Below are 115,343 nucleotides of genomic sequence, written 5' to 3' on the forward strand. Positions count from 1 at the left end.
AAAGCAGGAATTGTTAAAGTTTGATCTCCTGTAATTCTAACAGAATCAGCTTTAGCAGTAATTTCAACAATTCCTTCTTTACCATAATAAGCATCAGTTTTACTAAAGTCAAAATCATCAAGTGTTAAATCACTAATACCAGTAGCTTTTTTTAAAGCTTCTAATACTTGTTCAGCAGTTAAATCATTTGATAAATTTAAGTCAAGAACAAGATGAGTAATATCTTTTTTAGCAAAAGCAGAAATAGTTAAAGTTTGATCTCCTGTAATTCTAACAGAATCAGTTTTAGCAGTAATTTCAACAATTCCTTGTTGACCATAATAAGCATCAGTTTTATTAAAATTAAAATCACCAAGAGTTAAATCATTAATACCAGTGACTTTTTTTAAAGCTTCTAATACTTGTTCAGCAGTTAAGTCATTTGATAAATTTAAGTCAAGAACAAGTTGAGTAATGTCTTTTTTAGAAAAAGCAGAAATAGTTAAAGTTTTATTTCCTGTAATTCTAACTGATTCAGTTTTAGCACTAATTTCAACACTTCCTTGTTGACCATAATAAGCATCAGTTTTATTAAATTCAAAATCACCAAGAGTTAAATCAGTAATCCCTGTAGCTTTTTTTAAAGCTTCTAATACTTGTTCAGCAGTTAAGTCATTTGATAAATTTAAGTCAAGAGCAATTTGAGTAATATCTTTTTTAGCAAAAGCAGAAATAGTTAAAGTTTGATTTCCTGTAATTCGCATTGAATCAGTTTTAGCACTAATTTCAACAATTCCTTGTTGACCATAATAAGCATCAGTTTTACTAAAGTCAAAATCACCAAGAGTTAAATCATTAATACCAGTAGCTTTTTTTAACGCTTCTAATACTTGTTCAGCAGTTAAATCATTTGATAAATTCAAACTAAGATTAATATTATTAATATCAACTGCAGACAATTTTGGGATTGTTAAAGTTTTCTGACTTTTTAAATAAATAGAGTTTTCAGTGGCATTTATAATCACCATACCATTAGAACCAAAATTTGGTTTAGATAAGGTTAATTCAAAATCAGAGATGGATAAATTTTTGTTATTTGTTTTAGTCTTTAAATCATTAAGAATTAACATCTTGATATCATCTTCTTGATTTTTAATTCACTGAACATGATTTCAGTTATCAAAAATATTTGGATCATAATTTTCTAGATCCATTTTTTCTAACTTTTTCAATTCTTGATATAAAACGATTTCACCACTATATTTGAAATCATTGTTTTTACTAGAATTACCAACAAAAACAAAACCTTTTTTCAAAAGTGAATCACCAGAAGATTGATCTGTTTTAAAATGTACAGTTATGCCTTTAAGTTTATCAATTCCTTTATTATATATTTCTATTTCTAACTCACTTATAGTTCAAAATTCATTAGTCTTTGAATCTAAAAGTGATTGAAGCTGTTCTTTAATAATTGAAATATCTTTTCTTGGAGTATTATTAGAAGCTACAAAAGTTATAATCGGCAACGATGCCAAATTCAAAGCTGATAATATTAATAATAATTTTTTCATATTTATCCTTTCAAAAGAAACTTTTTAAATGAAATTTCAAAATTAATTCCAATTTAGCTATGAATTCGTGAAACTACATAATCTTATATAAAATTTACAAAGAATAAAAAAACTAATTACTTACTTAAAAGTAAATATTAGTAAACTTAAATTATTTTTTCTATAACTAATATATTTTGATTTTAAGATTTTTTTGTTTTCAATAGCCTTTAACTATAGACTCTATTAAGAGTGATCATTTTTTCTTGCTTTAATATGTATGATGTTCTAAAAAATCTATTTTATTCATGATAGCTCCTTTATTAAAAGTAAATAAGCAATAAAATGACTTTACATCATTGTTGTTGGTTTTAAATTTTATATTTTTTTGCATATCCATAAAAATAAACTTAGATCTATTAAGTGAAAAAAATAACTTTATATTCTTTTTATTTTTATTCAAATTAAAGTTTATCAAAAAAAAAAAAAAAACAAGTCAAACCCAAATAAAGGGTGATGAATTGTAAATGATAATTCTCAATTAATTAGAAAGTAGAAAAGTCCAAGCCTTAAAATTATATTTGAGATGAAGAAATTAGAACAGAAGTTGACTATATCAAAAGAAATACATTCGCAGTTATTCAACAATTACTTAAAAGACTTACTTAAGCAAAAAACTCAATAGTTTTAAATTACTCTATAAGAACTATAGACATAAAAAAATAAAAGAATAATTATATTTATACAAGCTAGCTGCAATGCAAAACCAAATAAAATTGTTTCAAAAATTAAAAAGTTTTTAATGAATTGTTGGTTTGTGATTTTTTGATAGTTATTTAAATTAGTTATTTCATAATCAATTATCTCCAAGTTTTGATAAGTGGTTAAATGATATATTTATTTTAGTGATCTTCTTTTTTAAAAATTTTAGTTTAATTAACAAAGATATAAATAATTTTAAATATATAAGATCTAGAGTATATAAAAGCCTGCTCAATATTAAATATTAAATGCATACAAAATTGAAGAACTATATATGTAAATTAGTAAATAAAAAAGTGGGAGTTACCCACTTTTTCTTGACACTCAAACTTTGATTTAATTCAAAGAATAAAGAACAGAGCAATTTATCTCTTTTAAAATTAAATATATTATAATAAAAAATACAAATAATATTAAGTAACAATTTTAAAATAATTCTATTTAAATTTAGGTTGATTTACTCATTTTTCTGATGTTTTATAATTTCAAAAATCATTATGGTTCAAAACTTTAGAAGTAATTCAAGATGTTAAATTTTGATTAAATACCATTTTTTTTGTATCATTGTTTTCATCTTTTCAAAACATTTTTTCCATAGTTATAACTTTTGATGTATCTCATTTAGATATATCTTGATTAAAAGAACATGCATTATTAAACATATAACTCATGACAACTACATTGCTTGTATCTCAATTTGAAATATCTCCATTAAAAGACATTAACTCTGAAGCTGAAGTTGCTCCAAACATTCATGACATATCTATTACTTTTGATGTATCTCAATTATTTAAATTTTGATTAAAATTAATAGCGTTTCTAAACATTCATGACATATTAGTGACACTACTTGTTTTTCAATTTGAAATATTTTGATTAAAATTTGATGCATTATTAAACATAGCACCCATATTAGTGACACTACTTGTATCTCAATTTGAAATATTTCCATTAAAAAACAAAGCATTTTGAAACATTCTGTACATATTAGTCACTTTTGATGTATCTCAATTATTTAAATCTTGGTTAAAAGAAGAAGCACCATTAAACGTTTCTTCCATACTAATAATATTTGATGTATCTCAATTTGAAATATCTCCATTAAAAGATGAAGCAGTGTTAAACATTTTTGAAATATTAGTAACATTACTTGTATCTCAATTATTTAAATCTTGGTTAAAAGAAGAAGCACCTTCAAACATTCTAAACATATTTTTTAATGACGAAGTATTTCAATTTGAAATATCTTGATTAAAGTTTTTAGCATTTAAAAACATTTGAGTTGCATTATTTACTTGTGAAATATCTCAATTTGAAATATCACCATTGAAATTAGTTGCATTATTAAAAATATTAAGCATATTTTCTACTTTTGAAGTATCTCAATTATTTAAATTTTGATTAAAAGTAAAAGCACCTGCAAACATTCCACTCATATCAGTTACTTTTGAAGTATCTCAATTTGAAATATCTCCATTAAAAGATGAAGCATTGTTAAAAATTCTTGACATATTATTAACATTACTTGTATCTCAATTATTTAAATTTTGGTTAAAAGAAGAAGCACCTTCAAACATTCTAAACATATTTTTTAATGATGAAGTATTCCAATTTGAAATATCTTGATTAAAGTTTTTAGCGTTTAAAAACATTTGAGTTGCATTATTTACTTGTGAAATATCTCAATTTGAAATATCACCATTGAAATTAGTTGCATTATTAAAAATATTAAGCATATTTTCTACTTTTGAAGTATCTCAATTATTTAAATTTTGATTAAAAGTAAGAGCACCTGCAAACATTCCACTCATATTAGTTACTTTTGAAGTATCTCAATTTTCAATTCCTTCAATTATTGAAAAAGAATTATTGTTGAAAAAGTTTGCTAAGTTTTTAATACCTTCTGGTAAAACACTTGTAATATATTTTACATTAACATAATTTAATGTATTTCCGCTACTGTTATAACCAATTTTATAAATGTTTTTTGCATTTTTTTGACTAAAATCAAAATCTGTTGTTACTAAAAGTTCATCATCATTTGTTAAATAAAGTGAGGATGATGTGTTTTGAGCTGTTTCTTCTGATAATGTAATAACATCTTGCTTGAAAATATCAGAACCACCTTCTTGAGTTGATATTACATATTCATATCTATCAACAGAATCATTTGAATTAGAACTTTTTTTCGAATCAGTAATTTTTATACTATCTATAGATAATTTCATATCCACATCTTTATATAAATTTTCAATAGCTACAATTAAATCCTCTTTATTTCATTGTTCATATTGCTTTGAATTTATAATATTTTGTATTTCTTTGCTAATAATTTTAATTGAAAACTTATTAATTACAATTTCATTTTGACCAATTAAATAATAAGAATTATCTTTTGCTGTAATTTTTAATGAACCATCATTAATACCATAATCTGGTTTGATTATATCTATAATTAAATCTTCTCGACTTATATCTTCAATTCCAGTAATTAATTTAATTTGTTCGATTATATCATCTTCATTAATTGATGAATAATCATCAATGTGAATGCTTATAGTATCTAAATTTATTTTAGGAATTTTTGGTATTACAAAATTTGTATCTCCTTTTAAATAAATTGATCCATCAATTGCTTTAATTATTATTCCACCAATATTTTTGTATGTAGATGGTGAGAGAACAATTGTAAAATCATCAAGAGATAAATCACTAATACCAGTTGCTATTTGCAGTTCATTTAAAATTTCTTGATCTGTTGTATCATTATTAAATTCTTCTTTAATGATGATTTCATCAAGACTAACAGGGGGTACTTTTGGAATTGTTAAAGTTCTATTTCCTATAATTCGCACTGAATCAGTTTTAGCACTAATTTCAATACTTCCTTGTTGACCATAATAAGCATCAGTTTTACTAAAGTCAAAATCATCAAGTGCTAAATCACTAATACCAGTAGCTTTCTTTAAAGCTTCTAATACTTGTTCAGCAGTTAAGTCATTTGATAAATTTAAGTCAAGAACAAGTTGAGTAATGTCTTTTTTATCCAAAACAGGAATTGTCAAAGTTTTATTTCCTGTAATTCTAACAGATTCAGTTTTAGCACTAATTTCAAGACTTCCTTGTTGACCATAATAAGCATCAGTTTTATTAAAGTCAAAATCATCAAAAGTTAAATCACTAATACCAGTAGCTTTCTTTAAAGCTTCTAATACTTGCTGATCAGTTAAATCATTTGATAAATTTAAGTCAAGAACAAGTTGAGTAATATCTTTTTTAGCCAAAGCTGGAATGGTTAAATTTTGATTTCCTGTAATTCTAACTGATTCAGCTTTAGCACTAATTTTAACACTTCCTTCTTTACCATAATAAGCATCAGTTTTACTAAATTTAAAATCATCAAAAGTTAAATCACTAATACCAGTAGCTTTTTTTAAAGCTTCTAATACTTGTTCAGCAGTCAAGTCATTTGATAAATTTAAGTCAAGAACAAGTTGAGTAATATCTTTTTTAGCAAAAGCAGGAATGGTTAAATTTTGATTTCCTGTAATTCTAACTGAATCAGTTTTAGCACTTATTTCAACAATTCCTTGTTGATCATAATAAGCATCAGTTTTATTAAAATCAAAATCCCCAAGAGTTAAATCATTAATACCAGTAGCTTTTTTTAAAGCTTCTAATACTTGTTCAGCAGTTAAATCATTTGATAAATTTAAGTCAAGAACAAGTTGAGTAATATCTTTTTTAGCAAAAGCTGGAATGGTTAAAGTTTGATTTCCTGTAATTCGCACTGATTCAGCTTTAGCACTAATTTCAACAATTCCTTCTTTACCATAATAAGCATCAGTTTTATTAAAATTAAAATCATCAAGTGTTAAATCACTAATACCAGTAGCTTTTTTTAAAGCTTCTAATATTTGTTCTTTCGTTAAATCATTTGATAAATTTAAGTCAAGAGCAATTTGAGTAATATCTTTTTTAGCAAAAACTGGAATGGTTAAATTTTGATTTCCTGTAATTCTAACAGAATCAGCTTTAGCACTAATTTCAACAATTCCTTGTTTACCATAATAAGCATCAGTTTTATTAAATTCAAAATCACCAAGAGATAAATCAGTAATACCAGTAGCTTTCTTTAACGCTTCTAATACATCTTCTTTTGTTAAATCATTTGACAGATTTAAACCAAGAGCAATTTGAGTAATGTCTTTTTTAGCCAAAGCTGGAATGATTAAATTTTGATTTCCTGTAATTCGCACTGAATCAGTTTTAGCACTAATTTCAACACTTCCTTCTTGACCATAATAAGCATTAGTTTTGACCAAGTCAAAATCATCAAAAGTTAAATCAGTAATCCCTGTGGCTTTTTTTAAAGCTTCTAATACTTGTTCAGCAGTTAAGTCATTTGATAAATTTAAGTCAAGAGCTATTTGAGTAATGTCGTTTTTAGCAAGAGCAGAAATAGTTAAAGTTTTATTTCCTGTAATTCTAACAGATTCAGCTTTAGCACTAATTTTAACACTTCCTTGTTGACCATAATAAGCATCAGTTTTACTAAAGTCAAAATCATCAAGAGTTAAATCATTAATACCAGTAGCTTTCTTTAACGCTTCTAATACATCTTCTTTTGTTAAGTCATTTGATAAATTTAAGTCAAGAACAAGTTGAGTAATATCTTTTTTATCCAAAACAGGAATTGTTAAAGTTTTATTTCCTGTAATTCTAACAGATTCAGTTTTAGCACTAATTTCAACAATTCCTTGTTGACCATAATAAGCATCAGTTTTATTAAATTCAAAATCACCAAGAGTTAAATCATTAATACCAGTAGCTTTCTTTAACGCTTCTAATACTTGTTCAGCAGTTAAATCATTTGATAAATTTAAGTCAAGAGCAATTTGAGTAATATCTTTTTTAGCAAAAGCAGAAATAGTTAAAGTTTGATTTCCTGTAATTCTAACAGAATCAGCTTTAGCACTAATTTCAACAATTCCTTCTTTACCATAATAAGCATCAGTTTTATTAAAATCAAAATCACCAAGAGATAAATCAGTAATACCAGTAGCTTTCTTTAACGCTTCTAATACATCTTCTTTTGTTAAATCATTTGACAGATTTAAACCAAGAGCAATTTGAGTAATGTCCTTTTTAGCAAAAGCTGGAATGGTTAAATTTTGATTTCCTGTAATTCTAACTGATTCAGCTTTAGCACTAATTTTAACACTTCCTTCTTTACCATAATAAGCGTCAGTTTTATTAAATTCAAAATCATCAAAAGTTAAATCACTAATACCAGTAGCTTTTTTTAAAGCTTCTAAAACTTGTTCAGCAGTTAAGTCATTTGATAAATTTAAGTCAAGAGCAATTTGAGTAATGTCCTTTTTAGCAAAAGCAGAAATAGTTAAAGTTTTATTCCCTGTAATTCTAACTGATTCAGTTTTAGCACTAATTTCAACAATTCCTTGTTTACCATAATAAGCATCAGTTTTACTAAAGTCAAAATCACCAAGAGTTAAATCACTAATACCAGTGACTTTTTTTAAAGCTTCTAATACTTGTTCAGCAGTTAAATCATTTGATAAATTTAAGTCAAGAACAAGTTGAGTAATATCTTTTTTAGCAAAAGCTGGAATGGTTAAATTTTGATTTCCTGTAATTCTAACAGAATCAGCTTTGGCATTAATTTCAACACTTCCTTGTTTACCATAGTAAGCATCAGTTTTATTAAATTCAAAATCACCAAGAGTTAAATCATTAATACCAGTAGCTTTCTTTAAAGCTTCTAATACTTGTTCAGCAGTTAAGTCATTTGATAAATTTAAGTCAAGAACAAGTTGAGTAATATCTTTTTTAGCAAAAGCAGAAATAGTTAAAGTTTGATTTCCTGTAATTCGCACTGAATCAGCTTTAGCACTAATTTCAACAATTCCTTGTTGACCATAATAAGCATCAGTTTTATTAAATTCAAAATCATCAAGAGTTAAATCATTAATACCAGTAGCTTTCTTTAAAGCTTCTAATACTTGTTCTTTTGTTAAATCATTTGATAAATTTAAGTCAAGAACAAGTTGAGTAATAACTTTTTTAGCCAAAGCAGAAATTGTCAAAGTTTTATCTCCTGTAATTCTAACTGATTCAGTTTTAGCAGTAATTTCAACACTTCCTTGTTTACCATAACCAGCATTAGTTTTGACCAAGTCAAAATCATCAAAAGTTAAATCACTAATACCAGTGACTTTTTTTAAAGCTTCTAATACTTGTTCAGCAGTTAAGTCATTTGATAAATTTAAGTCAAGAACAAGTTGAGTAATGTCTTTTTTAGCAAAAGCTGAAATAGTTAAGGTTTGATCTCCTGTAATTCGCATTGAATCAGTTTTAGCACTAATTTCAACACTTCCTTCTTTACCATAATAAGCATCAGTTTTATTAAATTCAAAATCATCAAGAGTTAAATCATTAATACCAGTAGCTTTCTTTAAAGCTTCTAATACTTGTTCAGCAGTTAAGTCATTTGATAAATTTAAGCCAAGATCAAGTTGAGTAATGTCTTTTTTAGCCAAAGCTGGAATGGTTAAATTTTGATTTCCTGTAATTCTAACAGAATCAGCTTTGGCAGTAATTTCAACAATTCCTTGTTTGCCATAATAAGCATCAGTTTTACTAAAGTCAAAATCATCAAGTGTTAAATCACTAATACCAGTAGCTTTTTTTAAAACTTCTAATACTTGTTCAGCAGTTAAGTCATTTGATAAATTTAAGTCAAGAGCAATTTGAGTAATATCTTTTTTAGCAAAAGCAGAAATAGTTAAAGTTTGATCTCCTGAAATTCGCACTGAATCAGTTTTAGCACTAATTTTAACACTTCCTTCTTTACCATAATAAGCATCAGTTTTATTAAATTCAAAATCATCAAAAGTTAAATCACTAATACCAGTAGCTTTTTTTAAAGCTTCTAATACATCTTGTTTTGCTAAATCATTTGACAGATTTAAGTCAAGAACAAGTTGAGTAATATCTTTTTTAGCCAAAGCTGGAATGGTTAAATTTTGATCTCCTGTAATTCTAACTGATTCAGTTTTAGCAGTAATTTCAACACTTCCTTGTTTACCATAACCAGCATTAGTTTTATTAAATTCAAAATCCCCAAGAGTTAAATCATTAATACCAGTAGCTTTTTTTAAAGCTTCTAATACTTGTTCAGCAGTTAAGTCATTTGATAAATTTAAGTCAAGAACAAGTTGAGTAATATCTTTTTTATCCAAAACAGGAATTGTTAAAGTTTTATTTCCTGTAATTCTAACAGATTCAGTTTTAGCACTTATTTCAACACTTCCTTCTTGACCATAATAAGCATCAGTTTTATTAAATTCAAAATCCCCAAGAGTTAAATCATTAATACCAGTAGCTTTTTTTAAAGCTTCTAATACTTGTTGATCAGTTAAGTCATTTGATAAATTTAAGTCAAGAACAAGTTGAGTAATATCTTTTTTAGCAAAAGCAGAAATAGTTAAAGTTTTATTTCCTGTAATTCTAACTGATTCAGTTTTAGCACTAATTTCAACAATTCCTTGTTTACCATAATAAGCATCAGTTTTACTAAAGTCAAAATCATCAAGAGTTAAATCAGTAATCCCTGTGGCTTTTTTTAAAGCTTCTAATACTTGTTCAGCAGTTAAGTCATTTGATAAATTTAAGTCAAGAACAAGTTGAGTAATGTCTTTTTTAGCAAAAGCAGAAATAGTTAAAGTTTGATCTCCTGTAATTCGCATTGAAACAGTTTTAGCACTAATTTCAACGCTTCCTGCTTTTCCATAATCAGCATCAGTTTTACTAAAGTCAAAATCACCAAGAGTTAAATCAGTAATCCCTGTGACTTTTTTTAAAGCTTCTAATACTTGTTCAGCAGTTAAATCATTTGATAAATTCAAACTAAGATTAATATTATTAATATCAACTGCAGACAATTTTGGAATTGTTAAAGTTTTCTGACTTTTTAAATAAATAGAGTTTTCAGTGGCATTTATAATCACCATACCATTAGAACCAAAATTTGGTTTAGATAAGGTTAATTCAAAATCAGAGATGGATAAATTTTTGTTATTTGTTTTAGTCTTTAAATCATTAAGAATTAACATCTTGATATCATCTTCTTGATTTTTAATTCACTGAACATGATTTCAGTTATCAAAAATATTTGGATCATAATTTTCTAGATCCATTTTTTCTAACTTTTTCAATTCTTGATATAAAACGATTTCACCACTATATTTGAAATCATTGTTTTTACTAGAATTACCAACAAAAACAAAACCTTTTTTCAAAAGTGAATCACCAGAAGATTGATCTGTTTTAAAATGTACAGTTATGCCTTTAAATTTATCTTTAGCTATTGCTTTTTCTAACTCACTTATAGTTCAAAATTCATTAGTCTTTGAATCTAAAATTGATTGAAGCTGTTCTTTAATAATTGAAATATCTTTTCTTGGATTATTATTAGAAGCTACAAAAGTTATAATCGGCAACGATGCCAAATTCAAAGCTGATAATATTAATAATAATTTTTTCATATTTATCCTTTCAAAAGAAACTTTTTAAATGAAATTTCAAAATTAATTCCAATTTAGCTATGAATTCGTGAAACTACATAATCTTATATAAAATTTACAAAGAATAAAAAAACTAATTACTTACTTAAAAGTAAATATTAGTAAACTTAAATTATTTTTTTTATAACTAATATATTTTGATTTTAAGATTTTTTTGTTTTCAATAGCCTTTAAAATTTTAATGGCCTTTTGCCTTCTACCCAAAAGTTATAACCCAAGATTTTTAACTTGAATTCATTATAATATTTTTTTGATTGTCAGTATCCTTTGTTTACCATCAATCACTTCATTATTTGCAACAAGAATTGGTGAGCATTATACAACCATTAACTATAGAGTCTATTAAGAGTGACGATTTTTTTTACTTTAATATGTGTGATGTTCTAAAAAATTTATTTTATTCATGATAACTCCTTTATTAAAAAGTAAATAACAATTAAATGACTTTGCTTCATTGTTATTGGTTTTAAATTTTGAATTTTTTGCATATGCATAAAAATAAACTTACATCTATTAAGTGTAGTCACATTAAGTGTAAAAATAACTTTATATCTTTCTATTTTTATTCACTATTATATGTTATCAAAAAAAAAAAAAAAACAAGTCAATTTTAAATAAAGTGTGTTGAATTGTAAGTGATAATGCCTCAATTAATTAGAAGCAGAAAAGTCCAAAGCCTTAAAATTATATTTGAGGTGATGAAATGAGAACAGAGGTAAACTATATGTAAAGAAATGCATTCGAAGTTATTGAACAAGTAATGAAGGGCAAGGTTACAAAACAAAAAGCAGCAGTCATACTTAATTGCACAATAAGAACGATCAATAGAAAAATAATAAGATATAAACAAAATGATATAAAAGGTTTTATTCATAATAACTGTAATAAAAAATCTAATCAAGCAACACCTAAAGTTGTAGATAACAAAATTTTAAAACTAAGATATTAAATTTACTATGATTTTAGTTATATACATTTTGAGATAAATTAATTTAAGATCAAGATATTAAGATTTCTTATAGAACATTAATTTTTATTCTTGAAAAAACTATATTATTTCACCTTTTTCACACCGTTCAACTAGAAAGAAAATTGCCAATAAAATTATGAAAGATAAAAGCGTTGACCAACAGGATTTTAAACAATTTTTAAATGAGAGCATTTTAGACTCCAAATCTGCTCATCCTTTACAACCAAGAAAAAATTTTTTTGGTGAATGTGTACAAACAGATGCTTCTATTCATAATTGAATTGAAAAGGAAAAGTGAGCACTACATGCTTTTATTGACGATTTAACTGGAATAGTACTTTCTGCTTATTTTGATAAACAAGAAACTTTAAAATGCTATTATAGGGCTACAAAACAAATGTTTGAGAACTATGGAACATGAAAAGAAGTGCTTACAGACAAAAGAACAGTTTTTTATTCAACTAAGAAAAACACAGATCAAAATGATGCGACACACAATATGGATTTATGTGTAATCAATTATAAATAATTTTAACTTGTAACATCAGTGACTCAAACAAAAGGTAAGATTGAAAGACTATGAGGAAGCTTTCAAAAGCGCATTCCTCAAGAGCTAAGATTAGCTTGTATAAACGTATTAATTCAGCTACCGAATGAATCAAAGAATTCATTCAAAATTATAATGAAAAGTATGCCTTTAAAATAGACGAAACAAAAAATTTATTTGTGCCTTGAGAACCCCATGAAGTTGATATGGATTTTGCTCTTTCGACTCTCTATAGCAGAAAAGTTTTAAATGGTTCAACCATTAAGTTTGAAAATAAAAATTATGCAACTTTTAATAAAAATGGCACAAGAGTTAATTTAACTAAAAAGCAAGAAGTAATGATTGTTAAAACTTTCACTGGTGAAATATTTGCAAACTATTACACAAACTTTTATTCATTAATAGAAATTGACAAAGAAAAATTTGTGTTAGAAAATATAAATATTGAAGTTCAAAAATTAATAAAACTAAAACAACTAGCAATAAATGAAAAAATTCAAACTGAATTTATTATCAAAAAAAGTGGAAAGAACAATCTTCCACTCTTAAATATTAGTATTTAATTTAACTTTTTTTGGGACATTTCTATTTACCTATTGATACATTTCTATTTACCTATTGACAAGATTTCAACAATGCATAGAGCAACTTTTTATATTAACAAAAAGGAAAGAAATTATAGATTTGACTTTTTAAAAAATAAAGTGATCGAAATTTTTAATAAAATCAAAGGAATTTATGGCAGCAGAAAAATAGCAATTGTTTTATCCTAAAATGGTTGCTTATAAGCGATAGAACTCTCAGAAATTACATGATTAGATGAGGTTTAGTAACACTTACAAGTAAAAAGAGACGCAAAGCCGAAATTAAAAATACAAAAGTTAAATATAATGATTTAGTTACAAGAAATTATAATTCTAAAATAGATAATATAATATCTACAGATGTTTCTTACATACCTGCTACAGCAATACACAACCATATTTATTTATCCGTTGCTATTAGTCACAAGACTAAAAAAATAGAATTATGAAAAATTTCAGAAAATGATGACATTAAATTAATCTTTGTCACTTTAGATGAACTAGATAGAAAAGGGTTTATTTTACATTCTGATCATGGTTTTCAATATTCTTCGTATGAAGTTACTAAAAAAGTGGAAGAAATGAACTCACAAATATCTATGATTAGAATTGGAAACTAATTAGATAACAGAGAAGCTGAATATTTCTTTAGTTGTTTAAAAGGCGAGTATTTAAATAGAATAAATACTCAAAAAATTAAGCTAAAGGAAATTTATAAACATATACAATGATATATAAGTTGATACAATAATTATAGAATACAGAAGGTTTTAAATTGAAAAACACCAGCTTTCGCTAGCGTTAATTAATTATTAAACTGTAGATTTAATTTTTCCGTGTTTACTACTACAGATTTAATTTTAATTTAAAAATATCTTTTGCTAAAACAACATTTTAATTTATATTCTTGTTATAGTAATAATATCTAATATAAGGGGGTAATAGTGGAATCTAAAGAATTTTTATCAAAACAAATAATTACTTATTTAGGTAACAAGAGATCACTTTTATCATCAATAAATGCAGGTATTACATATGTTAAAAATGAATTGGAAAAAGATAAATTAATTTCGCTTGATCTTTTTTCAGGATCAGGAATAGTTTCTAGAAATTTAAAAGAGCATTCTGCAAAAATAATAGCAAATGATCTTGAAGGGTATTCAGCAGTAATAAATAAATGCTATTTAACTAATAAAGATGAATTTGATGTATTAAAGTGAAAAGAATACAAAGAAGTTATCGAGAGAGAAATGAGCAAAACTAAAGGTGGTATAATTCAAGAACTTTATGCTCCAAAAAAGGACACTAACATAAAAGAGGGTGAAAGGGTTTTTTATACAACAAGAAACGCAAAATTTATTGATTCATTAAGACAATCAATTAATAAAATTCCTGAAGAATATAGAAAATTTTTTATAGCACCGCTTTTAGTTGAAAGTTCAATAAAAAACAACACTTCAGGAGTATTTAAAGGTTTTTACAAAAATTCTAAAACAGGAATAGGGCAATTTGGGGGGAATGGAAAAAATTCTTTATCAAGAATAATGGCTAATATTGAAATAAAAGAGCCAATTTTTTCTAATTTTAATTGTGAATTTGAAGTATATCAAGAAGATGCTAAGGATTTAATTTTAAAATTAAAGGAATTAGATTTAGTTTATATAGACCCACCATACAATCAGCATCCTTATTCTTCTAATTATTTTATGTTAAATATAATAAATGATTATATAAGGCCTAAAAATATAAGCAAGGTTTCAGGGATACCAGTTTCTTGGAATAAATCAACTTTTAATAAAGCTGATGAAGCAAAAGAGTCATTAAATTTTATTTGTAAGAATGTTGATTCTAAATTCATTATAATATCATACAACAATGAAGGTTTTATTAGTCCAGAAGAAATGAAAGAAATGTTATCAGAAATAGGATTAGTAACAATAATAGAAGAAAAATATAATGCCTTTAGAGGGTCGAGAAATTTAAATCAACGTGCAAAATACGTTAAGGAATTTGTATTTATTGTAGATAAAAGAGCGAGGTAAATATGTACAAAATGATTTTTAGTAAAAAATATTTGTTAAATAATTATAAAATTATTGAAAATTTAAATGACGATAAAAACGAAATTTATATTTTTATCAGAGAACTTATTATAATGGATATTATAAATCATAAAACTGATCAATGAATCGAAAGTAATGATATTCTAAAAGTTTGAACTGATTTTTTTTTAGAAAATCAAAGTATTTTCCCCGAATATTTTTATCAACAAGAAAGTATCAAAAATAAAAAAATAAAAATAAAAACTAAATTAACAAATATAACAACTTCAAATTCTGAAAGAAAAGATGGTTTAAGGAAAAGAGCAGAATTAAAAAATAAAAAAGTTGGTAGGGTTACACTATACTGTAAAAACGAAGTTTTTATTAAAGACATTAGTAATTCAAATATATTGGAAAAAATTTTGTTTGTAAAGAAAGTTAAAGTTTTTAATATTTTTACTAATTTAACAAGAAGAAAATTAAAAAGTTATTGTCATAAATGTTTGATTAATAAATCAAAAATATTTTATTATATAGATAATGAATATTTAACACCTAATAAACAAAAATTTATTTGTGGGATTTGTTTAGAAAAAGAAATAGAGGTAATATAAAAATGGCACAATTAAGAAAAGATAGTAGCAATACAAATTTTGTAAGTATTAAAAATTTACTTGATAATAAACAATTAACTATTCCTTATTATCAAAGAAATTATAGCTGAAATAAAGATAATATAAATAGTATATTAGATTCATTAGAATTTCTTTACAATGAACCAGATTTGAATGATTCAGATTATATGAATTACCTTGGACCTATTGTTCTATTAACAGAAAATAACAAAACAAAACAAATAATTGATGGTCAGCAAAGGTTGACAACAATTTTTTTAATTTTAGCTTATATAAAAAATCAATTATTATCATTCAGATCAATTCTTAGCAGCGATGCTTGAGTTCAAATTCAAGACGATGTAAATGACTATATAAGAGAATATGAAAATATTTTATTTTTAGACAAAAAGAAAACAAATTTATTTTCACATGTTAAAAGTGAAAATAAAATACACTTAAAACATCATAATAAAAATGACAAAAATGATTTCAGCAAAATATTGGAAGGCAAACCTGATGAAATTAATAAAATTAGAAAAAATTCTATAATTAAAAGAAATTACAACAATATCGATAATTATTTTAATGTTAAAAAAAGTGAATTACATATAAAAGAAGATGACATTGGAGCTCTTTGCAGCATGTTGATAAAATATGCTGATGCATTAATTTTATCAACATATGTTTTAAATATAGAAATAACAGATATGTCAAATGCCTTCAGTATTTTTGAAACTATGAATAATACGGGTATGTCACTTAAACCTTTTGATTTAATAAATGGTTACATTCAAAATGAGTTTGAAAAATTAAAAAGTGACTATGATCAAGAAGTAAAATCTAAATACAATGAAATTATAAATAAAATTCATGAAGAAAATAATGGACTTTCTAATAAATATGCGTTCCATTGAATGAACTCTATAAATAATAATGATACTTCTAATTCAGAATTATTTTCAGAGGTTAAAAAATATATAGGAAATGGGAACGACGGAAATTTTTCAAAAAAAGTTTTAGAAATGGTAAATTCTTTTAATGAATTAAATCAATATTTAAAATTAAATACAAATTCAACAGCTAAATTAATAAATTGATTAAAAAGAGTTAAAATTTTACCTTTATTTCTTTTATTAAAAAGGAGCAATTACAATGAAGAAGAGATAGATGATATAATTTTGGGTATGATTAAATATTCTATAGTCGAATTAAATCTTTTAGGTAAATCTCCTGGTAATTTTCAATATAGAATAAAAGAAGTTATGAAATTTGTTTCAGATAGTGAAAAAAAAGAAACCTTTAAATCTATTTCAGAAAACAACATAAATGTAAAAAGAGATTTAACAAATCATAAAGACTTAGATATATTTGAAAGAATTTTAAATTTTGAAATTTTAGATCATAATTTAAATAAATCTTTACTTTTATTACTTCTTATAACAAAAATAGAAAACCATACAACTTTCAATTGAGATAAGATAGATGGTGAGCACGCCTTTGCTCAAAACCCAAAAAGCGGTGAATTATCAACACCTAATTGAGTTGCTATCAAAGATGATAAGGAAACTATTGCAAAGTATAGAGATTGTCTAGGTAATGCTAGATTAATGAATAAACAAACCAATATTTTAGCATCAAATAACAGCGGTGAGATTAAAGCTACAATTATTGTAGATAAATCAAAAAATACAGATCCTTTAACTTCTAACTCATTTAATGTTATAGACTATAATGTTTTATCTCCAGAATATATAGAAAAAAGACATAAAGAAATTATAGATAAAATGAAGGAAGAAAAAATCTTTGAATTAATATAAAATATTTTGAAAAACCGTCAATACAAGTTGCTTATACAATTTTCTGTTATATGATACAAATTTTGTATACATTAAATAAAATTGTCTCTCATTCAAGTGTTTAAGTTCAATTGCTTATAAAAATAGTTTTTCAAATTTAATTATTTTTTAATTTCTTCTTCAATATATCCTTCAACAATATCGCCTTCTTTAAGGTCGTTGAAGTTTTTAATAGTTAATCCACCTTCTGAATTAATTTTGGCTTCCTTAATATCATCTTTTAAATGTTTTAAACTTGATAACTCTCCAGTATAAACAACAATCGAATCTCTTATTAATCTAACTTTTGATTTTCTAGTTAAATATCCATCAGTTATATGAAATCCTCCAATAACACCAACATCAGTATGTCTGAATAGTGCTCTAATTTCAGCTTGTCCTGTAATTTTTTCTTCAAATTCAGGATCTAGCATGCCTTGTGCTGATGCTTCAAGTTCTTCAATTAGTTTATAAATAATATTATAAAATCTTATTTCAATTTTTTCTTCTTCAGCTTTTTTTCTAACAACAGCATCTGGTCTTACATTAAATCCATAGATTAATACAATCCCTTCAGTGACAGTTGATGCTAAAGTAACATCACTTAATGTAATTCCTCCAACACTTGCTCTAATAATATTAATTTTAACTCCATTAATTTCAATTTTAGCTAAACTACCTTTAATAGCTTCAACACTACCTTGTGTGTCAGCTTTAATAATTAAGTTAATAGCTTTTAATTCACCATCGTCAATATGCTTTTTAATTGAAGCTAAACTAAATGAATTATTTTTTTGACGTTCTGCATTTAATTTCTTTTCAGCTTGAGCTTCAGCAATACTTCTAGCAGTTTTTTCATCATTAATAACAATGAATTTATCACCAGCTGAAGGTACTTCGTTTAAACCATATATAACAACTGGTTTACTCGGACCTGCTTTTAATACTTTTTTAGCATGTTCATTTTCAATTAGTTTAATATTTCCATAAGTAGTACCAGCAACTATCATATCTTTAATTTCTAAAGTTCCATCTTTAACTAAAATTGAAGCAACTGGTCCTTTTGCTTTATCTAAGTGTGCTTCTAAAACAACACCAGATGCTAATTTATTTGGATTAGCTTTATAATCTTGCATTTCTGCAATAAATAAAAGTGTATCTTGTAATTCTTTTAATCCAGTTTTGGCTTTAGCTGATCCTAGTACAAATGGAATATCCCCACCATACTCTTCAGCTAATAAACCATATTTCATTAATTCTGATTTAACTCTTTCAGGATCTGCTCCTGGTTTATCACATTTATTAACAAATACAACAATTGGAACATTTGCTAATTTAGCATGATCAATAGCTTCTTCTGTTTGAGGCATAACACCATCATCAGCTGCTACTATTAAAATAACTATATCAGTTACATTAGCCCCACGTGCTCTCATTTCAGAAAAAGCCTCATGACCTGGTGTATCAATAAAAGTAATTCTTCGACCATCTTCAGTTTTAATACGATAAGCACCAATTGCTTGAGTAATACCCCCAGCTTCACCAGCAACAACATTAGTATTTTTAATTGAATCTAATAAAGTTGTTTTACCATGATCAACATGACCCATAATTGTTACTATTGGGTTACGCATAACTAAATCTTCTGGTTTATCTTCAACAGTTAAGTCTAAAGCATCAAAAAAGTTTTCTTTTGATAAAGATTCTTCTTTTCTAAAGTCAAATCCTAATTCTAAAGCAAGTTCTGCCATTTGTTCTTCTGATAAAATTGCATTTTGATTTAGCATTAGTCCTTGTGCGAAGAAATGTTTTAAAATCACAGCAACACTTTGCCCAATTTGAGTGGCAAATTCTAAAACTGATAATGTTTGAGTATACACAAACACTCCATCAATTAATCCAGTTGCTACTGTTTCATTTAATTGTTGTTTAATTTGTTTTGTATGATCTTTAGACATTTGTTTTTTATTTGCATGTGCTGGTCTATTATTTGTTTTTTTAGCCATAAAAACCTCCTTCTTTTATTTAAATTATATTCTTATATATTTGATTTAATTAATTTAATAAAGTTAGGATCATTAACTCCTAATGCAACTACATTTTTATTTGCAAAAGATGTTGTCATCTCTTCAACTGTAATTAAATTTGTATAATATTCAATATTATAAAAAGTACACTTATCAATAAATTTCTTTTTTTGACTACTTCCCATATTACTTGATAAAATAACTAGTTTTACTTTATTTTTTTTAATTGCGTCCAAAAGTTGTTCACCTTTAATAATTTTATTAGCAGCATAACACATGCCAATAGCATTTAATAATTTACTTTTATTCATTAATTATCTTTTCTAGTTCATCATAAATAGACATATCTATTTTTGTTTTAAAACTTTTTGCTAGCAAATGTTTTTTTCTAGCTTGTTCAATAGAATCTAAATCTTTTAAAATATAAGATCCTCGACCATTTGCTTGATAAGTATGATCAACAAATACTTTATTATCTTTTGTCAATACAACTCTAAATAATTCAAATTTATTGATCATTTTTTTACTAACTATTTCTTTTCTTAAATTATTAATCGTAGTATTCTTCATAAAGATCTTCTTCATCTTCATCAATTTCTTCAACAACTTTTTCTTCAATAACATTATTAAATGATGCTAATTCAGCTTGAATTTCTTTTAAATCAATAGCTGGTGAATCAACTGCATTGATTGCTGCTAATAATTCTTCATCAATTTCTTCTACTCCTGAATTGTATTCTTCACCAATTTCGTCTTGAAATGCTGATAAAGCTTCTCTATCTATGTTATATTGAGGTTTTTTAGCAACATAGTTATTTCTTGGGGAAAAATTTTCTCTTGAAGTAGCATCAGTTCTATTTTTTCTCTTGTTAACTTCACTTAAGAATGCTGGATCATTTACTTGTTCTTCTGTAATGTTTCCATTTCATAAAACAGAAACATTTGCTTCTTTAGCACTTTCTAAACTATAAATGTTAATTCTTCTTTTTAATAAGTTAGCAACTAATTTAGCAGCCATTCCAAATTTACCAATAGCTAATGACAATTGCTCATTTGGAACAACAATATCATATTCACCAAATACTTCATTAACTGAAATAACCTTAACTGGTGCCATTGCGTTGATTAAATATTCAGTGAAGTCTTCACTATATCTAATAACATCAATTTTTTCACCATTTAATTGTGCAGATATTTGATTAATTCTAGCACCTTTAACTCCAACAATAGCTCCAATTGGTTCTACATTCATGTCGTGTGATAATACTGAGATTTTAGCTCTTTTACCAGCTTCTCTTGATGCTGAAACAATTTCAACAACTCCATCATGTACTTCGCTAATCTCTCTTTCTAATAATTTAATTAAAAAATTTGGAGCAATTCTTGATACTGATAATTGTGAATATTTGTTTTCTCTTGAAACTTCTTCAATTAAAACATCAACAAATTGATCAATTTTAAATGTTTCACCATTAATGCATTTTTTGTTTCATAGTGATGTTTGCACACCTTCAATGTCTAATAAGTAAGAAGTTTGATTATCATTAGTCCCAACAATCTTACCAGTTACAATTTCATTTTCTAATCCAGCAAATCTTCTATAAATGCTTTCTCTTTCAGTCGCTTTTAATTTTTGTTGAAATATTTGACGTACTTGTCCAACAGCCATTCTTGAGAATTCATCACCAAATTTAATTTCTTTGTAAACATTTTCTCCAACAATAGCTGTCTTGTTAATTTGTAATGCTGCTTCTAATTCAATTTCTAATCAATCATCTTCAATATCATTAATTGTTTTAACAACTTTTAATTGCTGTAATAATTTAATATCACCTGAGTTGTCATCAATTTCAACTCTAATAATAGCATCAGTATCATAAAATCTTTCAAATGCTTTTTGAAATCCTTCTTTGATTCCTTCTAAAGCAATTTCTCTATCAATTCCTTTTTCATTTTCAATTGAAGCTAATGCTTCTAATAATTGCGCTCCGTTTACCATTATATCTCCTTAAAACTTTACTGCGTATCTAATAGACTTAACTTCATTAAATGTGAAGTTGTGTTTTTTCTTTTGACCTTTTAAAAAGTATCCCAGTATAAATGAGTCATTTACTTCATCATAACTTAGCAATGTACCTTCAATTGTATTTTGATTGTTTACACTTTTATTTAATTCTAAATGTATGTAATCACCAATTGCTTTAATAAGTTGGTCTTTATCTTTAATGGGCTTTTCAGCCCCAGCACTAGCTATTTCTAACATATATGCATCACTTAGTTCTTCTAATTGATCTAATGCTTGTGAAATTAACTCATTGCTTTTAGTAATATCATCAAAATCTAATGGTTTATTAGGTTTTGCTAAATCTTCTACTAATATTTGTAAGATGTCACTATCAAAATCAAAATAATTATTTATCTCATAAATTTTTAATCCAGATTCTTTTAGAATTGGTTCTACAATTTTAATTATTTGATCTTTTACAGTTGTGAAATTTCTCATTTATCTCCTTTCGCAATAAATAAAGCAAGACGGTTAAGCCTTGCTCAATTACTTATTGATATTTAAATGATATCACATAAAAATACATTAGTTAAAGATTTTAGTTATTTTTTCAGTAGCTATTTTTAATATTCACCATTTTGAAATGATTTTAAAATTATTGCAGGCCTTTTCTTAATAAACTTTTTTGTACTAAAACCTAAAATCTTTTTATCCTGAGAAATACTTCTAAAAATTTCATTAGCATGTATTTTACTTATTTTTACTATATCAAATTTTCTATAAACAATTTTGTTTTCCATTTTTATTCCTTAAAAAAAGTCTCCCAATTTAAAAATTGGGAGGGACGTGCCTCTAGGGCATAGAAAGGAGGAAATACAGCAATAACACTATATTGTAATATCCAATTATTATAATTGAACCCTCACATATATTATTACATAAAAAATATAAAAAATTATGTTTTTGATTGGTGTCTAGTGAAATCTTTTGTTTTAGTTTTCAACTTTTTTAATATATCATTAACAACCAAATTGTTGTTCATAATAGAGTATTTCATTTAATATAATTTTAGTTGGCTTTATTTCAGTACCAATTTTTGAAACAAAAGTGGTAGTATGTTCATATGTTCTCATTTATTTTCTTTATAAAATTTATGAAAAATATTATAATAAAATATAATTTAAATAAAAGGGGTAATATGTTTAAAAAGAAAAAAGATATAGATTTTATTTATGATAAAACAGATTATGTAAATCGTATTGCTAATACTGAATTTAACAATTTGGAAGAAGTTATTTCTTCTCCTATTGGTTTAGATAATAGAATAGATAATATAAATAAATTTGGAGCTAATACAGTAGTTGTTAAAAAGTTTAATTGATTAAAAGAATTTATTGGTTCTTTAACTGAATTATTCAATTTACTTTTATTAGCTATTGGTACATTAGAGATAATTATTTTTTTAACTTTAGAAACTGGGTTTATCACTTTAGTTTCTGCTTTAATTATTTACTTTATGGTTATATTAGCAGCATGTGTTGATTTTCAACAAGAGTATAAAGCATATAAAGAATCAATTCAATTACATCATGAAATTGAAAATGAAATATATATATTGACAAATAGAGTAGTTGATATAAATACATTAGATAATCAAAAACAAGATTTGGTTAAAATTAAACAATCTGAATTAACAATTGGGGATGTTATTTATCTTTCACCAGGAGATATAGTTCCAACTGATTGTAGAATTATTAAAAGTAATGATCTATATATAGATCAGTCAACACTTAATGGTGAAACTGAATATATTTTAAAAAGTATTAATAACACTAAAGAACGTTTATTAGATTTAGAAAATATCTTATTTGCTCACACAATGGTTAAGCAAGGTAATTGTTATGCAGTTGTTATTAATATTAGTGTTAATAACTATAGTGATTCAATTGGAAACACTATAGAAGATATAGATGATGAAAGTGATTATGAAAGATCACTTAAAAAGATATCACAAATTTTAATAGGTTTTATTTTAATAATTACTCCAATAATTTTTGTTATTTCTTGATCAACAAGTGGTTTTGCTAAAAATGATTTTGTAGGTCCATTAGTCTTTGCTCTTTCAATTGCAGTAGCATTAGTTCCAGAAGCACTACCAGCTATTATTTCAGCTAACTTAAAACTTGGAAGTAAAGTTATATCTAAAAATAAAGTTATTATTAAAAACTTAGCATGTATTCAAAATATGGGAAGTGTTAATGTTTTAACAACTGATAAAACTGGAACATTAACTTTAAATGAATTTGAAGTTAATAACATAGTTGATTATAGTTTTAACCAATCAGATTGATTAAACACTATAACTTCAATTAACGCACATGCTTCTAATATGTTAAATAATAAAATTGATTCGGCCATAAATAATCACTTCAAAGATTTAAAGATTAAGTATGAACTTATTTCTACAATTGACTTTAGTCATGAAAATAAATTATCTGGGGTTATTGCTAAAGTTAACAAGCAAAAACTATTAATTATAAAAGGAAGTTTTGAAGAAGTTATTAAACTTATTTCTAAAGTTAGAAATAATAATAAAGTTGAGGATGTAAAACCTGGTTTTGTAGAAAAACTAAATGAGTTTAATAACCAACAAGCTAATTTAAATAATAAGATTCTTATTGTCGCTTCTAAAGTTGTTGATTCCAAAGATAATTCTGTTAGTGAATTAGTATTTGAAGGTTTTGTTGGATTAGAAGAAAAACTAAAACAAGATGTTATTAGAATAATCAAAATATTTCAAAATTATGGAATTGATATTAAGGTTTTAACTGGTGATAATGAAAAAGTTAGTGAAAATTTAGTTAAAAAAATTGGATTAGACGTTAAAAAAATAAGTGGTGAACAAATTGTTTCAGTCAGTGAAGAACTTATTAAGAGCTTTAATTTATTTTATGAACTTTCTCCCTTAGATAAAGCACAAATTATTTCTATCTTACAAAAAGATAATGTTGTGGCATTTTTGGGTGATGGGGTTAATGATGCTATTGGACTTAAAAAAGCAGATGTTGGGATTTCAGTTAATGATGGCTCAGCTTTAGCAAAACAATCAGCTGATATTATTATGTTAGAAAAAGATTTAGATGTATTAGAGCAAGCTTTCATTCAAGGTCGTAAAACATTTGCAAATGCTGTTAAGTTTGTTAACATAACAATCGCTTCTAATTTAGGATTATTAATTACTTTATTAATTTCAAGTATTTGATTTTCATTAACTTATAAAGCAAATAATTTTATATTTTTACCAATGTCTCCAATACAATTGTTATTACAAAACTTAATCTTTGATTTTGCAAATTTAGTATTTGTATTAGATAGTGTTGATGATAATAGTATTAAATCACCATCAAGATGATCAACTAAAAGTATTATTCCTTTTGCTTTATGAAATGGAACAGTACATGTTATTGTTAGTTGTATTAACTTTTTAATTATGGGTTATGGGTTTAAAATGTTTCAACAAATTACAAATGGTAATGTTGAAACTTTACATCAATTTCAGACTGCATTCTTTATTGAAGTGGTAATCACTCATATTATATTGATAATGGTTTATAGAACAAGCAAGTTTAGTTTCACAGGACCAAAAAGCAATAGTTTATTTAATGGATTAATGTTAATGTTTGCTTTTATACCTTTTTTAATCATTTTAATAGATCTACCAATACACAAAATGGAGTTAGAATTTATAAAAAATGGTTTTTGATATTTAACATTGCTAGGTTTAATAACCTTATCTTTTGGATTAGCTGAATTATTTAAGCATAGTTATATTAGATTCAATAATAAATGAATATAAAAAATCAGAAATTAAATTTCTGATTTTTTATATTAGCTTATTTTATGTAAATAAAGGACTGAGGTGGGTGAGAAACTCCAAAATCAGATAATTCTTTAGGAATGCTAAACTCGATAAAAGATTCAATTTCATAAGCTATAGCTTTATTCTTGTTATCATAGTATTGATAATAAAAATTTTTATTAACTCCTGAGAATTCTTTTGTAAATTTTCATATTTTATCAGGTGTTCCTATATGAGTTTTTCTTATTTTTGCAATACCTACGACTTTAGATATAGGTGATGTTGCATATATTAAAATTTCATTACCGATAAATTTCTTTGCTTCAACCTTTCTGAACTCAAACTTTTTATGTCCGCTTTTAATTTTTTGTATATGAGTATTATGTATTGAAAGTAGTATTCTCATATTATTTTATGTCCTCTCTAAAATTAATTTAAATAAAAGTTCTTTGTTTGGTGCAGGGTAAGTGGGAAAATAAAATTCAGAAGGCCATATTTCATTTTTTCTTAGTCAAAAATGATTTATATTTTTTCCCTCTCCAAATGAAGAAATGCGCAAAAACTTAATTATTATTTTCTTCCAATTCTTTTATTTACAATACAATTATATAATTATATTTTTAAATAATAAAAAAGTGAGTTTAAACTCATTTTCTTTTAATATGGATAATCAATTATTTTCAAATTACAAATTCATTTTCTTCTAATCTTAATTTTTCACCAGTAAATCTAATTGATTTTCCACATACCATTGATATGTATGGTGATTCATTTTCATTAATTATTTTTTTCTCAACTAAATATGATTGTAATTTTTTAGTATCATATCCTTCAATGATACATGTGTCAATACCAAGATTAGCAGCAGCCACTGTTGCGACCCCAGAACTAATAAAAGATTGTTTTATACTATACTCATTTTTAATTTGATCACTAACATCATTATCAACTAAGTTTTTAGTAACATTGATAGTAAACTTTTCTCTCATTTCGCTTTCAATACCAACACCAAACTTTTTATCTAAAGTAATTTGTACTTGTTTGGCTAAACCATTTGGTGTTGTTCCTATAAATAATAATATTGCACTAGCAGTTACAAAATTTACTTGATTTCAAAATAAAGGCTCAAGTTCTTTTTGAATGTCCTTATCTTGAATAACTACTAATCTTTGGGTTAATAATCCAAAAGCACTTGGAGACATTCTAATCGAAGTAACTAGATCTTTTAAATCTTGCTCTGGTATTTTATAATTTGTATCAAATTCTCTTGCGCTTCTTCTTTGAAGCATTAATTCATTAACTCTTGACATTTTTTCTCCTTTTTAAAATAATTCAAATGATAATTGATTATCTTCTGCTAGTGAATCTAAAATTTTTAAATCACCAAATATTTTTAATTGTGTTTTAGTAACAATTGTTCTTGATTCTAAGTCTTGCACTGACACAATTGGTTTTTCTTTTCTAGCATTAACAATAGACATTGCCACTGCTTCTCCTAATGAATCAATAATATTAAAAGGAGGAACTAAGTATTTATCATTTGTTTTTTCATCTATATCAATTCTAAATTTAAAAGCCTCAGATTTTTCAAAATGAATATTTTTAATTTTAATATTTCTACTATACATTTCTAATCCTATTTCTAAAATAGGAATTAAATTTTGTTCTTTAGCACTTATTGGCATATTTCTCTTTTTCATAGATGTTAGTTCATTTAATTTTTCTTTAATTGATTCTAAACCACCTAAAAAGACTTTTAAATCAAAAGCTTCAGCTCTTGTTGATAAAAATGTTGCATAATATTCAGCAGGATAATAAACTTTATATCAAGCTATTCTATAAGCCATTAAAACATAAGCAGTTGCATGTGCTTTAGGAAACATATATTTTATTTTTTCACATGATTCAATATATCATTGTGGGATATTATAATCTTTTAACATTTGTTTAAATTCACTAGGAACTCCATTCCCTTTACGAACAGATTCCATAACTTTAAAAGCAGAAGTTGCATCAATTCCTTGGCGCATTAAATAAACCATAATATCATCACGACAACCAATAACTGTAGAAATATCTGCAATTTCATTTTTAATTAGTTCTCTAGCATTTCCAATTCATACATCAGTTCCATGCGATAGACCTGATATTTGCACTAAGTCTGCAAATGATGAAGGTTTAGTTTCACTTAACATTGTTCTTACAAATGTTGTACCAAACTCTGGAAGCCCAAAAGCTCCAGTTGTTTCACCATTAATTTCATTTGAATTAATACCTAATGCTGACAAATCTCTAAATAATGAATAAACTTTTTTATCATTTGTTGGGATTTTAATTGGATCAACTCCAGTCAAATCATACAACATTTTTAAAGCCGTTGGATCAACATGACCTAAAATATCCATTTTTAATAAGTTATCATGAATTGAATGAAAATCAAAGTGTGTGGTTAATCATGAACTAGTCGTATCATCAGCTGGATAGTTAACTGGAGTAAAATCTTCTATTTCATATTCTTTTGGTAGAATGATAATTCCCCCAGGATGTTGTCCAGTTGTTCTTTTAACACCTTCAACTTGACTAGCTTGTCTTTCAATTTCAACTTTTCTTGGCATGCTTGTTTCATCATAACCATTTTCTTCATAAAAGGCCTTAACATATCCAAAAGCTGTTTTTTCAGCCACAGTTGAAATTGTTCCAGCTCTAAAAACATTATAATCACCAAACATTTGTTTAGTAAAGTTATGCGCAATTGGTTGATATTCACCAGAAAAGTTTAAATCAATATCAGGAACTTTATCTCCATCAAATCCTAAAAATGTTTCAAAAGGAATATCATGCCCATCACCAACTAATTCAATATTACAATTCGGACAATTGGCAACTGGTAAATCATATCCACAAACAATTTCTTTTGGTGTATCAAAGTTTGAATACTTACATTTTAAACAACGATAATGAGCTTTTAATGGATTAACCTCAGTTATTTTACTTGTTGTAGCAACAAAAGAAGAACCAACACTACCTCTCGAACCAACTAAATATCCATCTTCATTAGATTTTTTAACTAATAAGTGTGATATTCAATACACAACTGCAAATCCGTGCTTAATAATTGCATTTAATTCTTTTTCTAAACGTTCACTTACAATTTTTGGTAAAATTTCACCATAAAGATCATGAGCAGTTTGATAACATAAATCTTTTAGTTTTTGATTAGCATCTTCAATATTTGGTGTAAACAAACCTTGTCTAATAATATCAATGTTTGGTTCTATTTGATCAGATATTGCATTAGTATTTTTAATAACAATTTCATTTATTAACTTTTCATCATTTAATCATGAAAACTCCTGTAGCATTTCTTTGGTTGTTCTTACAAACTGATCAGGATGATCAATATTGCTAGATTTATTTTTAAAAGAAAATAGTGGGTGTCTGATTCCTCCTAATCCTTTAGCATTGATGTAAACATCTCTAATTTTTTTCATTTCAGGTCTTGTATAATGAGCATCACTTGTAGCAACCACTGTAATATTGTGTTTTTTAGCTAATTCTATTATTTTTAAAATGCAAGTTTTAAGTTGTTCAATATCAAGTGTTTCATTAACTATTAAATGTTTATAAACAGATAATGGTTGAATTTCTACATAATCATAAAACTTAATTTTTTCTTCAAGTTGTTGATATGTTCCTGTTTTAGCTAAATCAAAAATCTCTGAATTAACACATCCAGCCCCAATTAAAATATTGTTATTCTTTCTAATTTCAAAAATTTTTTCTCTTAATATTTTGGGTTCACTAAAAAAGTTTTCAGTATGAGATATAGAAACTAATTTAAATAATTCTTTTAAACCAACTTGGTTTTTTACAAGTATGTTTATATGCATACCTCTAGATTTTTTTAAGTTATTATTTTCTTTATCATTAACTGGTATTAAATTATTTCAGTCATGATCATATATTATATTTAAACTTGGTTTTAAGTAAAAAACAATTTTTTGATACAAATTAAATAATACTTCAGCATCATAATCTGCTCTATGAGCAATAGTGTCATCATACATTATTCCAAATTTTTTACAAATAAACCCTAATCTAAAATATTTAAAATCTGTTCTTGCTAAACGTACAATAGCTAAGGTGTCAAAAATAGTATTTTGTATCGGACCAAATCCTGCTTTTATTGATGCATTATTTAAAAATCCTAAGTCAAAATTAGCATTATGCGCTACTAATATAGAGTCTTTAATTATTTCATGAATTTGACCATAATCTTCAATTATATCTTTTCCTTCTTTTTCTAACATTTCATCAGTGATTTTTGTCAAATCTTTAATAAAATTTTTTAAAGGCTGTTTTGGTTTAAAAAATATACTATGTTTTTTTTCAGTACGATTAACTGGATCATAAACAATAGCTCCAAATTCAATAATTTCATCCATTTCTGGTGATAAACCTGTTGTTTCTAAGTCAAAAAACACAATTTTTGTTTCATTTAGTTTTATGCCTTTAGGATTTTTAACTAATCATAAATTGTTTTTATCAATCATATTCATTTCAAGACCATATATCAATTTAATTTTTTGATCCTCAGATTTTGTTTTATTTATTTTTTTTAATGCATTATAAGCATCAGGAAAAACTTGTACATTAACATGATCAGTGATAGCTAAAGATTTTCACCCATAATTATCAACTAATTGTAAATAATCATGAATTGATGAAACACCATCCATTGCACTCATTTTAGTGTGAGTGTGTAGTTCAACTCTTTTGATTTCATAATCATCAACAATCTTGTGATCTATTTTTTCAATTTTTCCTATTTTTTCAATAATAAAGTTCTGCTCTTTATCTCATTGTGAATAAGAAGTTTTTCCTTTAAGTGCAATCCAATCACCTACTTTAATTTTTTTAGCTTTAATATCTTCAATTTTTGGTGAGTTTAATTCTTCTTCAGTCAAAGGTTCAAAAAATTCTAGATTATTACCATTACTAAAATAAATAGCATTAATTGAAGAATGCTCATCACTAACCGCTATTTTATAGATTTTTCTACCTGGTGCCTTTGAATCTCTTATTTCATATTTGTTTACTTTTGCGTGAATAACAATATTTTGAGCATCATCTTCAATATCAGCTAATGAATCATATGTTGGTTTTTCTAAACTAACTGCATAAGCTTTATATTCTTGTTTAGTAATAGATTGATTTGTAGGATATTTGTTTTGAGATATTTGACGATATTGTTCTTTTGATTTTTGCTCAAATTCTAAAATGCTTTGAGTATATTGAGCACTATTATCTTCTATTTCAATATAGTATTTAAGATCTTCAAATCCAAATTGTATTAGTTTTGCAAAACAATATTTTAATTCGTCTTCAAGTTGATCTTTCAATGAATTAGAGTCTACAACAAAATATAGACATTTTTCCTCTTTATTATATTTAACATCTCTATCACAAACAAATTCTCACACAACAGTCTTATTTTGAGCCTTATTTTCTTTAATAAAATTAATATATTCTAAAATAAGTTCTTTATCTAATCTTTGATTTTTAACTTCTAAAATTAACTTAAGTGGAATACTTGTGTTGTTTACAAAATTATGATGTATTTTATTTAAAATTCTTACAGGTAAAAAGTTTTTAACTGATATTCTACAGTGAATTTTATTTTTTTTTGTTTTTAAAACTGGTTTTTGTAGGATAGCTTTATCAAAGTATGCCATTTCAGTATCTTCAAGATTAATATTACATTTTGTAAATAAATCTATTAGTTTTGAGTCCATCTTATCCTTCTTTCTTTTTAAATTATAATATCTTTTATTGTAACAATTATCATTAGTCCCAATAAGAATATAGCCCCAACTATATAAACAATAGTTTTAAGTTTTGTATTCATCTCTTTTTTGGTAATTCATTCAATTAATGCTTCTCAAAACTTAAAACCATCAAGTGGTGGAAATGGCAGCATATTCAACATAAACAAATTAGCTGAAATACCTGCAATATACAAAGCATAATTAGTTTTAACAGATATAGTTGCCCCAGAAGTATTAAACATCCCTAATGGCCCACTAATCGCGTTAAAATGACCAGTAAAAAATAATCCTAACCCTTTTATTAAAGATATTGCTTGATTTCATGTTTCAACAAAACTGTATCCAAAAGCAGACCAATTGTTTTTAAAATACTTGTGAGGTGGTTGAATCCCAATTCTCATGACTTTCTGGTTTTTTCAATTTTCAAGAATATCTTGATTAACTTCTTTTAAACCAGTGTCTTTAATTTCTCCATTAACTTTTTGTGTATATTTATCTATATTTTGAAATTTAAAACGCAAACTAATGCCTTTCAAAAAATCAGGTTCAGTTTTGATAAATTTATTTGTTTCGCTTAAATAATCAGATACCTCTTGTACCATTATAGAATATTTAGTTGAAGTAAAATCTTTTTCTTCTTTTAAATCTTCATTTCACTTAATTTGTATTCCTGTTAAAACTATATTTTGAGCACCACTTTCAAGATTTGGTTCTAATTCTTGAATAATTTTTAATGCTACAGAATCTTTTGCAAATATTTGCCCATTTGAATTCATATCATTTGGCTTATATCCATTTGATAAAAATACTGACATTATCAAAATAAAAGCAATAAATAAATTGACTATTGGTCCAGCTAAAATAAATAATGCCTTTTTTCATTTAACAGCATAATCAATTTTGCGTTCATCAGGAATGGTTGCAAATTCTTCTTCCCTACCATTGGGTGGTGGGGAAAAATCACTAGCAATAGAAACAAAACCTCCAAGAGGTAATATTCTTACTGAATATCATGTTTCTTTGGTTTTAATAGTAAAAAGTCTTGGTCCAAAGCCAATAGAAAATTCAAAAACGTAAGCTTTAGATCATTTAGCAAATAAAAAGTGGCCTAATTCATGTAACGTGATAAGAACTAAAACTATTACAACGCCCACAACAATCATTAATAAAGAAAATAACACACTCATAAAATTACCCTATAAATGAATCAATTAATATTATAAAAAACATTAAAGAAAACACCACCATGAAAGAATCTAATCTATCCAAAATACCACCATGCCCAGGAATTATATTGGAAAAATCTTTTATACCCATTTTTCTTTTAATAAAAGAAAAGAAAAGATCCCCAAATTGACAAGTAATAGAAATTAGAACAGCAAATAAGACATAAAGCGTTATTATTTGACTTTGTGATAAAATTTCAGCAAAAACAAAAACGTTAAATACGTTATAATCACTTTTTATAAGCAGTAGCATTACAGATAGTGAAATTAAAATAATAGTTGATGATAAAAATCCACCAATGGCTCCTTCCCAACTTTTTTTTGGACTTATTTTTGGTGCCATTTTATGCTTACCAAATTTACCACCAAAAAAATATGCAAAAGTGTCAGTTAATATAATGCCTATTCATATTCAAACCCCAGTTATATATCCCATATTAATGGCAGAGTACCCATTTTTATCAGTATAATCAACTGATAAACAAATTGTTGTAAAACCTTTTAATCCAAATACAATTACTAAACCTATAAATACAATTCACAAAGCATCAAGTGTTTTATAATTTATTATTTTCAGAACAAAAAACATTGCACCTATTAAAGTGAAAAAAACTGCAAATTGAAAAAATGGATTACCAAAAAAGATAATAGCTTGTTTATGAAAATTGTAGATAAATATACCGTCTGCTAAAAATGCTGCATCACCTAATGGCATTAAATATAATAAAGCACCAAAAATTATTAAAATAATTTTAGCTCATACTTTTTTCAATTTAAATGTATTAAATAATTCAACAAAAGTAGCAGCTAATATTGCAATTGATGCAATTATAAATAACCAACCAAAAACATAACTTAAAATTTTTGAGTCTTGTTGAACCCATAATTCATTATTTAAAACTGCAAAAGCTACATAAAGACCAAATATTCAAAATAAAGCAGCACCGGAAATAACTCTTAAAAACAAATTATTATTTTTAATTTTAAAGTCTTTAATAGAATGCATTGTTACCTCTTATCTTATATTATTTATATTTTAACAAAATAAACTATCAATAGTTTTAATCTATTTTTTATTTTTTTTATTTCTTAACTTCTTTTCTTTTTCATTCATTTTTTTAAGTTTTTTATTAGAAACAAAAGTTTCATACTTATTATCAAATTGCATAATCATTAACTCATAACGATTGTTTTTTTCAATTATATCGTTATGAAACTTATTAGCTTTTTCTAATCTTTTTAGCTCTTGTTGAGTTAAATTTTTTTTATTATAATTTTCTATGAAAAATTTCTCATCTTCTTCTTCAATTAAAAATCTTCTATTTCTTAGAAATGTAGTTATGAAAACACCAATTAATATTCCAAAAAAAGCAAATATAAACATTAAAGCTAACCTAACTGGTCAAATAAATGACATTGAAACTTTGAATATTCAAATATCATTTACAATAAAACTAAAAAACATTAAAGAAATTGCTAGTGTAAATGTAAAACTATCTTCTTTTTGAAGTTTTAAATAGTATGAAATGAAATTAAGTAAAACTACAAACAAAATTGTTAAAAAAGTTATGAATATCAGTATAACTTCTCTAGCTGGTAAATTATCATAATAATTTTTAAACCTTGATGCTTCATTAACTGACAAGTTTCAAAAAGGGCCTATGCAAATTCATATAACTAAAAAAGGAATAATCACAAAAAAAGTTTCAAACAAAATACTTATAAATATATTTGTTCTTTCATGATCAAACTTTCTTAACTTTTCAAAATCTATTCTTTTATCACTATCTATTTTCATATACTTATAATTATACTATTAAATAAAAAAACAACCCTAAGGTTGTTTGGATTTTTAATAAATGGAGCAGGTGAAGGGAATCGAACCCTCACAGTCAGCTTGGAAGGCTGAAGTTCTACCATTAAACTACACCTGCAATAAATAAACACATAAATATAATATTACATTTTACTATATGTGTCAATTAAATGCTTGATTAAAAATTATTATTATTATTATTTTCTTAAACCAAGCTTAGCAATAATATCTTTATATCTTTGTACATCGTTTTTAATTAAAAAATCTAATAAGTGTCTTCTTTGAGCAACTTTCTTTAAAAGTGTTCTTCTTGTTGGAACATCTTTTTTATGATCTTGTAAGTGCACTGTCATATTTTTAATATCTTCAGTCAATAATGCAATTTGAACTTCAGCTAAACCTGTGTTATTTGCATTACCTCCAAATTCACTAATAATTTCAGCTTTTCTTTGTTTTGAAATCATGTTTCCCCTTTGTTGTGATTTTTTTGTTGCATCATAGATAGATTTGGGAAAAAATCTTACCTCTGGTGAACTGTCACTTTAAAGATTATAAAACATTTTTAAAAATAAAACAATATCATTTATCTTTTTTTTATTAAGTTAATGTCAATTATATCAATTATATCTTGTGAATTATTTTGTTTAATTTTCTTTTTAACTTCACTGGTTGAGACTGAATTATTTCTTTGAAAAATAATTACATTGTCAATTCCAAACTCTTTTATTAAATAATTAACATCACCAGTTTTATTGTAAGCAAACTTAAAATCACTGCCCTCAACTATTTTGATAACACCTAACTTATTTTTTAGAATATTTACAAATTCTTCTTTTGAACTATTAGCTAACTGTTCATCAACTTCGATAATATATAAAAAGTCGATTTCAAATTTATTTTGAATATATTTTATTTTATCTTTCTCGTTTAGAAAAAAATCATAATCTTTTTTTCCTGGCTTTTTATTAAAAGTAAATATGATTCTAAACAAATTTTCTTTTGTTCCTATTTCAACCACTTTATTGATAATCATTTGATGATAAATGTGTAAGCTATCAAACATGCCAACTGTAATAATTGAATTACTTGCTATTTTTTCTAAATTTTTTATTTTTGTTTTAATTACTTGCATCGTTTAACCCACCACGTCTACATTTATAAATATCGTTTTCTATTTTTTCATAACAAGCATAAACATTTTGATGACTATCGCTTATAAAAACTATTTTATCTTTTGAATCTAACTTTAGTTTTTTACCATTATTTACATCAGCTAACTCGTTTAAGTGAATAATTGATAATTTTGCTAATTTTAATGAGTCATATATATTTATGATATCTTTTTCATCAATTTTATCTAGTTCTTTTGAATCTTCAATTAAAAAATGACCAGACTGCATTCTTCTAAGTTCACTTACATAACCTATTGTATTTAATGAGTGTGCTATATCACAAGCTAAAGATCTTATATAAGTGCCTTTTGAACAATTAGCTTGTAATTTGATTGAGTTATTTTTTTTGTCATAAGATAATAGATGTAATTGATTGATTGTTATTCTTCTTTTTTTAATTTCAACTTCTTTGCCTTCTCTAGCATATTCATAAAGTTTTTTTCCATTAATTTTAATAGCAGAAAAAATTGGGGGTTCTTGGTCATAAGTTAAACCATCAAATTTTAGAATTACTTCATTCAGCGTTTGTAACTCTATTTCTCGAGCTTCTTCTTGATTAATGATTTCTCCCTCAGCATCATAAGTTGAAGTTGACTTAAAAAGAGTTATTTCAAATTCATAATTCTTGTTTTCATTTAAAAAATAATCACTTAATTTAGTTGCGTTATTTAATAAACAAATAACTAAACCAGTAGCTAAAGGATCTAAGGTTCCTGCATGGCCAATTTTTTTGATATTCATTTTTCTTTTAAGCAATTGTATTAGTTTATTTGTAGACATTCCTTTTGGTTTGTCTACAATTATAATTCCTGATTTATTCATATTTATATTTTACTATTAAAAAAATAATTAAGCTTAATTAACTCAAAGGTAAAAGTAATTTTGTTATTTGTTTGTCTTTATATTTTTTATTTCAAAAATTATTTTTTATTTTTATTTTTTCAATACTTTTAAATTTTGATAATGCTTTAACCTGCTTTAAATAAATACCTAGTGTTTCTTTTTTAGACCTTTTATCTCTTTTAAAAATTCTATAAGCAGCAGTTCAAAAACAAGTTTTGATCTCTATGTACAAATCTATATCTAATTCTAACTCTGGTAATAAAGCTGCATCAATAATAAAGTTTTTATTTTTATCTTCAACAGTTTTTATAAGATAATTTTTTAACTCAGGTCATACAATAGCATTTAATTTAACTCTTTCATTTTCATCATTAAAAATCAGTTTTCTTAATTCATGTCGTTGAAGTTTATTATCTTCAAAGCATTGAGGAAAAACTTTTTGTAAGGCCTTTTGAATATTTTTATTATTAACTATTTCAGATGAAATTTTATCACATTCCAATAAAGTGAAACCAAACTTTTCAAATCTTTTTGAAAATGTAGATTTACCACTACCTATTGTTCCATAAATACCAATAATCACTTTTACTAACCTCCATACAAACTTAACATTTTTTCAGGTGAAACTTTAGTAACTGTTATTAAAGTATTTGTGTTCATATCAATAACAAAATATATATCACTATTAGAAGCTGATACATAAACTGTGTTTTTTTGATCAAAAGATTTTGTAGAAGCTTGCATATGTTTTTTAATTGCCGCTTTCACTTCTCAATCTGGTTTATCTTTTAAATTTAATCTTTCTTTTGCTCTTTGTAGTGCATGAGAAGTATAGTTCATAATAGGTTTATAATAATAACTCATCTCACACCACCTTTATAACAAATATTTTATATGTTTTTTACTTAAAAAACTTTACTATTTATAACCTCTTTTAAATCAATTATTATTTTTTGCAATGTAGATTTTGTTTTAGAAATAGAAATTTCTTCTTGTTTTGCTATTTTTGTTAAGTGCGTTCCATTAACATGCTCATTAAAAATACGCCTTTCTAAATCGGTTTTGAATTTAGAAAAATACTTATCTAACAAATCATTTCAACCAACATTATCTATCAATTCTGTTTGGTTTTCATCATGATAATTTATATTTAAATGATAATCATCATTTAATAAACTAGCATTTCTCATGCAATTGTTAACTATTTTAAATTTATTATTTACGTATTTTGAACATACATTTAATGTTTTTCAATAAACAGCATCAACCAAACAACTAGTAAAACTTTTACGCATTTTTCTTTTATAATAAATTTTTATTAAGTCATTATAAGCTTCTCAAGCATAATATTCCATATCTTCGATTTCCAGTGGAATAGAATCAAATTTATTATATGCTCTTTTTATAGCAAACAATACTACTGGTTTTAGTTCCTTAAAAAATTTATATTTTTCATCATCACTAAACTTTTCAATATTATACATATATTTATTCATAATTACCTCCGGACATTTTTGTCCTTATTTAATAATTAAAACAAAAAAACAAAAAAGATGTTTTAGTCTATCACTTTAACATCTCTTTCACAATCTATTAAGTTGGCTAATGATTTAATTGATGCGATGATTTGATTTAATTGCTCAACTGATTTAACTTGCACAGTTAAAACCCCAGAAGCAATAAGTGTTTTAGGATCAACTCCCATTTTAATATTAATAGTTGTTGCTTTAGAATTAGTTAGCACTCTTGATATGTCATAAAGAAGATTAGGTCTATCTGTAGCAAAATAGCGGATTTTAGTTCTATAGGTATTATTAATTGTAACAGCTTCATTTCATTTAACTTCAACAAGTCTTTTATTTTGTTCTACTAATGAATTTAATGAAAAGCATTTGCGCATGTGAACTTTAATTCCGTTTCCAGATTTTGTAACATAACCCACAACATCTTCATAAGGAATTGGCAAACAACATATTGCAATTGATGTTTTAATATTTGTTATTCCCTCAATAACAATATCATTTTTTAGTGTTTTATCATTTATTGTTCTTGATGCAATTGTTCTAAGCGTTTCATCATCTTTAGAATAAGATTGATTAACATAATACTTATCTACAGCTTCAGCTATTGGAAATTCTCCACGAGCAATTGAAATTAAGAATTCTTCTAAACTTGCATATCCGTCTTTTTTAACTAATTCAGTTGTTTGATCTATACTTATTTTCTTTCATTTTCAATCTTTTTGATTTATAAATGAATTAATAATGTGCTGTGCTTTAATTGCAGCTTCTTTTCTTTCATTTTCAAAACCTTTATCTTCATTAAACTTATTATTAAGATATTTTCTAATTCTATTTCTAGCATTCGTAGTGATCACGATTTTTAGTCATTCATGAGTTGGTTGTTGTTTGCTTGAAGTTTTAACTTCAATAACTTGACCAGATTTTAAAACTGTATTAATTGGTGAAAATGAACCATCAATTTTAGCACCAGTTGTTTTTTCACCAATTTCAGTATGAATTCTATAAGCAAAGTCTAAAACAGTTGCACCATAAGGCAAAGTAATAACTTGTTGATTAGGAGTTAGTACATAAATGGTTGAAGCAAAAATATCTTGTTGTAATTGTTTTTCTAAATCTTTATTATTTTCATTTTCATCAGCTTGATCTGTTATGTCTAAAATTCTAGTAAAAACATCAATTTGCTCGTCAATTTCTTTTTGCCTTTTAGCAACATCAACAATTTCGTTATCTTTATATCTTCAATGAGCTGCAGCTCCTGACTCAGCAACATCATCCATTTTATTAGTTCTAATTTGAACTTCAAAAATCATATTATTGTTATCAGCTACTGTGGTATGCAATGATTGATAAACCCCATTTTTAGGTGTTGCTATATAATCTTTAAACCTTCCAGATAAAGGAATATATTTTTGATGAATAAAACCTAAAACTTTATAACAATCATCAATTGACTTTGTAATTATTCTAATAGCAGTTAAATCGTGAATTTGTTCGAATTCTTTACCATTAACTGACATTTTTCTATAAATAGAATAATGAGTTTTTTCTCTTCCAAAAATAGCTAATATTTTTACATTTTTTTCTTTTGTTAAAAATTCATAGATATTATTAATTGTTTTTTCAACATCTTTTTCTCTTGTTTGTTTATTTTCATCAAGCAACTTAACAATGTATTGATAATCTTTTGGTTGTAAAACAGCAAAAGACATATCCTCTAATTTAGATTTAGCATTTTTCATTCCAATTCTGTGCGCAATTGCAGAATAAATATTTAAAGTTTCTTGAGCTACTAACTTTTGTTTTTCTAAAGACATATTAGATATAGTTAACATATTGTGTAATCTATCAGCAATTTTAATTATAATAACTCTGATATCTTTTGCCATAGATATATATAATTTTCTTAAATACTCCGACTTAATTTTTTCTCTGTTATCTTCTTCAAAAAAACTTACTTTCGTTACAGAATCAACTAATTCAGCAACTTCTTCTCCAAACATATCAGAGATCTCTTTTTTAGTAATTGGGGTATCTTCTATTACATCATGCAACAATCCAGCAATTATAGTTTTTGGTCCCATTTCCAGTTGAGCTAAATAATAAGATGTTGATAAAGGGTGGTAAATATAAGGATCACCATTTTTTCTTTTTTGATTTGCATGCATTTTTTCAGCAAAAATATATGCTTTATGAACGTCATTAATAATGTTTTCATCCTTAATATATTTTGAAACTTCTTGTTTTAAAACATCAAATTCTTTAATTTCAATAATATTAAGATTAGTTGAAGCTCTATTCGTATTTTTAATTTTTGAAGCGCTCATGAATTTACCTGGTTCTATATGTATTACATTATATAATATTTTTGTCTATTTGGATAAAAAAATACTAAGTGATTTCTTAGTACTTTAATATTTTTTGTAAAGGGTATTGTTTAAATAGCTCCTTTTGATGTAATGATTCTAAATCTATCAAAAACGATATGCCAGCAATTATTCCTTGCTCTTTTTCAACAAGTTCAATAATAGCTTCAGTGGTTCCCCCAGTAGCTAATACATCATCTACAATAACAACTTTATCACTTGGCTTGATATCATTTTTATGCAGTTCTAAAATATTTGTCCCATACTCTAAATCATATTTAACACTAATAACTTGTCTTGGTAATTTACCTGGTTTTCTTATTAGTACAAATCTTTTTTTAGTAGCATAAGCAACAGCACTTGCAAACAAAAAACCTCTAGCTTCTGGTGCTACTATCACATCAGCTTTAGTTTTAATTACAAACTCAGCCATTTGGTTAATAGCAAATTCAAAGGCCTTAGCATCATTTAATAAAGGCGTAACATCTTTAAAACCAACACCATCAATTGGAAAATTTTCAACATTTAAAATATAATCTTTTAAGTTCATTTAATTTCTTTCTAATCGTTAATGTCTTTTACGATTTGTTCTTCATGAGACGTGTTAATAGTTTTAATAAAATCGCGATAAGCAAATTTCTTAGCAATTCTTCTTTTTTCTAAACTAATAGTCAAAGGCACAGCAGTTGAAATAATAAATATATAAGTTGTAAATATACCAATTAAAAGTGTTAGTCCAACCCCCACAATGCTTGGAACTGTGATTGCTAATATTAACGCAAATAGTATATAAATTATTCCTATTATTAGTACTTTTTTAATTGCATACTTCATTGTTTCATTTAAAACTTCTAACATATATTTGTTTTCTTTAATAAGCTTATTAAATTCAATATTATTTTCTTGTTTTGAAAGTTCAATTTCTTTAGAAATTGGTTTTATATCTAATTTTAGTTGTTTTTTCAACATTTTAATTTTAGCTTTTAAAATTTTAACTTCAGGATTTTTAGATTGAATAATAAATAAAGACTTAAATTTATTAATGAACTTAAATTTACTTACTTTATTTAATTTAGCATTAATCATTTCTTTTGTTAAATCATTTTTGCTTAATTCATAAGTTTTTTTTATATTTAAGATTTTGTTTTTAAGTTCAGCATTTGACTTATTAAACTTAGTTTTCAAATCAATTTCTGAAGCAAAAGAAGATGCTAATTGGTCTTTAGTTTTAGAACTAATTGAACTTCTAATTTTACCAAGCATCAATATTATTGATAGCAATGCAAAAGATATAACACCAATAAAAGTTGATAATAATTCATAACTGATAGGAACTCTAAATACAATTATTAATGATGCTGTTATTGCTGCAATAATAATTACCCCTAAAGCTAGAGCAACATAGTAGGTTCATTTGAATCTTATTATGATATAAACTAACAACCCCAATAACAATATAGCCATCGCAATTAAAATTTGTGTTATTTGACCAATAGCAGTATAAGGTGATTGATCCATCCCTAATATACCTTTATCAATCGTATTTTCAATTTCACCACCTTGTCAAATTGCATTAACGTCAAATAAAACCTTTTTCATTAATAATCGGTTTTTTGCTAAAGAAGTTCTATTTGAAAATCTAACTTGTATTCAGCCAACATTTGAATTGTTTGAAATAACATAATCATCACCATAAATAATTACTGGATTAGATGTTTTTGCAACAGATTTATTAACAAATATTTTTGTTAAATCATTGTTATAAACAAATTCTAATGTTTTAGCTGACAGTTCAATAGATTTTTTAGCATCAGAATTAGAACTTGGTTCATTCATGATTTGATTTTTAAGCTCTTCTAACTCAGCGGCTTTTGTTTTATTTTGCTCATCGATTTTGTCATGTACTATAGAATATTGACCATTAGAAAAAGACTTAAGATTTTCACTATAAATAATAAATGTTTTATCTTTACCAAAATCATTTGAATAAGCTGGACCGATTGTCATAGATAATATTGAACCTATTATTGATAATACCAAAGTAATAAGAATTAATATTTTTGATACATTTAAACTATTATTAATTTGTTTTGATTCATATATTTTTTGTATAACTTCATTTGATTCTTGTTGAATAATAGCTTCTGAATAGCTTTTGCTAATCTGTCTTGAAACAATCACAGACTTCATAATTCAAAGTCTAAATTTTATAAAAGGGTTTTTAGTTTTTGTTTCTTGTAAGTTTTCTTTTAAAACTTTTGATTCAAGTTTTAAAATTCTTGCTTTATGTTTTGCAATATTCTTAGTTTTAAACAACTCTTCTTTTTCAAGAATTAATTTGTTCAATAAAGTTTTTTGATCGTCCATTTTTTTAATTTTTAACAATTGTTTTGAGCTTAGTTTTTCTTTATTTGTTAACATGTTTATTTTAAACTCTACTTTTGATAACTGGATTTTTTGTTTGATAGCATAATTATTTTTTAAAAATGAAGTATCTAATGGCAATAATAATGGGTTTTTTTTCATTACATCGCCTTTAATTGTTAATCAAATAAAAAGTCTAAATATTATTATTACTAAAATAAACGTAATTGCACTTGACGCAACAGCAATGGTAGCCAAATTTTTAAGCGAACCACTGCTTATTCAAAATAAAACTATATTAAATACAATAACTAATAAAGTTAAGTCAAAAATTGAAGATGTTGTATCTTTATTTGCCAATTTAAAAGATTCTATTTGTGATCTTTTATTTACATTTAAATGTTTTTTAAATGCTTCGATAAAAATAACACAAGAATCAATGATGATAGCTAATGCTACAAACATTAAAGTTATTGTTTCTATACCAATAGCAACCCCAAAAAATGTTGGGGTTCAAATTGTTAGAACTATTGAAGTTACAGCTATAATTAGTGTGTATATACCAAGTAATCTATAAAAAAATAATAAATAAGTTATTGTTATTATTGAAAGAATTAATAAACAGACCAATGATGCTATCAACATCAACAAAGTTACATCAGCATTAAATGCAACAGTTCTGATAACTTTAAAACTAAACCCTGAAGTTGTTTGTTTTATAGAAGCTTCAATGGTTTTTGCAATAGTTGCGGATTTAGCTGCAACCTTTAATTGATTACTAATGAACGACACTTTTTTTGAATATGTATTCGAACTAGAATCATTAGAATTTGTAGACATATAGTTAATTTCATCATTTGCCATGATAAAGTTTTTTGAAAAAATATCACTATCTAAATTTTGGTTAAATGGTTCAGTTTTATTTGGATCGATATTGGCTAATAAAATATCTTTTACAATTAAAGCATTTATTGTATCAGCAACTGTGTATATTTTCATTTGTGGAGCTGATTGATTTAGTGAAAACTTAAAATCTTCGTGATATTTACCTGTTGCATCATTAAAATCTTTAGTTACTGAGTTTGAATCTACAACGTATTTACTTGCACTATTTATATATGAAAACTCATGATTAGATATTGTATTAGTAGCATCATAAGTTCCGTAAATTATACCTTTCAATTGTCTAACAACTTGAACATCACTACCTTGAATTGTATGATTATTTGAGTTATTTTCTCATCAAAAGTCTAATTTATCACCGATTAATGAACCGCTTTTAATTGTTTCACCGTCATCATGTTTCACTTTATAATTTATTGCAAAGAAATCATCAAGAATAGCTTTAACATTATCATCACCTGATTTGTATACGGTTTGAGCAGGAATAATAACTCCTTTATAAAAAGACAGCAAATAATCATCTTGATTAATTGATTTTGGTGCAAGAGTGTAATACTCTCTCAAATTATTAATAATGGTTTGCATTGAAGATATTAAAGTTAACTTTTGAGAATTAGTTGGAGCGTTTTCACCTTCAGCTGTTGTTGAAGAAGCTAGTTTATCTAAATACCCACTTTTTTTACCTTCTGAAAAATTTAAAAAAGGTGCATTTTTTTGTGCTCCTGAAGGATCAGGTTCTGGAGAATAATTTACATCCCCAAAAATGTCTGAAATAGCAATTTTTTCCTTTATTTGCTTATTATCATCAAAAACACCAGTTGTTTTAACTTTTGTCATTGTTGAATCATCAAATAAAATATCCTTGTAATTACTATTTAAAGCAAGCAAACCACCATCTTGCTCAATTGCATGTTCAAAATTAGTTTGGTTTGAACCATATTGCTCTTTTATTGAAGTTACCATCAAACGGTTTTTTCCAACAACTTTAATATCAACTGTATTATCTGAAAAAGGTGATAATTTTGTTTCTAAAGATTTAGCTGCAACTCTTGCATCACCATTAGCAATTTGAGAGCTTCCAGTTTCTTGGTCTTTATTTAAATCATAAACTTCTACCAAAGATTGATACCCACCAGAATATCTTGAGTTAAATAACGTGTTAGCAGAAACACTCATTGATGAAAAAACTATAGATATTGCTAATCCAATAACAATAATAAAAATACATAAAATATTTAGAATTTTTCTTTTGCCTTTGTTATTAGACTTCATTCAAACTATTCTCCTTTAAAGGTTTATTTAGATTAAAAAAAATAAAAAAATATAATCTATTTAGATTATACATTATTTTTATATTTATTTGCTTTTTGGATTTTATTATAAGTCTTAATAATTGACTCATTTTCAATTTTTTTCATTATTTTTAAATTAGCAACCATTTCCTCACTAAGCGCTCTATCTCTTGTTTCATTATCTAATTTATAACTAAAATGTTTACCTTTGACTGACTGAGTTCCTGTAATATTAAGAATCATATCTTCATCAATATTCAGTAAATGTTGTTCTATTCTTCTTCAATACAATAATGGTAGACTAATCATAAGTAAATCTTGTTCTTGATCTGAGAATACATTTTTTTTAGAAGTTTTAGTTTGTCATACAAAAACATTATTGTTATATCCTATATTATATAAATATTGTTGTACTTCTTGATTTTTTGAAGTTGATATCATAACATTCATGACTTTATTTTTAGGATAACTTTTATCTACAGTTATACCTTGCACAATAATTAATATTAATGATGAAAATAAAGATGGCCCAAAAATAAATTTAAATTTGAGTCAATTTATCATTGACTTTGAATAAGCATCATCAAAATCATGATTTCTTGCAATAATTTCTGTAGCTTTTAGTCATTTATCTTTAAAATTTTGTGGATTAATAACTGCAATGTCTTTGTACTTGTCATCATTTTTTTGTGCTATGTTTAAAACTTCATGTCAAAAATTAGTGTTTTTTAAACTTTCAAAATCTTTAAACTGATAATATATTTGATTCATTTTGAATGAAGCTTCAATATCTTTTGTTTGCATAATTAAAGTATTTAAAATAATAATTGTAATTAAGGTACAAATATTAATTCGAACATTAATCATGCCTATGCTTTTGTCTTTTTTAACTGAATAATAATAACTAACTCAATCTGATCCACCAGTTGATGCTCCAGCTCTGTAAGTCATTGAGTATGCAATTCCATTAATGATTCCTGCAAAAACTGCAAAAACAAATAATCATAAAACCATTGATCCCATTGTAGATGTTTTAAAAAGAGTTCCAATTGGTATTAATAAAGGTAAGTTATGTGGGTTTATATATGGTGTATTTTGAATAATTAAGTCAAATATAATTGTTAAAACTAAATATATTATAGTTGAAATTGCAAATCTACCACCGATTTTAAAATATCCAAATATTGCTAAAGGGACATTTATCATGAAATAAATCAAAAAATAAGTAGTGGATGATGGTATTTTTAAAGTGTTATTTATTAAAATCGAAAAAAATCTTGCAATAGCTCCAAAACCTCCAGGAAACAACCCAGCACCACCAGTAACTGATATAAAAAAATCTACAGCAATAGTTGTTAACATAGCAGCTAAAACAATTCATAATAAATCTCTTCAAAATAATGATGAATAGTAATGTTTTACTTCATAGCGATGTTTTGCTTTAAAAAATTCATTCTCATGAATTTTATCAAAACGTTCATCAGTTTTTATTTCATGAATTTCTTGTTCAGTTAATGATAAAAGTTTTTTGCCATTATAAGAATAAATCTTGACCCTTCTTTTTTTTGTCATTTTTTAACCCTTAATCAAAAATTTCTTCACGACGTTTTCTGTATTTTTCTTTTTTAATTTTATCAATACTTTTTTTAATATGTTCACGACGCTTTTTCTTTTTTATATCTTCTAACTCAATTTTACGTTTCTTTTTATACCCTGGTTTAACTTTTTGATTAGAATATTTAGCAATTACTTTTTTAGAATCATCATCCAAATTTTCATAATTATTAATTTTTTTAGATTTTTTTTGTTTAACTTCAATTAAAGCATCATTAGCGATTTTTGTCATCATAAAAGTTATTCCACTTTTTTGTAAACTCTCTATTTTAGATTGATTTTGGACATTATATAACACATAGCTTTCACCAGTCATTTTGCCCCTGCCTGTTCTACCACTTCTATGTACATAATATGATAAATCAATTGGTAAATCAATCGATATAACATGACTAACACCGACAATATCAACACCTCTAGCAGCAACATCAGTTACCACAACATACTTGAATTCATTGTTCTTAATTTTTTTAAGCATATTCATTCTTGTTCTTGGTTGTAAATCTCCATGCAATTCACCTACATGCTCATTTGTTATTAGGCGAATTAATTTAACATACTTTTCAACTTCATCTTTTTGATTAATAAAAACTAAGCATAAAAATGGGTTAATTGATTTTACAACACTTGATAAAAATAATTCTATTTCTTTATTTTTAGTATCAATCAAAATATGCTTGATATTTTTAGTTGTTTTATCATTATTTGTTACATCTACAAAATGAGAATTTTTCAAATATTTTTTAACAAATATTTGCAATTGTTCAGAAATAGTTGCGCTAAATAGAGATATTTTTATGTCCTTTTTAACTTTTGAAATTATAAAATCTACTTCTTCAAAAAAACCAAGTTCAAAAATCATATCACATTCATCAATTACAATAAAATCAGATGTTGTTACTTTTAAACTATTTGCTTCATAAAGTTCTTTAATTCTTGTTGGTGTTCCTACTGCTATTGTTGGTTGTGTTTTTTCTAAGTGAGCAATTTGTTTATTTATATCTTCTCCACCAATAAACAATGATGCTTTTATTTCTGGCTTATTTTTTATAAATGGTTTTATATTGTCAAAAATTTGTTTTGCTAACTCTCTTGTTGGAGCTAAGATTAAGGCTTGAGTTTGTTGTTTTTCTTTATCTTTTATATTATTTAAAATGGGCAATAAAAAAGCATGAGTTTTTCCGGTTCCCGTGTGTGATAAGGCAACAACATTTTGATGTTTTTTGATTAATGGAATAATCTTTTCTTGAATTTTTGTTGGGTTAAAAAAATCTATTTGAACTAAAGTGTCGTTAATAAATTTTTTAAAACCAAAATTTGAAAATGACATTTTAATTCTCCCTGTACTTTTTATATTGATTAGTTATATCATAACTTTTTATTTTTAAATCTTTAAAATTATCTGATAGTTTTTTATTTAAATCTTGAATAAAGTAATTTTCCATGTAATGACCCACAGTTATTAACTTAACATTATTGTCATTAGCATAAATTCAATCACTTCATTTGGCTTCTCCAGTTACAAATGTGCAGTCAGATAAACTATTATTTGATATAGATGATGCACCGCTTCCTTGATTAATATATATTTTATCAATGAGATCTTGCATAACAATATTTTTGCTTATTTGAATATCATCAGTTTCAAAAGTTTTTTTAAGCTTTTTTATTAACTCATTTTGGTTGAGACTTTTTTTAAATTTAATTTCTAAAAAATCTTTTTGTGAATTAGGTTTTTCTATTTTTTTAACTTCAAAATCACTACATGCAATTTCTATAAAAGATTGATAGGCGCAATAATCATAATTTGTGTGAATAGAAAAAACCAATACATTATTATTTTTTAAATATTTAATAACCTCTTTTTTAAAAGGGTTCTTTTTTTCTTTATCTAATTCTTTAAATATAAATGGATGTCTTGTGATTATAAAATTAGGTTTTGTTTTTTTAATTTCTTCAAAAGAAGTTGATGTTAAGTCCAAAGTAATAAAAACATTGGAAATTTCTTGTTCAAAATTAATCATTTTTTTATCAAATAACTGAAACCCTACTTTGTCTCATTCTTCAGCTTTATTGGAAGGAAACTTTTTTTCTAAATATTTAACTAATTTTATTAATTGCATTTACATAACCTTCTATTGATTTTATTTTTTTAACAGTCTTTATATATTGTTCGCTATGATTTTTTTTATTCAATTTTAAAAGTATACTTTTATATTTATTAATTTCATTATTTAAGTAAAATAAATAATTTTGGTTATTTATGAAATAATTTTTATTTCCAAGCAATAAATCTTTTTTTAAAATTGAACTTTTAAACTTTGTACTTATTTGCAACAATCAATAATGTTTTTTTTGATCGACAAAAAAGTCTTCAAATAATATTTCAAAATTATTTTTAAAAGCTCATTGTCTTATAGGAGAAACTTCTGTGTTAGAACAAACTATAATTTGACCTTGTGGCTTTTTTCAAGATGACAAAATATTAACTATAGTAGGAGAGCCTAAACCACAAATTGTAACTACATCTAAACTAATATCTTTATCATTTATAAAATCAAATCCGTTACTTTTGATTGTTGTTATTTTATTTGTTAAGTTTGCTGATTGAATGTTTTTCAAAGCTTCTGCTAATGGTTCACTATTTACATCAATTGCAAATGCACACTTAGCTTTACTGTTTTGCACTAAAAAAATGGGTAAATAAGCATGATCAGTTCCAATATCTGCAACATTATTACAATCATTAATTAAATCTGCCACCTTACTCAATCTTTTACTTAACATACTTATCCTTTATAAAATTCTTTTAAAACTTTTCCAGTCTTATTATTTGATGTAGGTTGTTTTAATTTTCTAATTGTTTTGTTTTCTATTTGTCTAATTCTTTCTCTTGTAACATTTAATTCAATACCAACTTCTTGTAATGTTTTTGAAGCTTCGTATTTTAATAAATGCTCTTGAATGATTTTAGATTGAATTGTTCTGATTTTTTCTACAGGGGTTTCTAAATGAATATCAAATTTTGCAATATCTTTTTTTAGTTCTTCAGAAGTTGTATCGCCACTTTCTTCAGCAAGTCTTATCAAAGTTCTAACTTTTGTTGGTACAATCCCATATCTCATTCTTATAACTTTTTCTTCTCTTGCTGGCATTTCTTCAAATATTTTGTCAAAAATATTTCTTAATACCTCCTTTTCAGTAAAGTCAGAAGGTGAAACCATGTCTTTATCTTCAACAAAATCACCAAAATGAGTATCGTCTTCATCACCAAATGGTTTTTCTAAACTTACAGGTTCTACTGCTATTTTTTTAATTTCAACAACTTTTTCAGCAGTAATATCTCCACCCATTCTTTCAGCAATTTCTAAAAATGTTGGTTCTCTACCTAATTCTTGAGTTAGTTGTCTTTCAATTCTTGCAAGTTTATTAATTGTTTCAACCATATGAACTGGTATTCTAATAGTTCTTGCTTGATCTGCAATAGCTCTTGTTATTGCTTGGCGAATTCATCAGGTTGCATATGTTGAAAATTTAAAACCCTTTAAATAATCAAATTTATCAACAGCCTTAATTAAACCAATATTCCCTTCTTCTATTAAATCAGCAAAATCTAATCCTCTATTTAAATGTTTTCTAGCAACTGATATAACCAACTTCAAGTTAGAAGTAATCAACATTTCTCTTCCTTCTTTAATTTCTTCAGGAATATTAGATTTTGCAAGTTTAGCATAAACAGTCTCTTGATCTTTGCTTAAAATTTTTGTCTGCCCAATAGCTGAAAAGTATGTTTTAATAATATCTTGAATTTTAGTTTCATTTGAAATACTTCCGACTCTATACTTAGTGTTACCTGAATCTTTAGGTCTTCTTCCAGGACCTCTTCTTTCACCAATTAAATCATCTACAGAATCAGAATCATCTTCTATTGTTTTATCTTCGTTATCTTCAATTAAAGCAATTTTTTCTAAATCTTCATCCAAATCAATATCATCTTCTTCAAGGTCAATAAATGAAATTCCATTTTTTTGAACTTCTTCTAATATTTTTTCATACTCATTGTCACTAGCATTTACAAAAATTTTACTAAATTCTTTTTGAACTTCTTCAGATGTTATTTCATTATTATTTGCTTTGGCTCATTGAATTGTATATTTTAAAAACTCATCTATAGTTTTTATTGAAGATAGTTTAGCTTTGTCATTATATTTTTTCATTATTTTTCTCCCTGTTTTAAAAAATTTAATTTAAATTTTTTTCTCATTGCAATTCTTGCATTTAATGTATTTGTTAGTTTTTCTCTTTCAAGAACGGTTATTTCTTTTTTGTTCAATTGTTGTTTTATTTCAAAAATATCTTCTTCATTATGTCTTTCTTTAATCTTAATAAAAGCATCATCTAACCTTTTTAATGGATCTGAATATTGCATTTGAAAGTCTAATGAATTAATTATTGACTCAATTATTTCGTTAAGCTGCGGTAAATTTTCACTTTGCAATTTATTTAACATTTCTTTTGAAGAAATACCTATATTGTTTTCATATATTTTTAAAACCTTTTGAATTAAATGTCTACTATCTTGATTTTTTAATTCAATATCTGAAATATTTTTCTTTATATAATTCAAATGCTGATTACTTTTTAATAATTCTTGCAATATTGCATTTTCACTATTTTGATATCCTCTTATTTTATTTTCAACACTTTTATTAAATGATTTATCAATTGGATTTTTTGGTTCATCCAAACTTTCATTTTTATTAGAATGAGTTGTAAAATTTCTTTTAGACTTAAATATTTCAATTATAGCAGGCTTTGAAACTTTAGATATATCTTGAATTAACTCAAGTGATTTATCATAAAGTATTTGATTATTTGCACTTAAAACAAAATTAGCTACCAAAGAAATAAATTTAGCAATAGAATCATAATTATTAGAATCAGTTGATTTTCATAATTGTTTAATTACAAATTCTAAAGGTTCAATTGATTCGCTTATCATTTTTAAAACTAAATCTTTTTTATTTTGATTTATAAGTTCATCAGGATCATTAGTAGTAATGTTGTAGACTATTGATGTTTTAATTTTATTTGCAATTAATAAACTAGCAGCTTTTATACTTGCTTCAACACCTGGTTTATCACCATCCAAAAATATTTTAACTTCACAATCTTTAATTGTTTTGAATAACTTAATGTGAAAACTTGAAAGTGATGTTCCCATTAATGCAATAACATTATCAATACCAGCACCACACATACTTATAACATCCATATATCCTTCTAAAATTATTATTTCTTTTTTAATTCTGGCATTTTTACTAGCGGATAAAAAGTTATAAGCAATTTTTCTTTTTTGAAAAACTTCAGTTTCTTTAGTGTTTAAGTATTTAGGTCTTTCTGAGTTATCTTCAATCTTTCTACCACTAAAGCCAATCACATTATTTTGTTCATCTGTTATTGCGAAAATAATTCGATCTGAAAAAATATTTTTTATTTTTTTATTATTTTCATCATAATTACCCAAACCAGACTCAATAATATCTTTTAATTCAAATCCCTTATCCATCAGGTGTTGGGCTAAGTTTGATTGTTTTGAAATATATCCAATATTAAATTTGTCTATTTGCTGAAGATTTATGTTTCTGCTTTTTAGATATTCAATAGCTGATTTACCATCTTTTGTAGCTAAACCTGATTTAAAAAAAGACATAGCTTCAGAGTTTAGTTTATATATTTTGCTTAAAAAATTATTTTGAATGGTGCTTAATTTTTTTTGATATTGACTTATATCAAAATTTATGAATTTTGCAATTTTCTCAATTGCTTTGTTAAAACTAATATTATCAAATTTTTTAACAAACTCAATAACGTTACCACTTTCTTGGCAAGAAAAACATTTGTAAATCCTTTTTTCATTACTAACTGACATTGAGGGACTAGTATCTTGGTGAAAAGGGCATACTGCTCAAAAGTTTCGACCTTTTTTCACAAGTGTTATTCTCTCTCCAACAACACTTACAATTTCTGTTTTTGCAACAATATCATCAATAACTTCTTTTGGGAACATAAAACCACCGCCTCTCTTTTAAGCTAAATTAAATTTCAAAAAATCTTTTAACTTATCTTTTGAGACTCTTTCTTGATTCATAGAATCTCTAAATCTTACAGTTACACTGTTATCTTCTTGTGAGTCGAAATCACAAGTAATAACCAAAGGAGTTCCTATAGCATCTTGTCTTCTATACCTTTTACCAATATTTCCAGTTTCATCATAAGTAGCATCAAAATCAACAATTAGATCTTTAAATAATTTATTTGCTTCTTCTGATTGCTGTTTTTGTAATGGCATGATAGCAATTTGATAAGGAACAATATTATTAGGTAATTTCATCACTATTCTAGAATTACTTTCATCGATTTTTTCTTCTTCATATGCTTGACATAATAAAGCCAGTATTAATCTTTCAACTCCAACTGAAGGCTCAATAACACTTGGTATAATTTTTGTATTATCTATAGGATTTAAATAAGTCAAATCTTCTTTTGACAATTCTTTGTGAACTGTCAAATCAAAATTCCCTCTATGAGCAATACCCCAAAGTTCACCTCAACCAAACGGAAATTTAAATTCAATGTCGCTTGTCGCTTTTGAATAATGTGCTAACTCATCTTGTTCGTGTTCTCTAATTCTATAATTTTCTTTTTTAATTTTAATAACATTTTGCAAAAATCAATCCACTTCATTAACTCAATACTTATATCAATCATTTTCATCATTTTCATTAAAAAAGAATTCTAACTCCATTTGTTCGAACTCTCTGGTTCTAAATATAAAGTTTCCCGGTGTAATTTCATTTCTAAAAGATTTACCAATTTGTCCAACTCCAAAAGGTAATTTTTTTCTTAAAGATCTTTGAATATTTTTAAAGTTTATAAAAATACCTTGAGCAGTTTCTGGTCTTAAATAAACAGATGATGCAGAATCTTCTAGCACGCCTTGATTTGTTTTGAACATCAAAGCAAATTTTCTAATTTCAGTATAATCACATGAACCACACTTAGGGCATTTTATTTGATTTTTATAAATAAAATCTTTAATATCTTTTTCATTCATGATACCTGAATTAATGCTTGAATCAAACTCTTCAATTAATTTATCCGCTCTTCATCTACTGTGACAGTTTTTGCAGTCAATTAATGGATCATTAAACCCATCAATATGACCACTGGCTTGCCAAACTTTTGGATTCAATATAATAGAACTATCTAAACCAACATTTAAAGGATTATTTCTTACAAAATGATCTCATCAAGCTTTTTTTAACTTATTTTTTAATTCAACACCCAACGGACCATAATCTCATGAATTAGCAAGCCCTCCGTATATTTCAGATCCTTGAAAAATAAAGCCTTGACTTTTAAGATGATTAATTAATTCGTCCATTTTAACCTAATTTCTATTTATATAAAAATACAAAAGTCAGGCAAAGCTGACATTTCATATTTATTGATATTCATTTAAATAATAAACTAAAACACTAATTTGTCAACACATTATAAGTGTACTCAACAAACTCTTTTTCCCTGTATATTTCTTTGGCTAGTAATTCATCTATTGATTTTGAAAAAATTCCAATTTCATCTTTCAAATATGTTAACAAAACTCTTAATAAGATGATTTCATAAGCTACATTCATTTTTTCATGAAAAATTGAATTAAAAGTATTTTTTTGTAAATTCATTAAATAATCAATAAACTCAACTGATTGTTTTTTTTCTTTTGACGGGTCAAAACAATTAGCGCAAACTAAACCATAATTACTAAAATCAAATCTTCTATATATACGGTTCTTTTGGTTACATACATAACACTTACTTAAATCTCATTCTCCACCAAGAAATTTTAATATATAAAAAATAAACCAAACAAGATTTGAAAAAGGATTTTTATTATTAGCTATGTTATTTATGCTTTTTTCAAGCATTTTATAAATTGTATAGTTCTTACCTATAAAATGCTGTTCTTGCAACATAATGGTGCTTATAATGCTTGCAAACAAGTAATTATTATATATTTTAGTTAAACCTAAATTAGATTCAAGCAATCTTCCTGTTTTCAACTTTGACAATGAATAAACACTTCTTGATTTAAATATTTCAAATTCTGAAAAGGAAAAAGAATTTAATGAATACATATTTTTAGAAGTTGGTTTATTAACACCTAAAGCTATAAAAGACATTTTCCCAAACTTATCAGAGTAAATAGTGACAATTTTGTCGAAATCTTGAAAATCAAAACTTTTGAGTACAATGCCTTTAATAACTCTTTCACTCATTATTAATATTTATCCTTATCATAACCCAATCTTTTAATTAATGATGCTGAACTTCTTCAATTTTCTTTGACTTTCACAAAAAGTTCAAGTGTGACTTCTTTGTCATATAGTTCTTGAATTTGTTTTTTTGACTTATAACGAATATCAGATATTTTTTTACCTTGATGGCCAATAATAATACCTTTTTGAGACTTGCGTTCAACAATGATTGAAGCAACAATGTTTACGTGCTCTTCGTCTTCTTCAATTTCATCAACTAAAATAGCAACTGAATGAGGAACTTCTTGCCCAGTTTTAAACAAAATATTTTCTCTAATTATTTCTCTTATTGAAAATCTAGTTGGCTGATCAGTAATGGTCTCTGCATCATAAAATAAAAATCCATTTTCTGGCAAATACTTTTTGATCATTTCAATCAAAAGATCTATATTAATGTTTTTTATAGACGAAGTAATTAAAACTTCATCAAATATTTTTCCAAATTCCGCCCATTCGTTAGCTTTCAAAAACAATTTCTCTTTAGTAACTGAATCTGATTTTGAAATAACTAATATTTTAGGCACTTCTTTTTTCTCTAATTCTTTTAATATAAATAAATCATTTTTTCCAATAGTTTCATCAGCTGGAGCCATAAAGATAATAACATCAACATCTTTCATGCTTCTTAAAGCTGAAGAATTCATAAACTTATCAATTTGGTTTTTAGAAGTGTGAATTCCTGGAGTATCAACAAAAATTAATTGCGAACTTTCATCAGTTTTAATTCCTCTAATATTATTTCTTGTTGTTTGAGCCTTTGAAGATACAATCGATATTTTTTGCCCAATAATTTCATTTAGTAAAGTTGATTTACCAACATTAGGTCTTCCAACTATTGCAATAAATCCTGACTTAATATTCCCCATTTAATTCTCCTCTCTTAAGTAATCTTCTTCAATAAAAGTTATTTTATATTCAACATTATTTAAATTTAATATTTGGTCTTGAAGCTTAAACATTATTGCTTCTTGTTCTTCATTCACTTCATGATCATAACCCATTAAATGCAAAAAGCCATGAACTATTAAAAAAGCCATTTCTTCTTTATCAGTATGGTTATATTTTAAACTTTTTTTATGCGCTTCTTCAGGACAAATAAAAATATCTCCAATTTCTTGAATTCCCACTATTTCGATTTCTTGTTTTGACATTTGAATCGGAAACGAAAGAACATCAGGTATATATGTTTTGTTTCTAAACTTTTTATTAATTTCAAGAGCTTCTTTTGAATCCACAAAATTAATTGATAAATTAACTTCGTTTTTTAGCTTCAAAACTGTATAAGCTGTACTTAAAAGCTCAATTGCCAACTTTTCTCAATCTTTTGTTTTCTTATTTGTGCTATTTGTAAAATAAATATCTATCATGTTTTATACCTTTAATATATTTTAAGGTAAAATCAAAAATTTATCACTAAATAACTCATGGAATAATTTTATTACACTTTTTATTTCTTCTTTTGTAATAATTTTGAAGTTTGTATCTAAAATTATCATATCAGCTTTATTAAAAAATATTGACATTAACTGTATAAACTCTGCTTCAATGTTTGTATAGCAATTAGGTTCAACAATTTTTTCAAGTTTGATATTATACTTTTGTATTAAAGATTTTATTTCTAGATTAGTAAATATATTTATGATAGTTTTATTTTTATTAGTAATATTTTGAAAGATAGTGCTATAAGTCAAGCATAATTCTTTGATATAAATTATTTTACTTCTAAGACTTGAAGGATCAATCTTTTTAATATTTACATTATTGATAAAAATATCAACTGTTGCTTCTTCAAAAGTTTTGTTCAATAATTTTAAATTAATATTTTGAATTTGATTTGTTTGATTTGTTATCAACATAACTTGAGTATTTTTCTTTTTTTCATAAATCATTACTTTTTGAATTTTATCTATAATTAATCCTTGTTTTTGATTAGTAAATAACTTTAGATACTTTATTTTGTAGGTTTTGTACGTTTGCCAATGTTCGTTAAAATGATAAAAAGTAATTAAAAAGCTTTTATTAAACGATTTAAGTAAAAGAATTATAAAAAAAGAATTAAAATCTAGTGTCTGATCTTTTATCAAACTTCAACATATAAAATAAATTATTAAAAAACTGCATTTCTCTAAAAAATCTATTGAAGTAGAAAATAGTCGACTTTTATTCATTGGTTTGTAATTGTTCATCTTTTTATAAAATTCATTTTCTTTCCCTAAATTTTTTAACAAGGAAGGATTATTTAATATCAAGAGCCAATCCATAGATTGTTCTTTTTTAAAATTATGCACCTTGTTTTTATTTAATATTACAATAACAATTATAATATTTATAATAAGTAATACAATAAGGGCTTCTTTTAAAATAAATCCTATATAAATTAAAGTAAAAATATTAGTAAATAAAGATGAAATTAATGAAGTTATTTGTAAACTTTCAAACCTACTCATTCAATTAATTTGGTTATATATACTATAAAATTCTCTTTCATTATTATTTGCGATGTAATAAGTCAATTTCTTAATATATACTTGATTATTTTTTTCATAAAATTTAAAAATAAAATACTCTGACATGTTTTTAAAAATTAAATTTAAGATAAATACTATAACAAAAAATGAATAAAAAACTAAATTTTGGTTTTCATTAGTAAAAGTAGAACTATAAAGTTTTATTATTCTAGTTTCAAAAATTATAAGAATGCTTAATATTAAACTTATAAATATATAAAGTGTATTTTCTAAACTTAATAAATTTTTAAATGTAAATAAGTGTAGTTTATATTCTTTATTAAATGCTTTCTTGTTTGGTTTGAATAATAAAACATTATTTTGAAATATACTGATAAATTCTTCAAAAGTATATCTTTTCTTATTGTTGCAGCTTGGATCTAAAATTAGAACTCTTAATTCTGTTAAGTTTTCAACAACAACAAAGTGTGAAATATTTTCTTCATTAATTACTTGTGCAATGAAAGGGGTTTTATTTTTCAACTCTTGAAAATCCATATCAACTTCAAAAGCTTCACCTTTTATTTTAAATTCATTAGCAATATCTATAATGTTATAAAAACTTAATTGCTCGTCTTTTAAATTCAATTGTTGTTTAATAAAATCTAAATCTAATTCTGTTTTGTAAAAATAATTAACAAGCATAGCAACACAAGCAACTCCACAATCTTTATAAGTTTTTTGTCTAATTAATTTCAAAAAATCACCTCAATTATTATTAAGGTGATTTTATTAAATAATGGTGAAAAAAATAAATAGATTATACAATTTTTAAAATTAATATTATTAAAAAATAACTAATTGTTGTTTAATTTTTTTACTTTCATCTTTACCAAGTAAATACTCAACAATTTTTAGAGCAAAAACTACACTAGTTCCGATACTAACACCAGTAAGTATATTATTATCGACATATACATTATTTGGTTGAACATTTTTTAAATCAATGAATTTATTAGATAAAGGGTGCTTAACTAATTTAACTTTTTCTAATACACCAGCTGCACCTAATATCTGTGGTGCACCACAAACAGCTGCTACTAGTTTATTTTGATTATTAAAAGCTCTTATTACTTCATGCAAATCATTGTGGTCTAATAAATCATCACAACCAGGTCCCCCAGGCAAAACTAAACCATCATAATCAGCAATTTTTAAGTCTTTAAATAAGAAATTCGCATTAATTTCAATATTGTGAGATCCAGTAGTTAATAATTTATCATTTAAAGTAAATATATCAACGCCAATGTTTGCTCTTCTTAAAACATCAATTGTTATAACTGCTTCACCTTCTTCAAAATTAGAATGCAATATCAATGCAATTTTTTTATTCATATTATTCATTAGCCTCTTTCAAAATTTCTGCAGGTTCGTGCGTTCTTACTTTCAATGAAGTAAATCAAACACTAATAAGATATGTTGCTACAATGACAATAAAACTTGTATAAATTGGTCATGGAGTTAAAACAAACGGCAATTGAATTCCAATAAGATTTCTCATGACAAATATCACTAAAGAAATCATTCCTCAAGCCACAGCAGTCCCACCAATTCATGATAATAATGATAATATAGTTGCTGGACCAAATGAGTAATTCATAACTTTTCAATTTGAATACCCAAATGATTTCATTAATATCATAAACATTCTATATTTAGTGATGTAAATATCTGCAATTAAAATAATTAATAATGCCGACATAATAATAACACTTACAATAATTAACATTGCAATCGAAACAGCTAATTGTGTAACTTGTGCTATTAATTGTTTTTCAGTAGTCAAAAGCTTTTGTTTTTCTGGCATCATTTTTAAATTACCAGAACTAATATTACCTGTCTCATCTTGAGATAAAAGTAATATTCCATTATTTTCAGTATTAGTTGTAACAAATCCTGTTGTTAGCTCTGTTGGTTCTGCAATGTTAGAAAACTTAGAGTTATTTCACATCATTTGTGTGTATTTCAATGTTTCTTTACCATCTGCTCACATTTTGGAAGCATCTGGAACATAAATGTCTTTAGTTTCATCATGTGTTGAATATCTATCATATTGGTTAATAAAACTTTTCCCAGAATCTGAAAGAAGTTCTTCCCCAGCTTTATGAACTATTTCATCGCCTAATGTATCATTTTTCATAGCGTATTTTTCAATCGTTGAGTAATTGTTGATTAAGTTTGCAAATGTTTGATCAACAACAGTAAAATTACCATTATAAGAATCTAATTTACCAACTTGTAGTAAATTAATTTTTAAATTATTATTTGTATATTCTAAATCATATGTGTCTTCTTTTAATAATCCAGCATTGATTGCTTTAGAATATCAAACATAATCCTTGTTTGTATCAGTAAGATTTAGAAGTCCCCTATTTTTTGCATTTGTTTCTTGCATGCTAAATTCTAAAGCATATGGATTTATTAAAACATAATCATCATTATCATTTACATTATAAATTTGTTTTCATGCATTTTTAACTGAATCAGGAACTTCGCTAGACTTAATAGTGTTTTTAAAATATTCTTGTAAATCTGCATTTCCTTTATTTATATAATTAGCTCACTTATTTTCACCATTAATACCAATATCATTTTTGATCATTGATTTAGGGATAAATAAGTTGACATTTTTATATTCATAATATGGTCTTATGTATGAAATGATTTTTTGACTATCTTTTGCAAAATCATTAAATAAGTATGAACTATCAGTTAGTTTATAATTTGAACCATCTTGGTCAAAAAAGTTTCTAAATGTAAATTTATTATTGTCTAAATCTTGCAAATTTAAATATCTAGATTTATTTTCATAATTTTTATAAGTACCAATTCTTGAACTTTTTATAACATCTCGATTGCTATTAGTTCCATAAGCTTTATTAAAATAATCAGAACTTAAAAAATCATTATCATCATATACTCATGCATCTTTTGGTAACACTTTAAAACTTCCATCACTTGTTTCAAAAGAAAGTTGTCTATCTGAACTTTTAATATTTGATAAAGTGTCACTTTTATTCTTTTTAAACATAGCAGATGACTGGTGATTTGTCATTGTTGGTATAAATAATTCATTTGAATTGGCATCATATATTTTTAAACCTTGATAATAAATATCATCTTGTGATTTTTGATCAAATACATTGACTATTTTTTCTTTTGTTGCATCATCTAAAAATACTTTATCTTCAATAGTTGAATCAATATTAAAAGCTTGTTGGTGTTTGTTTAAACCTGTTAATTCAAAATTATATTTATTGCTTGTAACATTTATTTTTGTCGCAAAAGTTTCTTTGTCTTTTACTATCCTTTTAGCATTATATCCAAAAGCATATTGTTCAATTCTTGAAGGATCTTGAATATAAGCTTGAATAAACGGAGGTGCCGCTTTAGAAATTGTTTGTACTATACTTTCTTTTCAATCGCTAGAATTTCCTTGTGAAACACCTAATATTGCAGATAAAATAAGTGGTATTGCTTTAGTTAAATTATCCGCTATTTTTTTGTATTTAATTAAAAGTTCATCATCTGTTTTTAATTTATTATCCCCATTAGACCCATCCACAGAATGAATTATTGAAGCCATAATTTGTTCAATAGTACCAACTGAAAACTGCTGACCTACAGATTGAGCAAAATTATTTCCAAATTGTTCCATCACCACACCAATTAAACTAGTTGGAACTGGTTTTTTAGTGTCGTTTATATTAGATTCATTTGCAAAATCAGATGACAAATATTTAAATGTATTTTGAATTTTTATGCTATTTTCATCTGAACCTAAATACATATATTTGGCTATTGGTGATGAATCATAAGTTGAATCAAAATAAAATTTTGGATCACTATAAATGTAATTGTCTCCAACTTTTTTATAATCTTTATCTAAAACCTCTGGTGCTGTAACATAAACTACACTACCTTTTGATAATGGGGCATTAGACACTGGTTTAACATAATCATAACTGTTAGCGTAATTAACATTTTTATAATATCCATCTTTGACTGTTTGAATTGTAGCTGGAATAGATAAACCAATAGAAACCATAAATGAAGATAACAATACTATTACAGTCATAAGCACAATATTTCTTTTATTTGTTGAAGCTAAGTTAACACTGAATCTAATTGAAAATTTAGATTTTTTTAACATTGTATTATTGATTTTATCTAGAGTTCAAGACCTATTTCTTTTTTCTTCAACGTGTTTTATTATTTCTTGTATTGGTTTGTTTGTTAATTTATAAGCAGTATAAAAAGAAACTAAAACACTTAATAAACCTAAAAATACATAAGCTATTATTAATGGGGTAATTGAAAATTGGACTTGATGCAATTCAATACTAAAGTATGGAATAAACAATCGAATGTAAATTGACTGTGTCACTAGACCCACAACCCAACTTACAGGGATGATAAATATAGTAACAAACAATGCTTGAGCAATGTATGAAGAAGCAATTGAATAAGAATTAAAACCTAAAGCTTTTAAAATACCAATTTGTTTAGAATTCTCTTTAATTGTTTTTTTTGTTGATATAACTAAACCAATAATGGCAACCAACATAAGCACAAGCGATAAAAACATGGTAGAAACAGTATAAGTTAAAACAACTAAAGGTTGCAGAGTTCAAGACATAGCATAACCAGATTCATCAAATGAAGTAGTGTTAGGGGATGAGGTATATAACTTATTAAAAGTCCCAACATCTGATTTATTGTTTGATCAAATTAAGTTTCTAATATTAACTTTTTCTAAATTAACAGCTTTATTTGAATCATTAGTTCTTCTCATAGTTTCAAATGTAGAAGCAGTGGCATAAATTAATGCTGATTTTTTATATTGAGGAACAGGCAAGTCTTCATCAGCAATTGGATAATAAGATAGAGTATCTGTAGCAAAACCAGAAATATTAAATACCCCAGTACCGATATTAATATTATCATTTAACTTCAACTTGTGGGCTCTAGCGAATTGTTCTGATACTAAAACTTCACCCATTATAATCGGCACTCTACCTCCATCATAACTATTTAAAATTTTTGTTTTAGTTTTAGTTTGCTCGTCTAAAATTATTCCTCTATATTGAATTTGAGAAATGTTGTCAAAAAAGTTAAACTCTCTTCTAACTTCAACTTCAAGATTTGCAAAAAAAGAAGCAATTTTCAAATTATAATTATAAGCATTTGCAAGCACTTGAGCAATTGGTTGGTCATCATCTGAAGAAAAAGACCTATGATTTAAAATTCAGGAATATTGAGAATTTTCAGAAGAATCATAAGGTTTGAAGAAAATTCTTTTAAATGTTTCTTGTTTTAAATCTCATGTTTCAAATCCTGATATTTTAGCTGACCAATCTTCTTTTGAACCACTGGGTTCTAATCTAAAAGCGGAATCTTCTACCAGTGTGTTAGAATATTTAATTGCACCATTTTCCTTAAATTTAAATATCGGGTTACTTATACCTCTTAATCCTTGTTCTAGTAATTTATCTTTAATTTTTTGTTCAGAAACGTCATCAATTTCAATTAAGTTTGGCTTTTCTGGATATATGTCAGTTGAATACTGGTTTGTGTCATTTACTATTCAATTCTTTGCTCTATCAGTTTGATTAGAGCCTGATATTTGGTTACCTGTTACAAAGGTATATAAATCTGAATTAGTTAATGATGGATTATCTTTAATTAATCATTCATCAAAATATGCAAAATAAGCCATTATGCTTTCTGAAACTGTTGTAGCATAAACATAAAAATTAATATTTTGTAATTGGTCAAAATTTATTTTATTTTGGCTTTTTCATTCTATTATTAATTTTTGATCTTTTTTTAAATTTTCAACATCATTTTTTAAAAATTTTGCAACTGGAGAATTTATTTTTTGATTTATAACTTCATTATAAAGGTTATTTACTAAAATGTTTCTACTATTTATTCTAAAAGATTCATCATTTATAAGTTTTGAGTTATTTGCATCTAATTTAGTAAATAAACTTTTCATTTCATCAGCTTTGAAGGAATTAGTAATAAAATTTGAACCATAATAAGCTTCATTAAACGCTATATTAATTTCAAACTTTTCATTATCAATAATGCTTTTATTTTTATTAATATCAATAGAAGTAAAAACTGGTTTTTGAGAAATTCTTTGATTAGATGTAAATCCGCTTCCATATGTAAAATCTTCTTGATAATAATCAAATTTATCTACAGATCTAACAACATCATTATATGTTTTGTTTAATCTATCCCTAAGGTTGATAGAAGATGTCAAAATGAATACTGATAAAAAAGCCAAAATTATAATAATTAAAAATTGAACTTTAAATCTGAATATACCTTTTTTGCCTTGTTTTAAAAGTAAATAATTTTTTGACTTTTTCATATTACACCCTTTCTAATTATTTAATTTCTTGTTATATTGAAAACTTTATAATTCTTATCACCATATAAAGCATTGCTTTTAGATTTTTCTCTAAATAAAGTTACTGTATAAGATTCATTTATTTTATATTTACTTATCTTGTAATCTAACTGATAATTAATATAAGAATCGCTGTAAATGTTTTCATAGTTTGTTTGACTAATAAATTTTGTATATCAATTTTTTTGGTCAAAAAAGTCACCAAAATTATCATTAGTATATTCTGCTTCTGAAACATTTATAAATCACGAAGAAAGATCAACTAATCCAGTTATTAATTTAACAGTATTTTCAGCTTTTGAAGGATCTTCTAATTGGTTTCCTTCCAAATTATGACCATATGCTTTACTTATTGTTTCAAAAATACTGTTTTTTATAAATTGATTCCCATCAAGAGTTAAACCTAAAGCAACAAGTAGCGCTTTTTTAGGTTCTTTGACAACTATATTACCAATCGTGATTTCATTATTTTCAAGTGCAGCAATCAAAGATTTGATCATCACTTCGATGTTTGAAACAGTTTCTTTTGTTCCTTTGTATTGAACTTCTTGGTTTTCAAATAATGATAATAAAATACGTCTAAATGAACCATAATCAAAATAATATGATTCTAGTGAGCTGCCATCATTTGGTTTAAAATATTTATCTAGTTGTTCTACTATATTCAATAAACTCATATTTCTTAATCCATATAAAAATTGGAAATTCTTGTTGAAATCTAATCCCAATAATTCAAAAACTTCATTCATTTTTAAGCTTAATAAAGTTTTTAAGTCTGGTACTATTTCAATAATTAAATTGGAAATAGTGTTTGGTTTAAAAACATTAATTAACTGAAATAAACTTTTAAACAATCCCCCATTGTAAATCGCTACAAATAAATCATTAGGAACTCCACTAATTGAAGAAATAGAAGATAATCCATCTAAATTAATTTTATTATCATTTGGCAATTTGGAGTTTTTAAACATAGCTAATAAATATAAAATATCACCAATTATAATCGGTTTTTTGCCTTCTTCTGTCAAAGATTTAAACAATGTTTCATTTAATATAAATTCAATTAAGTCATAAATGTTATTATACTTTTTCTCTTTTACTAATTGCATTATCATAGTTATAGAATCTTTAAGTGAATTAAAAATGTTTGAGGGTAATGAATTAGGTGTTTTAACTCATTCTAAAACATCTTGAATTAATTTTGCTCAGTCCACGTTTTTAGGTAATGAACCAATGGCTGTTTTAACTGTTTTTAAAACATCTTGAATTAATTTTGTTCAATCAAAAGATTCTTTTGTTGAATCTGTGTTTTCATTTTCAATTGCTTGTGTATTTTCGTTCAAGTCATCTTTCGTATCTTCTGATTTAGTATTTCTTTCTTTCAACATTTTGAATAAAGGACTCATTATAATGTTTGAACCCAAATTATTTGTTTCTGCACTTTTTGGAATACCAAATAAAATATTAACCAAACCTCTAGCACCTTTAAATCCATAACTTGGTTTTAAAAATTTTCTAACTAAAGTTAAAATCTTTGAAATATTGATTTCATCAAAAGACTTGATAACATCTTGGTCAATTTTTTTATTTAACACTTTAGCTAAATCATCAGAAGTTACATTATCAGTGTCGAATTGTTGCAAATATCAAACTATACTTAAAAAATAATTTAACAAAGGACCAAATTTTTCAATAATTTCAATAATTTTACCTGGGCTTTTATTTTCACTACTTTTATCATCACTTGACGCTTTTTTAGGAATCAATGTTGATCAAAAATTTTGACCCACATGCATCATAACATCATTAACTGTTGTCTCTGAATTTCACTCTTCGCTTTCAAATGGATTATTTAGGTATTTTTTTAAAGTTTCTATTGTTGGAAGCTGGTCTTTGAATAAAGATCATATAACTGTTAAAACATCTGGTGTTAATGAATAATTTCCTAATAAATCAAAAATTAGATTCGAGTTTTGATACAAAAGTTGAGCTTGTCCAACATTAAAGTCTGAACCAAACAAAATACCAAGTAATGAAGATATTAAAGATAAAGTACTCGCAGTTGAACTATTACCTTTTTTTTCACCATCAGTCAGTTTAATACCTGTTAAGTTTAAAACTTTAGCTTCTTTTTTTCAAGCAACATTATAATTTTTATTTAGTTGTTGTTCCATTGTTATGGTTTGATCTCATGATTTATCAGAATTTAGCTTTTTAACTCAATCTGATGATGGTAAAAAATCAACCATTTTTTGGGAAGACATTTTGTTGATTGTGTATTCGTAATTAATATTCGCATTTGTTGAAGATTTTTCAATACCTTTAACTTCAACTGATTTAATGGTATTGTTTTCAATAGTCGTGGGGTTTGATAGAATTTGAGCTTCTGCTGAAATATTTGTTGTAGTAATCAACTTTTGAATACTTGCTTGAAATTCGCTTCTATATTTTGAAGTAAATGTGAAAGCAGTTATAGAAACAGAAGCTGAAGATAAACCAAATATCGATAAACTTATTAGTAATTTTTTCATAAAGCACCTTTTATAAACTAATATTATTTTACCATATTTTAAGTTTGATTTTAAAAAATAAACATTTTTACAAAAGTTAAAAAATAGAGTTTTAATAATTAATAAAACAATTATTTATTTAATTTTATTAAAGGTGAAAAAATAATATCTTAAATGGTGTTTTTATACTCTTTGCGCCAAATTTTTTAACATTTTTACTTACTATCTTTAATTTTATGCATTAAAATAGAAGCTGCAATTGCGACATTTAGTGATTCAACTTCATTAGACATAGTTATTACAACATTAATATCAACTAGTGGTTTTAGTACTTCGCTAATACCTTGACCTTCATTACCAACAAGTAGTGCTATTTTACTTTCTGGTAAAATTTTTAATTCCTTAATTGCTAGTGATTTTTCATTTAAAACAGTACCTATTATTATATAATTTTCTTTTTTTAATTCAAAAATTTTATCTTTTAAATCAACATTTTTAATATGCGATTTAAAAATTGTGCCTTGTGTTGATCTTATGACTTTTTCATTAAAAAAACTAACAGAATTTTTTGATGCTATTACATTAGTAAAATCAAAACTGATGGCACTTCTCAACATAGTTCCCATATTACCTGGGTCTTGAATATTGTCTAGTAACAAAACGTTTTTATTGGGATTAAAGGGTTTTGTTTCAATTTTACAAGTTGCAAAAATACCTTGGTTATTTTTTGTAAGTGACAACTTATTAGCGATTTGTTCATTTATAACAAAAACTTTTTCATCAATATGATTGATGTGATGCAAATTTTCAATTAAAGTAAATATTTCAGAAACTAAATTATTTTTTAAAGCTTCATTAACTAAATTTATTCCTTCAATAAAAAACATGTTTTCTGTTTCAATTAATTTTTTATCATCTCTTAATTTAATTAGCTTTTTTATTTTAGGATTAGTTAATGATTGAATGATATTCATTAATAATTTTCAACCTGTCTTTGTTGGTTTTTTGCATGTTTCTTTTTATAAGTGTTAATTAAATCATTTTCAGAATACTTTTGCACATGTGCTATTTGTAAAAAAGAATTAAATATTAACGAAAAAGTTTTTATGCTTTGCTCATTAACTAACAGTGTTAAGTTTTGAATTAAATCAAAATAACAATCAATATTATTTTTATAACCAAGATCCTTGAACTCAAAAGTAGTAAAATCATATTTAATTTGATTTCCTAAACTAACAATAAAATGAAGTCCATCAATGTATTCTTCTAATTGAACTTCTCTTGGTGCAGCAGCTCCTTGTTTTCAATATTTAAAACTCTTTTCTTCGTTAGCATATTCACCTAGTTCAACTCAAAAAGCAATAATTTTCTTTTTGAACATATCGTTATCTATACTTAAACTGTGTTTCTCAATTATTTTGCTATCTAAGTATTCTTGTTGTTCGCTTAATCACTTAAGAGTTTCTTGTTTAATCATAAATGTTTTCCTTAATTTATTTTGCTATATAAGTAATTTTATCACAACCTTACTTACTAAGTAAATAGTCAATTTAAAAATAAAAAATCAGATTAACTGATTTTTGTTGTCAATAATATTTTATTTTTATAAATCAACAATACAATTACCAAGTTACTAGAATCTAAAAAAAGGACTTTAATAACTTCATTATAAGATAATTTAATTGTATGAATTTTTCACATGAATTCTTTATAACTAATTATTTAATTCCTGGTTTACCAAGCAATTTAAACATATTTTGTTTATAAACTTCAACACCTGGTTGATCAAAAGGATTAATTCCCATCATGTATCCGCTCATTGCTACTGCTAATTCAAAGAAGTAAACCAAGTAACCAAATTGTTCATCATCCATTTTTTCAAATTCTAATATGATATTTGGCATTTTACCTGCATTAACGTGTGCATCAATAACACCTTCAATAGCAACTGAATTTATTTCATGAAATGATTTGCCAGCTAAAAAGTTTAAACCATCATAATTATCTTGATCTAACTCAACACTTAAATTACCAACAGGATTTTGAATTTTAATAATTGTTTCGAAAACAACTTTTCTAGGGCCTTCTTGTACTCATTGTCCCATTGAATGTAAATCAGTTGAAAAAACCATGGAAGTCGGAAATAGACCTTTACCCTCTTTTCCTTCAGATTCCCCAAATAATTGTTTTCATCATTCATTAATATATTGCATTTGTAATTCATAGGTTACTAAAGCTTCTGCTTTATAACCCTGATTGTATAGTGCGTTACGCGCTGCTGCGTATTTATAAGCTTGATTAGTTAAATCATTTTGAACTAAATTGTTTTTAGCTTTAATAGCACCTTTAAAAATATTATCAGTATTAATGCCAGCAACTAATAAAGGAAAAATCCCAACTGGTGTAAGAACTGAAAAACGACCTCCAATATCATTTGGAATAGTAAATGTTAAATATCCTTTTTTATTAGCAAGTGTTTTTAAAGCACCTCTTGATCCATCAGTTATTGCGACAATCAGTTCTTTTGCTTTTTCAATACCTGATTGTTCGATCAATTGTTTTTCTAAAGTTCTAAAAGCAATGCCTGGTTCTGTTGTTGTACCTGATTTTGAAATAACACAAATTCCAAATTTTTTGCCTTTTAGATATTCACTTAATTGAGCAACATAAGTTGAACTCATTGTGTGCCCAGAATAAATTATTTTAATTTTATCTGAATGATTAAGTCCTCTAATCATTTCATCAGCTGCTCTAATCCCTAAATAAGAACCACCAATACCAATAGTTACTAAAATATCTATTTTACTTCTTAATGAATTGGCTACTTTTTTCATTTGATCATATTCATTTTTATTAAATGCTTCTGGTCATTCTATTCAACCTAAAAAATCATTACCCGCTCCACTTTTAGTCTTGATTATTTCATGTATTTGTTTAACCTTATTATTATCTAATTCAACTGTTTTTAAACTTGAATGATCTAAATTAACTTTAATCATATATCTCCTTTTATTAATTATTAAGATCCCAATATTATTATACTCTTTGTAGTAAAGTAATAAATTAAATTACATAAAAAAGAAACACTTTTAATGTTTATTTATAAGTTTTTAATCTTCAAATTTTTAATGTTATTAGTAGTGATTATAATGCTTGTAAATCGTCAAAAACTTTTGGATTTTAAAATTAACTTAAAAGCTAATAAATTTTGATTATCAACAGTTTTTCATAGTTTATTATTGAATCATATTTGGTTTTCAAAACCTGTAGTAATCTTATAGTTCAAATGATATATTAAATCATTAATTTATTATAGTTTCGTCATTAAAAACAGCATAAGTTATATCAAAATTTGAGTCTTCATCATCGTTTGATTCTAATGGAACATAAATTTGTTTTTCAGTAATTATTGAATTTAATGCAACATCATGTGGCTCAACATCAATAATTTGATTAGAAAGTTGCGATGATTGGCATATTCCAACCTTAAAACCTTTATATTGATTTTCGTTGAATCAACGATCATAATAACCTTTTCCAGAACCAACTCTGTTTAAGTGTTTATCAAATGCTACTAATGGAACAAAAATGGTTGATATTTCTTTAATGTTTTCTAATAATTCACATTCAATTTTAGGCTCAAAGATATTAAATAATTCGTTTTTAACAATATCTGATTGAATGTTTTTAATTTTTCTAAACTCGATTTTTTCTCCATTAATTCTTGGTAAATAAACTTCTATGCCTTCTTTAAGAGCATCAACAATTATGTGATGTGTAAACGGTTCATCAATTTTACTTATAAATATGGCAAAAGCTTTTAAATTGTATCTTTGAATATAATGATTAATTTTTCTTTCAATAATTTTTGAAGAATTTGTTTGATAATCTTTTGATAAAAAAAGTCTAGTTTTTAAAAATGATTCTCTGATTTTAGCTTTGTTATTCATTATTAACCTCACTATTGTATTTTATAAATAATAATACATTATTATTCAAGGTTTTTGATAACTTTTATAGCAAGTTCAGCACAAATAATACGGTTTTTTTGATTATGAATATTTTTAAAAACAATTAAATTTCCTATTAAATCAATACTATTACAATCTCCAGTATTTAAAAAAAGTTGATATTCTTCAATAATACAATTAACTTCTTTTAAGGTTTTATTTAAGATTAAGTTTAAAAAAATGTCAGCCGAAGCTGTTGCTACAGCGCACGCTGTACCATCAAATGAAACCTGTTTTATTGTTTGATTTTCTAATAAAATTTCTACAACTAATTCATCTGCACAAGTATTTGATTTTGTTTCCATAATTATAGAATTGGGATTATTTTTTAAAGGTTTATAAAGTGGCTTTGTAAAATGTTTCACTATTATTTGACGCAATAAAGCATCATCATCTATATTAATCATATTTCTCCTTTTTATATAATTGTTGATAAAAAATCTTCAGAATTACTTAATGCTTCAATTAGTATGTCAACTTCTTCAAAAGTGTTATAAATTGCAAAGCTAATCCTTACAGCTATTTCGACTCCAATTACACCATTAATTCTTCTAGCACAATTAGCTCCACCGCGAGCTAAAATATTGTATTTTTTATCTAAAAAAGTTGTTATATCTTGTGGATTTACACCTTTAACATTAAATAAAATTATTGGTGAATTATTGTTTAAATTATAAAAATCAATTTTGCAATTTAATTTTTTTTCATTAACTTTTTGAACAAAATATTTTTTCAAACTTGTTTCATGACTTATGATATTTTTGAGTTTTATTTCATTAATAAATTTTATTGCTTGTTCAAACCCGTAAATTGCCTGAATATTTGGTGTTCCACCCTCAAGCTTATCTGGTAAAGTTTTTAATTTATAATTAAAATCTGAATCGATTTTTAAATTCATTCCACCACCAAATAAAAAAGGTTTTAACTTATCTAATAAATCATATTTTCCCCATAAAACACCAAGTCCAAATGAACTATAAATTTTATGTGTGGAAAATGAAATAAAATCAACACCTAAATTTTGAACATCAATTACTTCATGAGCTATTGATTGAGCACAATCAACATGAATGATAATCTCAGGATTAATATTTTTGACTACCTTCACTATCGTGGCAATATCATTTTTAGTTCCTAAAGTGTTTGTAACATGTGATATTGTAATAATTTTTGTGTTTTTGTTTATTTGGTTTTTTAGATCGCTAATATCTATTGTAAAATCATCAGCTAAAGATATTTTTTTAATTTTCGCTCCATTATTTTTAACTAAATTAATTCAAGGCATCATGTTAGATGAATGTTCTAATTCTGTTAATAAAATTTCATCATCTTTTTTAATAAATTCTGCAATACCATTTGCCAAAGTGTTAATAGATTGAGTGGTGCCACTAGTAAAAATAACTTCTTCTGTTTTATATGCATTGATCATATTTCTCACTAAGCTTCTAACATAATTTAATTTTTCAAGCGCTTCAAAGCCTTTCTCATAATCTGTTACGTGTGGATTAGCACCATTTGTTGTTAAAAAATCCCTTTCTGCTTCAATGACTGTTGATAATTTTAAAGTTGAAGCTGCACTGTCAAAATAGACTTTTTCTGGATTATTTTTAAAAAATGGAAACAAATTTTTAATTTTTTTATTCATAATGTTCTTTCTTGGTTTTTTAGCTTTTAGGTCAAATATATTTTATATTCTATCACTTTTAATATATAATTATTTTAAATTGTGAATTGCTTGTGTTATATAATTATTACGTTAACAAAGATTTTACATTTAAAAATTCAGGAGGAATAAGAATGAAAAAATTATTAGCTTTAGTTGGAGCTTTAACCATTTCAGCAAGTACAGCAACAGTTGTTATTGCATGTGATAATGACAACGATGACACCAAATATGGTGAAGTGTTTATAAATGGTGATGGTAGTTTGAAAATTAATGCTGAAAAATTGAATGAATGGTATATTTCAGTTTATGGGCCACTAGGTAAAAATCCAAATAAATATATAACACAATTTTATAACTTTTTTGCAGTGAGCGTATTTATGGAAGCTGCAAGTGATGAAAAAGGTGGAGTTTTAGAAAACTTAGATGAAAACACTTTAGCTGAAATTAAAAAGGCTTGAGGAAATGATTCAACTGTTGGTTCAATTCAATATCAAGCAAAATCTGCTATGGAAGCTAAAAGAAAAACTTATTTAGATAATAAAAAAGAAAAAACTAAGGGTTGATTAAAATATTTAAGAGATCAATTCCCAACAGTTGATGACAATCAAACGGCTTTAGAAAACGCTTTTATATCTAATGACATTTTAAATAATGCTGATTATAGCGGTTATAAAACTTTAACTAAAATATTAGCTTTTGCTGGAATGAATACTTCAACTAAATGATCTAAAGGTAATGTCAATAGAAATTTATTAACTTCAAGTTCAACAATTCATAATAATCTTTTACTTGATTTTAAGTCTCAATTTGCTGGAAAAACAATTTTAGAACTTGAAAATTTAAGTTTAACTGGTTTATCTTCAACACAACAGTTAAGTATTATTAATTTAGTTAACTCTATTGGTGGGAAAAATGCCATTAAATCTTCAAATAGCGAACAATCTACTTCTTTCAAAGTTGAATACATTGACAATGTTGCGGAAATAAAAAGCTTTACAAATTTATTTAATTCTATTTCTAACAGTTATGCTAAAAACCAAATACTAAATAAAGATATTCCAATTGGTAGTTTGTCTGATTTTATGTCAACTTCTGACTTAGAAGCACTTTTAACTAATAACCTTCCTTTTGGTGATTTTTTAAACTGAAAAGGTGTAAAACCAACAAAATTAACTGAAGTAGTCAATTACATTCCTGAATATACTATTGAAAATGAAAAAGCTGAGTTAAAAGCAACTGAATCTACAAATGATGGTAGAGTGGGGTTGTTAAATGAAAGTCAAAGATACTTGTCAAATAAATACTTCACAGATAAAAAACCCGTTGCAGTTAGTGAAATAGTTTTAAAATTTAACAACTCATCTGTAGACATTAAAAAAGAAATTAGTTCTAACTTATTTATCAATCCCGAAAGTGATACAAATACTTTGCTTAACTATTTTAAGGGTTTTGGCGAATTTTATGATGATATTGTTAAAAATGACAAAATAGAAGAACAAACAGGCCTAAGTTTATTTGATTCATTTTATAGGGGTGCTAATAGTGGAACTTTATCCATTAATAATAGCAACGAGTGAGCAAGTTCATATTTAACTTCTAAAAAAGATGCAGGTATTCTGACTGTTGATAATGAAAGTTATTCAAATGTTGCTAAATATGCTATTTATGACTTTTTAAATGGTGGAAAAGGAACAGAGGCTAAAGATGGTGAAGTTGTTGATCATGCATCAACAAATATTCCAGAATCAGTTTTAAAAGATAAAGCTGTTGCATTTGATGATCCTAGCTTTAAAAAACTTACAGGATTAGTTGAAGCTACAAGAAGATTTGCTACTGATGATGAAAAAGATTTAAATAGCGGATCAAATATATATTCTATTGTTAATCCAAATTTAGGAATTATTGCTTATATAGAAAGTGATGGTTTGCATTTTGCTAAAATAGATGGTTATAGTTTAATAAACTCTGAAAATAATGCAACTGAAAATCAGGAATCTCTTTCAACAACTGATGATCTAGACAAAAAAGAATCAATTGCTTATGATGCAATTTTCAGTACTTCAAATGCTTATTCCACTTACATATTAAACAGAGATTTAGTAACTGAGTCTTCAAGTGAAACAAAAGTGGGAGATCCTACAAGACCATGAGATTTTAAAAATCAAGAAGTGATCGATAAAATTAAAAATATGAATGGTGTAAATGACTACAAAAATGTTATTAACTATAATATTGAAAACAGGTATGAAAGATTTTTAGTTAATAGCTCTATTGCTAAAAATAAAAACACAACTGGGGCTTTATATGATTTTGATTACTTGACTGATTTAACTTCTGCATTATCTAATACTGATGGTGATTTTAAAGAATTAGGGCAATGAATGTGACTTTATTTAAAAGATGTCTTAAATAAAGATGATCAAGGTTTATTTGAAACATTCTTTGAAACTGAAAAAGAAGTTGATAAAAAAGGATGAAAAGCAATTATTGAACAAATTGTTAACATTGACAAAGTATCTGATGCGAAAATTTCAAGTAGTTTTGATAAAAACAATAAATCTTGAGTAGAAGATGTAAAAAATAATTTTGATGTTCAAAATAACATAATTCTTACAGATCAAGCTAAGAAGTTCATTCCTAACCAAACTTTAAAAGCTGATTATGAAACAACAATTCAAGGTAACACAATTTGATCAAAAACAAAAAAAGTTCAAGTTGCTATGTCAAGCATTCAATTTGTTTTTAATTACGATAATGTTTCTTTAAAAATGAAAGGGGATGAATAGTATGAAAAAATTATTACTAATTTTAGGTGCTGCTGGCTTAACAGCTTCTACATCTGCTATTGTTGTATCTTGTAAAACCTCTGTCATTAGATGAGATAAAATAAAATTTAGTGATGAAAATATTTACAAAAATTTAATTATTAAACTTAAGCAAGGTGGGATTATCACCAAAAGTCAAGCTGATGAATTCTTTGCAATCAGTGATTCTGAAAGAACCTCTGATATTGTTAAATTAATAAACAAATCAATTACTGATTATGAGTACGAAGCAAATTACAACAAACAAAATGATATTTTTAAAATAAAACAAGATGAAACCACTTCATCAGATAATATTTTAGATAATTTATCATCAACAATTATTTACAATACTTATACAAGCAAACTTATAAAAGATTCAAATGGATATGATGAAGAATTTGCAAAAAATAGAAGTTTAAACCCAAATAAAATAGTTAAAAATGACGAAGACTATAAATATGCAATTTATTATAAAGAAAGTTCAAAGGAAAACAGTGACAATGAATGGTTAAGATGACAATTCAGAGGTGAGTTTGGACAAAATGAAGCACATCAAACACCAAGTTTAACTTTATTGACTAACAGCGATAATGAAACTAACAAAAATTTTATAATAGTCGGTTCTAAAAAAATACAAGGTGTTGAAACGGCAAGTCTTGATCAATTGCCTAAAGTCGCATTAGGTGAAGAAATTCCTGAAAACACTGATACTTTTAAAATTGATGCTGAATTTAGTGGCTTTGATATTTTAAAATATCGTTTCCAAAACTACATTAGTAGTGAAATTAAAACTACTCTTTATGATCAATTAATTGGGATGGCTTATTTAAATGAAAGTATTATTTCAACAAATTGAACCAATTTAAATTATGTTAATACCAATGCTAGATTAAATACTTCTAACAAATTAGTTAACTCATTTCAAAATAGATTAAATGAAAGTCAAGAATCAAACATTAAAATGATTTGATCAATTCAACACAAAGATACTGATGAAAATATTGCAAAATGAATAGCTAAAATTAAGCAAGAAATTGGTGATACAACTGAAAACGGTAACATTAGATTACAAAATTATTCATTACCTGATCTTAAAGAATTAATTGAAAAAGGTCCAGAAGGTACAGAAAATGTAAGTGATTGAAATATTGTTGAGGAAGGATATGATAATTTTTTTGGTATAAAAGGTTATAATGGAATAGTCAGAAATACCGAATCTTCTGTAGAAGCAATTACATCTCAAGAACTAAAAATATCTAGTGATGCTCAGACAGCTGCTAAGTCAATTACCTCTCCAACAATATTAATTAATAATGGTGCGGGATTTAAAGTTGGGGAAGCAGGAGCAAAAGAAATAGTTTTGGTTTTACCTTTATATTTAAATGATATATATAGTGGTCATGGTATAAATATAACTTCAGAAACTTCAACAGAAAGTGATAGTTCTAATTTTAATGAGATTGTTTTACCATTAAATACTTGATTAAGCCTTTCAGATAAAGTGATTAATAATTCACTAATAACAAAAGTTGAAAATGTTGGCGGAACTGAAATCGTTCAAGATATTTCAAATAATTATTATGTTAAATTATCTGGTGAAACTGCTGGTAAAATTAAGGTTAATGATATTGAAGTTCAAGTTACACCAACCAGTGATATATCAACTCTTGGTGTTAATGATACAATAGACAAAAAAGCTAGTGTATTTGCAAATAAATTTAGTTCTGATGATCAAAGTAAATTTAATGAAGGGGATAAAATTATTTATCAAGTTAACTTATCAAGAACAATTGATCCATTAGCTAACTATAGATTAATGAGAGATTGAGAATTAAATTCAAATCAAAGCACTTATGTTAGAGGATTGTCTGCTTCTTCAAAACAATCTTTAATAGACCAAGTTTCAAATGGTTTGATTTCTAAAGATTCAGAATACGTTGAAGAAGCTAAAACAGTTTTATATACTAAATACATAAGTGATGGGGATAAAGTACTTTATCAAACCCTATATGATCAAATTTCTAAATATATTAAAGATGATGAAGATGAGACTAGCGATTAATGAATAACGAGTGTTTATTTTGTAAAATCTTAAATAAAGAAATCCCATCATATCATATTTATGAAAATGAATATGTTTATGCATTCTTAGACGCATTCCCAAATGCAGATGGTCATACATTAGTAATTCCAAAAAAACACTTTAAAGATTTTAGTAGTACTGATGATTTATATATAATAGAAGTTGCTAAGGCTAAAAAGATAGTAGCAAAAATTTTAATGGATAAAATTAAAGACATTAAAGGGTTTAATTTCGTTTCTAATCAAGAAGCAATAGCTTCACAAGTAATCTTTCATTATCATGAGCATGTAGTTCCTAAGTATATTAAAGAAGAAGGATATTTACATAATAAAAATGTAATTTTAAAACACAAAGTCCATGATTTACATAAAATATTAAAAGACTCTTAGTAGAGTCTTTTTTTGACCAAAAGGCATTGACAAAAAAAAAAAAAAAAAAGAATAAGATTTATGAATGAAGGTTAATTTGCTAACAATTTTAAATATCATATATAAACAAATTAAAAGGAGCAAATAAGGTGAAAAACTATGATCCCAAAAGAAAAATCATAATAACTTTTGTTTTTTTATTAATTTTAATTTTTTATACATTTTTGGTATTTTCAAAAATTAGCTCTACTGATTCGCATAAGTATGCAGTTGATTATGAAAAAATAGAGAAAAAAATAGATGATTATTCAAAGCAAAAAGAATCTTTTAAAAACTTAGATGAGTTTGAAGAGGGAATTAATCTTTTAAATTTTGATGGGGTTAGTTTAAGTGCATTTGACACAAGTGACAACAACTCAGAATCAAATGAAGAAATCTACTTCAAAAATTTAAATGTCAAAGTTATTTTCAGGTTAAACAAAAATTATTATTGAAAACAAAGCACTTTAGGCACAACTGAACAGAGCCACATTTATCAAATAACTATTGATAAAAGAATTATAGTTGAAAAAACAGAAATAGAAAAAGAATTAAATGAAATCATTTCAGATATAGATTATGAACAGGCCTTATCTTCAGCTTGAATAAAAAATCAAATTGAAACAAGTGAGAAGAGCAATCTAAATGTCTGATATATATTAAATGTTTCAATAATTGATAAAGATGATAAAGAAAACCAAAATCTAAATCAAGAAAATTTTGAAATAAAAATCACTATTGGATTAAGGAAAAGTTACAAATGATTAGAAACAGGAAATCAAGAAAATTTAACTTTTGAATTTACAAATAATATTTACATTTTAAAAAATAAAATTGATTTATTTGATGAGATAGTTGATATTAAAAAATTCTTTAAGAGTAAGACCATAAAAAGTTATGAAGATCTTGAGAATATAACAAAAGAGAAAAATAATGAAAAAACAAATTACAAAATTGATCTACTAAGTAAAAATGAAACCATAAATAAAGAATATATAGTTGAATTACAACTTTCATTAAATGATGGATTTGAATGAAAAATAGGTGATGAATTAAGTAAAGCTGAAATAACTTTGAACTTTACTATCAATAATTTGGAAGAAGGAGAAAAATAATGAAAAAACTATTAAGTATATTTGGAGCAACTTCTTTGGTTGCCACATCAGGGTCATTTGTGATACGAAACAATAACAATATTAATTTAAATTATGAAAATAAAGAAGATGTATCAGGAAAAACGTTGGAAAAAAACACTATTTCTATTATGAGCGTTAGTAGCAAAATTCACGAATTAGCAAAAAGCAAAACTTTCAAATCTATTGAAGATGCAGACAATGAAATAATAAACAATAAATTAGAAGGTACTCAAATTAAAACTAAAGACAGCGATAGTGTAATTTCAGACAGTGATGGAAATGATATTATCAACGACTATGTAAGCATCTCATTTGAAGCTTCATTATTAGATGACTACCAATGAGATAATGATTGGACAGAAGGTGTAGTTGAAATTACAGCTGCTGTAAAGATAGATAATCGAGAAGTTAAAGAACCTTTAGAGGTATCAAAGATTTTTGATTCTTTATATACTGAAGTTCCAGCTACTGATGATAAAGTAGCTCACAAAAGATATTTTTATGATTTGCACAAAGCAACAGTTGAAATTTTAAACACTAATTTTCAAGATGGAGAAATTATTAATGTTAAGCTAAAAGATCCCCTTAAGGATTCAACTTTTATTAATGAAGAAGTTTCATTTGTTGTTGAAGTAATGTTAAAGAAAAAGTGAAAATGAAATAATAATTTACCTTCAAGTATTAATACTTTTGAATTTAAGTTAAAAGTTGATCAAAGAACAGAAGTTCAATTTGAAAACATTAAAGAAGATATTCTTTCTAAAATATCAAATAGTAAAAAGTATTATTCTGAAAGTGAAGCTATAGATGCAATTAATAACTACAAAAATACTTCAGAAATTGAGCAAATTAAAAATGGTGATATAGAATTAGAGATCAAAGAAAAAAGTTATTCTCAAGATTATCCACTTTCTACAAAAGAGTTTGAGATAGTTGTTAAATTAAACAGTGAAAAAATTAAATGAAGCGATGAAACAACATCTGATAAAAAAATAGATCTTTCTACTACAATAGACACAAGACAAGTGGTAAAAAACAAGAAGTTGAAAAAATATTACAAAATATTGTCAACGATCAAAATCAATTTAATACAGAAGGTGATTTAATTAATGTATTAAATAATACAACAATTGGTGATGGCATTAACATTGGCAAAATTGAAATAAACATCATTAATAATGAAGCAAATGTTGACATACAAATATTAATGGATTCAAAACACAGATGAGATCATGAAGATGACAATAATAAAGATTGAACATTAAATTTAAAAACTAAAATTGAAGATACTAGAATTGATTTAAGTAGTGTAAAACAAAAAATAAACGAAGAATTAAATTCACAAAACTTTAATTCACAAGATCAGATTAAAAATTATATTGCAAATAGTTTAAAATATACAGGATTAAAAATTAGTGATATTTCAATTGAAGGTGATAAAGAATCACAATGGTTGGTAAGTTTAAAATTAGTTTTAGACTTAAAATACACTTGAATTGATTTAAGTAAGGATGAAAAAGAAATTCTAATGGTGGTAAGTTAGCACATGAAAAATTTGTTATCTATATTAGCTAGTTTTTCATTCTTTGCAACTCCAGTACTTTCTTTGTCTGTTAACTTGAATTCTGAAGAGAGTGAAGTTGAAGAAAAGGTCATTTTAAAAGTTGAAGACATCCAAAATGACCTTCATCAACAACTAAACAATGTTTTTGAAACAGTTGAAGAAGTAATAAACAAAATTAATAGTAACTCTGTTGAAGATTTAACTTTTATTGCTGATCTTAATAACAATAATGAAGATTTACTAAGTTATGGATATAAATCTTTTAATGTAAAAATTACAATAAAAGATAATTCTAAAAAGTATAAATGAGAAAATAATGACTCAAGTAGTGTCTATTTGACTTTTGCTGTTTATGTTGATGGTAGAAATAAAATAATTTCAAATGATATTGACAATATTTTGAAAAATCAATTTAAAAATAAAATTTATAACTCTTCATTTGAAGCGAAAAAAGATATTCTTACTAGCAAATTAAATCAAGATGTGCGTATACTGAATATTAAAGAAATTAATAAAAATGATACAAACTTAAATGAAATTTATCAAATAATTTATGATCTGGAGTTATCTTTAAATAACGACAAGAAATGAGATAATGAAAGTGTTTTAACGAAAATAATGACTATTACTACAAAAATTGATGGTAGAAATAAGATTGATGGTAAAAGCATAAGTAATCAAATAGAATTATTGTTAAAAGATAAAGTTTTTTTAAGCGAAGATGAAGCTTGTCTTGCTCTTGAATCTTTAGAGTATGATGGAAAAGAATATGCTCAAATAACAAACATTAAAATTAAAGAAAACCAAACAAGAATAAAATCAGATGCATTAACTTTACAATATGATTTAAAAATAAATGATTTCATTAAAAATAGTTGATTAGATCAAAATCGTGAAAATGATACTTTTAGTTCAGAAATAGAACTACAAGTTGACAATCGAAGCATTATAGACTTCCAACAAATAACTAACAACATAAACAATCAATTAAACCAACAACATTTTACTTCTGTTAGCCAAGCACAAAGTTATATTAATGATCAACAACTTACAAATGGAATTCAAATCGTTAATATCGTCGCTGACAAATCAAACGCAACATACGATGATGTCATTTTTGCTGTTGAATTCGCACTAACAGATCCAAACGCTTACAAATGAAGCGATGAATCAATAACTAACAAATCAAATTCATTTACAACAAAAGTTGACAATCGAAGCATTATAGACTTCCAACAAATAACTATCAACATAAACAATCAATTAAACCAACAACATTTTACTTCTGTTAGCCAAGCACAAAGTTATATTAATGATCAACAACTTACAAATGGGATTCAAATCGTTAATATCGTCGCTGACAAACCAAACGCAACATACGATGATGTCATCTTTGCTGTCGAATTCGCACTAACAGATCCAAACGCTTACAAATGAAGCGATGAATTAATAACTAACAAATCAAATTCATTTACAACAAAAGTTGACGCAAGAGTATCTCTATCTAAAGATTTGACCAATTTGGATTTAGGATATTTTACTTGAAACGATTCTAATGCTGAAAGCGTGATAAAAGAACAATTAATAGCTAAAAACAGTAATGTTAAATTAAGTGAAATTGAAATATCAAACATAACTAATTCTTCTGCTATTGTAAATGTTATAACAAATTCTAAAATATATTTAAAAGAAACAATAAATATCAGATTGGAAAAAGATGTAAGAGTTAAACTTTCAAGTGTTTTAAACATTAGAGATCTCGGTTTAATAACCACTACTAATAAAAATATAAATGCAAATATAATAAATGCAATTAAAATAAAGAATTCAAATGTGAATACTAGTGAAATATCTTTAACACAAATAAATGTTAACAATCTTCAAAATGCATCTGCAAAAGTTAATGTGAAATCTAATTCAAAAACTTATTTTAGCGAAACATTTACTATTAATTTCAAAATAGAAAAAAAAGGTTTAATTTACTCTAGTTCATCAAGAATTTATATTCCAGAATTCGAAAAATTGACAAATACTTCTGCATTGGCTTTCTTATCAAAAAAAATAAATACAATTGAGTGAAGCGATGTTGAAGTTATAGAAATTAAACAAACAAGCAGGCGTTATGATTCTGCATATCAAATATATAAAATAGAAGGTTATATCACAATACGCCCTAAAACAGATTCGTTGTATTACACTCAAAATACAAATGGTGTAAATATATTAATGGAATCATGATAAAACCCTTATTGTGACCCTAAACTTTATTTCAAAACATTTAAATTATTTTAACTAAAATAAAATAATTTAAAACTACAAAACTTTTGAGCTAAATTCTCATAAGTCTTGTAGTTTTTTGATGTGTTATTAGTTGTTAATAACGATGCTATTTTCAACAATATTATTACAATAATTTTAAGGGATAAGCATCACTTAAATTATAGTGTTTAAAGTTATACTTATGATGCTTTTTAATAATTAATAGAATAATTCAATGTTAAGTCAAATATTCTACTAGCAAGCAATATCAGATTCATAACTAATTCAAATTTAGTTAGATCATCTTAAAACAGATAATTTTAGGGGGTTTTATACCATTAGTTAAATATTTAAACTCTATTACTTTTGTAATAGGTACAACAATTTTACTTATTGTGTTTATAAAACATTTTTCCATCAACACTAGGTATTCTTTGTGTTCATGATTTCACTTCAACTTTATTAAGTTCGTCGTTGACCTTAAAAACTTTAGCATCCAAGTCGTCAAACATTGATAACATAATTGCTTCGATAATTGCAGGCTCTGTTGGAGAACCAAATTCTTTTTTACCATGGCTCGCTAAAATCATATGTTGTAATAAAGTTAATGATTCATTAATGTTTCCTTCATTATCTTTGTATATATTTAACTCTTCAGCTAGTTTATTTAACTCAGCATTACCAATGCTAATATGTCCAAGAATTTTACCTTCTAAACTATAATCAACACCAGAGCTATCAATTATTTCAATTACTTTACCAATATCATGCAGTATTGCACCACAAATTAGTAATTCTCAGTCAATTGATGCATAAGCATAATTTGGCTTTAATGCTAAAGCATTTTGAACTAGTGTGAAACTATGTCAAAATAACCCTCCTTTTACATTATGATGAATGGTCATTGCTGCTGGATAAGCCAAAAATTCTTTTTCATATTTTTTAATTAACCCAATTGTTAACTGTTTGTATGTTTGATTTTCTAAACCATTTAAAATTTCTAATAAATTTTTATACTGTTTTTCAACATCTAGTGGGGCTTTAATAAAAAAGTCTTCTTCTCTAATTCCATGTTGTTGTAATTGATAAGCATCAATTATTTGATAATCAGATATTTTAAGTTGCAATACGCCTCTAAATTCATTGACAACAGCATTTTCTATTCTAATAAATGCATTGGGAACTAAATTAGTTTTGTCTTCTTCTGCAACTGTTCATTTTCTACATTCAATCCTTCCACTAGAATCTGATAAATGCATTATGATATAGGTCGAACCATTTGTTGATGTTGAAAATAATACTTTTTCAATTCTAGCAACAAATGAAACTTGTGACAAAGATGTGTTTATTTCATTGATTTTTTTCATTAAAATGCTCCTTTAATTTATATTTTATATTATTTACTTCAATCTATTGGTTTTACACCTAATTCTTTCAATATTTCATTAATTTTAGAAAATGGTTTTGATTCTTTAAAGCCTCTTGAATAGCTCAAAGGTGAAGGATGAGCTGATGTTATTTTGGACGATAATTGATAATCTAAAATTTCATATACTTTTTTTGCATAATTACCTCATAAACAATATACAATGTTTTGGTTTATGATATTTAACTCATTCAATATTTTTATTACTATATCTTCTCACCCTAATTTAGCATGACTAGCTGGTTGATTTTCAATAACAGTTCAACTCGTATTTATTAAGAGCACACCTTGTTTCACTCAACCAGATAGATCGTTATTATAAAAATGATCTATATTTAAATCTGCTTTTAATTCTTTAAAAATGTTAAGTAAAGATTTTGGTGTTTTAACGTCATTTGAAGCACTAAAAGCAATTCCGTTTGCTTGTTTTGGATTATGATAAGGGTCTTGCCCGAGAATCACTACTTTGATATCTTTTGGTTCAATTAAATCAAATAAACTTAAAACTTTTTCTTTTGATGGATAAACAACTTTATCAGAACAAAAAATTTGTTCTATCATCTTGTTTATTTTAATATCTAATTGTGTTTTTTCAAAAAAAATTTTTCATGCTTTCAACATTTTATTTACCCACTTTAAATATAAGTTTATTTTTTTCAACAAATAATTTTATATTTTTTTGAGATTGTTCGTATGAATAAAACTCTGGTTTAGAATTTTTATTTTCTTGTTCTAAAATCCCTAAATTACATTTCATAGGTTTTAATTGTTTGTGTTTTGGATTAGTAATATAAAAATTTAAAGCACCTATCATCGTTTTTCTGTTAGGTAATTTTAGTTTTGTATTTGCTAAATACGCAATCACATTTAGTGCACAAAGAATTCCACTACTTGCTGATTCTATATAGCCTTCAACACCAGTTAATTGCCCTGCTAAAAAAATATTTTTATTATTTTTTAATTGTAAATTACTGTTCAATACTTTTGGTGAATTAAGATAATAATTTTTATGCATAACGCCATATCTTATAATATTTAATTTTTCAAGTCCTGGCAGTTTTGCCAATATTCTTTTTTGTTCAGGTCATGTGATATTTGTTTGAAAGCCAATAAAGTTATATAACGTATCAATTGCATTGTCTTGTCTTAATTGGACAACTGCAAAGGGTTGAAGGCCATTTTCATCAACCAAATTGTTTGAAGACATTGGACCATTCAATAAAACTTTTTTACTTATCTTAGCGATTCGTTCAATTGGTTGGCAACCTTTAAAATATATTTCTTTTTCAAAACTTTTCAACTCAACTAATTCTGCGTTTTTTAATTCATCAGCAAAATCATGAAATTGTTTTTCATTTAAAGGGATGCAAATTTGTTCTTTTGATTCCTTATTATGTCGATTAGCTCAAAAAACTTTTGACATATCAATTGAATCTTTTGTAATTATTGGTGATGAAGCGTCTAAAAAGAATAATTTATCCTTATTTAAATATTTTTCTATTTCTGCATTCATTGCACTTGTTGTTAAAGGACCTGTGCATATAATAGTTACTTTAGAAAAGTCTATCTTTGTTACTTCTTCATAAATAACTTGAATCAAAGGGTGATTTTCAATTTTAGAAGTTATATATTCACTAAATCCAATTCTATCAACACTTAGTGCGTCATCACCTGGAACTGTGTTTTTTAATGCTGACTCAATTACAATTGAACCTAGTGCTTGCATTTCTGCTTTTAAAATACCAGCGGCATTTTTTAATGACTTACTTCTTAATGTGTTAGAACAAACTAACTCAGATAAAAAATCAGTTTTTTGAACTGGATTTTTTTTAAGTTTTTTAACTTCAAATAAATTTACTTTTATATTATTGTTAGCTAATGTATATGCAGCTTCACAACCAGCAAGACCAGCTCCAATAATGTTTACTTCTTTTAACATGTATTCCTCTTTAATTTAAATTATAAATTAAAATAAAAAAATGTCCTTAATAATAAAGGGCATTAGATAAATTTTATCAAACTTTGACTCTTTCTTCTTTTGGTTTATACATTTTATCCCCAGGTTTAGTTTTATATAAATCGTGAAATTCATCAATATTAACTAAAACACCGTTACATCTGAAAATTTCAGGTGAGTGAGGGTCGGTTAAAACTCTAAAATTCATTTGTTCTGGAGTTGACTTTCTACATCAAACAAGAGCATAATTTTCAAAAAACTCTTTCAAACTATCACTAGCTTCTTCTTTACAAATATCAAGAGCTGCAGATACACCAGATAAGTCACCAATGTTTTCACCACAAGTTAATTTACCGTTAACTTTTGTATCAACAATTTCATATTGATTATATTGATCAACAACTGCTTGAGTTCTTTTTGAATACTCTTTATGATCTTTTTCAGTTCATCAATTTTTAAAATTACCATCTTTATCAAACTGACTTCCTTCATCATCAAAACCATGACTAACTTCATGGCCAATAACAGCTCCAATTCCACCAAGGTTTGCTGCATGTGATTGGTTTTCATCATAAAAAGGTTTTTGTAAAATACCAGCGGGAAAACAAATTTCATTTGACGATGGATTGTAATAAGCATTAACAGTTTGCGCAAACATATGTCATTCTTCTTTGTCTACAGGTAAATTTATGTCTCTAATTTCTTTGTTGTAGTTATGTTTTTTTAAACTTAACAAGTTTTCAAACAAGCTAGAATTATTAGTATAACTTTCAACAACTATATCACTATAATCTTCTCATTTATCAGGATAACCAATTTTTACAGTAAATGATTTTACTTTTTCAATTGCTTTAATTTTTGTTTCTGGTGTCATTCATTCTAATGCGTTAATTCTAATAATGTATTTTTCAAACAAGTTTTTAACCATTTTTAATACGTCTTTTTTTGCATTTTCTGAAAAATGGTGCTTAATATATTCTTTTGATAATAATTCCCCAAGCGAACCATTTACAAATCTTACCGCACGTTCTTCAACAGGTCTTTTTTTCTTAACACCACTAAATACTGAACTAAAATTAAAATTAATCTCATATAATTCTGGAGAAAGAATTGAAGCATAGTCTTCAATAACTCCAAATTTCATAATATCTTTTAAATCTTCAATATTTGTTGCTTTTACTTGTTTAGAAATTTCTTCTAGATATTTTGGTTCAACAACAATTATTTTTGCTGCTTGATCATAACTTAAAGCATTTAAATAATTTTTTCAATCAATAAAATCACAAATCTTTTGTATTTCACTAATAGTCATAATATTATAAATTCTTGATGGATCTCTAAATTCTTCTGGTTTTAACATATGTTTAGCAATTTTATCTTCAAAATTAAAAACTAATTCAAATAAATTTTTGGAAGCAAATTTAATAGTAGAACTTTTTGCTAGTTCTTCAACAAAAACTTTATATGCAGCTTTAATTTCTTCATGTCTTGGATTACTTCTTTCATAGAACTCTCTATTTGACATACCTAGACTCATTGATTCAATTGCTAAAGCTCTTAAATTTGAATCTTTGAAATCAGCTGTTATTCCTTTTGAATGAAAAAAACTTATGTGATATTTTTTATACAAAGAAATCATTAAATTCGTCAAGTCCTTAAAGTCACTTAACTGATCAATTTCTTTAATGATTGGAATAATTGGATTAATACCATCTTTTGCTCTTGCTTTGTCATTTAAATAATTTTCATATAGATTGACAATAAACTTGCTTTCTTTAGAAATATCTTTTTGTTTTTGTAAATTCTTAATAATGTTTTTAATGTCATCATTTGACTTTTTATCTAACATTTCAAAACTACCTCATGAAGCATAACCTTCTGGTAATTCTGTTTTATCTAATCATTCTTTATTGATATGATCATAAAAATTATCTTGTGCTCTTACTTTAATACTCATATAGACTCCTTTTTTATGTTTAATTGATTATATTCTAATTAAGTGATTAATTCAATCTTAAATAAAAAAGTGTGACATATCACACTTTATTTTATAGTTTAATTAAATTTACTTTATCTAATTTTTCTCATCTGAAATCATCTTTTCCAAAATGCCCATAAGTTGATGTTTTTAAGAAAACTGGTTTTCTTAAATCTAATTCTTTAATTATTTTACCTACTGTAAAATCAAAATTTTGGTTTAACACTTTTGTTATGGTTTCAATGTCTGTGTGTTCTGTTCCAAAGGTTTCAATAAAAATTGAAACTGGTTCAGGTTTTCCTATTGCATATGAAACTTGAATTTCCAACTTATCAGCATAACCAGCAGCAACTAAATTTTTAGCAGCATATCTTGCCATATAAGCAGCACTTCTATCTACTTTAGTTGCATCTTTTCCTGAAAAAGCACCCCCACCATGTCTTGAATATCCACCATAAGTATCAACAATTATTTTTCGGCCTGTTAACCCAGTGTCTCCTTGCGGTCCACCAATTACAAATCTTCCTGTGGGGTTAATTAAAACATTAAAATCTGTATTTAAGTTAAATTCATTTGCCACTACATCCATAATGTTTTTTTTAACAAAGTTTTTAAATTCTTTTTCATTAAAATCATTATCATGTTGAATTGACATTAAAACAGTTTCAATTCTGGGATTTTGCACATCAGTATAGTCTATAGTAACTTGTGACTTCATATCTGGTCTAGCTCATTTAAAAAGTTTTTCTTTTCTTAATTTTGAAGCAAGATAAACTAATTCGTGTGATAAAGTTATGGCTAAGGGTAAATATGTTTTAGATTCATTGGTTGCATATCCAAACATAATCCCTTGGTCACCAGCCCCAATATTACTATCATCCAGTTCAATTCCCAAAGCAATATCTGGTGATTGCTCTTCAATTTTAATATCAATTTGACAAGTTTGAGCATTAATACCATAATCATTATTGGTATATCCAATTTTTTTAAGTATCTTTCTTGCAACAGCTTCATAATTGACTTTTGCTGATGTTGATATTTGTCCACCTATTAATAAATAATTTGTTGTTGCAAAAACTTCACAAGCAACTTTAGCGACAGGGTCTTGTTTTAAAACCTCATCCAAAATAGCATCTGATATTTGATCACAAACTTTATCTGGATGCCCTTCAGACACACTTTCACTAGTAAATAAATTTCTCATTTTTCCTTTTACCTTTCTTTTTGCTTTAAATATTATACAAAAAAACGATTTGTATCTGTTAAATGAACAGATACAAAACATTTACTTTTTAATTCTTTTTATTGACTGAGCTTTAAATAGTTTATCATCAATGTCAATAACAACACCATTAAGTTCAGCTTTGCCTTTTGCAGGTTCAAACTTTACCATCAATCCAGTTCTTTGTTTGTAAATTGCTTGTTCTGGTTCAACACCAATAACTGAGTTAATGACACCACTCATCCCTATATCAGTAATGAAAGCAGTTCCTTTAGGCAATATTCTCTCATCTGCTGTTGCTACGTGTGTGTGTGTGCCAACAAGAGCAGTTATAATTCCATCATAATTTAATGCGAATGCAATTTTTTCAGCAGTGGTTTCTGCATGAAAGTCAACTAATAAAATATCATATTCTAACTCAAGAGATAAAAAATCATCCATGGCTTCATAAACATTATTTGAAGGTTCCATAAAATTGTTGCCCATTAAATTTAATACGCAAACATCAATTCCATTTTTATTAACAATAACATAACCATTACCTGGGGTATGATACATGTTTAATGGCTTTAAGAGATCATCATGTTTTGTAATATAATCTAAAACTTCTTTATTTTTAAAAATGTGATTTCCGCTTGTGATAACATCTACTTGATTATTTTTATAGAAATTATAATGATCATAAGAAATAGATTTACCATGTGTTGTATTCTCACCATTAACAACTACAAAATCTATTTTTCTCTCTTTAATAATATTGTTTATTTCTTTTTGAAAAATATCTCTGCCTGCTTTGGCATATATATCACCAATCATTAATACTTTCATTAGTTTATTTCCTTTATTTTTTGCAATATTTCATTTATTTTCGAATTATCAGATTCATATTGATTTAGAAGTAAATTAATTTTTTCTTTTTTTTCACTTAATTTTAACTTTGATTCTAAATCTTTAAGTATATTAATTATCTTATTAATGGCATCATGAACAGCTGTTTTTGAAATTGACTTTTCATCAGCTATTTCTTGAAAACTTAAATCTTCTGCAAAATATAGTTCAAAATACTCCACTTGTTTATCAGTTAATAAATTTTTATAACAATCAAATAGCTTTGAAATTTCAATATTTTTTTCTACTCTATTTTTCATCATTATTGTCTTCCATAAATCCTACAGTTAAACCATATATATATTGATCAACGTCAAATTGGACCAAGTCGTCAACTTGTTCACCAATACCAACTAATTTAACTGGTATATCTAATTCATCTTTTATAGCTAAAGCTATACCCCCTTTACTTGTACCATCCATTTTAGTTAAAACTATTCCACTGACTTCAGCAACACCGTCAAACTCTTTTGCTTGAATAACCCCGTTTTGCCCAGTTGTTGCATCAATAACTAAAAATAACTCATGAGGAGCTTTTCTATCTTCTTGTCTTATTATTTGATACATTTTTTCTAATTCTTTCATTAGATTAACTTTATTTTGCAATCTACCTGCTGTGTCAATTAATAGTAAATCATATTTTTCATTTTTTGCTTTTTCATATGCATCATATACAACTGATGCAGGGTCTTGATTTTGTTTCAAACCTTTTATTAAATCAACTTTATTATTTAATCTTGTTGAGATTCATTCTTCTAATTGTTCAACAGCTCCAGCTCTGAAAGTATCGGCAGCTGCAATTAAAACTTTTTTGCCTTGTTTAGCATAAAAATTAGCTATCTTAGATAATGATGTGGTTTTTCCAGTTCCATTAACTCCAATTACCATAAATACATTTAATCTATTGTCTTCAAAATTAATAGGTTTTATTTTTTTGCCCTCATTGTAAAAGTTGTAGATTTCTTCAACAAGAGTCTCTTTAAAAACTTCTTCAGAGGTAGTTGATTTAATTTTTTTTCTTAATGAATTAGAAATTTTTAAAACCATTTTTATGCCCATATCAGTTTTAATTAATACTTCTTCTAATTCTTCAAAAAAATCATCATCCATTTTTTTATACTTTTTAGATAGTTTTTTAATATCTTTTGAAAATGATAATGAAGAATTAGCAATTGCTTTTTCTACTTTTTGAGTTTTTTCTTTTTTCTTTTGATTTTGAAGTTCAATTTTTTTAGCTAGTTTTTTTGCTTTTTGCTTTTGTTTAAAATCAGCACTTTTTTCTTTAACCACGATTTCTGGTTTAATAAATGTTGATGGAATTTTTAAAACATCAGCAGTTTCTCCAAGAATCACTTCTTTTGGAACTTCTTTATTAATGGAATCTAATTTAATTTTAGCTTCTTTCTCATAGTTTTTTTTAACTATTTCATTTTCAATTTTATTATTATTGAAATCACTTTCAAATTGGTCATTTTTCTTTTTAGTTATTTTTTGTTTTAAATTACTTCAAAAACTCATAATTGCCTCATGTCTATTTTTAATATTTTACCAAATAAAAAAGTCTTATACCAAGACTTTTTTAACTTATAGACGAGTTTGTGAATAATAACATACTTTCAAATAAATCATTTGTTTCTTCAAACTTACCAATACGCATGAATGAAACAATTTCTTGAACAGTCAATAAGTGATCTCCTGCTCGCTCTAAATTTTTCAACTGCAAAATTGCAGCTGATATCTCATTAGTTTCTTCTTTAGTTTTTGCTTTTTTTAGTACTGTTATTAAATGTTTGTATGCCTCAGAAAATTCTTCATTAATTTTTTTTTCAATTTCCATAACTTTTATAACTTGGTCAGAATTATAATTAATAAAAAAATCTGAAAAAGCGTCTAACATATCAACAACTAATTGAAACATTGTCATAATCGAAGTTGCATGTGCTTTAGAAGGTTTATATTTATTGAAAAAAATACAAAGTTTTTTAGCATAGTTTGCAATTATCTCAATTTCACGAGCTAGTAAAATTCCACCGACTGCCATTCTTAAATCTTTTGCTACTAATTGCTGTTTTGCTATTTTTCATAAAGCTGTTGAAGTAAACTCATTAAGCATATTGTTAATAATTTTGTCATGCTCAACTATCATCATAGCTTTTGATTCATCACCAAAATTTAAAATTTCAAAAGTTTCTGCATATTGAATTTTCGTTTCATTTATCATTTTTTCAAGCATGTCTTTTATTTGCAACATATCTTTATCTAAAATTTTATTTGTTGGCATATTAATCACCATACCTTCCTGAAATGTAATCTTCTGTTCTTGGATCTTTTGGATTTGTAAACAATCTTCTAGTTCTATTGTACTCTATTAATTCTCCTTTTAAAAAATATGCTGTTCTATCACTGATGCGTGTAGCTTGTTGCAATGAGTGAGTAACCAAGACAATAGTATATTCTTTTTTAAGTTCAACTATTAAATCTTCTATTTTTAGAGTTGCTATTGGGTCAAGAGCTGATGTTGGTTCATCCATTAGCAATATTTTTGGTTTCATTGCAATTGCTCTTGCAATACATAACCTTTGCTGTTGACCACCAGACAATCCTGTTGCTGAATCGTTTAGTTTATCTTTAACTTCTTCTCAAAGTGCAGCTTTTCTTAAAGAATCTTCACATAATTGATCTAGTACTTTTTTAGCTCTAACTCCCTGTGATTTTGGACCATAAATTACATTTTCATAAATAGATAAAGGAAATGGATTAGGTTTTTGAAAAACCATACCAACTTCAGTTCTTAGTTTTGATATATCAATATTATTCGAATATATATTTTGACCAAAAACATTAATTTCACCTTTGCCACTTACCCCATTAAATAAATCATTCATTCTATTAATAGATCTTAATAAAGTTGATTTACCACAACCAGATGGACCAATAAAAGCTGTTATAGTTTTTTCTTTAATTTTTAAATTTATATCAAATAAAGCTTGTTTGTGTTTTGAGTAAAAGAAATTAAAATCTTTTATCTCAATAACTTCTGCGAGCTTTTGTTGTTTTGCTTCAACAATTGATGTGTTATTTAATTGAGTAGCCATACTATTCTACCTTCTTTCCTTTTTTAATTTGTCTATACTTGTGGTTTCTTTTAAATCAATTAATTATATTATTCGGAGCATATCTAAAAAATCCTATAAAAGTATTTCGTTGTAATTTTATTTGTTTTTCAAATAGCATAAATCTATATTTAAATGATGGTTTAGTCGCATTTTTAAGCATAACTTTTTTATCTTTAAAATTAAGCTTTAGTTTTTTGGATTTTTGTACCAATAAAGATGAGATATTACCAGCTGTAAAATTTAAAACTATAATAAATGATATTGTAATTAATGCTAGTAAATAAAGAGTATCTTGTGATTCGCTAGGAATACCTTCTGCAACTATCATATAAATACTTGTAGTTAGTGTAGTTCCCTGAGATAAAAAACCTTCTGTTGGTAATTGAATATCAGTCCCCAAAGTTAAATATATAGGAGCTGATTCTCCTATAATTTTAGCCATAGCTAAAATTGCTCCTGTAACAATACCCTCAATAGCATTTGGCAATATGACTTTAAATAAAACTTTTGTTCTCCCCATTCCTAAGCCAATTGCAGCTTCTCTTAATTGTGTAGGAACATCATTTATTGAAGTTTCAAAATTTGATATTAACATAGGCATTACAACCAAAGTCATTGTAAGAGATGCTGCTAAAATACTAAACGGCAGTCCTAAAAAAACAATAAATATCGTTAGACCAATAATTCCAAATACAATTGAAGGTGTAGATGCTAATAAGTTAATTAAGAATCTGAATACTTTTGTTGAGAAAGCTTTTTTATTTGCATACTCAGAAAGATAAATTGAGCCCGCAAGCGCTAAGGGAATAGCAAATATAAGAACACCTAATACCAAAATCAATGTTGTTAATAGTGCAGCCAATATACCATCTCCACCATCAATACTCATAAATAATTGAGGTGATCTTAATCCTATTAATCCTCTTATAGTTACATCGCCTAAAATTCAAAATGTAAATGAAATAACTATAGCAGTTGATATTCACATAAGAATGAGCATTAAAGCTGAATAACTTTTCTTAGAAAATTTATTTTCTGATTTAGATGAAATCATCATTTTCATCATTCTAGAATCATATGTTATTTTACGTTTTTTAACTTTTGCATTTAAATCATAATCATTGAACTCAATATTTGATTTTCTTTGACTTCAAGTTTTCTTTCAACTTTCAGCATTAGACACTATTAAAATAACCAAATTTATTAAAAACACAATAATAAACAATATTAAACCAATAGCAAACAATGCTGATTTATGAGTAGCACCGCTATTCTCTGTCATTTCTAAACCAATTGTTGCAGCAAGTGTTCTAATCGATGAAAATAAGAAACCACTTACTCCTCCATCTACGATTAAACCATGAGTTGAATTACCAGCAATCATCATGATTGCCATAGTTTCACCAATAACTCTTGCCATACCTAAAATAACAGCTGTTATTATTTGTGGAGTTGCTGATTTTCTAATAATTCTAAACGTTGTTTTTTCTTTTGATATACCCAAAGCTAAACTACCAAGTCGATAGCCTTCTGGAACTGTCTTAATTGCATTATAACTTAAAGAGATCATTGTTGGTGCTGCCATAAATGTCATTGTTACAGCAGCTACTAGTAAGTTATCATTATTAGGAGCACCCATTAATTGAAATAAACTACCTATTTGATCTCTTGCAAAAAGTCCAAAAATAACAGATGGTACACTAGCAAGTAATTTAACAATGCCCATAACTCTTTTTTGCATTTTTTCAGAAAGATATTCACTTATAAAAAGTGTTGTAAAGATAGTTAAAGGAACAGCGAATAACATTGTTATTCCTAAAAGAGATAAAGTCATCAGTGCAATCATGCCAATTTCATAACTACCTTTTCCGTCTTTTCCAGGCACTCAATTTGTTCCTGATAAAAATTTTCATAAGTTAAAATTTTCACTTTTAAATAAAGGCACTGATTGAACAATAATAAATATTAGTGTTGAAACAAAACCAATCAAAACTATTGATGTTAAACAATAAATAAAGTATTTAAAAAACTTAGAAAGAAAAAATTCTTTAACTTTTAAATTTTTAATTTTAAAATTATTGTTTTCTTTCATATTTTTTATTGTCATAAATTTCTTTCTATGAAGATTTAGTTTTTATTGTTTTTTGAAGTCCAGCATCTTGGTAATGTTTAAGAGAATTTTCACTAGCACACATTCAAAATATAAAATCTAGTGCCCTTCAAAAATTTTTATTGGATTTATCAACTTTTATTATTGCAATAAAAGGTCTAGTTAATGGATAACCTTCTTTATTTTTTTCTTCATTCTTGTTTAAATTTCAAGTGTCTTCACCTTTTTTAACACTTACTGCTTTAACATCTTTAGTTAAGTTTTGACCATATAACATAGATACAAAACCTATAGAACCAGGTGAATGAATTAATTGCCCATATATTGCACCATTGGAATTATATTCTTTTGCTGCTTGACCAGGATTTATTCCGCCTGTTAAGTTACTAAAAGAACTTCTTGTTCCAGAACCACTTGTAGACGTGTAAGGAATAATTTTTTTGTTAGAAACTTTTTCAGCTTCTGCTTGTGAGTTTAGTTTGGTTGGATTTTTAGATGCTAAATATTTTGCCAGTTGTTTTCATGTTCAAAGTTCTTTTGTATCATTATTTTGGTATATGTTTTTAAGAATTTCAATGCCTTGCTCATCAATAGTATTTTCATCAGTAATGCCAAAGCTAAATTCTATACCAGTATTATCTAAAAATTTATCAAACCCTGTCCCTTTGTCATTATAAACAAAAACAAATGAATCTTTTGCTAGCTCAATGCTTCTATATGTTCCATTTTGAATAGTTTCATCTTTTTTTATAAACTCACTATAAGAATGTTGATTATCATTAGTCCATTTTTCAGCCCCGTCTTTAAAAAAATTAACATTTTCACTTACAGGTTGAACTTCTCAATCTGCTGGATTAATACTTTTTGATATAAACCCTGTTTCATAAACATCAGCTTTCACATTTGTTATACCAGCCCCACTTCCAGTTGCTGAGTATACAAAATATTTCTTATCTTCTGTTTTGTACTCATTAGTAAATTTTTTTAATAACGGTTGTACACTTGCACTACCACCAATACTAATAGAGTTAGTTGGAACAGCTAAAGTTCATGTCCATAGCCCAATAACAGCGCCAATGATAATGACAAGCACTAAGAAAAGTTTTTTACTCATTATTCCCCTTTTTTATTTTAATTAAAAATCGGCCTTTAATATTAATAATATTATATAACAATTTAATCAAATTTTATAAATATAACATCTTTTAAGATAAGAACTTAAAAAGACAGAAAATGTGCTTTTTAATAAAAAGCATTTGCAATAAAATAAAAGTAAAAAATAAACTTTAAAAAGCTATTTTTACTTTTATTAATTTTTTAATAATTTTTTAATTACGTCTCATTTCAAATCAAGGTTAACAATTTTTGTAATACCTTTAGTTTGCATTGTAACACCAAACAATATATCGCAGTTTTCCATTGTACCTTCACGGTGAGTAACAATGATAAATTGAGTTACATCCACAAATTCACGCACATATTTAGCAAATCTTGTAACATTAGCAACATCAAGTGGAGCTTCAACTTCATCAAGAATAACTAATGGTAAAGGTCTTACTTTTAAAATTGAAAATAAGACTGATAAAGCAACAAGTGATTTTTCGCCACCAGACAATAAATTTATATTTTGAATTATCTTTCCTGGTGGCTGAACATCAATATCTATACCTGTTTCTAAAATATTATCAGGATCAGTGTAAATTAAAGTTGCAGTTCCCCCATTAAATAGTTTTTTAAATGCTTCTGGTAATGCAGCATTAACATCATCAACAATTTTTTTAAATTGTGTTTTCATTTCTATATCAATATCAGCGATAATACTTTCAAGTTTTTCAATAGCTTCTTGTATATCTTTTAGTTGAACATCATAATAGTCAAAACGTTCTTGTTCACCTTTATATTCTTCAATTGAATCTATTGAAACATCTCCAATTTCTTTTAATTCCATTGATAATTCTAAAATTCTAGCTCGAGTTTGCTCAACATTTTCAATTACATCAAAACTCATTTGTCTTACAGCATCCAAATTTAAATTATACTTTTCTGATAACTTCTGTAATATCATAATGTTAGTATTTTCCATCATATTTAAATCTGATTTTACTGATGCTAAGGTATCTTTTCATTCATTTAAAGTATTACGTTTTTCTTTGTTATCTTTGTTAATTTCATGTTGACGATCAGAATTTTGAGTGCGCGAATTTGAAAGGATATTTAATTTAACTGAAATTTCATTTCTTTGCGACTCAAGTTTTGCAATTTCTCTCGATATTCTAATTGATTCAGATTCATTTGAAAAGGATACATTTTTATCACCATATAATTCTTTACCTGTAAGAATTTTGTAATTTTCTGATAGAACTTCTAAATTAGACTCTAAACTAGTTATTGAAAACTTTGAAACCTTAATGTTAGACATTATTTCTTGAATCTTCACAGAAGATTTTTCTCTTGATTCTCTTAACGCATTAAACTCTTTTTGATAATCTTCATATAAATTATTTAAAGTTTGAATGTTTTTAGCTATTGTTTCAGGGTTAATTGATTCATCTACTCTTCTAGCAGCAAATATATTTGTAGCCTTGCTTACTGAACCACCGCTCATAGCACCTCTAGGCATAACTCGCTGACCATCTAATGAAACAATCCCGTATCTATAATTTATGCTTCTTCCAAGTCTAACAGCATCATCAAAAGTTTTAGTAACAATAGCTGTACCATAAATATAATCTAAAACAACTTGACAGTTTTCTTTAATTTCAATAAGTTCATTAGCAAAACCAATAAAACCAGGGGCTTTTTTAATAACTTGTTTTTGTGCTTCAGCTATTGAAGATGGATTTAAAGTGCTAACTGGCAATGCATTAACTCTTCCAAAATTGTTTCTTTTTAAAAACTCAATTGCTTTTTTAGCATCTTCATCAGTTTTAAAAACAACAGATTGTAAATGATTACCTGTAATTAAACTAAAAGCTACATGATATTCTTCTTTTACACTAATTAAAGATTCAACAGTTCCAACAACACCAGAAAGTCTGTTTTTGTTTTCAATAATGTTTTTAGCACCAGAACTTGCAGAAATACTTGAAGTTCTTGCTCTTTGATTGATGTCATCAAGTTTAAATTGCAATCTGTTTTTTTCAGACTCAATTTCTTGTCTTTTTAAATGTATTCTTTCAAAAGAATCACTGATTTGATCATATTCTCTTTTAGCTTCTTTTTCTTGCGCTTCAAAAGAAGCAACCAAATCCTTTTCACTATGTAATGAAATAGTTTTTTCATCATATTCTTTTTTAAGATTAATTGCTTTAATTTCATCAATATTTGCTTCAGAATGTTTTTCTGACTCTTTTGAATCAACTTTTTGTTTTTGTGTTTTAAGACTAGCTACTCTTTCAACAATCTTTTGGAATGAACTATTAAGTTCATTTATTTCAATATCAGTTGATGAAGATTTTGACAGCATAACGTCTAATTCATCTTGAGATAAATTAATTTCATTAGCCAATTTTTCCGTTTTAATTTCTAAACTTCTTTTTGCAGTTCTTAATTTTTCAAGTTCAACTTCATAAGTTAAAGCGTCTTTGGCTAAAACAGCAAGCTCAATGTTTTGCAATTCTTCAGCTAAGTGTTTATATTTTTCAGCTTTTTCAGCTTTCTTTTTTAAAGTTGGAAGTCTACGCCCTATTTCATCAGATATATCTTTTATTCTCAAAAGATTGTCACTAGCTTTTTCAAGTTTTCTTTGAGTTTCTAATTTCCTTTTCTTATATTTAGCAACTCCAGCTGCTTCATCAAAAATTTCTCTTCTTACATCAGGTTTTGCTTCTGCAAATCTAGAAATTGTTCCTTGAGAAATAATTGCTATTGATGATTTTGTCAAACCAGTTTCTAATGCAATATCTTGTATATCTCTTAGTTTACATTTAACACCATTAATATAAAATTCACTTTCTCTATTTTTTTTAGAGAATTTTCTTGTTATTTCAACTATGTCTGTTGAAAGAGTTGAAAAAATATCTCTTTGGTTATCAAAAACCAAAGTTACTTCTGCATATTCAGCAGCTGGTCGACCAACACTACCAGAAAATACAATATCGTCCATATTTGAACCACGCAAAGACTTATTAGATTGCTCACCAAGAGCTCATCTAATTGAATCAGTAATGTTTGACTTACCTGACCCATTAGGTCCAACAACACCTATCATTTCTTTTGTGAAATTTAAAATAGTTGTATCTGCAAACGATTTAAAACCAGTAGCTCTTATTTGTTTTAAAAATAACATTAATACTCCTTTTTAATTCTTTTTTAATTATAATTTATTTTTACTTGTTTTAATCAATTTTAACAAACAGTCTTTTGCAGCATTCTGTGAGGCTTCTTGTTTAGAAAAGCCTTTACCTATACCATATCTAATCCCGTCAAGATTAACACTAACTGTGTATTCAATTTTATTATCTTGCTCAATTGCTTTACTAGATTCTATTTTATATTCTAAATCGCTTCTTATTTCTGCTTGAATTATTTCTTGTAGCTCAGATTTATAATCATGAGTCATAGAGTCAATATTATTATTTTTTAAAAACTCAATCATTGTGTCATAAAGTCATTTTTCTAATACTTCTTCTGACTGGTCTAAAAAGATTGCAGCTGTTACTGATTCAAATACGTCAGCTAAAATAGAGGATTTTTCATAACCTTTAGATTTTAATTCACCTTGCCCTAATCGAATCATTCTACCTAATCCAATTTTTTTTGAAATTTCAGCGAGTGTTTCTTGCCTAACTAAGTCAGATCTAGTTTTAGTCAATTTTCCTTCTTTAAACTGTTTTAAATTTAAATATAAATATTTTGAAACATACAATTGTAGTACTGCGTCTCCAAGAAATTCTAATCTTTGATATGTGTAATTCAAATGTTTTTCATTAGAATAAGAATTGTGCGTTAAAGCTGTTATAAATAACTCTTCATTATTAATTATAATTCCAAAATTTTTAAAAAAATTTTTCATTAAAAATTACCAGCTTTTCTTTTTATTTTATTTAAAACATCATTTTCAACAGCATCACAAGTCATTCTTAAAGTTGCTTTTCAAGATTTCACATCACTTGAACCATGACTTTTGAAAGCTATACCATCAACACCTATCAATAATGCTCCTGAATGATTTTTATAATCAAATTTTTCGCTAACAGCTTTAAAAGATTTTTTTAAAGTTAAAGCCTTGATTTTTTTAATAAAAGACGAGGTTAACTCTTTTTTTATTTCGTTCATCAATATTTTAGAAGAGCCTTCTAATGATTTTAGGGCCATATTTCCTGTATAACCATCTGTTATAATAATATCAACTTGACCTGAAAGGATTTCTCTTGCTTCCATGTTTCCTAAAAAGTTGATAAAAGGATCAGATGATAAAGCTTTAAATGCTTCTTTTTGAAGCAAAGTACCTTTTGTTTCTTCGACACCAATATTAAGTAATGTTGTTTGAGGGTTTGAAACTTTTAACACTTCTTGAGAATAAACAGTTGCCATTTTAGCAAAACCTAATAAATCTTCTTCATCACATTCCATATTAGCGCCAACATCTAATAATAAAGTAACTTTATTTTTTATTGCAGTTGGAATAGTGGGCATAAATCCAGCTCTTTTTATACCTTCAATTTCACCTAAAATGAAATGAGAACCAGCTATAAAGGCTGCAGAGTTTCCAGCTGTAATCATTGCATCAATTTCCTTTGCTTTAAGTAATTCCAAAACTTTAACCATCGACGAATTTCTTTTTCTTCTAATATCCATTATTGAACCATGCATATCAATAAATTCTGTGGTAGGATATATAGAAAATCTATTTGAATCTATTTTATACTTTGTTAGCGCTGTTTTTATTTCTTCTTCATTTCCAACAAAAACTAAAAAAAGTTCTTTTCTAGTTTTTATAAATTCACTTGCTGCTTGAATAGCAACTTCAACACCATTGTCACTTCCCATGACATCATAACCTATTTTATACATATTTTTTCCCTTTACTTTATTTTATAAATATAAAACACCTATCTTAAAATAGGTGTTTTAATTATTCTATAGCAATTATAAAACTATAAACTTTTTGACCACCCTCGATGATTTCGTATTCAACATCACAATTTTCATCTAAAAATTTTCTTAATTGACTAACATTTTTTGAAGAAGCATCCTGACCTACAAAAATAGTTATCATTTCTGTTTTAGAAGTTATATATCTTGATAAGTGTTTTTCAAAAACTGATGAGATTTCAGAAGTTGTCCCAACAATTTTACCATCTACAATTGCCATTTGTTGGTCTTTTTTGACAGTTATTCCGTTAACAACTGAATCTTTTGCAGCTTGAGAAATTTGAAATGATATAACGTTTTTAATTGCAGCAGTTAAGGCTTTTGTTATTTTTACAACTGTATTAGAAGGATCAAATGATATTGACGAAACCATACCTTGCTGAATTGTTTTTGTTGGAACAACAACAACTTTAGACTTTAACTCTTCTTTTTCTGCTTGTTTAGCAGTCAGTAGAACATTTCCATTATTAGGCATTAAGAAAACGGTTTTAGCATCTACTTCTTCAATGGCTTTTAAAAAGTCGTTTGTTGAAGGATTCATTTTTGAACCACCATTAATAGCAATGTCAATTCCCAATTCTTTTTCAAAATACTTTTTTATTTCTTCTGATGGTACAACAGCGATTGTTGCAACTTCATTTACTAATTTTCTTTCTGAAACTACAGTTGTTTTTTCTTCTCATTGTTTATCATCAGAAGATTTAACTTGTTTATCAGCTTGCAAATTCATGTTTTCAACTTTAATAGTTTTAAAATCACCATACTGTTGTAAAAACATTAATATTTGACCTGGACTTAAAGCATGTGTATGAACTTTTAAAATGTCTTCATCAATAACTACAACTATTGATGTGTTTCCATAAATTTGAAGCTGATCTCTAATTGCACTAACTTCTAATTTAGAAATCCAATTTTCATTAAGCATTACAATACCCTCAGTACAATAACCAAATTCAGTCTCAATATCCATTTCGATATTTCCACCTTCATTTAACTCAAGTTTATCAGTTTTTGAAATAATTTCATTTTTTTGAAATACTGAATTCATTCCTTCAAAAAATTTCATTAAACCATAAGCTCCAGAATCAACAACTCCGACATCTTTTAATGCTTGCAATAAATTTGGGGTATTTTCCAAAGCTTCATTACCTATTGTTATAATTTTTTTTCATAAAGCTTTTAAATCAACAGAGTCATCTACTGATTGAATTTGATCTGCGATTTCTCTTATAACAGTTAGTATTGTTCCTTCAACTGGTTTCATAACTGCTTTATAAGCAATATTTTTAGCTTCAGCAAAACCTTTTTTTCATTCATGTGTGGAAAGTTCTGTTGAACTTTGCATCCCTTTTGCTAAACCCTTAATTATTTGAGAAAATATTACACCAGAGTTACCTCTGGCCCCCATAATTAAACCTCTTGAAAATGAATTTAAAAAATCTCCAACACTTTTAAAATCAATGTCTTTAACATCTTTATAAGCATTTGTTGTTGTTAAGTTCATATTAGTCCCAGTGTCACCATCAGGTACAGGGAATACATTTAATTTATCGATGTAAGGGTAGTTGTTATATAAATTATTAACCGCACTTGTAATTGAGTCTATTAATATTGTTAAATTCTTCATTTTTTCTCTCTCTGTCTCTTTATGTTTTATGCTAAATCGTCAACAACGATATCAGCCATATATTTAACTGTGAATTTAGACATTTTTTCTAATTCGTATTTTACTCTAATTTGAATTTCTTTTAAAACATCCCTAATATTAACGCCAGACAAAATAATCACATGTATTCTAAATCGATTTATATTATCTGTATTTGTAAATTCAATAGCTTTTTCAATTTCACTAGTTGGTAGTTCATCTCTGCTATCTGCATTAAAGTTAGAAAATGATACTACTCCAGGAACAGTAACTATAGCATCTTTTATTACTTTCATAACAGATTCATCTATGCTATTCATGAACATCACCTAACTTTCGCTTTATATATTTTACCAAAAATGAATTAAGAAATTTAATAAAATGTTAATAATTGTTGTTTTTTGGTTTATTTTTTAGTATCATTTTTTAGTATATCTATTTACAAAAAGAGCAGGGGTGAATACAATGGCAAGAAAAGATATGTTAACAGGAAAAGGTCCTTTATCTGGAAATTCTAGATCACACGCCTTAAATGCAACTAAAAGAAAATGAAATTTAAATTTACAAAAAGTTAAAGTTATGGATGAAAATGGTCAATTATTTACAATTAAAGTTTCAGCCAGAACATTAAGAACATTAAAAAAACAAAACTTAATCGTTGAATAAAAAAACATCTTCTCGATGTTTTTTTATTAAGTTTTTTTTCAAACTTGTTTTAAAGCTATTTTCAGCTCTTTTTTTGATGCTTGTTTTATTTGTTCAATTGAGTATAATCTATTAGTTTTTAAGTAATCATTTATGAATATATTATCTAATAAAGCTTTTTCAGCTTTTTCATAAATCTTATGTGTATTAGTTTCATAAGTAGAACTATTTTTAACTTTTTTATAAACATACAAAGAATAGTCGTCATATAATTCTCTTAGTTCTTTTGTCATTTTTTCGTTTGTTGATAGATCAATTTTTTTCAATTCTCAAGAAGCCTTTAAATGATCGTTATTTTCTTTTAAACCTAATGAAGTTTTTTTTATCAAAATAAATGATATTCACAAACCAATTAAATTTAAAGAATTTGCAAATAAAATCAAAGTTATAAAGTTAAAGTTCTTTTTTTTATAATCAATTGAATAAAAAACAACAAACGAGATTAATGATAAAATAATAAAAATTATTAGTGAGTATATATATGGACTTTTTACAACTATTAGCAAAATTATTAACAAAAAACATCAGCAAATAAGCGCAATATAATTAAATAAATGTAACAATAAAAAATTTTTATTCATATTTTGCTCCTTTAATATAATTTTATCAAAAAAGTATTATAATTTGTTTATGCCCTCTTGGCGGAATAGGCAGACGCATCAGATTCAAAATCTGACGAGGAAACTCGTATCGGTTCGACCCCGATAGAGGGCACCAATTAAAACATCAACCGATTTATATCGGTTTTTATTTTTTTAAATATGCTAAAATTATAAATAATAAGAGGTTTAATATATGCCATGGAAAATAAATAAAACTGTTTCAGAAGTTATTGTTATATATGATGAATTAGGAAGTTTTATAACTCAGGAAGATGCAGTTAATGAAGCTAAAAAACTTGCAAGAGAATTTAAATTAATTGTCAGAATATTTGCTAATGAAGACGAACAAACACAAGAACTAATGACAATTGACTACACTAGTTTTTTTAATTCTAAAGAAATGGTTGAAAGAACAACAAGCGAATTAAAGCTTGCCAAAGCTGAAAAAAATGTTGCCATTTTAGAATTAGAACAAAGAATACAAGAACATAAAAAAAATAAAAATTCTAATGAAAGAGTAGCTTTAAAAGAAAAAATTAAAAGCTCAAAAATTAGGTTAAAAAAAGCAGAATTAAAATTAAGGGCTGCTAAAAAAAGATATAGACTCATAAGTTCAAAAAAATAAAAAATCACAAATTTGTGATTTTTTATTTACTCGCTATAACTATTATTTCTTTACTAGTTGATATAATTGGGTTTTGGTTAATTATTAACGCATTTGATATACATTTATTATCAAAATTATTAAATTCAAAATCCTTTACATTATATTTCATATTTTTAATTGAAATTTTGGTGTGACTAATTGCAAAAAAACTAATGTAAGTATAAATTTCAAAATTACTAAAATTCAACTCATTAATGCCTTTAGGCAATTTTTGGATTAAAGTTTCATCATTAACGAATTTTATGTCATAGTTCTTAACTAAGTTTATAGCTGACAATGACATGTCATATCTTTTGGTTTGTTTACTAATAAACACAATTGGTGCATTAGGGTACATTTCCTTTGCTTTTAAAATTGCAAGTTCTCCATCTAAATAGTCCTTTTCGCAATTTTGAACATCAATTTTAATTGCATAATCTTTAATTATTGCTAATTCTGCTGGCAAAACTCTATCAAAATCTGAAATAGCTAAATCTATTTTTATTTTTTTAGATATTAAATCTAAACATCCTCTTTCAACACCAATAATAAAATTATTATGATTATTAAACATGTTTAAATTAATATTCGATTCTGAACAAACTATGAGCACTCTTTTAATCATTTAATTTTTCCAAACTAATTTCAAAGTTACTTGATTCAAATAAATAACTGCCTGCAACCACAATGTCAGCTCCTGCTTTAGAAACAATTTTACAAGTAGTTTCGTTAATTCCTCCATCAACTTCAATTGTGTAGTCAAGATTTTTTTCTTTTCTTATTTTTTTTAAATATTCTATTTTATTTATACATGATTCTAAAAATGCCTGTCCACCAAAACCAGGATGAACGCTCATCACTAAAATATTTTCAATTTTTTTTAAATAAGGATTAACTTCTTCAACCGGCGTATTAGGAGATATAGCTAAACTTGGTTTAATTTTGTTTTTTTTGCAAAGTTCTATAAAAATTTCTATTTGTTCTGTTTCCATTGATTCAATGTGCATAGTCATTATTAAAGGTTTGCACTTAATGAATTCATTAAAAAAATCAGAAAAATTTAAAGTTTTAACTTTAATCATAAAATGTATGTCTATATTTAAATCGAATTGATTTGCTATATCTTTTAAAATTTTAGATCCAAAAGTTAAATTTGGAACAAAATCAAAGTCCATTACATCATAATGAATTATTTTAATACCTGCATCAACACATTTTTGTAACTCTTTTCTTAAGTCCAAGAAATCAGCAGACAAAATGCTAGGTGCTATTTTTAATGTTTTGTTCATTAATATTTTACCTTTCTTGATAAAAGTTCTTCATAAACCTTTTTATAATCATCATACATGAATAATGGCATATTTCCTTTATTTAATGCACTTTTAACTCCACATTTTTTTTCATGTATATGTGTACAATCTAAAAACTTACAATCACTTTTGTATAGTAAAAATGGTGAAAAAGTTTTTAATATGTCTTCAATTTTTATATCTTGTAATTCAAAAGATGAAAAACCTGGCGTATCAGCAATTAATAAATTATCATCTAAGTTATATATCTTTACAGATGTAGTTGTATGTTTACCTCTATTTAATTTAATAGATATTTCATTAGTTCTAATAACTTCATTAGGTAAAAAATGATTCAAAGTTGTTGATTTTCCAGCGCCAGTTTGACCTGTAAAAAATGAAACTTTATTTACTAGCAAAGATTTTAACTGCCCTAATTCTAATTTGTAATTTTGTTCATTTTTATTATCAAGAATAATAACATGAAAATCCAAATCTATATAATTCTTTATTTTATTCATTACTTCTTTGTACTCTTTTTTTACTTTTAATAAATCAAATTTAGTGAATAGCAATATTGGTTTAATTTTTTTTGCTTGACTTAGCATAATGTATTTATTTAAAATAAAAGATGAAAAAAGTGGTTCGTATAAAGAAGTAACTATTATTGCTTGATCTACATTAGCTATTTTTGGTCTATATAATAGATTAATTCTTTCTTTAATATCAATAATATGTACTTCATTGTTTTTTAAAAATTCTAAAATAACATTATCCCCAACAATTGGCGATAATTTTTTTTTAATATTGCCTTTGATTGATGCTGTATAAATTTGATTGAACTCAGTTAAAACAGAACTTGAATTGCTATTTATTTGTATTATTTTTGCTTTCATAAACTCCTTATAGTAGGTTTATAACCAATAAAAAGGTAAACATAAAAATAATAATAACTACAGCAGGCAACACAATTTTTTTAAAGAACTTTTTATTAAAAGATATGAATACTTCATTTTCTGGATTTTTATAAATTTTGTCTTCACTTTTTAATGTGTTTTGCTTATAATTTTTTTCGACTTTTTCTTTCTTTTCTAACTTCATTAAATCGTTGTAAACTTCTGTTGCAGTGCCATATCTATCCTCAGGGTTTTTTTCTAAACATTTCATAATAATGTTTTCTAAACTATTACTAATTTTTGGATTTATATGTGATGGTAAAATGAATTTTTTAACTAATGTTTGATTTAAGAAAAAATCTTGAATACTTTTACCTTTTTCTTTTGATAGAGAAAAAGATTGGTCATGTGCTTTAATAATTGATGTTCCTGTAGCTGTTTCATACATCATAACTCCCAACGAATAAATATCTGCTTGATAAGATGATAAATCTTCTAATTTAGTTGCGTCTAAAATTTGTTCAGGGGAAGAATATCTAGGAGTCCCAGGTGAGCTTGGTTTTTTTGTTTTTTGTAAATTTCCATCTTCACTAACAAAACCTTTAATATGTGAGATACCAAAATCAGTAATTTTTATTTTATTATTACTTGTTAGCAATATATTATCTGGTTTTAAATCTCTATGAATCATTTTCATATCATGCATCCCTTGTATTGCAAGAGCAATTTCACTGAAGTAATATATTATTTCTTCATATGTTAAAATAGAACTAGTTTCTTTAATTAAATCTTTAAAAGATTTACCATCAACATATTCCATAACTATAAATAATAACTTATTTCATTCAAAAGAATCTTTAATGTTAACAACTCTACTGTTAAAAATCTGATTAGAATACTTTTTAATTTCATCTTTGATTTCAGATTCTATTATTTTATTTTTTTCAGTTTTTGATTTTGGTAACACCATTATTTTAATCGCAACAAACTCATTTTTAGAAGTTTTATTGTCAAGCAAATCTTTAGCTTTGTAAACAACACCAAAAGTACCCTTCCCAATTTGATCCATTAAAATGTACCTATTAGAAACTTTAAGATTAACAAACTCGTTTTCTTCCAATTCATCAACTCTTGTTATTTTTTCTATTTCAATCGGACTTCTCATAATTTTAATCTCCTGATGCCTCAACTATTAGTAAAGAAAGATTATCAGTAGACAAATTTTTTAAAGCATATGAAACTATTTCTTTTGCTTTTGTTTTTAGTCTGCTTTTTTCTAAAACCATTTCTTTAAGGGTAACTTCATCAATATAATCATGAACACCATCAGTTGTTAAAACATATGTTCCAATAGGTTCTTTAATTAAATATGTATCTATTTTTAAATTTTTATTTGGCCCAAGAGCACTTGTTAAAACTTTTCAATAGGTTAGTTCATTAAACTTAGCGCCTAAAAACTTTTTAATTTCTTTTTTCTTTTCCTCTTTATTTTTTGTGTCATTTCATAAATTTTGATCTTTAGTTACTTGTGATATTTTATTTTTGCTTATTTTGTAGGTTCTAGAGTCCCCTACATTAACAACGAATGCTTTTTTATTTACAAATAAAATTGCAGTTAATGTTGTGCCCATATCTTTAGTTTCAATGTTGATGTTGCTATATTCTTTCATTTCTTTAAGTATTTGTTTTATTGAATTTCTTAATCAAACATTTATTTCACTATCTGTAAAATTAGATAAATCTACTTCATGAAAGTTTTTTAATAATAACTCAACTGCCATTTTTGATGCAATTTCACCATGTGCATGACCACCCATACCATCACACACTACAGAAATCGAAGATCCATTCTTTTTATCTAAAAAACCAATAAAATCTTGGTTTGATTTTCTATAATTACCAATATTAGTGATTCCTTCGATTTTAAACTTCATCGTTTTCCCCTTTAATCTATATTTTATTTTAACACTTTTATTTTTTAATAAACTTAACATAAAAATTTTTAAGCAAAACTGCAAAACATAAAATTAAAGCTGAAGAAATCGAAATTGCAAATAGTATAAATGATTTAGTGTTATTTTTACTCGTTTTTTCTTTTATCGTTTCATATCCTAAATTTTCTTTATCAAACTCATAATTAGAATCCTTTAATTCTTCTTTAGGTATTAGAATTTCTTTATCAATATAAGGGTTATTTAAAGATGTGACTTTTATAACTAATGAATCTTTTATATTTTTGCAATCTGAATATATTTGATAAGAATCTGTATTTATTTTTCTAATTTTTAAATACTCTTTAAATCAAATTTCTTGGTTAAACAATTCATCAAAAACTTTTTGTTCATTTAAATTGTTTTTTGGAGTTTTAGTTTGTAACTGAAGATTGATACCTATTTGATCAACGTATATTTCTTGGTTGAAAGCTATTTTTATTATTGGTTCTGTCAGTGATTTAAAAAAAGTATCTTTTTTAATGTTATCTGAGTACAAAATTTTTTTCCTTATTACATGCCTAAAATCTGAACTAATTTCGTTTAGTATATTTAGCTCTTGTGTTTGAAAATTTTCAATCTTATAAAAATAATTAAAAATTACAGGGTCAACTTTTTGTATTTTTAATAGGGCTATTATTTTTTTATTCACTTCTTCATTAATTTTTTCTAAAGTGTTTAATATTAATTTGGGTTGATAAGTTAATTCGACTATTTGATTATCTAAAAATAATAACTCTTCTTTTGGTTTAAATGAAACTTTTATATTTCTTATTTTCAGTGTTCTACTTTTAAAAATATTTTGGTTTCTGGTTCAAATTCTTAAAAAATCTTTGTGCACTAATTTCAAAGTAACTTTTCCGTCATCTTCAACAGTTAAATAAATTTCTGGGGTTATTTTCAAACTTTTAAAATTAACATTAAAATATTCTCTTGATTTTAAATAAAATTGTGAAATAGTTTGATCAGTTCATTCAGTTTTAACTACATCTAAATAAGAGTTTTTATTATTATCATTAAATGTTACATTTTCTTCAAAAGTAATTTCAAGTTGGAATGAAAAATAAGTTTTTTTGTACTTTTCTAACTCATTGATTTTAAATTTAAAATCATGAATGTAACCCAATTCTAAGTCTTCATTTTTTTCCAATTTTTCTTGTCTAAATATAAATTCATTATTAAATTGAACTGTAGGATAGTGCTTTTCATTATTTACAATTAATCTTGATTGCTCTTTTGAATGAAAAGTTTTTGTTGGAGTTGAAACATTAAATATTAAAAAAATAATTACTAGTAAAAGTTTCATATTAATACACCTCTTTTTCTTATTAATAAAAAAACTTGCAAAATAGCAAGTTAATTTGTCTTTTTAATAATTAATTTATTGATATTTTTACCCATTGTGTGAAATTTAGTTTCATACTCAGTAGCAACATTATTTTTTAATAGTATTGGTTCATTATATAAATCAGTTGTTTGACTAATAATTAATCAATGAGGGTTTTGATTTATTTGTTCAATTGCAAATTCAAAAAATACATCATTGTCTGTTTTAAATTCTATTGTTCCAAATTCTTTTAAAATATATGCATAAATCTTTAAAAAGTTATTATGCATTAACCTTTTTTTCTCATGCTTTGCTTTTGGTCAAGGATCTGAAAAATTTAAATATATTTTATCAATAGAATTTTTCTTAAATATAAAAGATAAATCTTCTGCAAAATAATTAAAGTATTTTAAATTACTCATTTCTTTATTGTTTTCTTTAAATAACTTTAGTGATCTTTTTAAAGCTACCCCGACAACTGTTGTCACTTTTTCCATTCCAATATAATTAATGTCAGCATTTTGTAAAGCTTGCTGAGAAATAAAACTGCCTTTACCACATCCAATTTCTAATTGACATAATTGATTAGTTTGAAATAATGATCTTAAATTTAAAGCTTCATTTTCTTTTTCTCAAAAAATTAAATATTTTTTATTTGCTTTTAAAAATTCTCTAACTCAAGGTTTGTTTCTTAATCTCATATTAAACCAACAAAACCAATCCAAAAAAGCACACAACGCAAATAATATCTACAATAGTTGTAATTACTGGAGTTGAAAATACTGATGGGTCAATTTTCATTTTTTTAAAGATGATTGGGAGTATTACACCTAAAATGTTGCAAATTAAAACACAAATAAAAATACCTAGACTAGAATAAAGCATAACTTGCAATTGGGCTCTAGAAATTGATTGATCTTCTATCAAATAAACTATCGACAACCTTACAAGGTTGATTAAAACTAATGATATTGCTAATAATAAAGAAACCAAAGCCTCTTTAAGTAATATTTCTTTAATTTCTTTTTTATGAATTTGATTTAAAGACAAAGATCTTATTGTCATTAATGATATTTGAGTTGATATTGTATTACACAAGCCTATAACAACAATAATAATAGGTACCATTAAAAGGAAAGGTTGGGTTTTAGTTTCAAGTTTAATATTACTTAACGATAAAAATGTTGAAACTAAAATGTGAGTTATCACGCCTAAAATCAATATCCCTGACAAAGATGTAATTCTTGATTTAAACATGTTAAATAATGAAGTTTCAAAATAATCAGAATCAACATCATCAGCATCTATGCCTGAAAAGTTTTGAATATCTTCTGTTGATTCTTCCACTAAAACATCAATTACATCATCAACAGTTATGATTCCAATTAATTCATTGTTTTTGTCAACCACTGGTAAAGTGTTAATATCATATCTTTTAAAATTATGAGCAACTTCTTCTTGCTTCATATCAACTGGAACACTAATTATTTTAGTTTGCATTAAATCTTTTAATAAAGCTTTAGGATCATTAATAATTAATTGTTTAATTTCTAATCAACCTAATAATTTATTAGATTTATTAATAACAAATAAATCATCTATTTCATCATATTCCTCATGCCTTCTTTTAATAGCTTTAATTGCCATCTCAACAGTCATGTCCTCTTGAAGTTCCGTAAAGTTAATACTCATAATAGCCCCAGCGCTATATTCAGGGTATTTTAAAATATTATTAATATTTTTTCTAACATCTTGAGTTGTTGATTTCAAAATCTTTTTAACAACTTCACTTGGCATTTCATCAATTAAATCAATAATATCATCGGTGTATAACTCATCAATAATTTCTTTAATCTCATCCCCGTTAAAAGCTTGAATAATATATTCTTGATGGTCAGCATCTAAATAAGTAAAAATTTCTGCTGCTGTTTCAACTTCTAATAGTCTAAATATTTTTAAAACATCTTTTGATTCAAAACGCTCCATTGCTTCTGCAAAATCAACATATTGTGTATCTTTTGACATTTGTCTTAAAGATTTTAAATCTTTTGATTCTAAATATAATTTCAACTGTTGTTCTATTTGTTCTAAGGTTTGCATATTATTCTCTCTTATTTATTTTAAAATTTATTTATTAATATTATATAATAAATATATGGGGATGTCCTGGATTCGACAGGATGCTTAGTTTATATAACGGCAGTGGTCTGGTAGACCATAATACTTCTAGGTTTGATAAAATGCAAACAAAAACAAAACTGAAACAAACGAAGTTCCTTCATTCTTAATGAACGGACAAGCTAACTACGCATTCGCTGCCTAGTTTAGACTAATGTTTGGCACTACAGATAATTTTAGGGTTTATTTGTAGTTGATACCCTCTCTAATAGGAATTATGATCATAATAAATAAATTCTGAATTTAATTATGAATGTTAATTTAAGCTTTTGATTATTTTAATTAACTTGACATAATTTGAAAATAATATAAACTGTAGAAGTTATATAAAAGGGTGTTTTGGACGTGGGTTCAATTCCCACCATCTCCACCATTGAAAAAAACAAGCTTGGTTTTACCAAGCTTTTTGTTATATTATTTTGATATTTTTTAAATCTTCATAAATAGCTTCTCAAATTAAATTTCTAACAAGTTTATTATTGCCTGGAAAAGTGGAAATCATAAAAGTTATTGTAATATTATTAACAGGATCAACAATACCAAAAGAACCTAAAGCACCATCTCAACCAAATTCTTCAATTTCAGTTAAAGGTAAATTTTTGTTCTTTAGCCTTACTCTAACACCATACCCATAAGTATAATCCGAATTAAAAGATGATCTTTGATTAAAAATAGTTTTTAAATCACCAATTTGATCAGATGACATCTCTTTTATGGATGCTGTTGATATTAAATGTTGATTATGATGTTTAGATACTAAAAGTGAATTTAAAAATTTTGAATAATCATCAGTTGTAGAAAATATCCCATGACCTCCAAATGCTGCATTAGTTTTAAGTGAGTGTTTTGATAACATTCAAGATCAATTATGATTAGGTTTCAAAATGTTTTGAGTTTCATTCAAAATAGATGCATATACAACTGTTTTTCTTGATAAGTCATTTATTTCAAAATCAGTATCCTTCATTTTTAAAGGTTTTGTTATTTCTTTTAACACAAAATCTTGAAATTTCATATTTGTAATCTTTTCAATAATTCCACCTAAAATATCTAAACTAAACCCATAATGTCAATCTTGACCTGGATTGTATTCTAATTTAATCTTACTTACAAGTTGGCAAAATTCTTGAAGAGTTATATTTTCTTCTTCAATTTTTTTCTTAATTTTTTGTAACTCAAGTGTAGATTTATTTTGATCTCAAAAATAAGTTAATCCAGATGTCATAGTTAATAATTGTTTTATTGTTATTGGTTTTGAAAAATTTGGATAATATTTTTGAATATTTTCATCTAAAAATAATTGTTTTCTTTCTTGCAAAATCAAAGCAGCTACAACTGTTATTGGTTTTGACATTGAATATAGAGAAAATATATTGTTTTTTTTCATAATAACTTTATTTTCAAAATCATTGTAACCAAATGCATCAAAAAATAATTCTTTATTATCTTTTACAATTTTTATAACAGCTCCATGAAAAACTTTTTCTGTAATTAATTTATTTATGGTTTTTTGTGTTTTACTAAATATCATGCTTTAATTTTATATTAAAAAAAACTCCTAAGAGTTCTTTTAAATATTATTGAATGAGTTTTAAACAACTTTTTTAGCAGCTCTTTGTTCATCAATTATTTGAATCATTCTGGGTTTTATAGCTTCTTGTTCACCACCATAAACAATTTGAACATTTTTACCTCTTACAAGAGTTCCAGTAGAACCACCCAAAGACATAATTCCTTCTTTGTTTACAAGATCAGGGTTAACAACAGTTAAGCGCAAACGACTAGCGCAAGCATCAACATCAATAATATTTTCTTCACCACCAATAAATTCAATAAGTTTTCTAGCTTTTACCATACGAGCTTCTTCATTATTGTCAGCTTTAGCTATTTTAGAACCATCAAGATTTAAACCTTTTGATTCTTTAAAATCAGCTTTTGTAGCTAATTGAGCATCTGCTGATCCATCTCTACCAGGAACCATGACGTTTCCTTTTTTAACAGCAAAGTAGAATGCAAAGAAGTAAACTGGGCCCATAGCAACACTAACAATTAAAATTCCAAATGCTGACATAACTGACATAGCTCCACTAGCAAATCCTATAACCCCGAACACAATATAATCAATAAATCCACCAGAAACAGTCATAGTAATATGAGTTCCCATGAATCCTGCGAAGAAGAATGATATCGCAGCTAATGGCATATGAATACCATAGAACATTCAAGGAGCTAAGAATAAGAAAGTATATTCAATAGGTTCTGTAATACCAGTCAAGAAACATGTGAATCCAGCTGATAAGTAAATACCCATAACATTTTTTCTATTTTCTTTTGGTACGTTTAATCACATAGCAACTCCAGCTGCTGGTAATCCAAACATCATAAATCCATATTTACCTGCTTGGTATTGTCCTAAGTTAAGACCAAGTTTTTGTAAATCAGTAAAATTGATTATATTTAAATTTCCTAAAACTCAAGTCATTGCAGTTTGATCACCAAGACCAATTGTTTTACCACCTGAAATATAATCATTAATTGTACTTTTTAAAGTCTCAAGATCTCTACCATTTGAAAATACTACACCTGCAAATTTTTCAAGACTAGCAGCATTAACTGTTGCTTGAATATCTGCTCCAGCTGATGTTCATCATAAAGGGGCATAGAACACGTGGTGTAAACCAAATGGAACTAGTGATCTTTCAATAATCTCAAATACAAAAGATGAAACTCCCATTGGCAAGTTACCACTTGCAACACCAAGCGCTGCAAGACCAGCACCAAGTAAAGGTCAAATAAACATAATAATAAATGATAAAGGTAATACTGAAAAGAACGCAATAATAGGAACCAATTTAGTACCACTAAAAAATGAAATAGCTTGTGGCAATTGTGTTTTATGAAACTTGTTATATGATCAAGCAGCAATAGCTCCGACAAAAATCCCTGCAAATACTCCTGTATTTAATGATTGGATACCTACATTATTAGTGATAAGTCCACTATTGATTACACCATATCATAATAGTGCAAAAGCAGGTCTTCCATCTGAACCTAAAATAGCTGCTCCATTTGAATCAAGTGCTGGGTGAATAAGCGCTGATTGAGCACCATTCATAACCAAAAACCCAACAACTCCTGTAATAGCTGCAATCCCTGAATCTTTAGTATAAGCTAAAGCAACAGAAATACAAAA

At 25.8% G+C, this 115,343-nt stretch carries 87 protein-coding genes, 2 tRNA genes, 1 other RNA gene and 1 pseudogene (1 of these 91 running past the window's edge); 19 read left to right on the forward strand and 72 right to left on the reverse strand.

What is annotated here, in order from left to right; genetic code table 4:
• Both MCORR_RS00005 and MCORR_RS00010 read right to left on the reverse strand, forming a co-directional pair.
• A pseudogene (locus MCORR_RS00005) lies at positions 1-1,550 on the reverse strand (hypothetical protein); the annotation flags it as partial.
• 1,178 nt (positions 1,551-2,728) lie between these two features.
• Positions 2,729-10,858, reverse strand: a complete 8,130-nt coding sequence (locus MCORR_RS00010; protein WP_104207611.1) for a BspA family leucine-rich repeat surface protein — start codon at positions 10,856-10,858, stop codon at positions 2,729-2,731.
• Between the two features lie 799 nt (positions 10,859-11,657).
• Here MCORR_RS00010 and MCORR_RS00015 point away from each other — a divergent pair.
• From MCORR_RS00015 to MCORR_RS00045, 7 genes are all read left to right on the forward strand, one after another.
• Positions 11,658-11,846: a hypothetical protein gene (locus tag MCORR_RS00015; RefSeq protein WP_104207612.1), complete on the forward strand. Its 189-nt coding sequence runs from the start codon at positions 11,658-11,660 to the stop codon at positions 11,844-11,846.
• A gap of 157 nt (positions 11,847-12,003) precedes the next feature.
• The gene (locus MCORR_RS00020; RefSeq protein WP_104207613.1) at positions 12,004-12,396 is read left to right on the forward strand and encodes a hypothetical protein; all 393 of its coding nucleotides are present in this window, start codon (positions 12,004-12,006) and stop codon (positions 12,394-12,396) included.
• Between the two features lie 50 nt (positions 12,397-12,446).
• Positions 12,447-12,977 carry a hypothetical protein gene (locus MCORR_RS00025; RefSeq protein WP_104207614.1) on the forward strand — a complete coding sequence of 177 codons (531 nt, stop codon included), beginning with the start codon at positions 12,447-12,449 and terminating at the stop codon, positions 12,975-12,977.
• Between the two features lie 248 nt (positions 12,978-13,225).
• Complete coding sequence (locus MCORR_RS00030) at positions 13,226-13,618, forward strand: DDE-type integrase/transposase/recombinase (RefSeq protein WP_104207615.1); 393 nt, start codon at positions 13,226-13,228, stop codon at positions 13,616-13,618.
• A 321-nt stretch (positions 13,619-13,939) separates the two neighbouring features.
• Positions 13,940-15,040: a DNA adenine methylase gene (locus MCORR_RS00035; protein WP_104207616.1), complete on the forward strand. Its 1,101-nt coding sequence runs from the start codon at positions 13,940-13,942 to the stop codon at positions 15,038-15,040.
• A gap of 2 nt (positions 15,041-15,042) precedes the next feature.
• A complete protein-coding gene (locus MCORR_RS00040; protein ID WP_104207617.1) occupies positions 15,043-15,654 on the forward strand; it encodes a hypothetical protein in 612 nt (203 codons plus the stop codon).
• Positions 15,655-15,656: 2 nt separating this feature from the next.
• Positions 15,657-17,474, forward strand: coding sequence for a DUF262 domain-containing protein (locus MCORR_RS00045; RefSeq protein WP_104207618.1), 1,818 nt, complete (start codon positions 15,657-15,659; stop codon positions 17,472-17,474).
• Between the two features lie 140 nt (positions 17,475-17,614).
• On the opposite strand, the gene infB is transcribed toward MCORR_RS00045, so the two are convergent.
• The 6 genes from infB to MCORR_RS03745 all read right to left on the reverse strand — a co-directional run bounded on the left by infB (position 17,615) and on the right by MCORR_RS03745 (position 22,324).
• A complete protein-coding gene (gene infB / locus MCORR_RS00050; RefSeq protein ID WP_104207619.1) occupies positions 17,615-19,498 on the reverse strand; it encodes a translation initiation factor IF-2 in 1,884 nt (627 codons plus the stop codon).
• Positions 19,499-19,530: 32 nt separating this feature from the next.
• Entirely contained in the window at positions 19,531-19,830 is a 300-nt protein-coding gene (locus tag MCORR_RS00055) for a L7Ae/L30e/S12e/Gadd45 family ribosomal protein (RefSeq protein ID WP_104207620.1), read from the reverse strand.
• A complete protein-coding gene (gene rnpM, locus MCORR_RS00060) occupies positions 19,823-20,089 on the reverse strand; it encodes an RNase P modulator RnpM (protein WP_104206157.1) in 267 nt (88 codons plus the stop codon). The genes MCORR_RS00055 and rnpM overlap by 8 nt, the downstream gene beginning before the upstream one ends.
• A complete protein-coding gene (gene nusA / locus MCORR_RS00065) occupies positions 20,070-21,518 on the reverse strand; it encodes a transcription termination factor NusA (protein WP_104207621.1) in 1,449 nt (482 codons plus the stop codon). Before nusA ends, rnpM begins: the two co-directional genes overlap by 20 nt.
• A 9-nt stretch (positions 21,519-21,527) precedes the next feature.
• Complete coding sequence (rimP, locus tag MCORR_RS00070; protein ID WP_104207622.1) at positions 21,528-22,022, reverse strand: ribosome maturation factor RimP; 495 nt, start codon at positions 22,020-22,022, stop codon at positions 21,528-21,530.
• A 125-nt stretch (positions 22,023-22,147) separates the two neighbouring features.
• Positions 22,148-22,324, reverse strand: coding sequence for a hypothetical protein (locus tag MCORR_RS03745; RefSeq protein ID WP_181021190.1), 177 nt, complete (start codon positions 22,322-22,324; stop codon positions 22,148-22,150).
• Positions 22,325-22,722: 398 nt separating this feature from the next.
• Here MCORR_RS03745 and MCORR_RS00075 point away from each other — a divergent pair, with 398 nt between their 5' ends.
• Positions 22,723-25,380, forward strand: a complete 2,658-nt coding sequence (locus tag MCORR_RS00075; RefSeq protein WP_181021191.1) for an HAD-IC family P-type ATPase — start codon at positions 22,723-22,725, stop codon at positions 25,378-25,380.
• Between the two features lie 37 nt (positions 25,381-25,417).
• On the opposite strand, the gene MCORR_RS00080 is transcribed toward MCORR_RS00075, so the two are convergent.
• From MCORR_RS00080 to MCORR_RS00260, 36 genes are all read right to left on the reverse strand, one after another.
• Positions 25,418-25,789 (reverse strand): ASCH domain-containing protein, encoded by a 372-nt coding sequence (locus MCORR_RS00080; RefSeq protein WP_104207624.1) that lies wholly within the window; start codon positions 25,787-25,789, stop codon positions 25,418-25,420.
• Positions 25,790-26,057: 268 nt separating this feature from the next.
• Positions 26,058-26,693, reverse strand: a complete 636-nt coding sequence (locus tag MCORR_RS00085) for a nitroreductase family protein (protein WP_104207625.1) — start codon at positions 26,691-26,693, stop codon at positions 26,058-26,060.
• Positions 26,694-26,705: 12 nt separating this feature from the next.
• Positions 26,706-31,178, reverse strand: a complete 4,473-nt coding sequence (locus tag MCORR_RS00090; RefSeq protein ID WP_104207626.1) for a PolC-type DNA polymerase III — start codon at positions 31,176-31,178, stop codon at positions 26,706-26,708.
• A gap of 17 nt (positions 31,179-31,195) precedes the next feature.
• A complete protein-coding gene (locus tag MCORR_RS00095; RefSeq protein WP_104207627.1) occupies positions 31,196-32,398 on the reverse strand; it encodes a M50 family metallopeptidase in 1,203 nt (400 codons plus the stop codon).
• Between the two features lie 4 nt (positions 32,399-32,402).
• Complete coding sequence (locus MCORR_RS00100; RefSeq protein ID WP_104207628.1) at positions 32,403-33,443, reverse strand: phosphatidate cytidylyltransferase; 1,041 nt, start codon at positions 33,441-33,443, stop codon at positions 32,403-32,405.
• 60 nt (positions 33,444-33,503) lie between these two features.
• Positions 33,504-34,235: a DxFTY motif-containing membrane protein gene (locus tag MCORR_RS00105; RefSeq protein ID WP_104206148.1), complete on the reverse strand. Its 732-nt coding sequence runs from the start codon at positions 34,233-34,235 to the stop codon at positions 33,504-33,506.
• A 62-nt stretch (positions 34,236-34,297) separates the two neighbouring features.
• A tRNA-Gly gene (locus MCORR_RS00110) sits at positions 34,298-34,371 on the reverse strand.
• Positions 34,372-34,450: 79 nt separating this feature from the next.
• Positions 34,451-34,717: a 30S ribosomal protein S15 gene (rpsO, locus tag MCORR_RS00115; protein ID WP_104206147.1), complete on the reverse strand. Its 267-nt coding sequence runs from the start codon at positions 34,715-34,717 to the stop codon at positions 34,451-34,453.
• Between the two features lie 119 nt (positions 34,718-34,836).
• Positions 34,837-35,385 (reverse strand): nucleotidyl transferase family protein, encoded by a 549-nt coding sequence (locus tag MCORR_RS00120; RefSeq protein ID WP_104207629.1) that lies wholly within the window; start codon positions 35,383-35,385, stop codon positions 34,837-34,839.
• On the reverse strand, positions 35,372-36,247 hold the full coding sequence (truB, locus tag MCORR_RS00125; RefSeq protein WP_104207630.1) for a tRNA pseudouridine(55) synthase TruB: 876 nt from the start codon (positions 36,245-36,247) through the stop codon (positions 35,372-35,374). The genes MCORR_RS00120 and truB overlap by 14 nt, the downstream gene beginning before the upstream one ends.
• 37 nt (positions 36,248-36,284) lie before the next feature.
• Positions 36,285-36,851: a dephospho-CoA kinase gene (gene coaE / locus MCORR_RS00130; protein ID WP_181021192.1), complete on the reverse strand. Its 567-nt coding sequence runs from the start codon at positions 36,849-36,851 to the stop codon at positions 36,285-36,287.
• Between the two features lie 5 nt (positions 36,852-36,856).
• Positions 36,857-37,132 (reverse strand): hypothetical protein, encoded by a 276-nt coding sequence (locus MCORR_RS00135; protein WP_104207632.1) that lies wholly within the window; start codon positions 37,130-37,132, stop codon positions 36,857-36,859.
• 41 nt (positions 37,133-37,173) lie between these two features.
• On the reverse strand, positions 37,174-37,764 hold the full coding sequence (locus MCORR_RS00140) for a hypothetical protein (protein WP_104207633.1): 591 nt from the start codon (positions 37,762-37,764) through the stop codon (positions 37,174-37,176).
• A 62-nt stretch (positions 37,765-37,826) separates the two neighbouring features.
• The gene (locus MCORR_RS00145; protein ID WP_104207634.1) at positions 37,827-40,115 is read right to left on the reverse strand and encodes a RelA/SpoT family protein; all 2,289 of its coding nucleotides are present in this window, start codon (positions 40,113-40,115) and stop codon (positions 37,827-37,829) included.
• Positions 40,116-40,191: 76 nt separating this feature from the next.
• Complete coding sequence (locus tag MCORR_RS00150) at positions 40,192-40,704, reverse strand: adenine phosphoribosyltransferase (protein ID WP_104206140.1); 513 nt, start codon at positions 40,702-40,704, stop codon at positions 40,192-40,194.
• Between the two features lie 11 nt (positions 40,705-40,715).
• Positions 40,716-44,693 carry a protein translocase SecDF, variant type gene (locus MCORR_RS00155; RefSeq protein WP_104207635.1) on the reverse strand — a complete coding sequence of 1,326 codons (3,978 nt, stop codon included), beginning with the start codon at positions 44,691-44,693 and terminating at the stop codon, positions 40,716-40,718.
• A 65-nt stretch (positions 44,694-44,758) separates the two neighbouring features.
• Positions 44,759-46,285 (reverse strand): YitT family ABC transporter, encoded by a 1,527-nt coding sequence (locus MCORR_RS00160; protein ID WP_104207636.1) that lies wholly within the window; start codon positions 46,283-46,285, stop codon positions 44,759-44,761.
• Between the two features lie 10 nt (positions 46,286-46,295).
• Positions 46,296-47,657, reverse strand: coding sequence for a DEAD/DEAH box helicase (locus MCORR_RS00165; protein WP_104207637.1), 1,362 nt, complete (start codon positions 47,655-47,657; stop codon positions 46,296-46,298).
• A 1-nt stretch (position 47,658) separates the two neighbouring features.
• Positions 47,659-48,450 (reverse strand): Nif3-like dinuclear metal center hexameric protein, encoded by a 792-nt coding sequence (locus tag MCORR_RS00170; protein ID WP_104207638.1) that lies wholly within the window; start codon positions 48,448-48,450, stop codon positions 47,659-47,661.
• Positions 48,428-49,114, reverse strand: a complete 687-nt coding sequence (locus tag MCORR_RS00175; protein WP_104207639.1) for a tRNA (adenine(22)-N(1))-methyltransferase — start codon at positions 49,112-49,114, stop codon at positions 48,428-48,430. Before MCORR_RS00175 ends, MCORR_RS00170 begins: the two co-directional genes overlap by 23 nt.
• Before the next feature lie 2 nt (positions 49,115-49,116).
• Positions 49,117-50,544: a sigma-70 family RNA polymerase sigma factor gene (locus MCORR_RS00180; RefSeq protein WP_104207640.1), complete on the reverse strand. Its 1,428-nt coding sequence runs from the start codon at positions 50,542-50,544 to the stop codon at positions 49,117-49,119.
• Complete coding sequence (gene dnaG, locus MCORR_RS00185) at positions 50,544-52,397, reverse strand: DNA primase (protein WP_104207641.1); 1,854 nt, start codon at positions 52,395-52,397, stop codon at positions 50,544-50,546. Before dnaG ends, MCORR_RS00180 begins: the two co-directional genes overlap by 1 nt.
• 18 nt (positions 52,398-52,415) lie before the next feature.
• Positions 52,416-53,774, reverse strand: a complete 1,359-nt coding sequence (locus MCORR_RS00190) for a glycine--tRNA ligase (RefSeq protein WP_104207642.1) — start codon at positions 53,772-53,774, stop codon at positions 52,416-52,418.
• Positions 53,775-53,868: 94 nt separating this feature from the next.
• Positions 53,869-54,666 carry a DNA repair protein RecO gene (recO, locus tag MCORR_RS00195; protein WP_104207643.1) on the reverse strand — a complete coding sequence of 266 codons (798 nt, stop codon included), beginning with the start codon at positions 54,664-54,666 and terminating at the stop codon, positions 53,869-53,871.
• A 2-nt stretch (positions 54,667-54,668) separates the two neighbouring features.
• Positions 54,669-55,571, reverse strand: coding sequence for a GTPase Era (era, locus tag MCORR_RS00200; protein ID WP_104207644.1), 903 nt, complete (start codon positions 55,569-55,571; stop codon positions 54,669-54,671).
• Entirely contained in the window at positions 55,572-56,072 is a 501-nt protein-coding gene (gene ybeY / locus MCORR_RS00205) for an rRNA maturation RNase YbeY (protein WP_104207645.1), read from the reverse strand.
• 21 nt (positions 56,073-56,093) lie between these two features.
• Positions 56,094-57,911: a cysteine peptidase family C39 domain-containing protein gene (locus MCORR_RS00210; protein WP_104207646.1), complete on the reverse strand. Its 1,818-nt coding sequence runs from the start codon at positions 57,909-57,911 to the stop codon at positions 56,094-56,096.
• A gap of 87 nt (positions 57,912-57,998) precedes the next feature.
• Positions 57,999-58,556 carry a DJ-1 family glyoxalase III gene (locus MCORR_RS00215; protein ID WP_181021193.1) on the reverse strand — a complete coding sequence of 186 codons (558 nt, stop codon included), beginning with the start codon at positions 58,554-58,556 and terminating at the stop codon, positions 57,999-58,001.
• Entirely contained in the window at positions 58,549-63,597 is a 5,049-nt protein-coding gene (locus MCORR_RS00220) for an ABC transporter permease (protein ID WP_104207647.1), read from the reverse strand. Before MCORR_RS00220 ends, MCORR_RS00215 begins: the two co-directional genes overlap by 8 nt.
• 20 nt (positions 63,598-63,617) lie before the next feature.
• On the reverse strand, positions 63,618-66,167 hold the full coding sequence (locus MCORR_RS00225) for a hypothetical protein (protein ID WP_104207648.1): 2,550 nt from the start codon (positions 66,165-66,167) through the stop codon (positions 63,618-63,620).
• Positions 66,168-66,361: 194 nt separating this feature from the next.
• Positions 66,362-67,120 carry a TrmH family RNA methyltransferase gene (locus MCORR_RS00230; RefSeq protein ID WP_104207649.1) on the reverse strand — a complete coding sequence of 253 codons (759 nt, stop codon included), beginning with the start codon at positions 67,118-67,120 and terminating at the stop codon, positions 66,362-66,364.
• On the reverse strand, positions 67,120-67,623 hold the full coding sequence (locus MCORR_RS00235) for a dUTP diphosphatase (protein ID WP_104206124.1): 504 nt from the start codon (positions 67,621-67,623) through the stop codon (positions 67,120-67,122). Before MCORR_RS00235 ends, MCORR_RS00230 begins: the two co-directional genes overlap by 1 nt.
• 241 nt (positions 67,624-67,864) lie before the next feature.
• The gene (locus MCORR_RS00240; RefSeq protein WP_104207650.1) at positions 67,865-69,145 is read right to left on the reverse strand and encodes a glucose-6-phosphate isomerase; all 1,281 of its coding nucleotides are present in this window, start codon (positions 69,143-69,145) and stop codon (positions 67,865-67,867) included.
• A gap of 303 nt (positions 69,146-69,448) precedes the next feature.
• Complete coding sequence (locus MCORR_RS00250) at positions 69,449-70,096, reverse strand: 5-formyltetrahydrofolate cyclo-ligase (protein WP_104207652.1); 648 nt, start codon at positions 70,094-70,096, stop codon at positions 69,449-69,451.
• Positions 70,097-70,137: 41 nt separating this feature from the next.
• On the reverse strand, positions 70,138-70,563 hold the full coding sequence (locus MCORR_RS00255) for an iron-sulfur cluster assembly scaffold protein (RefSeq protein WP_104207653.1): 426 nt from the start codon (positions 70,561-70,563) through the stop codon (positions 70,138-70,140).
• 11 nt (positions 70,564-70,574) lie between these two features.
• Entirely contained in the window at positions 70,575-71,801 is a 1,227-nt protein-coding gene (locus MCORR_RS00260; protein WP_104207654.1) for an aminotransferase class V-fold PLP-dependent enzyme, read from the reverse strand.
• A 152-nt stretch (positions 71,802-71,953) separates the two neighbouring features.
• On the opposite strand from MCORR_RS00260, the gene MCORR_RS00265 reads away from it, so the two are divergent.
• From MCORR_RS00265 to MCORR_RS00295, 7 genes are all read left to right on the forward strand, one after another.
• Positions 71,954-74,608 carry a lipoprotein gene (locus tag MCORR_RS00265; RefSeq protein ID WP_104207655.1) on the forward strand — a complete coding sequence of 885 codons (2,655 nt, stop codon included), beginning with the start codon at positions 71,954-71,956 and terminating at the stop codon, positions 74,606-74,608.
• A 1-nt stretch (position 74,609) separates the two neighbouring features.
• Positions 74,610-76,691, forward strand: coding sequence for a lipoprotein (locus tag MCORR_RS00270; RefSeq protein ID WP_104207656.1), 2,082 nt, complete (start codon positions 74,610-74,612; stop codon positions 76,689-76,691).
• Positions 76,691-77,101: an HIT domain-containing protein gene (locus MCORR_RS00275; RefSeq protein WP_104206117.1), complete on the forward strand. Its 411-nt coding sequence runs from the start codon at positions 76,691-76,693 to the stop codon at positions 77,099-77,101. The genes MCORR_RS00270 and MCORR_RS00275 overlap by 1 nt, the downstream gene beginning before the upstream one ends.
• A gap of 128 nt (positions 77,102-77,229) precedes the next feature.
• Positions 77,230-78,234 carry a hypothetical protein gene (locus MCORR_RS00280; RefSeq protein WP_104207657.1) on the forward strand — a complete coding sequence of 335 codons (1,005 nt, stop codon included), beginning with the start codon at positions 77,230-77,232 and terminating at the stop codon, positions 78,232-78,234.
• Positions 78,234-79,361 carry a lipoprotein gene (locus MCORR_RS00285; RefSeq protein ID WP_104207658.1) on the forward strand — a complete coding sequence of 376 codons (1,128 nt, stop codon included), beginning with the start codon at positions 78,234-78,236 and terminating at the stop codon, positions 79,359-79,361. Before MCORR_RS00280 ends, MCORR_RS00285 begins: the two co-directional genes overlap by 1 nt.
• A 101-nt stretch (positions 79,362-79,462) precedes the next feature.
• The gene (locus MCORR_RS00290) at positions 79,463-79,798 is read left to right on the forward strand and encodes a hypothetical protein (protein ID WP_104207659.1); all 336 of its coding nucleotides are present in this window, start codon (positions 79,463-79,465) and stop codon (positions 79,796-79,798) included.
• Between the two features lie 3 nt (positions 79,799-79,801).
• The gene (locus MCORR_RS00295; RefSeq protein WP_104207660.1) at positions 79,802-82,060 is read left to right on the forward strand and encodes a hypothetical protein; all 2,259 of its coding nucleotides are present in this window, start codon (positions 79,802-79,804) and stop codon (positions 82,058-82,060) included.
• Between the two features lie 404 nt (positions 82,061-82,464).
• Here MCORR_RS00295 and MCORR_RS00300 read toward each other — a convergent pair whose 3' ends face one another.
• The 17 genes from MCORR_RS00300 to MCORR_RS00380 form a co-directional block, all read right to left on the reverse strand.
• The gene (locus MCORR_RS00300; protein WP_104207661.1) at positions 82,465-83,445 is read right to left on the reverse strand and encodes a 3'-5' exoribonuclease YhaM family protein; all 981 of its coding nucleotides are present in this window, start codon (positions 83,443-83,445) and stop codon (positions 82,465-82,467) included.
• A 29-nt stretch (positions 83,446-83,474) separates the two neighbouring features.
• Complete coding sequence (locus tag MCORR_RS00305; protein ID WP_104207662.1) at positions 83,475-84,125, reverse strand: uracil-DNA glycosylase; 651 nt, start codon at positions 84,123-84,125, stop codon at positions 83,475-83,477.
• 1 nt (position 84,126) lies between these two features.
• Positions 84,127-85,443: a methylenetetrahydrofolate--tRNA-(uracil(54)-C(5))-methyltransferase (FADH(2)-oxidizing) TrmFO gene (trmFO, locus tag MCORR_RS00310; RefSeq protein ID WP_104207663.1), complete on the reverse strand. Its 1,317-nt coding sequence runs from the start codon at positions 85,441-85,443 to the stop codon at positions 84,127-84,129.
• Positions 85,444-85,516: 73 nt separating this feature from the next.
• Entirely contained in the window at positions 85,517-87,418 is a 1,902-nt protein-coding gene (locus tag MCORR_RS00315) for a M13 family metallopeptidase (RefSeq protein WP_104207664.1), read from the reverse strand.
• 91 nt (positions 87,419-87,509) lie between these two features.
• A complete protein-coding gene (metK, locus tag MCORR_RS00320; RefSeq protein WP_104207665.1) occupies positions 87,510-88,643 on the reverse strand; it encodes a methionine adenosyltransferase in 1,134 nt (377 codons plus the stop codon).
• Positions 88,644-88,724: 81 nt separating this feature from the next.
• The gene (locus MCORR_RS00325) at positions 88,725-89,489 is read right to left on the reverse strand and encodes a TIGR00282 family metallophosphoesterase (RefSeq protein WP_104207666.1); all 765 of its coding nucleotides are present in this window, start codon (positions 89,487-89,489) and stop codon (positions 88,725-88,727) included.
• Positions 89,489-89,809 (reverse strand): YlxM family DNA-binding protein, encoded by a 321-nt coding sequence (gene ylxM, locus MCORR_RS00330; protein WP_245851757.1) that lies wholly within the window; start codon positions 89,807-89,809, stop codon positions 89,489-89,491. The genes MCORR_RS00325 and ylxM overlap by 1 nt, the downstream gene beginning before the upstream one ends.
• The gene (ftsY, locus tag MCORR_RS00335) at positions 89,799-91,067 is read right to left on the reverse strand and encodes a signal recognition particle-docking protein FtsY (RefSeq protein WP_104207668.1); all 1,269 of its coding nucleotides are present in this window, start codon (positions 91,065-91,067) and stop codon (positions 89,799-89,801) included. Before ftsY ends, ylxM begins: the two co-directional genes overlap by 11 nt.
• 61 nt (positions 91,068-91,128) lie before the next feature.
• The gene (phoU, locus tag MCORR_RS00340) at positions 91,129-91,830 is read right to left on the reverse strand and encodes a phosphate signaling complex protein PhoU (protein ID WP_104208003.1); all 702 of its coding nucleotides are present in this window, start codon (positions 91,828-91,830) and stop codon (positions 91,129-91,131) included.
• Position 91,831: 1 nt separating this feature from the next.
• The gene (gene pstB / locus MCORR_RS00345; RefSeq protein ID WP_104207669.1) at positions 91,832-92,644 is read right to left on the reverse strand and encodes a phosphate ABC transporter ATP-binding protein PstB; all 813 of its coding nucleotides are present in this window, start codon (positions 92,642-92,644) and stop codon (positions 91,832-91,834) included.
• A 1-nt stretch (position 92,645) separates the two neighbouring features.
• Complete coding sequence (gene pstA / locus MCORR_RS00350; RefSeq protein ID WP_104207670.1) at positions 92,646-94,772, reverse strand: phosphate ABC transporter permease PstA; 2,127 nt, start codon at positions 94,770-94,772, stop codon at positions 92,646-92,648.
• A gap of 10 nt (positions 94,773-94,782) precedes the next feature.
• Entirely contained in the window at positions 94,783-95,889 is a 1,107-nt protein-coding gene (ptsS, locus tag MCORR_RS00355) for a phosphate ABC transporter substrate-binding protein (RefSeq protein ID WP_104207671.1), read from the reverse strand.
• A 195-nt stretch (positions 95,890-96,084) separates the two neighbouring features.
• Entirely contained in the window at positions 96,085-99,063 is a 2,979-nt protein-coding gene (locus MCORR_RS00360) for an AAA family ATPase (protein ID WP_104207672.1), read from the reverse strand.
• Positions 99,064-99,090: 27 nt separating this feature from the next.
• On the reverse strand, positions 99,091-99,789 hold the full coding sequence (gene rnc / locus MCORR_RS00365; RefSeq protein WP_104207673.1) for a ribonuclease III: 699 nt from the start codon (positions 99,787-99,789) through the stop codon (positions 99,091-99,093).
• Positions 99,789-100,790, reverse strand: a complete 1,002-nt coding sequence (plsX, locus tag MCORR_RS00370; protein ID WP_104207674.1) for a phosphate acyltransferase PlsX — start codon at positions 100,788-100,790, stop codon at positions 99,789-99,791. Before plsX ends, rnc begins: the two co-directional genes overlap by 1 nt.
• A 61-nt stretch (positions 100,791-100,851) precedes the next feature.
• On the reverse strand, positions 100,852-102,498 hold the full coding sequence (locus MCORR_RS00375) for a DAK2 domain-containing protein (RefSeq protein ID WP_104207675.1): 1,647 nt from the start codon (positions 102,496-102,498) through the stop codon (positions 100,852-100,854).
• Positions 102,499-102,524: 26 nt separating this feature from the next.
• A complete protein-coding gene (locus MCORR_RS00380) occupies positions 102,525-102,836 on the reverse strand; it encodes an Asp23/Gls24 family envelope stress response protein (RefSeq protein ID WP_104206098.1) in 312 nt (103 codons plus the stop codon).
• A 145-nt stretch (positions 102,837-102,981) separates the two neighbouring features.
• On the opposite strand from MCORR_RS00380, the gene rpmB reads away from it, so the two are divergent.
• Positions 102,982-103,182, forward strand: coding sequence for a 50S ribosomal protein L28 (gene rpmB, locus MCORR_RS00385; protein ID WP_104206097.1), 201 nt, complete (start codon positions 102,982-102,984; stop codon positions 103,180-103,182).
• Between the two features lie 26 nt (positions 103,183-103,208).
• Here rpmB and MCORR_RS00390 read toward each other — a convergent pair whose 3' ends face one another.
• Positions 103,209-103,802, reverse strand: coding sequence for a hypothetical protein (locus MCORR_RS00390; RefSeq protein WP_104207676.1), 594 nt, complete (start codon positions 103,800-103,802; stop codon positions 103,209-103,211).
• A gap of 51 nt (positions 103,803-103,853) precedes the next feature.
• On the opposite strand from MCORR_RS00390, the gene MCORR_RS00395 reads away from it, so the two are divergent.
• Positions 103,854-103,938: transfer RNA gene (locus MCORR_RS00395), tRNA-Leu, on the forward strand.
• Positions 103,939-104,016: 78 nt separating this feature from the next.
• Entirely contained in the window at positions 104,017-104,448 is a 432-nt protein-coding gene (locus MCORR_RS00400) for a hypothetical protein (RefSeq protein WP_104207677.1), read from the forward strand.
• 22 nt (positions 104,449-104,470) lie between these two features.
• On the opposite strand, the gene MCORR_RS00405 is transcribed toward MCORR_RS00400, so the two are convergent.
• Genes MCORR_RS00405 through mgtE form a run of 8 tightly spaced genes read right to left on the reverse strand, consistent with a single transcriptional unit; the run spans position 104,471 to position 112,072 of the window.
• Positions 104,471-105,094 carry a thiamine diphosphokinase gene (locus tag MCORR_RS00405; protein WP_104207678.1) on the reverse strand — a complete coding sequence of 208 codons (624 nt, stop codon included), beginning with the start codon at positions 105,092-105,094 and terminating at the stop codon, positions 104,471-104,473.
• Positions 105,087-105,758, reverse strand: a complete 672-nt coding sequence (rpe, locus tag MCORR_RS00410) for a ribulose-phosphate 3-epimerase (protein WP_104207679.1) — start codon at positions 105,756-105,758, stop codon at positions 105,087-105,089. The genes MCORR_RS00405 and rpe overlap by 8 nt, the downstream gene beginning before the upstream one ends.
• Positions 105,758-106,654: a ribosome small subunit-dependent GTPase A gene (rsgA, locus tag MCORR_RS00415; RefSeq protein ID WP_104207680.1), complete on the reverse strand. Its 897-nt coding sequence runs from the start codon at positions 106,652-106,654 to the stop codon at positions 105,758-105,760. Before rsgA ends, rpe begins: the two co-directional genes overlap by 1 nt.
• A gap of 7 nt (positions 106,655-106,661) precedes the next feature.
• On the reverse strand, positions 106,662-107,819 hold the full coding sequence (locus MCORR_RS00420) for a serine/threonine-protein kinase (RefSeq protein WP_104207681.1): 1,158 nt from the start codon (positions 107,817-107,819) through the stop codon (positions 106,662-106,664).
• 4 nt (positions 107,820-107,823) lie between these two features.
• Complete coding sequence (locus tag MCORR_RS00425; protein ID WP_104206090.1) at positions 107,824-108,588, reverse strand: PP2C family protein-serine/threonine phosphatase; 765 nt, start codon at positions 108,586-108,588, stop codon at positions 107,824-107,826.
• A gap of 37 nt (positions 108,589-108,625) precedes the next feature.
• On the reverse strand, positions 108,626-109,951 hold the full coding sequence (locus MCORR_RS00430; RefSeq protein ID WP_104207682.1) for a hypothetical protein: 1,326 nt from the start codon (positions 109,949-109,951) through the stop codon (positions 108,626-108,628).
• A 50-nt stretch (positions 109,952-110,001) separates the two neighbouring features.
• Positions 110,002-110,673 carry a tRNA (guanosine(46)-N7)-methyltransferase TrmB gene (gene trmB, locus MCORR_RS00435; protein WP_104207683.1) on the reverse strand — a complete coding sequence of 224 codons (672 nt, stop codon included), beginning with the start codon at positions 110,671-110,673 and terminating at the stop codon, positions 110,002-110,004.
• Position 110,674: 1 nt separating this feature from the next.
• Positions 110,675-112,072 carry a magnesium transporter gene (mgtE, locus tag MCORR_RS00440; protein WP_104207684.1) on the reverse strand — a complete coding sequence of 466 codons (1,398 nt, stop codon included), beginning with the start codon at positions 112,070-112,072 and terminating at the stop codon, positions 110,675-110,677.
• A gap of 57 nt (positions 112,073-112,129) precedes the next feature.
• Here mgtE and ssrA point away from each other — a divergent pair.
• Positions 112,130-112,523, forward strand: a transfer-messenger RNA (tmRNA) gene (gene ssrA, locus MCORR_RS00445).
• A 36-nt stretch (positions 112,524-112,559) separates the two neighbouring features.
• On the opposite strand, the gene MCORR_RS00450 is transcribed toward ssrA, so the two are convergent.
• Together MCORR_RS00450 and MCORR_RS00455 are read right to left on the reverse strand one after the other, a co-directional pair.
• Positions 112,560-113,681, reverse strand: a complete 1,122-nt coding sequence (locus tag MCORR_RS00450) for a serine hydrolase domain-containing protein (protein WP_104207685.1) — start codon at positions 113,679-113,681, stop codon at positions 112,560-112,562.
• Between the two features lie 60 nt (positions 113,682-113,741).
• Positions 113,742-115,343, reverse strand: the 3' portion of a protein-coding gene (locus tag MCORR_RS00455; RefSeq protein ID WP_219818473.1) for a PTS transporter subunit EIIC. It continues 264 nt past the right edge of the window; the window shows 1,602 of its 1,866 coding nt (coding positions 265-1,866); its start codon lies off the right edge, out of view — the gene reads right to left on this strand; it ends in the stop codon at positions 113,742-113,744.

Origin of the sequence: Mesoplasma corruscae (genome assembly GCF_002930145.1) — a bacterium.
GTDB classification, from domain to species: Bacteria; Bacillota_I; Bacilli_A; order Mycoplasmatales; family Mycoplasmataceae; genus Entomoplasma; species Entomoplasma ellychniae.